The sequence below is a fragment of the Sphingomonas yabuuchiae genome, from assembly GCF_014199595.1.
GTDB classification, from domain to species: domain Bacteria; phylum Pseudomonadota; class Alphaproteobacteria; order Sphingomonadales; family Sphingomonadaceae; genus Sphingomonas; species Sphingomonas yabuuchiae.
The window spans coordinates 1-111,198 of the sequence record NZ_JACHNX010000003.1; the positions used below are offsets into that span (position 1 = coordinate 1).

Annotated in this window: 112 protein-coding genes, 3 tRNA genes and 1 pseudogene (1 of these 116 only partly in view); 50 read left to right on the forward strand and 66 right to left on the reverse strand. The window is 66.4% G+C overall.

The genetic code is table 11. The features are described from left to right. Positions 1-320: 320 nt before the first annotated feature. From ftsH to ptsP, 5 genes are all read right to left on the reverse strand, one after another. On the reverse strand, positions 321-2,288 hold the full coding sequence (gene ftsH / locus GGQ89_RS05410; protein WP_184104749.1) for an ATP-dependent zinc metalloprotease FtsH: 1,968 nt from the start codon (positions 2,286-2,288) through the stop codon (positions 321-323). Between the two features lie 222 nt (positions 2,289-2,510). Beyond that, positions 2,511-3,503, reverse strand: coding sequence for a tRNA lysidine(34) synthetase TilS (gene tilS, locus GGQ89_RS05415; protein WP_184104751.1), 993 nt, complete (start codon positions 3,501-3,503; stop codon positions 2,511-2,513). Positions 3,504-3,778: 275 nt separating this feature from the next. Further along, positions 3,779-4,708 (reverse strand): tol-pal system YbgF family protein, encoded by a 930-nt coding sequence (locus tag GGQ89_RS05420; protein ID WP_184104753.1) that lies wholly within the window; start codon positions 4,706-4,708, stop codon positions 3,779-3,781. An 88-nt stretch (positions 4,709-4,796) separates the two neighbouring features. Continuing rightward, complete coding sequence (locus GGQ89_RS05425) at positions 4,797-5,747, reverse strand: helix-turn-helix domain-containing protein (RefSeq protein ID WP_240456541.1); 951 nt, start codon at positions 5,745-5,747, stop codon at positions 4,797-4,799. 91 nt (positions 5,748-5,838) lie between these two features. After that, positions 5,839-8,112 carry a phosphoenolpyruvate--protein phosphotransferase gene (ptsP, locus tag GGQ89_RS05430; protein ID WP_076718379.1) on the reverse strand — a complete coding sequence of 758 codons (2,274 nt, stop codon included), beginning with the start codon at positions 8,110-8,112 and terminating at the stop codon, positions 5,839-5,841. Between the two features lie 177 nt (positions 8,113-8,289). Here ptsP and GGQ89_RS05435 point away from each other — a divergent pair, with 177 nt between their 5' ends. Next, the gene (locus GGQ89_RS05435) at positions 8,290-8,805 is read left to right on the forward strand and encodes a DUF4142 domain-containing protein (RefSeq protein ID WP_083706700.1); all 516 of its coding nucleotides are present in this window, start codon (positions 8,290-8,292) and stop codon (positions 8,803-8,805) included. A 197-nt stretch (positions 8,806-9,002) separates the two neighbouring features. Here the strand turns inward: GGQ89_RS05435 and GGQ89_RS05440 are convergent. From GGQ89_RS05440 to dapB, 3 genes are all read right to left on the reverse strand, one after another. Continuing rightward, positions 9,003-9,079 (reverse strand) — tRNA-Arg (locus GGQ89_RS05440). A gap of 46 nt (positions 9,080-9,125) precedes the next feature. Then, a complete protein-coding gene (nth, locus tag GGQ89_RS05445; protein WP_184104756.1) occupies positions 9,126-9,794 on the reverse strand; it encodes an endonuclease III in 669 nt (222 codons plus the stop codon). 5 nt (positions 9,795-9,799) lie between these two features. Beyond that, on the reverse strand, positions 9,800-10,528 hold the full coding sequence (dapB, locus tag GGQ89_RS05450) for a 4-hydroxy-tetrahydrodipicolinate reductase (protein WP_184104758.1): 729 nt from the start codon (positions 10,526-10,528) through the stop codon (positions 9,800-9,802). 228 nt (positions 10,529-10,756) lie between these two features. Here dapB and GGQ89_RS05455 point away from each other — a divergent pair, with 228 nt between their 5' ends. The 4 genes and pseudogenes from GGQ89_RS05455 (at position 10,757) to GGQ89_RS05470 (ending at position 12,715) form a co-directional block, all read left to right on the forward strand. Beyond that, positions 10,757-11,407 (forward strand): hypothetical protein, encoded by a 651-nt coding sequence (locus GGQ89_RS05455; protein ID WP_240456540.1) that lies wholly within the window; start codon positions 10,757-10,759, stop codon positions 11,405-11,407. Positions 11,408-11,423: 16 nt separating this feature from the next. Continuing rightward, positions 11,424-11,534, forward strand: a pseudogene (locus tag GGQ89_RS05460) (NAD-dependent protein deacylase); the annotation flags it as partial. A gap of 58 nt (positions 11,535-11,592) precedes the next feature. After that, positions 11,593-11,985 (forward strand): hypothetical protein, encoded by a 393-nt coding sequence (locus tag GGQ89_RS05465; RefSeq protein ID WP_184104760.1) that lies wholly within the window; start codon positions 11,593-11,595, stop codon positions 11,983-11,985. A 4-nt stretch (positions 11,986-11,989) separates the two neighbouring features. Beyond that, a complete protein-coding gene (locus GGQ89_RS05470; RefSeq protein WP_184104762.1) occupies positions 11,990-12,715 on the forward strand; it encodes an NAD-dependent deacylase in 726 nt (241 codons plus the stop codon). On the opposite strand, the gene GGQ89_RS05475 is transcribed toward GGQ89_RS05470, so the two are convergent. Next, positions 12,705-13,496, reverse strand: a complete 792-nt coding sequence (locus GGQ89_RS05475) for a 3'(2'),5'-bisphosphate nucleotidase CysQ (RefSeq protein WP_184104764.1) — start codon at positions 13,494-13,496, stop codon at positions 12,705-12,707. The two genes, GGQ89_RS05470 and GGQ89_RS05475, sit on opposite strands and share 11 nt — an antisense overlap. Then, the gene (locus tag GGQ89_RS05480; protein ID WP_184104766.1) at positions 13,483-14,829 is read right to left on the reverse strand and encodes a TldD/PmbA family protein; all 1,347 of its coding nucleotides are present in this window, start codon (positions 14,827-14,829) and stop codon (positions 13,483-13,485) included. Before GGQ89_RS05480 ends, GGQ89_RS05475 begins: the two co-directional genes overlap by 14 nt. 203 nt (positions 14,830-15,032) lie before the next feature. On the opposite strand from GGQ89_RS05480, the gene GGQ89_RS05485 reads away from it, so the two are divergent. Next, positions 15,033-15,173 (forward strand): hypothetical protein, encoded by a 141-nt coding sequence (locus GGQ89_RS05485; protein WP_221238867.1) that lies wholly within the window; start codon positions 15,033-15,035, stop codon positions 15,171-15,173. Between the two features lie 16 nt (positions 15,174-15,189). Here the strand turns inward: GGQ89_RS05485 and GGQ89_RS05490 are convergent, their stop codons facing one another. From GGQ89_RS05490 to GGQ89_RS05500, 3 genes are all read right to left on the reverse strand, one after another. Next, positions 15,190-15,498, reverse strand: coding sequence for a polyhydroxyalkanoic acid system family protein (locus GGQ89_RS05490; RefSeq protein ID WP_042484120.1), 309 nt, complete (start codon positions 15,496-15,498; stop codon positions 15,190-15,192). A 117-nt stretch (positions 15,499-15,615) separates the two neighbouring features. Beyond that, positions 15,616-15,689: transfer RNA gene (locus tag GGQ89_RS05495), tRNA-Gly, on the reverse strand. A 43-nt stretch (positions 15,690-15,732) separates the two neighbouring features. Continuing rightward, positions 15,733-15,818 (reverse strand) — tRNA-Tyr (locus GGQ89_RS05500). A gap of 168 nt (positions 15,819-15,986) precedes the next feature. On the opposite strand from GGQ89_RS05500, the gene GGQ89_RS05505 reads away from it, so the two are divergent. Both GGQ89_RS05505 and rlmB read left to right on the forward strand, forming a co-directional pair. Next, on the forward strand, positions 15,987-17,597 hold the full coding sequence (locus tag GGQ89_RS05505; RefSeq protein WP_184105088.1) for a M20/M25/M40 family metallo-hydrolase: 1,611 nt from the start codon (positions 15,987-15,989) through the stop codon (positions 17,595-17,597). Next, a complete protein-coding gene (gene rlmB, locus GGQ89_RS05510) occupies positions 17,597-18,340 on the forward strand; it encodes a 23S rRNA (guanosine(2251)-2'-O)-methyltransferase RlmB (protein WP_056437068.1) in 744 nt (247 codons plus the stop codon). The genes GGQ89_RS05505 and rlmB overlap by 1 nt, the downstream gene beginning before the upstream one ends. A gap of 434 nt (positions 18,341-18,774) precedes the next feature. Here rlmB and GGQ89_RS05515 read toward each other — a convergent pair whose 3' ends face one another. Next, positions 18,775-19,092 (reverse strand): 2Fe-2S iron-sulfur cluster-binding protein, encoded by a 318-nt coding sequence (locus tag GGQ89_RS05515; protein WP_184104770.1) that lies wholly within the window; start codon positions 19,090-19,092, stop codon positions 18,775-18,777. Positions 19,093-19,161: 69 nt separating this feature from the next. On the opposite strand from GGQ89_RS05515, the gene GGQ89_RS05520 reads away from it, so the two are divergent. The 5 genes from GGQ89_RS05520 to uvrB all read left to right on the forward strand — a co-directional run bounded on the left by GGQ89_RS05520 (position 19,162) and on the right by uvrB (position 24,418). Then, on the forward strand, positions 19,162-19,791 hold the full coding sequence (locus GGQ89_RS05520) for a DNA-3-methyladenine glycosylase family protein (RefSeq protein ID WP_056437065.1): 630 nt from the start codon (positions 19,162-19,164) through the stop codon (positions 19,789-19,791). Between the two features lie 207 nt (positions 19,792-19,998). Continuing rightward, complete coding sequence (locus GGQ89_RS05525) at positions 19,999-20,451, forward strand: DUF2721 domain-containing protein (protein ID WP_056437063.1); 453 nt, start codon at positions 19,999-20,001, stop codon at positions 20,449-20,451. Continuing rightward, the gene (locus tag GGQ89_RS05530) at positions 20,448-20,846 is read left to right on the forward strand and encodes a DUF4345 domain-containing protein (protein WP_240456539.1); all 399 of its coding nucleotides are present in this window, start codon (positions 20,448-20,450) and stop codon (positions 20,844-20,846) included. The genes GGQ89_RS05525 and GGQ89_RS05530 overlap by 4 nt, the downstream gene beginning before the upstream one ends. Before the next feature lie 43 nt (positions 20,847-20,889). After that, positions 20,890-22,056 carry an MBL fold metallo-hydrolase gene (locus GGQ89_RS05535; RefSeq protein WP_184104774.1) on the forward strand — a complete coding sequence of 389 codons (1,167 nt, stop codon included), beginning with the start codon at positions 20,890-20,892 and terminating at the stop codon, positions 22,054-22,056. A 169-nt stretch (positions 22,057-22,225) separates the two neighbouring features. Then, positions 22,226-24,418 (forward strand): excinuclease ABC subunit UvrB, encoded by a 2,193-nt coding sequence (gene uvrB, locus GGQ89_RS05540; RefSeq protein ID WP_184104776.1) that lies wholly within the window; start codon positions 22,226-22,228, stop codon positions 24,416-24,418. Between the two features lie 182 nt (positions 24,419-24,600). Here the strand turns inward: uvrB and GGQ89_RS05545 are convergent, their stop codons facing one another. Beyond that, positions 24,601-24,972, reverse strand: coding sequence for a PRC-barrel domain-containing protein (locus tag GGQ89_RS05545; protein WP_056437049.1), 372 nt, complete (start codon positions 24,970-24,972; stop codon positions 24,601-24,603). Positions 24,973-25,109: 137 nt separating this feature from the next. On the opposite strand from GGQ89_RS05545, the gene GGQ89_RS05550 reads away from it, so the two are divergent. Then, entirely contained in the window at positions 25,110-25,637 is a 528-nt protein-coding gene (locus GGQ89_RS05550) for a hypothetical protein (RefSeq protein ID WP_184104778.1), read from the forward strand. Between the two features lie 433 nt (positions 25,638-26,070). On the opposite strand, the gene GGQ89_RS05555 is transcribed toward GGQ89_RS05550, so the two are convergent. The 4 genes from GGQ89_RS05555 to ruvB all read right to left on the reverse strand — a co-directional run bounded on the left by GGQ89_RS05555 (position 26,071) and on the right by ruvB (position 30,798). Further along, on the reverse strand, positions 26,071-27,333 hold the full coding sequence (locus GGQ89_RS05555) for a hypothetical protein (protein ID WP_184104780.1): 1,263 nt from the start codon (positions 27,331-27,333) through the stop codon (positions 26,071-26,073). After that, positions 27,333-28,067: a hypothetical protein gene (locus GGQ89_RS05560; RefSeq protein WP_237243433.1), complete on the reverse strand. Its 735-nt coding sequence runs from the start codon at positions 28,065-28,067 to the stop codon at positions 27,333-27,335. The genes GGQ89_RS05555 and GGQ89_RS05560 overlap by 1 nt, the downstream gene beginning before the upstream one ends. 4 nt (positions 28,068-28,071) lie before the next feature. After that, positions 28,072-29,286 (reverse strand): toxic anion resistance protein, encoded by a 1,215-nt coding sequence (locus tag GGQ89_RS05565; RefSeq protein ID WP_076717361.1) that lies wholly within the window; start codon positions 29,284-29,286, stop codon positions 28,072-28,074. Positions 29,287-29,772: 486 nt separating this feature from the next. Next, positions 29,773-30,798: a Holliday junction branch migration DNA helicase RuvB gene (gene ruvB, locus GGQ89_RS05570; protein ID WP_056437034.1), complete on the reverse strand. Its 1,026-nt coding sequence runs from the start codon at positions 30,796-30,798 to the stop codon at positions 29,773-29,775. Positions 30,799-30,952: 154 nt separating this feature from the next. On the opposite strand from ruvB, the gene GGQ89_RS05575 reads away from it, so the two are divergent. Continuing rightward, positions 30,953-31,846 carry a 2-hydroxyacid dehydrogenase gene (locus tag GGQ89_RS05575; RefSeq protein WP_221238868.1) on the forward strand — a complete coding sequence of 298 codons (894 nt, stop codon included), beginning with the start codon at positions 30,953-30,955 and terminating at the stop codon, positions 31,844-31,846. A 117-nt stretch (positions 31,847-31,963) separates the two neighbouring features. On the opposite strand, the gene ruvA is transcribed toward GGQ89_RS05575, so the two are convergent. From ruvA to GGQ89_RS05600, 5 genes are all read right to left on the reverse strand, one after another. Beyond that, complete coding sequence (ruvA, locus tag GGQ89_RS05580; protein ID WP_056437027.1) at positions 31,964-32,563, reverse strand: Holliday junction branch migration protein RuvA; 600 nt, start codon at positions 32,561-32,563, stop codon at positions 31,964-31,966. Continuing rightward, positions 32,560-34,137: a hypothetical protein gene (locus GGQ89_RS05585; RefSeq protein ID WP_184104782.1), complete on the reverse strand. Its 1,578-nt coding sequence runs from the start codon at positions 34,135-34,137 to the stop codon at positions 32,560-32,562. Before GGQ89_RS05585 ends, ruvA begins: the two co-directional genes overlap by 4 nt. A 145-nt stretch (positions 34,138-34,282) precedes the next feature. Further along, complete coding sequence (ruvC, locus tag GGQ89_RS05590) at positions 34,283-34,801, reverse strand: crossover junction endodeoxyribonuclease RuvC (protein ID WP_184104784.1); 519 nt, start codon at positions 34,799-34,801, stop codon at positions 34,283-34,285. A 104-nt stretch (positions 34,802-34,905) separates the two neighbouring features. Further along, entirely contained in the window at positions 34,906-35,649 is a 744-nt protein-coding gene (locus GGQ89_RS05595) for a YebC/PmpR family DNA-binding transcriptional regulator (RefSeq protein ID WP_056437018.1), read from the reverse strand. A gap of 27 nt (positions 35,650-35,676) precedes the next feature. Then, positions 35,677-36,216 (reverse strand): DUF1003 domain-containing protein, encoded by a 540-nt coding sequence (locus tag GGQ89_RS05600; RefSeq protein ID WP_184104786.1) that lies wholly within the window; start codon positions 36,214-36,216, stop codon positions 35,677-35,679. Positions 36,217-36,285: 69 nt separating this feature from the next. Between GGQ89_RS05600 and GGQ89_RS05605 the strand changes: the two genes are divergently transcribed. Further along, positions 36,286-37,749, forward strand: coding sequence for a helicase HerA domain-containing protein (locus tag GGQ89_RS05605; RefSeq protein WP_184104788.1), 1,464 nt, complete (start codon positions 36,286-36,288; stop codon positions 37,747-37,749). Positions 37,750-37,941: 192 nt separating this feature from the next. On the opposite strand, the gene GGQ89_RS05610 is transcribed toward GGQ89_RS05605, so the two are convergent. Together GGQ89_RS05610 and GGQ89_RS05615 are read right to left on the reverse strand one after the other, a co-directional pair. Then, positions 37,942-38,202 (reverse strand): DUF2312 domain-containing protein, encoded by a 261-nt coding sequence (locus GGQ89_RS05610; RefSeq protein WP_037570224.1) that lies wholly within the window; start codon positions 38,200-38,202, stop codon positions 37,942-37,944. A gap of 144 nt (positions 38,203-38,346) precedes the next feature. Further along, positions 38,347-38,649 (reverse strand): DUF1244 domain-containing protein, encoded by a 303-nt coding sequence (locus GGQ89_RS05615; protein ID WP_056437009.1) that lies wholly within the window; start codon positions 38,647-38,649, stop codon positions 38,347-38,349. Between the two features lie 72 nt (positions 38,650-38,721). On the opposite strand from GGQ89_RS05615, the gene pyk reads away from it, so the two are divergent. Next, positions 38,722-40,191 carry a pyruvate kinase gene (gene pyk / locus GGQ89_RS05620; protein ID WP_076717368.1) on the forward strand — a complete coding sequence of 490 codons (1,470 nt, stop codon included), beginning with the start codon at positions 38,722-38,724 and terminating at the stop codon, positions 40,189-40,191. Positions 40,192-40,287: 96 nt separating this feature from the next. Further along, on the forward strand, positions 40,288-40,848 hold the full coding sequence (locus tag GGQ89_RS05625) for a GNAT family N-acetyltransferase (protein ID WP_184104790.1): 561 nt from the start codon (positions 40,288-40,290) through the stop codon (positions 40,846-40,848). A gap of 152 nt (positions 40,849-41,000) precedes the next feature. On the opposite strand, the gene lpdA is transcribed toward GGQ89_RS05625, so the two are convergent. The 10 genes from lpdA to phhA all read right to left on the reverse strand — a co-directional run bounded on the left by lpdA (position 41,001) and on the right by phhA (position 53,214). Continuing rightward, positions 41,001-42,395: a dihydrolipoyl dehydrogenase gene (lpdA, locus tag GGQ89_RS05630; RefSeq protein ID WP_076717372.1), complete on the reverse strand. Its 1,395-nt coding sequence runs from the start codon at positions 42,393-42,395 to the stop codon at positions 41,001-41,003. Positions 42,396-42,504: 109 nt separating this feature from the next. Then, the gene (odhB, locus tag GGQ89_RS05635) at positions 42,505-43,737 is read right to left on the reverse strand and encodes a 2-oxoglutarate dehydrogenase complex dihydrolipoyllysine-residue succinyltransferase (protein WP_184104792.1); all 1,233 of its coding nucleotides are present in this window, start codon (positions 43,735-43,737) and stop codon (positions 42,505-42,507) included. Positions 43,738-43,849: 112 nt separating this feature from the next. Continuing rightward, positions 43,850-46,828: a 2-oxoglutarate dehydrogenase E1 component gene (locus GGQ89_RS05640; protein WP_184104794.1), complete on the reverse strand. Its 2,979-nt coding sequence runs from the start codon at positions 46,826-46,828 to the stop codon at positions 43,850-43,852. Positions 46,829-46,958: 130 nt separating this feature from the next. Continuing rightward, positions 46,959-47,843 carry a succinate--CoA ligase subunit alpha gene (gene sucD / locus GGQ89_RS05645; protein ID WP_042484035.1) on the reverse strand — a complete coding sequence of 295 codons (885 nt, stop codon included), beginning with the start codon at positions 47,841-47,843 and terminating at the stop codon, positions 46,959-46,961. 56 nt (positions 47,844-47,899) lie between these two features. After that, entirely contained in the window at positions 47,900-48,196 is a 297-nt protein-coding gene (locus GGQ89_RS05650; protein ID WP_058745938.1) for a GIY-YIG nuclease family protein, read from the reverse strand. A 54-nt stretch (positions 48,197-48,250) separates the two neighbouring features. Then, entirely contained in the window at positions 48,251-49,213 is a 963-nt protein-coding gene (gene mdh / locus GGQ89_RS05655) for a malate dehydrogenase (RefSeq protein WP_056436995.1), read from the reverse strand. A 132-nt stretch (positions 49,214-49,345) separates the two neighbouring features. After that, positions 49,346-50,458: a cell division protein ZapE gene (zapE, locus tag GGQ89_RS05660; protein WP_184104796.1), complete on the reverse strand. Its 1,113-nt coding sequence runs from the start codon at positions 50,456-50,458 to the stop codon at positions 49,346-49,348. Between the two features lie 218 nt (positions 50,459-50,676). Further along, positions 50,677-51,456 (reverse strand): succinate dehydrogenase iron-sulfur subunit, encoded by a 780-nt coding sequence (locus GGQ89_RS05665; protein ID WP_042484025.1) that lies wholly within the window; start codon positions 51,454-51,456, stop codon positions 50,677-50,679. A gap of 110 nt (positions 51,457-51,566) precedes the next feature. Further along, entirely contained in the window at positions 51,567-52,142 is a 576-nt protein-coding gene (locus GGQ89_RS05670) for an ATP-dependent Clp protease proteolytic subunit (protein ID WP_184104798.1), read from the reverse strand. A gap of 202 nt (positions 52,143-52,344) precedes the next feature. Next, complete coding sequence (gene phhA, locus GGQ89_RS05675) at positions 52,345-53,214, reverse strand: phenylalanine 4-monooxygenase (RefSeq protein WP_184104800.1); 870 nt, start codon at positions 53,212-53,214, stop codon at positions 52,345-52,347. 14 nt (positions 53,215-53,228) lie between these two features. Here phhA and GGQ89_RS05680 point away from each other — a divergent pair, with 14 nt between their 5' ends. Continuing rightward, positions 53,229-53,924, forward strand: coding sequence for a TIGR02117 family protein (locus GGQ89_RS05680; RefSeq protein WP_184104802.1), 696 nt, complete (start codon positions 53,229-53,231; stop codon positions 53,922-53,924). Beyond that, positions 53,885-54,640, forward strand: coding sequence for an alpha/beta hydrolase (locus tag GGQ89_RS05685; RefSeq protein WP_338112349.1), 756 nt, complete (start codon positions 53,885-53,887; stop codon positions 54,638-54,640). Before GGQ89_RS05680 ends, GGQ89_RS05685 begins: the two co-directional genes overlap by 40 nt. Here GGQ89_RS05685 and GGQ89_RS05690 read toward each other — a convergent pair. Both GGQ89_RS05690 and GGQ89_RS05695 read right to left on the reverse strand, forming a co-directional pair. Continuing rightward, complete coding sequence (locus tag GGQ89_RS05690; protein ID WP_184104804.1) at positions 54,619-54,930, reverse strand: hypothetical protein; 312 nt, start codon at positions 54,928-54,930, stop codon at positions 54,619-54,621. The genes GGQ89_RS05685 and GGQ89_RS05690 overlap by 22 nt on opposite strands. 14 nt (positions 54,931-54,944) lie before the next feature. Then, positions 54,945-55,958 (reverse strand): glycerophosphodiester phosphodiesterase, encoded by a 1,014-nt coding sequence (locus tag GGQ89_RS05695; RefSeq protein WP_184104806.1) that lies wholly within the window; start codon positions 55,956-55,958, stop codon positions 54,945-54,947. A gap of 114 nt (positions 55,959-56,072) precedes the next feature. Here GGQ89_RS05695 and GGQ89_RS05700 point away from each other — a divergent pair, with 114 nt between their 5' ends. The 5 genes from GGQ89_RS05700 to GGQ89_RS05720 are packed head-to-tail and all read left to right on the forward strand — an operon-like array spanning position 56,073 to position 61,364. Then, positions 56,073-56,609 carry a 2Fe-2S iron-sulfur cluster-binding protein gene (locus GGQ89_RS05700; RefSeq protein ID WP_076717380.1) on the forward strand — a complete coding sequence of 179 codons (537 nt, stop codon included), beginning with the start codon at positions 56,073-56,075 and terminating at the stop codon, positions 56,607-56,609. Next, entirely contained in the window at positions 56,606-57,589 is a 984-nt protein-coding gene (locus GGQ89_RS05705; protein WP_184104808.1) for an FAD binding domain-containing protein, read from the forward strand. Before GGQ89_RS05700 ends, GGQ89_RS05705 begins: the two co-directional genes overlap by 4 nt. 4 nt (positions 57,590-57,593) lie before the next feature. Next, positions 57,594-59,831 (forward strand): xanthine dehydrogenase family protein molybdopterin-binding subunit, encoded by a 2,238-nt coding sequence (locus GGQ89_RS05710; protein WP_184104810.1) that lies wholly within the window; start codon positions 57,594-57,596, stop codon positions 59,829-59,831. After that, positions 59,831-60,754: an XdhC family protein gene (locus GGQ89_RS05715; protein ID WP_184104812.1), complete on the forward strand. Its 924-nt coding sequence runs from the start codon at positions 59,831-59,833 to the stop codon at positions 60,752-60,754. Before GGQ89_RS05710 ends, GGQ89_RS05715 begins: the two co-directional genes overlap by 1 nt. After that, complete coding sequence (locus GGQ89_RS05720; protein WP_184104814.1) at positions 60,741-61,364, forward strand: nucleotidyltransferase family protein; 624 nt, start codon at positions 60,741-60,743, stop codon at positions 61,362-61,364. The genes GGQ89_RS05715 and GGQ89_RS05720 overlap by 14 nt, the downstream gene beginning before the upstream one ends. Here GGQ89_RS05720 and GGQ89_RS05725 read toward each other — a convergent pair. The 11 genes from GGQ89_RS05725 to GGQ89_RS05775 all read right to left on the reverse strand — a co-directional run bounded on the left by GGQ89_RS05725 (position 61,333) and on the right by GGQ89_RS05775 (position 75,949). Beyond that, positions 61,333-62,538 carry an ABC transporter permease gene (locus GGQ89_RS05725; protein WP_056436960.1) on the reverse strand — a complete coding sequence of 402 codons (1,206 nt, stop codon included), beginning with the start codon at positions 62,536-62,538 and terminating at the stop codon, positions 61,333-61,335. The genes GGQ89_RS05720 and GGQ89_RS05725 overlap by 32 nt on opposite strands. Then, positions 62,538-63,284, reverse strand: coding sequence for an ATP-binding cassette domain-containing protein (locus GGQ89_RS05730; protein WP_184104816.1), 747 nt, complete (start codon positions 63,282-63,284; stop codon positions 62,538-62,540). Before GGQ89_RS05730 ends, GGQ89_RS05725 begins: the two co-directional genes overlap by 1 nt. Beyond that, complete coding sequence (locus GGQ89_RS05735; RefSeq protein ID WP_184104818.1) at positions 63,274-64,662, reverse strand: efflux RND transporter periplasmic adaptor subunit; 1,389 nt, start codon at positions 64,660-64,662, stop codon at positions 63,274-63,276. Before GGQ89_RS05735 ends, GGQ89_RS05730 begins: the two co-directional genes overlap by 11 nt. Continuing rightward, positions 64,662-66,137: an efflux transporter outer membrane subunit gene (locus tag GGQ89_RS05740; protein ID WP_184104820.1), complete on the reverse strand. Its 1,476-nt coding sequence runs from the start codon at positions 66,135-66,137 to the stop codon at positions 64,662-64,664. The genes GGQ89_RS05735 and GGQ89_RS05740 overlap by 1 nt, the downstream gene beginning before the upstream one ends. Positions 66,138-66,404: 267 nt before the next feature. Next, on the reverse strand, positions 66,405-66,989 hold the full coding sequence (locus GGQ89_RS05745; protein ID WP_084787495.1) for an ABC-type transport auxiliary lipoprotein family protein: 585 nt from the start codon (positions 66,987-66,989) through the stop codon (positions 66,405-66,407). A gap of 20 nt (positions 66,990-67,009) precedes the next feature. After that, on the reverse strand, positions 67,010-67,972 hold the full coding sequence (locus tag GGQ89_RS05750) for an MlaD family protein (RefSeq protein ID WP_076717391.1): 963 nt from the start codon (positions 67,970-67,972) through the stop codon (positions 67,010-67,012). Beyond that, positions 67,972-68,889, reverse strand: a complete 918-nt coding sequence (locus GGQ89_RS05755; protein ID WP_184104822.1) for an ABC transporter ATP-binding protein — start codon at positions 68,887-68,889, stop codon at positions 67,972-67,974. Before GGQ89_RS05755 ends, GGQ89_RS05750 begins: the two co-directional genes overlap by 1 nt. Further along, entirely contained in the window at positions 68,889-69,995 is a 1,107-nt protein-coding gene (locus GGQ89_RS05760) for an ABC transporter permease (RefSeq protein ID WP_184104824.1), read from the reverse strand. Before GGQ89_RS05760 ends, GGQ89_RS05755 begins: the two co-directional genes overlap by 1 nt. Before the next feature lie 97 nt (positions 69,996-70,092). Beyond that, complete coding sequence (locus GGQ89_RS05765; RefSeq protein ID WP_184105094.1) at positions 70,093-71,298, reverse strand: DUF445 domain-containing protein; 1,206 nt, start codon at positions 71,296-71,298, stop codon at positions 70,093-70,095. 264 nt (positions 71,299-71,562) lie between these two features. Then, positions 71,563-74,769 carry an efflux RND transporter permease subunit gene (locus GGQ89_RS05770; RefSeq protein ID WP_056436942.1) on the reverse strand — a complete coding sequence of 1,069 codons (3,207 nt, stop codon included), beginning with the start codon at positions 74,767-74,769 and terminating at the stop codon, positions 71,563-71,565. A 1-nt stretch (position 74,770) separates the two neighbouring features. After that, a complete protein-coding gene (locus GGQ89_RS05775; protein ID WP_184105096.1) occupies positions 74,771-75,949 on the reverse strand; it encodes an efflux RND transporter periplasmic adaptor subunit in 1,179 nt (392 codons plus the stop codon). A 219-nt stretch (positions 75,950-76,168) separates the two neighbouring features. On the opposite strand from GGQ89_RS05775, the gene GGQ89_RS05780 reads away from it, so the two are divergent. Further along, on the forward strand, positions 76,169-76,921 hold the full coding sequence (locus GGQ89_RS05780) for an SIMPL domain-containing protein (protein ID WP_184104826.1): 753 nt from the start codon (positions 76,169-76,171) through the stop codon (positions 76,919-76,921). A 141-nt stretch (positions 76,922-77,062) separates the two neighbouring features. Here GGQ89_RS05780 and GGQ89_RS05785 read toward each other — a convergent pair whose 3' ends face one another. The 3 genes from GGQ89_RS05785 to GGQ89_RS05795 all read right to left on the reverse strand — a co-directional run bounded on the left by GGQ89_RS05785 (position 77,063) and on the right by GGQ89_RS05795 (position 78,096). Then, on the reverse strand, positions 77,063-77,320 hold the full coding sequence (locus GGQ89_RS05785; protein ID WP_042483991.1) for a GlsB/YeaQ/YmgE family stress response membrane protein: 258 nt from the start codon (positions 77,318-77,320) through the stop codon (positions 77,063-77,065). Between the two features lie 150 nt (positions 77,321-77,470). Next, complete coding sequence (sciP, locus tag GGQ89_RS05790) at positions 77,471-77,770, reverse strand: CtrA inhibitor SciP (RefSeq protein ID WP_056437202.1); 300 nt, start codon at positions 77,768-77,770, stop codon at positions 77,471-77,473. A 95-nt stretch (positions 77,771-77,865) separates the two neighbouring features. Then, positions 77,866-78,096, reverse strand: a complete 231-nt coding sequence (locus GGQ89_RS05795) for a hypothetical protein (protein ID WP_056436937.1) — start codon at positions 78,094-78,096, stop codon at positions 77,866-77,868. Between the two features lie 168 nt (positions 78,097-78,264). On the opposite strand from GGQ89_RS05795, the gene mnmA reads away from it, so the two are divergent. Beyond that, a complete protein-coding gene (gene mnmA / locus GGQ89_RS05800) occupies positions 78,265-79,371 on the forward strand; it encodes a tRNA 2-thiouridine(34) synthase MnmA (protein WP_380772823.1) in 1,107 nt (368 codons plus the stop codon). A gap of 15 nt (positions 79,372-79,386) precedes the next feature. Then, complete coding sequence (locus GGQ89_RS05805; protein ID WP_184104828.1) at positions 79,387-79,659, forward strand: UvrB/UvrC motif-containing protein; 273 nt, start codon at positions 79,387-79,389, stop codon at positions 79,657-79,659. Here GGQ89_RS05805 and GGQ89_RS05810 read toward each other — a convergent pair. Together GGQ89_RS05810 and GGQ89_RS05815 are read right to left on the reverse strand one after the other, a co-directional pair. Further along, positions 79,650-80,033, reverse strand: a complete 384-nt coding sequence (locus GGQ89_RS05810) for a VOC family protein (protein WP_184104830.1) — start codon at positions 80,031-80,033, stop codon at positions 79,650-79,652. The two genes, GGQ89_RS05805 and GGQ89_RS05810, sit on opposite strands and share 10 nt — an antisense overlap. 37 nt (positions 80,034-80,070) lie before the next feature. Next, positions 80,071-80,784, reverse strand: coding sequence for a DUF4163 domain-containing protein (locus tag GGQ89_RS05815; RefSeq protein WP_221238869.1), 714 nt, complete (start codon positions 80,782-80,784; stop codon positions 80,071-80,073). 106 nt (positions 80,785-80,890) lie between these two features. On the opposite strand from GGQ89_RS05815, the gene GGQ89_RS05820 reads away from it, so the two are divergent. From GGQ89_RS05820 to GGQ89_RS05830, 3 genes are all read left to right on the forward strand, one after another. Next, on the forward strand, positions 80,891-82,135 hold the full coding sequence (locus tag GGQ89_RS05820) for a putative DNA modification/repair radical SAM protein (protein WP_184104832.1): 1,245 nt from the start codon (positions 80,891-80,893) through the stop codon (positions 82,133-82,135). Positions 82,136-82,215: 80 nt separating this feature from the next. Beyond that, the gene (locus GGQ89_RS05825; protein WP_184104834.1) at positions 82,216-82,701 is read left to right on the forward strand and encodes a hemerythrin domain-containing protein; all 486 of its coding nucleotides are present in this window, start codon (positions 82,216-82,218) and stop codon (positions 82,699-82,701) included. A gap of 166 nt (positions 82,702-82,867) precedes the next feature. After that, positions 82,868-84,265, forward strand: a complete 1,398-nt coding sequence (locus GGQ89_RS05830) for a UdgX family uracil-DNA binding protein (protein ID WP_184104835.1) — start codon at positions 82,868-82,870, stop codon at positions 84,263-84,265. A 71-nt stretch (positions 84,266-84,336) separates the two neighbouring features. Here GGQ89_RS05830 and GGQ89_RS05835 read toward each other — a convergent pair whose 3' ends face one another. From GGQ89_RS05835 to GGQ89_RS05845, 3 genes are all read right to left on the reverse strand, one after another. Then, a complete protein-coding gene (locus GGQ89_RS05835; protein ID WP_056436918.1) occupies positions 84,337-84,507 on the reverse strand; it encodes a metallothionein in 171 nt (56 codons plus the stop codon). Between the two features lie 5 nt (positions 84,508-84,512). After that, positions 84,513-84,815: an ArsR/SmtB family transcription factor gene (locus tag GGQ89_RS05840; RefSeq protein WP_076717409.1), complete on the reverse strand. Its 303-nt coding sequence runs from the start codon at positions 84,813-84,815 to the stop codon at positions 84,513-84,515. A gap of 100 nt (positions 84,816-84,915) precedes the next feature. Continuing rightward, a complete protein-coding gene (locus GGQ89_RS05845) occupies positions 84,916-85,713 on the reverse strand; it encodes an aldo/keto reductase (RefSeq protein ID WP_240456538.1) in 798 nt (265 codons plus the stop codon). Positions 85,714-85,788: 75 nt separating this feature from the next. On the opposite strand from GGQ89_RS05845, the gene GGQ89_RS05850 reads away from it, so the two are divergent. After that, entirely contained in the window at positions 85,789-86,424 is a 636-nt protein-coding gene (locus GGQ89_RS05850; protein ID WP_056436910.1) for a DedA family protein, read from the forward strand. Here the strand turns inward: GGQ89_RS05850 and GGQ89_RS05855 are convergent. After that, on the reverse strand, positions 86,379-87,794 hold the full coding sequence (locus GGQ89_RS05855) for a hypothetical protein (RefSeq protein ID WP_184104840.1): 1,416 nt from the start codon (positions 87,792-87,794) through the stop codon (positions 86,379-86,381). The two genes, GGQ89_RS05850 and GGQ89_RS05855, sit on opposite strands and share 46 nt — an antisense overlap. A gap of 125 nt (positions 87,795-87,919) precedes the next feature. Between GGQ89_RS05855 and GGQ89_RS05860 the strand changes: the two genes are divergently transcribed. The 6 genes from GGQ89_RS05860 to GGQ89_RS05885 all read left to right on the forward strand — a co-directional run bounded on the left by GGQ89_RS05860 (position 87,920) and on the right by GGQ89_RS05885 (position 94,629). Beyond that, positions 87,920-90,664: a [protein-PII] uridylyltransferase gene (locus GGQ89_RS05860; protein ID WP_184105101.1), complete on the forward strand. Its 2,745-nt coding sequence runs from the start codon at positions 87,920-87,922 to the stop codon at positions 90,662-90,664. 82 nt (positions 90,665-90,746) lie between these two features. Continuing rightward, positions 90,747-92,009, forward strand: coding sequence for a glutamate-5-semialdehyde dehydrogenase (locus tag GGQ89_RS05865; protein ID WP_184104842.1), 1,263 nt, complete (start codon positions 90,747-90,749; stop codon positions 92,007-92,009). Further along, positions 92,006-92,605: a nicotinate-nucleotide adenylyltransferase gene (locus GGQ89_RS05870; RefSeq protein WP_338112347.1), complete on the forward strand. Its 600-nt coding sequence runs from the start codon at positions 92,006-92,008 to the stop codon at positions 92,603-92,605. The genes GGQ89_RS05865 and GGQ89_RS05870 overlap by 4 nt, the downstream gene beginning before the upstream one ends. Before the next feature lie 12 nt (positions 92,606-92,617). Continuing rightward, positions 92,618-93,022 carry a ribosome silencing factor gene (gene rsfS, locus GGQ89_RS05875; protein ID WP_042483930.1) on the forward strand — a complete coding sequence of 135 codons (405 nt, stop codon included), beginning with the start codon at positions 92,618-92,620 and terminating at the stop codon, positions 93,020-93,022. Between the two features lie 19 nt (positions 93,023-93,041). After that, the gene (locus tag GGQ89_RS05880; protein ID WP_042483928.1) at positions 93,042-93,464 is read left to right on the forward strand and encodes a 23S rRNA (pseudouridine(1915)-N(3))-methyltransferase RlmH; all 423 of its coding nucleotides are present in this window, start codon (positions 93,042-93,044) and stop codon (positions 93,462-93,464) included. A 4-nt stretch (positions 93,465-93,468) separates the two neighbouring features. Then, positions 93,469-94,629 carry a peptidoglycan DD-metalloendopeptidase family protein gene (locus GGQ89_RS05885; RefSeq protein WP_184104846.1) on the forward strand — a complete coding sequence of 387 codons (1,161 nt, stop codon included), beginning with the start codon at positions 93,469-93,471 and terminating at the stop codon, positions 94,627-94,629. A gap of 151 nt (positions 94,630-94,780) precedes the next feature. On the opposite strand, the gene GGQ89_RS05890 is transcribed toward GGQ89_RS05885, so the two are convergent. Next, complete coding sequence (locus GGQ89_RS05890) at positions 94,781-95,371, reverse strand: DUF6680 family protein (protein WP_184104848.1); 591 nt, start codon at positions 95,369-95,371, stop codon at positions 94,781-94,783. Beyond that, positions 95,368-95,721: a hypothetical protein gene (locus GGQ89_RS05895; RefSeq protein WP_184104850.1), complete on the reverse strand. Its 354-nt coding sequence runs from the start codon at positions 95,719-95,721 to the stop codon at positions 95,368-95,370. Before GGQ89_RS05895 ends, GGQ89_RS05890 begins: the two co-directional genes overlap by 4 nt. A 317-nt stretch (positions 95,722-96,038) precedes the next feature. On the opposite strand from GGQ89_RS05895, the gene GGQ89_RS05900 reads away from it, so the two are divergent. From GGQ89_RS05900 to GGQ89_RS05915, 4 genes are read left to right on the forward strand one after another with little or no spacing between them, the layout of a single operon-like run. After that, a complete protein-coding gene (locus tag GGQ89_RS05900) occupies positions 96,039-97,373 on the forward strand; it encodes a S41 family peptidase (RefSeq protein ID WP_380772814.1) in 1,335 nt (444 codons plus the stop codon). A gap of 2 nt (positions 97,374-97,375) precedes the next feature. Further along, positions 97,376-97,870 (forward strand): disulfide bond formation protein B, encoded by a 495-nt coding sequence (locus GGQ89_RS05905; RefSeq protein ID WP_184104854.1) that lies wholly within the window; start codon positions 97,376-97,378, stop codon positions 97,868-97,870. Continuing rightward, positions 97,867-98,409, forward strand: coding sequence for a demethoxyubiquinone hydroxylase family protein (locus tag GGQ89_RS05910; protein WP_056436890.1), 543 nt, complete (start codon positions 97,867-97,869; stop codon positions 98,407-98,409). The genes GGQ89_RS05905 and GGQ89_RS05910 overlap by 4 nt, the downstream gene beginning before the upstream one ends. Before the next feature lie 58 nt (positions 98,410-98,467). After that, entirely contained in the window at positions 98,468-98,908 is a 441-nt protein-coding gene (locus GGQ89_RS05915) for a hypothetical protein (RefSeq protein ID WP_244955761.1), read from the forward strand. Between the two features lie 395 nt (positions 98,909-99,303). On the opposite strand, the gene GGQ89_RS05920 is transcribed toward GGQ89_RS05915, so the two are convergent. Then, complete coding sequence (locus tag GGQ89_RS05920; RefSeq protein WP_184104858.1) at positions 99,304-100,371, reverse strand: Glu/Leu/Phe/Val family dehydrogenase; 1,068 nt, start codon at positions 100,369-100,371, stop codon at positions 99,304-99,306. A gap of 128 nt (positions 100,372-100,499) precedes the next feature. Here GGQ89_RS05920 and GGQ89_RS05925 point away from each other — a divergent pair, with 128 nt between their 5' ends. Then, positions 100,500-100,970, forward strand: coding sequence for an Lrp/AsnC family transcriptional regulator (locus GGQ89_RS05925; RefSeq protein ID WP_184104860.1), 471 nt, complete (start codon positions 100,500-100,502; stop codon positions 100,968-100,970). 354 nt (positions 100,971-101,324) lie between these two features. Here GGQ89_RS05925 and infC read toward each other — a convergent pair whose 3' ends face one another. From infC to GGQ89_RS05950, 5 genes are all read right to left on the reverse strand, one after another. Further along, complete coding sequence (gene infC, locus GGQ89_RS05930; RefSeq protein WP_037569087.1) at positions 101,325-101,858, reverse strand: translation initiation factor IF-3; 534 nt, start codon at positions 101,856-101,858, stop codon at positions 101,325-101,327. A gap of 114 nt (positions 101,859-101,972) precedes the next feature. Further along, on the reverse strand, positions 101,973-103,976 hold the full coding sequence (gene thrS / locus GGQ89_RS05935; RefSeq protein ID WP_184104862.1) for a threonine--tRNA ligase: 2,004 nt from the start codon (positions 103,974-103,976) through the stop codon (positions 101,973-101,975). A gap of 108 nt (positions 103,977-104,084) precedes the next feature. After that, on the reverse strand, positions 104,085-104,834 hold the full coding sequence (locus GGQ89_RS05940; RefSeq protein ID WP_184104864.1) for an EAL domain-containing protein: 750 nt from the start codon (positions 104,832-104,834) through the stop codon (positions 104,085-104,087). Positions 104,835-104,967: 133 nt separating this feature from the next. Beyond that, positions 104,968-105,162, reverse strand: a complete 195-nt coding sequence (locus GGQ89_RS05945) for a con-10 family general stress protein (RefSeq protein WP_056436877.1) — start codon at positions 105,160-105,162, stop codon at positions 104,968-104,970. 416 nt (positions 105,163-105,578) lie between these two features. Then, positions 105,579-106,394 carry an LD-carboxypeptidase gene (locus tag GGQ89_RS05950; RefSeq protein ID WP_076717433.1) on the reverse strand — a complete coding sequence of 272 codons (816 nt, stop codon included), beginning with the start codon at positions 106,392-106,394 and terminating at the stop codon, positions 105,579-105,581. 74 nt (positions 106,395-106,468) lie between these two features. Here GGQ89_RS05950 and GGQ89_RS05955 point away from each other — a divergent pair, with 74 nt between their 5' ends. From GGQ89_RS05955 to GGQ89_RS05985, 7 genes are all read left to right on the forward strand, one after another. Further along, positions 106,469-107,860, forward strand: a complete 1,392-nt coding sequence (locus GGQ89_RS05955) for a UDP-N-acetylmuramate--L-alanine ligase (RefSeq protein WP_184104866.1) — start codon at positions 106,469-106,471, stop codon at positions 107,858-107,860. A 64-nt stretch (positions 107,861-107,924) separates the two neighbouring features. Then, positions 107,925-108,332, forward strand: a complete 408-nt coding sequence (locus GGQ89_RS05960; protein WP_184104868.1) for a hypothetical protein — start codon at positions 107,925-107,927, stop codon at positions 108,330-108,332. Continuing rightward, positions 108,314-108,529, forward strand: coding sequence for a helix-turn-helix transcriptional regulator (locus tag GGQ89_RS05965; protein ID WP_206362777.1), 216 nt, complete (start codon positions 108,314-108,316; stop codon positions 108,527-108,529). Before GGQ89_RS05960 ends, GGQ89_RS05965 begins: the two co-directional genes overlap by 19 nt. Before the next feature lie 61 nt (positions 108,530-108,590). Then, positions 108,591-108,845, forward strand: coding sequence for a DUF6356 family protein (locus GGQ89_RS05970; protein ID WP_184104872.1), 255 nt, complete (start codon positions 108,591-108,593; stop codon positions 108,843-108,845). A gap of 383 nt (positions 108,846-109,228) precedes the next feature. Beyond that, positions 109,229-109,957: an alpha/beta hydrolase gene (locus tag GGQ89_RS05975; RefSeq protein ID WP_184104874.1), complete on the forward strand. Its 729-nt coding sequence runs from the start codon at positions 109,229-109,231 to the stop codon at positions 109,955-109,957. Then, on the forward strand, positions 109,954-110,718 hold the full coding sequence (locus GGQ89_RS05980) for a tetratricopeptide repeat protein (RefSeq protein ID WP_184104876.1): 765 nt from the start codon (positions 109,954-109,956) through the stop codon (positions 110,716-110,718). The genes GGQ89_RS05975 and GGQ89_RS05980 overlap by 4 nt, the downstream gene beginning before the upstream one ends. 90 nt (positions 110,719-110,808) lie before the next feature. After that, a protein-coding gene (locus GGQ89_RS05985) for a VOC family protein (RefSeq protein WP_056436857.1) crosses the window boundary here: on the forward strand, positions 110,809-111,198 show its 5' portion. 27 nt of this gene lie beyond the right edge of the window; the window shows 390 of its 417 coding nt (coding positions 1-390); it begins with the start codon at positions 110,809-110,811; its stop codon lies off the right edge, out of view.

Here is a 111,198-nt window from a genome sequence, read left to right on the forward strand (position 1 = left end):
ACCAGGCCATCCACTAAGCAACCCTGATCCATCGCAAACGCCCCCCCAACTCGCGATAATCAATCACCTGCGCAGGTCTTTTGCAACGATCCCCTTCAGGGGAGGGGCCGGGGGTGGGGCGCTTCCGCAAGCCCGGCGTTCGTGGAAAGGCCCCACCCCAACCCCTCCCCTGAAGGGGAGGGGCTCGCGTCGACCTGATAGGTTGCCGCCTGCTTTTGCCCCCGTCAGCCCGAGCGAAGTCGAAGGCCACGGGACAACGCCCAAAACAAAAAGGCCGCCCCCTCATCGGGGACGGCCCTTTCGTCAGCCTAGCGGGAAGATCACGCCCCCAGCGGGCTCGGCGAACCGAACGGCCCGCTGCCGCGCCGCGTCTTCGGGATCGAGGTCCCCGCCTTGGCGATCGGCATCGCCTTGGCCTTGGGGTCGTCGCGACCGATATCGTCGCCCGCGATCAGCTTCTTGATCTCGTCGCCCGACAGCGTCTCATATTCGAGCAGCGCACCGGCCAGCAGATGCAGCTGGTCGACACGCTCGGTCAGCACGTGCTTGGCGCGATGCAGGCCGCCCTCGACGATCGACTTGATCTCATCGTCGATCAGCTGCGCGGTCTGGTTGGACATACGCACCGGCTGGCTGGACGAATAGCCCAGGAAGCTTTCGCCTTCCGGTTGCGCGTACTCGACCGGGCCGACCTTGTCCGACATGCCCCACTTCGTGACCATGTCACGGGCCAGACCCGTGGCGTACTGGATGTCGCCGCTCGCGCCGCTCGACACCTTGTCATAGCCGAAGATGATTTCCTCGGCGACGCGGCCGCCCATGGCCACGGCCAGGTTCGCGTACATCTTGTCGCGGTGATAGCTGTACGAGTCGCGTTCCGGCAGGCGCATTACCATGCCCAGCGCGCGACCGCGCGGGATGATCGTCGCCTTGTGGATCGGGTCCGACGCCGGTTCGTGCAGCGCGATGACCGCATGGCCCGCCTCGTGATAGGCGGTCATCCGCTTCTCGTCCTCGGTCATGACCATGGAGCGGCGTTCCGCACCCATCATGACCTTGTCCTTGGCTTCCTCGAACTCGGCATTGGCGACCAGGCGCTTGCCCTTGCGCGCCGCCATCAGCGCGGCCTCGTTGACGAGATTGGCCAGATCCGCGCCCGAAAAGCCCGGCGTACCGCGCGCGATGACGCGGGCGTCGACGTCAGGGGCCAGCGGCACCTTCTTCATATGGACTTCGAGGATCTTCACGCGGCCGTCGATATCCGGGCGCGGCACGACGACCTGGCGATCGAAGCGACCCGGACGCAGCAGCGCGGGGTCGAGCACGTCGGGACGGTTGGTCGCGGCAATGATGATGATGCCTTCATTGGCCTCGAAACCATCCATCTCGACCAGCAACTGGTTCAGCGTCTGCTCGCGCTCGTCATTGCCATTACCCAGGCCCGCACCACGATGACGGCCGACCGCGTCGATCTCGTCGATGAAGACGATGCACGGTGCCGACTTCTTGGCCTGTTCGAACATGTCGCGCACGCGGCTGGCACCGACGCCGACGAACATCTCGACGAAATCCGAACCCGAAATGGTGAAGAAGGGCACGCCCGCCTCACCCGCAATGGCGCGAGCGAGCAGCGTCTTGCCCGTACCCGGCGAGCCGACCAGCAGCGCGCCCTTCGGGATCTTGCCGCCCAGACGGGCGAACTTCGATGGGTCCTTCAGGAACTCGACGATTTCCTGCAGCTCTTCGCGCGCTTCGTCGATGCCGGCCACATCGTCGAACGTTACCTTGCCTTCCTTCTGGGTCAGCATGCGGGCGCGGCTCTTGCCGAAGCCCATCGCGCCGCTGGCACCGCCGCCCTTCTGCATCTGGCGCAGAACGAAGAAGGCAATACCGATGAACAGCAGGAACGGTAGCGAATTATAGAGCATCAGCATCCAGATGGACGGCCCTTCCTCGGTCTTCGCCGTGAAGGTCACGCCCTTCTCGCGCAGACGCGGGATCAGCTGCGAGTCGGGCACCGGGGTGGTGCGGAACTTCTCGCCCGAGGACAGCGTGCCGGTGATCGACTCACGCGAGATGGTCGCGGTCTTCACCGTGCCCTCGTCCACCTTGTCCAGGAAGGTCGAATATTCGATCTGATTGCCGCTCTGCGCCGAGGAACCCGCGCCCGACAGGCTGACGAACAGGGCGAGCGCCATCAGGATGCCCACCCAGATCAACAGGCTCTTCATCCAGGGGTTGCCGCCCCCATTGGGATCGGGGCTCTGCTGCTTGTCGTTGTCGTTCATCGGTGCCGGATACCTTTCAGTGCCAAGATAGGCATGACGAGGTTAATGGCAATGGAACAAGACCGATCAATGTGATCGGGGTGGAAGCAATCCTCCCCAAGCTCTGCTTGGGGAGGGGGACCATGCGCAGCATGGTGGAGGGGCTAAGCGACCCAGGCCCCTCCACCACCGCTTCGCGGCGGTCCCCCTCCCCGCGCTTCGCGCAGGGAGGATCGTAAAACGTCAGCCCGTCTTCCTCGGGGGGGCCGGGCGGAAGCGCCAGACGCCGGAGCGGACGCTGGCGATCACTCCGGCCTGGGTCGCGCGACTGCCCTGCGACAGCGCTTCGAGCAGCTTTTCGATATTGCTGCCTTCGCTCCACGCCGGGCTTTCGATCCCGGCGGCGGCGCGGACCGTGCCGATCGCGCGGCGGGCCAGACGGCGGCCCAGCTCGCGTGGCAGATCGGCCGCCTGAATCCGGACATTATCGCCATCGATCTGCGCCCGGTCCTGCCACAGCCAGTCGACCGTCGCGCGAAGATCGGTATCCGCCTCGGCCAATTGCGCCGCCGCACGGGCCAACTGTGCCACGCCCAGCCACTCATGGCCGTCGAGCAATTGCCGAAAGCGCGTGCGGTCATGGCGCGGATCGTGATTGGCGGGGTCGTCGACGAACGGGGCCTCGGCGCGGCGAACGATCCGGCGCAACTCGGCGCGCCGCCAATCGAGCAGCGGGCGCAGCACGACCGCATCGGCGATCACCGTCCGCGCCCGCACGCCCGACAGGCCCGACAGCCCGGCCCCGCGCGCCGCGCGCATCAGGAAGGTTTCGGCCTGGTCGTCGGCATGATGCGCGGTCAGGATGGCCGCTGCCCCGATCGCACGCACCTGTGCGGCGAGCAGGGCATAGCGCACGTCGCGCGCCTGGGACTGGATGCTCGCCCCGGCGATCGGCGTTTCCGGGCGCAGGGCGTGATGCGGCACACCCAATTGGGCGCAGTGATCGGCGACCATCCGCACCTCGTCCGCCGCTTCGGGCCGCAGGCCATGATCGACCGTCGCGACCGCGATCCGCGCCGGAAAGGCCGCCGCCGCCAGCGTCAGCATCGCCATGCTGTCGGGCCCGCCGGACACCGCCAGCAACAGCGGCGCCGCATCGGCATGGGGATCGTGAAGAAGCGTCAGATCGGCGACAAAGCGCGCAATCTGATCGTCGGCCGTGGCATCGGTGGCCATGATGCTCTCAAAACTGGTCAGGGATGCGCGCGCTCTGGCCCTTCCGCCGCACCAGTGCAAGAGGTTTCGTGGCTCTGCGCATTCCTCGGCGAGAGCGGAATCACATCAGATGGACCCACCCCTCCCCTTCAGGGGAGGGGCCGGGGGTGGGGCGTATCGGCAAGCGCGGCGCTCGTGGAAAAGCCCCACCCCAACCCCTCCCCTGAAGGGGAGGGGCTCGCGTTGATTCAAGACGATGTCATCCTCCCCCTCAAAAGGGGAGGAATACATTTATACTACTGACACTTCGCCGCGCTGCGGCCGCTGGCGATCTGGCCCTTCATCGCGGCGGACAGCTTGGCGCCGTACACGTCGCTCAGTTCGTCATAGACCTTGCAGGCATCGGCCGCCTTGTTGAGCTTGGTCAGCGCCTGGCCGAGATAGAGCAGGCTGTCGGGCGCCCGCTCGCCGTCCGGGTATTTCTTGTAATTCTCATAAAAGGCCATCGACGCCAGGCTGGGCTTGCCGGAGTCGAGATAGGTACGCCCCAGCAGGTTCTGGGCGAAGCTGGCGCGGCGGCTCTTGGGATAGTCGGCGACCATCTTCTTCAGCGCGGCTTCCGCTTCCGGATAGCGCTTGGCCTGCCACAGGCGATAGCCATAGAGATAGGCGTCCTCCGCCGGATCGCCGGTCGAGGGCTTGTCGACTGCGGCCGCCGGGGTCGAGGTCGCGGTATCGCCGGTGACGACCGAGGCCGCCGCCGGGGTCTTGGTCGGGCGCGTCGATCCGCTGACGGCGGCTGGCGTGTCGAGCGGGGCGCTTTGCCCGGCCGGGGCGATCGGCGCAGGGCCGGATTCCAATGCCTTCAAGCGCGTTTCGGTGGCGCGCTTATAGGCGTCGAACTGATCCTGAAGCTGGCGGGTGCGATACCCGTTCTGCTCGATCTGGCCGGTCAGTCCGGCCATCTGCTCCTCCAGCGAGGTCACGCGGGAGGTCAGGTCGGACAGCGCGCTGGAGGCGGGAACGCCCGGCGCCTGGGCCTGGGTTTGCGGCGCGGTGATCTCGGGCTGGACATAGCCACCCGCGCCGTTCGGGAAGACCTTGCGCTGGACCGCGCGCATCTCGCTTTCCAGCTTGCCGACCCGGCCCTCGACATTGGATTGGGCGATGGCGGCGGTCGGCAGGATCATCACGGCCGCGACCCCGGCCAGCAACAGGTTACGCATCGGTTTCACCCCCCGGTGGGCTGATTATAAAAGGGACAGGGCCACCCTGCCCTGCCCCGGCTGTCTCCAGCCTGAAGATTTCCGCTTCTTACAGGTCCGCTGGTGCGGTGGTGGCGGGCGAAGGCGAGGGCGCGGGCGCCGTCAGGGCGTTGCCGCCGGTCTCGCCGCTCGCAGCACGGGTCGAACGGCGCTCCGTCCGCTCACGCAGCGGGGTACGCACGGTTGGCGTCGGCGCAGCGGCAGCGGCCGGAGCACCCGACAGCCGCGCGCCGATCGCCTCCGGATCGAGCCGTACGTCCTTGATCGCGCGCGAGCCGTCGCCCAGCGGCGGAATGGGCTTGCCGTCCAGGGTCACGCTCAGCTTGTCGGGGCGACCGACATTCAGCAGCGGCCCCTTGGCGGTGGCGGGCACCTCATAGCTTTCGCCGGGCTTCAGCGTGCCGATCTTCAGCGTGACATTGTCGGCGTCGTAGACGCGCAGCCACACCTCGCCATTGGCGGTCAGCACCACCTTGCCCGTCGTCACCGGCGTCGGGCTGGGGGCTGGCGTGGGTGCGGGCACGGACGCATTGGTCAGCGGGGTCGCGGCGGGCACCTCCTGTGCGGTGCGGTCGCGGCGGAACAGATCGGTGCCATACCACAGCCCCGCGATGACGAGCAGCGCCAGCGCCAGGCCGACACCGACGATCGCCAGCCCGCGCGACGGCACGCGCGCCGGATCGGCGATATCCTGGGGCACATATTCGGTGACGCGGCGGCCCAGCCTGTCGACATCGGCGCGCACGGCCTGCGCGATCGCGACCTCGTCCGCACCCACCGCCCGGGCATAGGCCTTGGCGAAGCCGACCGCATAGGTGGCCGACGGCAGGCTCTGATAATCGGATGCCTCGATCGCCGCGAGATGGCGGCTGGGGATGCGCGTGCGCGCACCGATATCGCCCAGCGATAGCCCCTGCGCCTCGCGCGCTGTGCGCAGGACGTCACCGGCGCGGGCAGGTGCCGCCGGTGCGGCATCGTGGCCGGGATTGACCTCGTCCATTCTCAACTCCGAAGCGACCATGGCCCACCCCATGATCGCGGTCGTTCTTTCAGACGGCTGGGATCAAGTCAACGCGAACCCCTGACCTGGATCAGGCCAATTCCACACCGTTCGTCGCAGCCCAGGCACCAAGCGCCCCGCGCATGTCACGCACGGGATGCGCGAGCAGCCGGGCCATCTCGGCGGTGATCGCGTCCCGGTCGAGCGAGCGGATCATCGCCTTCACCGGGCCGACCGCCGCCGGGGTGATCGACAGCCGGTCGATGCCCAGCCCGATCAGCGCCATCGCCTCCAGCGGACGCCCGCCCATCTCGCCGCAGACGCCGACCGGCACGCCCGCCTCACGCGCGGGACCGACCACCCGGCGCAGGAAGCGCAGGATCGACGGGCTGAGCCAATCATAGCGCTCGGCCAGCTTGGGGTTCGCGCGATCGGCGGCGAACAGGAACTGGGTCAGGTCGTTGGTGCCGATCGACAGGAAGTCGACATTGGGCAGGATCAGGTCGAGCTGTTCCGCCAGCGCGGGCACTTCCAACATCGCGCCGTAACGCACGTCGAGCGGCAGACGACGCCCGCGCGAGCCGAGCCAGGCCCGCTGCGCCTCGAACAGCGCCTTGGCCTCGTCGAACTCCCAGGCTTCGGAAACCATCGGGAACATCACGTTCAGGGTGCGCCCCGCCCCCGCCTCGATCAGCGCGCGCGCCTGCGCCTTCATCAGGCCGTCGCGCTCCAGCGCCAGGCGCAGCGCGCGCCAGCCCATGGCCGGGTTCTCCTCGTCGCCCGGATCAGTGTTGAGATAAGGGAGCGCCTTGTCGCCGCCGATATCGATGGTGCGGAACACGACCGGCCGGTCGCCCGCCGCCTCCATCACGTCGCGGTACAGGCGCTGCTGCCGCTCGCGCTGCGGCAGGGTGGCGGAGACCAGGAACTGAAACTCGGTGCGGAACAGGCCGATGCCGTCCGCCCCCGTCGTGTCGAGCGCGGCGGCGTCGTCGCGAAGCCCGGCATTGACCATCAGGGTGACACGGTGGCCGTCCTTGGTCACCGGCGGCACGTCGCGCAGCGCCGCAAAGGCCGCGCGGCGCTTCTGCCGCAGCTCCAGCTTGGCGTCGAACGCCTCCTCCATCGCCGACGAGGGCCGGACGAGCACGCTGCCCTCCGATACGTCGAGCAGCAACTGGTCGCCGTCCGCGATCTGGCGGCGCACGTCGCTGACCCGCCCCAGCACCGGCACGCCCATCGCCCGCGCGACGATGATGACATGGGCTGTCAGCGACCCTTCCTCCAGGATCACGCCCTTCAGCCGCCGCCGGTCATATTCCAGCAGCTCGGCCGGACCCAGGTTGCGCGCGATCAGGATCGTGTCCTGTCGCAGGCCCAGCTGCGCCGCCGTGCCCATCTGGCCCGACACGATGCGCAGCAGCCGGTTGGACAGGTCCTCCAGATCGTGCATCCGGTCGGCCAGCAACGGATCGTCGATCTGGCGCATCCGCTGGCGGGTGCGCTGCTGCACCCGTTCGATCGCCGCCTCGGCGGTCAGGCCGCTGTCGATCGCCTCGTTGATGCGGCGCGCCCAGCCCTCGTCATAGGCGAACATCTTGTAGGTCTCGATGACCTCGACATGCTCGCCCGCGACGCCGAACTCGGCCTCGCGCGCCATGCGGTCGATCTGTTCGCGCATCTTGTCGAACGCGGCATAGACGCGGCGGCGCTCGGCATCGATGTCCTCGGCGACCGTATGTTCGACAACGATGCGCGGCTGGTGATAGACGGCAAAGCCGCTGCCCATGCCCTCGACCAGCTTCTGGCCCGACAGCCGGATCGTCGCGGTCATCTGCGGCCGCGTGCCCGCCGCCCCCGCCGCGTCGATCAGCCCGGCATTGGCGATCAGCTCGGACAGGACCATCGCGACGGTCTGCAGCGCCTCGATCTCGACATCGGCATATTTGCGCGGTTCGCTATGCTGGACCGCCAGCACGCCCACCGCCCGCTCGCGCCGGATGATCGGCACGCCCGCAAAGCTGTGGAAACGATCCTCGCCGGTTTCGGGCTTGTAGGCGAAGTCGGGATGGCTCGCCGCTTCGTCCAGGTTCAGCACCTCGACATCCTCGGCGATGGTGCCCACCAGCCCCTCGCCCATCGCCAGCTTGGTGACGTGGACCGCCTCCTCGGCCAGACCACGCGTCGCGAACAGTTCCAGTACCCCTTCGCGCAGCAGATAGATGGAGCAGACCTCGCTGCCGATCGCCTCGCCGATGATCTGGACCACCTGATTCAGCTTGGCTTGGGCGGGGGTGCGCGACGCCATCACGTCGTGCAGACGAACGAGGATCTCGCGGGCGGATGCGGCGGCCGAAACGGGCATAGGCATAGGGCTAACAGACGGAATGCGGCGGTGTCATGCGCTAATATTGCACAGGCGTGCCTTTTGGTGGCGCAAGCGCCCCGACCAACACGTTGATCTGCATTATAGATCAATTATTTATGGGGAACAGCGGACCAAATGGCAGGTTGGCTCCCACGTTCGTCACGGGAGAGCATCATGCCCAAATTCCTATCCATTGCCCTTGTCCTGGGAATGGCCGCCGCGCCGGTCGCCGCACAGACTCCGCCGCCCCCGCCTCCGGCCGCCGCCAAGGCGCAAGCGGCCGCCTATGTGAAGGCGGCGGGCATGAGCGACCTGTACGAAATCACCTCCAGCAAATTGGCGCTGCAAAAGTCGCGCAACGACGATGTCCGGCGATTCGCGCAGATGATGATCGACCATCACACCCAGACGACCGCCGCCACGGTCCGTGCCGCCCGGCAGGACGGCCTGCCCCCGACCCCGCCCCGGCTCGGCGGAGCGCAAGCCTCTATCGGCGAGTTGCGCCGCGCCTCGGCCGACGCATTCGACCGGCTGTATATCGGCCAGCAGCTGCCCGCGCATCAGGCCGCGCTCGATCTGCATCAGAGCTTCGCCGCGAATGGCGACCGCCCGGCGTTGAAGGCCAGCGCGCAGGCCGCGGTGCCCATCGTCCAGCAGCATATCCAGATGCTGGAACAGATGCCGCGCTAAACCGACCTGCCAGCTGGGGGAAAGGTTGCGAGGCGTAGGCACTGACGGAGGGATGTCGCCATCAGCGGTGGCGCCCCTCCGTCAAGCTGCCGCCCGCCATGGCGCCTGCCGCCCCGACGACACACACCCACACCGCTATCGTTCGACCTGCAACAGCCAAGCCGTCGAGGGATCGAAGCATCGAAAATATGAGAGGATGGCGCACCCGACAGGATTCGAACCTGTGGCCTCTGCCTTCGGAGGGCAGCGCTCTATCCAGCTGAGCTACGGGTGCGTGGGCTGGCCGACTAGCATCGCGGGGCACCCCGCGCCAGCCCTTTTTATGCGGCGGCCGCTTTTCCGATCTTGGCGGCAGGGGCCGGGGTCTTGGGGCGATAGGCGCAGAGGTCCTCGACCGGGCAGCGCCAGCATTCGGGCCGCCGGGCCTTGCAGATATAACGGCCGTGCAGGATCAGCCAGTGATGCGCGTGGAGCCGGAACGGCGCGGGCGTGGCCTTGTCCAGCTTCAGTTCGACCGCCAGCACCGTCTTGCCCTTGGCCAGGCCGGTGCGGTTGCAGACACGGAAGATATGGGTGTCGACCGCGAAGGTCTCGTGCCCGAAGGCGGTGTTGAGCACGACATTGGCGGTCTTGCGCCCGACACCGGGCAGCCGCTCGAGCGCCGCGCGATCCTCGGGCACCTCTCCGCCATGATCGTCGACCAGCATCCGGGACAGGGCGATGACATTCTTCGCCTTGGTGTTGAACAGGCCGATCGTCTTGATGTGCTGTTTCAGCCCTTCCTCGCCCAGGTCGAGCATCTTCTGCGGCGTGTCGACCTCGGCGAACAGGGCACGTGTCGCCTTGTTGACGCCGATATCGGTGGCCTGCGCCGACAGGGCGACCGCGACAACCAGCGTATAGGGGTTGCGATATTCCAGCTCGGTCTCGGGATGCGGGTTCGCCTCCGCCAGCCGGTGGTAGAATTCGACGACGTCCGCCTTCTTCATGGCGCTTACAGCCCCAGCACGTCGCCCATGCGATAACGCCCCGGTGCCTGACCCGCGAGCCAAAGCGCCGCGCGCACGGCCCCGCGCGCGAAGATGGTGCGGTCCTGCGCGAAATGGCCCAGCGTCACCCGCTCGCCCTCGCCTGCGAAGATCACCTCATGGTCGCCGATCACCGAGCCGCCGCGCAAAGCCGCCAGGCCGATCGTCCCCTCGGTGCGCGCGCCGACCAGTCCGGCGCGGCCGTCGACGCGCAGCTCGGACAGCGGATGCCCCCGCCCCGCCGCCGCCGCCTCGCCCAGCAGCAGTGCGGTGCCCGACGGCGCGTCGACCTTGTGCCGATGGTGCATCTCGGTGATCTCGATATCCCAGTCGGTGCCCAGCCGCGCCGCCGCCTCGCGCACCAGATTGGCGAGCAGCGTGATGCCGAGCGAGGTGTTGCCGGTCTGAAGCACCGCGATCTCGGTCGCGGCGGCATCGATCTCGGCATGCTGCGCGGGCGACAGACCGGTGGTGCCGATCACGATGGGGGTGCGCGCCGCACGGGCGGCCGCCAGATGCACGTCCAGCGCCCCCGCTATCGAGAAGTCGACCAGCACATCGGCGGCCTTGGCCAGCGCGTCCGGGTCGTCACGCGAATCGCAGCCACCCGCCAGCGTTGCGCCCTCGCCCTCGATCAGGACCGCGATCGCCCGGCCCATGCGCCCGGCGCTGCCATAGATACCGATGGCGGTCATGCGGGGGGCTCCGAGGGATGAGAGGGAGGAGGTCGTCATGCCGTGTTCCTTTACACAGGTTGTAGCCGGAGGAAACCGGGGCTCAGACGTGCTCTCTAACTACCGGTACGCAGCTTCGAAGCATGGCTACAACGTCCGGGCTTTCGACGACTTCTTCGGCCATTCGCTCCATGTTAGAAAAATCGCCGGCGGGACCCGCCTTGCGCCGCCGTGTCGTCAGGAGACCGCATGATCGACCACCTCCGCCAATCCGGCCGCTTCTTTGCGATCATCTCCGCTATGCCATTTATGATGGGCTTCACGTCGGCTTGGCTGGCAGCGATCGGCTTTATCCTGTTCGTCTTCGGCTTGCCCGTGTTGATAGGCGTATTCGCAATCGGCGCAGCCGGCTATCTCGTTCAAGGCATACGCATCGCCCGACAGGCGAAATCTATGCGCGACCGTGCCATCGCGGCGCTTGCAGCACCCTTCATGATCGGCATGACCCTGGTCGTAGCGTGGCCATCGCTTGGTGCCGGAAACTTCATCGGCACCTGGACGCGGCTGATGGTCAATCGGGGTCATTATGAGGCCATCATAGAAAGGGCAAAACGCGGCCACCGCTCGCCAAGCACCGACTCATCCGCCGAGGTCGATGGGAGCATCGAATATGTCGTCGATGCCGGACCGCCGGTTCGGGTTGCCTTCAACCCCGAGGGTATGCTCGACAACTGGTCCGGAATCATCTTCGACCCAACGGGCGAAGTCATGCTGGCGAAAGGCTTTGACGGAAAGACCGGCAAGTTCGCGGCACCGGATCGCGTGACCAAATTGTTCGGTGGCGATCTTGTCGGATGCCGACACCTATGGGGCAACTATTATGATTGTTCTTTCACATGAACGCATTGATGATGCCATGATCGACCTCCAAAACATCGTCATCCTCACCGGCGCAGGCCTGTCCGCCGAGTCCGGTATCGCCACCTTTCGCGGGCCCGGCGGGCTATGGGAGGGGCACCGGGTCGAGGCTGGATGGGAGGCCGACAAATGATTATCGCGGCCATGAAGCAGAGTACGAGGGCCAGATGCGATCGGAGTTTGTAAAGAGCCTGCCTTACCTCATACACACGAATCTTGAGCTTGGCTTGATGCTGCGCGGCCTCAAACCGCTCGCCATGTTCGTGAGCGAGTATGAGCGTACGCCCGAGTGTCTCACACGCTACTTTCGAATGTTCGACCGTCATGTTGAAAGTGGACGCTTTGTGAAGCGTGAGCACGCCGTTGCCGCAGAGACATATCGCTTTTCCTACGTCTTGTATGCTCTGCCCGCTGAAGCATGGAGGATCGACCGGATGATCCGCCTGAAAGAGCTTCCCGGCCAATGGGGCTCAGATCGAGAGCGAGAGGAAGGACATCTGCTCGGCTATGAGGACTGGATGAACGATGTTTGGGCCGATCTCCGCATGAGAAAGACCTAGAACGATGCATAACATCGTCATCCTTACCGGTGCTGGCATCTCGGCCGAGTCTGGCGTGCCGACCTTTCGCACCAAAAGCGGCACAACCTATTGGGAAACTTACGAAGACGACCTCGTTCCAAAATACCACCGGGTGGAGGATGTCTGCACGCCCGAGGCGCTTGCCGCCGATCCCGAGCTTGTCCACCGCTTCTACGACCTGCGGCGGGCGGGGTTGGCCAGCGTCGAGCCCAATGCAGCACATGCGGCGCTGGCCCGGCTGGATCGGGAGTGGTCGGGCGCGTTGCTGATCGTCACGCAGAATGTCGACGATCTGCACGAGCGGGCGGGGGCGAAGCGGATGCTGCATATGCATGGTGCGCTGAAGCAGTCCCTCTGTGCGGCGTGCGGCGTGCGGTTCGACTGGGCGGACGATCTGCCGCCCTGCACATCCTGTCCCGCCTGTGCCGCGCCGCGTTTGCGCCCCGACATCGTGTTCTTCGGCGAGATACCCTACCATATGGACCGGATCGAGGCGGCTTTGGCGCAGGCCGATCTGTTCGTGTCGATCGGCACCTCGGGCGCGGTCTATCCGGCCGCCGGGTTCGTTCGGCTGGCGAGCGCCTATGGCGCGGCGACGCTGGAGCTCAATCTCGAACGGTCGGAGGGCAGCGGCTGGTTCGAGGAAAGTCGCCTGGGGCCCGCCAGTCAGCTGGTACCCGAATGGGTGGAGCAGATGCTCAGCCGGTGACCGGCACGATAACCTCGCGGGCGCGCGGAGCCAGCCGCTCGACCGCCGGGTCCAGAAGACCACGCGCCGTCACCAGCACGCCGAAGGCCCGCGGATCGGGCTTGTTGAAGAGCAGGGGCTGACCCAGCGCATCCGCCACCCCTGCCCCCGCCTCGGAGGCGATCAGCGCGGCGGCGGCGATGTCCCACTCATTGCCCCAGCGCAGCGTTGCGACCAGATCGGCTTCGTCGGCGGCGACCATCGCAATGCGCAGCGCGATCGAGTTGGGCTTGAACACCGCGACCAGATCGCGGTCGGCCTTGGGCAGCGCATCGACGGGCACGCGCGCGCCGGGCATCTGGTGGCAATAGCCCGCGCTCAGCGCGCTGCCGTTGCGGGTCGCGCCGTGCCCCGCCTGGGCCAGCCACAACTCGCCGCGCGCGGGCGCGGCCAGCACGCCGATCACCGGCACGCCGTCCTCGACCAGCGCGACCGAGACCGCCCAGCCCTCGCGCCCCCGGATATAGTCGCGCGTGCCGTCGATCGGGTCGACCACCCAGACCCGCCGCGCCGCCAGCCGGTCGGGCTTGTCCGCCGTCTCCTCCGACAGCCAGCCCGCATCGGGGATCAGCGCGTGGAGCCGGGCATAGAGCATCCGGTCGACGTCCAGATCGACCTCGCACACCGGGCTGCCCGGCGTCTTTTCCCATTGGCGGAAATCGGTACGCCAGCGGGCGAGCGCCATCGCCGCCGCCTCGCGCGCCGCCGCCACGACAGCGGGGACCAGCTCAGCTGCTGGCAACCGTCATTCCATCGATGCGCAGGGTGGGCACGTTGACGCCGTAGCGGAACTCCAGATCATGGGCCGGGGTCATGCCGAGGAACATATCCTTCAGATTGCCTGCCACCGTGAACTCCGCAACCGGCTCGGCGATCCGCCCGTTCACGATGCGAAAGCCCGCCGCGCCCCGGCTATAGTCGCCGGTAACGGGATTCACGCCGCTGCCGATCAGTTCGGTGACATAGACGCCGTCGGCGATGTCGGCGATCAGCGTGTCCACCGGCACGCGGCCCGGCGCCATGAACAGGTTGCTGGTCGACACGCCCGGCCCGCCACCGGTGCCGCGCGCGGCATGGCCGGTCGGCTCCAGCCCCAGCTGCCGGGCCGAGGCGGAATCGAGCAGCCAGGTTTCCAGAACCCCGTCCTCGACGATGGCGGTCGGCGACACCGCCAGCCCTTCGCCGTCAAAGGGGCGCGAGCGCAGGCCGTGCGGGCGGTGGGGATCGTCCTCGATCCGGATACCCGCCGCCATCACCCGCTCGCCCAGACCATCGAGCAGGAAGCTGGTCCGCCGCGTGATCGCCGCCCCCGCGATCGCGGATACGAGATGGCCGACCAATGACGATCCGACACGCGGGTCATAGACGACCGGCATCGCGCCGCTGGCCAGCTTGCCGGGATTGAGCCGAGCCACGGTCCGCTCGCCCGCGCGGATGCCGATCGCCTCGGGGCCTTCGAGCAGGCGGCGCAGGCGCGCGCCATGATGGGCATAGTCGCGCTGCATGTTCGCGCCCTCGCCCGCCACCACGCTGACCGACAGACCGTAACCGGTGGCGGCATAGCCCGCCGCGAAGCCGTGGCTGGTCGCCAGCGCCGAGACGACCCGCGAGGCCGACGCCCCCGCCCCTTCCGAATTGGTCACGCCCGCCACCGCGCGCGCGGCCTCCTCGGCCTCCAGGGCGGCGGCGCGCAGGTCCTCGGGCGCGACCTCGCCGCCATCGTCCAGGTCGAGCATCGGCGGCGCGCCGTGCAACAGCCGCTCTTCGGGCGCGAGCCCGGCCCAGCGATCCTCGGGCGCCTCGCGCGCCATGGCGACGGCGCGCTCGACCGCGAGCGTCATCGCATCGCCCGACAGGTCCGAGGTCGAGACGCTGGCCGAGCGCCGCCCGACGAACACGCGCAGGCCCAGTTCCTCGCTCTCCGACCGACCGACATCCTCCAGCGCGCCGAGGCGCACCGAGACTTCCAGCGCGGCATCGGCGGCAAAGACCGCGTCGGCGGCGTCGGCTCCGGCGGCGCGGGCACGGGCAACGATATCGGCGGCCCGGTCGCGGGCCTGTTCGGGGGTCAGCATGGGTCAGGACTTAAGGACGCTTGGTCGGGGATGCCAGTGTTTGTCGCATCGCCGTGGCGAGTTCCGCGTCCCTGCCTTCGCTTCGGCCCGCCGCAGACCTTCGCTGAACCGTCCGGCGATCGGGACGTTGATACGCCATGTCCCCGCCGCCCCATCGACGCCCCGTTTACCAGAAAGCAACGCTGCGCCTGTCCGCCGGACGCGTGGTCGACCTGCGGCTGAAGCTGAACCTCACCAGCGGCGGACTGCTGGCCATCGGCGGGCTCGTCTCGTCGATCCTGCTGTCGACGGCCGTGCTTGTCGGGGTCGCGACACGGCATCTGCCCCGCCGCGACCGCCCATAGGCGCAATCGAGCGGGCTTACGCCTTGCTGAGCATCTTTTCGGCGCTGGTCTTCACGAACTCGCCGATCGGCCCGGCCATCATCGACAGCATCATCGGGATCGCCACCGTGCCGCGAAGCGCGGTGTCGGCGATTTCCATATCGGCCTTCACCGTCTGACCCATGGCGATGATGGTCAGGATCAGGCGATCCTCGGCCGGCCATTCCGACGACACTTGGCCGCCACCGGGAATTTTTGCTTCCAGCTTGGGGAGCCCCTGCTCGATCCGGCGCCTTGCTTCGGCATGACCCAGAGAATGGGGGATGTCGAAATTGACCGATGCCATCGAGCAAAACTCTCTTTCATTCGTGAAATGACAATCGAGTGGCGTGGTTTGCCATGGCGGTCAAGCACTATGCGGTGAAATAATATATCACGCGCACTTGCTGAATATGTCGGGGAGTGGAGCGGGTAACGGGAATCGAACCCGTGTATTCAGCTTGGAAGGCTGCTGCACTACCATTGTGCTATACCCGCTCAAGTCCAGCGCCGCTGATCGACCCTAGCCGATTGGCGGGGATGGTGGAAGGGACTGGATTCGAACCAGTGTACGCTCACGCGGGCAGATTTACAGTCTGCTGCCTTTAACCACTCGGCCACCCTTCCGGGGTGTCACTCCATCGGAGCGAGGCGCGCCCAATGCCGAAGCTCAGCCGACCTGTCAACGCCGATTTGTACGATTTTCGTCAGCCATGCCTGATCGGGTTGCTTGCATGTCGCGCAATCGGGACATAGCCTTTGACCCATTCGAGAGACACCGGGGAAAATATCATGATGCGCCCATCCTTGCTCGCCGCCGTCGCGGCGGCCGCGCTGTTGCCCGCCGCCATGGCGGGGGCGCAGGATCGTAATGCCGCCAACCGGCTGATCGACGAGGGCATGAACCACAGCCAGGTCATGCAGACCGCGCAGCATCTGACCGACGTGATCGGCCCGCGCATGACCAACAGCCCGGCGATGCGCATCGCCGAGGGCTGGACCGCCGACCAGTTCGCCAAATGGGGATTGAAGAACGTTCATAAGGAGGGCTTCGCCTTCGGGCGCGGCTGGTCGATCGAGCGGGCCAGCGTACGCATGGTGTCGCCCCGCCCGCTGCAGCTGACCGCGATCCCCATTGCCTGGACGCCCGGCACCAACGGCGCGGTGACCGCCCCCGTCATCGTCGCGCCGATGAAGCGCGAGCGCGATTTCGACAAGTGGCGCGGCCAGCTGCGCGGCAAGATCGTCATGGTGACGATGCCCGGCACCGGCGACGAGCAGACAAGCGCCCCCTTCCGCCGCCTGACCGGCGAGGACATCGCCAAGCTCGACGTCTACGTCCAGCCCGAGCACGACCCCGAAACCGCCGACCGCCGGTTGAAGCGGCTCGACTTCGCGCAGAAGCTCGATGCGTTCCTGAAGGCCGAGGGCGCGGTCGCCTATGTCACGCAAAGCTACCGGGACGGCAAGCTGGTGCATGGCGAAGGCTATCTGTTCGGGCGCGGCGAGACGCCCGCCGTTCCCGGCATCGAACTGGCCGCCGAGGATTATCGCCGTCTCGCGCGCCTGACCAAATCCGGCCCCGCCCCGACGATCGAGGTGCTGAGCGACGTCCGCTACGACGACAGCGACGTGAACGCCTACAACATCATCGCCGAAATCCCCGGCACCGACCCCAAGGCGGGCTATGTGATGGCGGGCGCGCATCTCGACAGCTGGGTCGCTGGCGACGGCGCTTCCGACAATGCGGCGGGCAGCGCGATGATCATGGAGGCCGCGCGCATCCTGGCCGCCACCGGCCAGCGCCCGAAGCGCACCATCCGCTTCGCGCTATGGTCGGGCGAGGAGCAGGGCATCCTCGGCTCCATGGCCTATGTCGAACAGCATCTGGCGTCGCGCGGCCGACCCGACGATGCGCCGCAATCGGGCCTGAAGCGCTATTATGGCTGGACCAATCGCTGGCCGATCACGCCCAAGCCGGGTTACGGCGACCTGGCGGCCTATTTCAACATCGACAATGGCTCGGGCAAGCTGCGCGGCCTTTATGCCGAGAACAACCCGGCGGCGGTGCCGCTGCTTAAGGAATGGCTGTCGCCCTATGCGTCGCTGGGGGCGGGCAATGTCGTGCAGCGGACGACCGGCGGCACCGACCATGTCTTCATGCAGGCGGTCGGGGTGCAGGGCTTCCAGTTCATCCAGGACCCGCTGGATTATGGCAGCCGCACGCATCACAGCTCGGCCGATACCTTCGACCATCTGAAGGCCGACGACATGCGCCAGGCCTCGGTCGTACTCGCGGGGGTCTTGCTCGCGGCGGCGAATGCGGACAAGGCGTTGCCGCGCCCGCCGGTGCCGACGCAACCGGCGACGACCAGACCCTTTGACTTTACGGACAACGACGACTGATGGCACGCCGAGGACATCGCCCCAGCCAGGCTTCATCCAACCGCCCCCGCTTCTGGGGACGGCATGCGGTGACGGCGGCGCTCGCCAACCCCAACCGGACGGTGCGCAAGATCTGGGGCACGCGCGAGGCGCTGGCCGCGCTCGACTTGCCGCCGGTCCTGCCGGTCACCTTTGCCGACGTCGCCGATCTGGGCCGCCTGGTCCCCGCCGACGCGCCGCATCAGGGCCTGGTGGCCGAGGTCGATCCGCTGGAGGATATCTGGCTGGGCGACCTGCTGCACGAGGCGCAGGACAATCAACGGCCGCTCGTCGTGCTGGACCAGGTGACCGACCCGCACAATGTCGGCGCGATCCTGCGCTCGGCGGCCGCTTTCGACGCGGTGGGCATCGTGACCCAGGACCGGCATGCGCCACCCGAATCGGGCACGGTCGCCCGTTCGGCCAGCGGCGCGCTGGAGACGGTGCCGTGGGTGCGCGTGGTGAATTTGGCGCGCGCGCTGGAGGAAATCGCGGAAGCGGGCTTCTGGCGTATCGGCCTGACCGGCCATGCGAACCAGACGCTGGCGCAGGCGATGGGCACGCAGCGCATCTGCATCGTGCTGGGCGCCGAGGGCGAAGGCATGCGCCAGAATACCGAGGCGCATTGCGACGAACTCGCCAAGCTGCCGATCAGCCCGAAGGTGGAAAGCCTGAACGTATCCAACGCGGCGGCGATCGCGCTGTATGCGGTGGCGGCACGGTGACTTGCGGGGCGGCGGGGATGGACCCTGCCGCCTTTCTTTGCGCGCAGAGGCGCGGAGGACGCAGAGAGTGGAAGTGGCAAGCGCCAAGCGTACGCTTCGACTTCGCTCAGCATGAACGGCTTTCGGTTCGCGTGGCCACCATTCCCTTCCTCCGTTCAGCCTGAGCGAAGTCGAAGGCCACGGGATTAAGGTTCGCGCGGAGGCGCGGAGATGGTGTATCTGGCCGCAAGGCCCCTCCATCCTCGCCAGCCGCCGCAAAAGTCTGCCGGTCGTGATAGCGGGCTCCGCTTGCCCCGCGCAGGACATCTCCGCGTCTCCGCGCGAACACAATCTCTCGGATAAGCCGCGACCTCACCCAACAGACCGCCACCTCTGCGCGCAAAAAAAGAGGCGGGGCCGAAACCCCGCCTCCGACGTTCCGACGCGATGCGCCGTCAGTCTTCCGCCGCGATCCTAACCCGCATCCCGTCCTGCGCCGCGCCGAAGGGTAGCTGGCACGACAGGCGCGAGGTCGCGTTCCGGTCGCTGGTCGAATCGAGCAGATCATCTTCGTCCGGGCCGAGCGCGGGCAGCGTGTCGGCAAAGGCCGGGTCGACATGCACATGGCAGGTCGCGCAGCTGCAACAGCCGCCGCACAGCGCCAGCAATTCATCGACACCCGCATCGCGGATGACTTCCATCACCGACAGACCGGCCTCGCCGTCGATTTCGCGTTCTTCCCCGTCGCGGGTCACGACGATAAGCTTGGGCATGTCCATTCTCCTTGTCGGCCCTGATGTTGAAAGCGCCTCTGCCGGGCCTGAACGCACGGATCAAGCATCATGGGCCTGAGCGCCGAACAGATTCGCGAAAGCATGGATGCGCTCGCCGCCGCCGAGCCCGCCATTGCCGCCGCGCTGACCCGGATCGGCTACCCCGCGCCGCGCATCCGGGCGCGCGGTTACGCCACATTGGTCCGCACCATATTGGGGCAGCAGGTGTCGGTCGCCTCGGCGGATGCGCATTGGCGGCGACTGAACGAACTGCTCGGCGATGCGAGCGATCCGACGCGGCTTCACGGCGTCACTGACGAGGAACTGCGCGGCGCAGGCATCTCGCGGCAAAAGGCAGGCTATCTCCGCAGCCTGGCCGAGGAGGTGACGAGCGGTCGGCTGAACCTGTCCGCCCTGCCCGAGGATGACGAGGAAGCGATCGCCAAGCTGGTCGCGGTCAAGGGCATCGGTCGCTGGTCGGCGGAGGTCTATCTGCTATTCGCCGAAGGCCGCACCGATATCTGGCCCGCAGGCGACCTGGCCGTGCAGATCGAGATGGGCCGCATCCTGGGCCATGACGCACGGCCGTCGGAAAAGCTGGTCCGCGAATTGGCGGAGGCGTTCCGCCCGCACCGCAGCGCACTCGCGATCTTCACCTGGCACCATTACGGTGCCGGAGCCGACGCCGCGCCGGTGTGACGGCGACCCCATTCCTCCCCTGCAAGGGGAGGGGGACCATCCGCAGGATGGTGGAGGGGTGTAACCGGCTGCGAGGAACTTCTCCCTCTCAACCCGTGACACCCCTCCGTCAGGCCTTCGGCCTGCCACCTCCCCTTCCAGGGGAGGAATGTCTTGACCCCACTTCCCACTTGCCCCGCCCGGCCCGACACGCCACCATTTCCGGCGATGCCCACCCTGCCCGCCGTCGCCACCATCGCCCAGACCATCCAGCTCTCGCTGGCCCCCGTCTTCCTGCTCGCCGCGATCGGGCAGTTGCTGAACGTGCTCGCCGGAAGGCTGGCGCGGGTGATCGACCGGGCGCGCGGGCTGGAGATGATGATCCACAAGATCGACGACGGCCCCGAACTGGCGCGCCATAAATGGGAGCTGCGGCTGCTCGACCGGCGCATGTCGATCATCAACGCCGCCCTGTTCCTGTCGGTGTCGAGCGCGGTGATGGCCTGCATCGTCATTGCCGTGCTGTTCATCGCCAATATCGGCAAATTCCATATCGGCACCTGGATCGCGCTGGCCTTCATCCTGTCGGTCTGCCTGCTGACCGCATGCCTGATCGCCTTCATGGTCGAGGTCCGCATCTCGCTGCGCGCCATTCATGTCCGCAAGGAAATCCTGGATTGAGCGTCACCCCGACGGAGCGGCGCGCCCTGCAGGCCGTGGTCGCCATCGCCTGTCTGGTGCCGCTGACCATCGGCGGGATCAGCATCGTGCGCGGCCCCGGCTGGCTGGACCATGCGCCCGCGATCCCGACCGATCTGGACAGCCAGTTCCGCTATGTCTCGGGCATCTTCTTCGCCCTCGGGCTGGCCTTCACGACCTGCGTGCGGGGCATCGAGCGCAAGGGCGCGCGGTTTCGCCTGCTCGGCCTGTTGGTGGTGGCGGGCGGACTGGCGCGACTCCTATCCTGGGCGACGGTCGGTGCCCCCTCCCCCGGGCATCGGCTGGGGCTGGTGATGGAACTGGGAGTCGTGCCGCTTCTTATGCTCTGGCAGGCCCGCATCGCGCGCGGTCGCTGACCGTCGGGAGCTTTGCGTTGCACTTTTCGAACCAGGCTCCGTCATGACCATCGTCCGGCCGATCGCCAAGGGGCTGGCGCTGATCCTGATCCTCATCGACCTGGCCGCGACGATCGTGCCGCATTATCTCGACCGGCTCTATTATGAAGGGCCGGAGAGCGGCCATTATGACGGCGAACGCTTCTTCAATCCCGATGGCGATGCCGACACCATGCGGATGCCGACGCGCGGCGGACGTGGCGGTTTCCTGTGGCGTCAGCTGACGGGCGATGACGGCCGCCCCGCCTGGCCCGAGACGGTGGCGGTCCAGCCCTCCCGCCCCGAGGCGCGTGTCGCGGGGCAGCGCATGGTCGCGACCTGGATCGGCCATGCGACCGTACTGGTCCAGACCCAGGGGCTGAACATCCTGACCGACCCCGTCTATGCCGAGCGCGCAGGCCCCTTTGGTTTCGGCCCGAAGCGGGTGGCGCGGCCGGGCGTGGCGCTGGACGATTTGCCCCGGATCGACCTAATCCTGATCAGCCACAATCATTACGACCATCTGGATCAGACGACATTGCGCAAGCTCTGGCAGCGCGACCGGCCGCTGGTCGTCACCAGCCTGGGCAATGACAGCGTGATCGGCCAGGTCGGCGTGCCCGCCACCGCGCTCGACTGGGGCCGGGAAAGGATCATCCGACCGGGCGTCTCGGTCGCAGTGACCCGCAACCATCACTGGGGCAGCCGCTGGTTCGCCGACCGCAACCGGGCGCTATGGTCCAGCTTCGTGGTGAAGCTGCCCGGCGGCAACATCTTCTTCGCGGGGGACACCGGCATGGGCGACGGGCGCTGGCCCGAGGAGGCGGCGAAACTCGGCCCGGTGCGCCTCGCGCTGCTGCCGATCGGGGCGTTCCGCTTCGCGCCCGGGCAGATGGCGTCGGGCAGCCATGTCGGCCCACCGCAAGCGGTGCAGATCTTCGAGCGGCTGGGCGCGGCGACGGCGATCCCCATCCATTGGGGCACGTTCCGCCTGTCCTATGAAGGCTATGGCACGCCGCCCAAGCTGCTGGATGCCGCCATGCGGTGTTCGGGCGCGCGGGGCCGGTTTGCCCCGGTTCGACTGGGGCAGCCGGTGGAGGTCGGTCCGTTCCGGGATGGCGGTGTGACACGGACCAGCGATGCGATGATGCGGGCCTGTCTCGACACGCCAGAGGTTCGCGCTTTGCAATAAAGCGGGCCTCCTTGGCCTTCGACTGCGCTTAGGCTGAACGGAAGTCGGGAATGGGGCTGGATACGAAAACCCGTTCAGGCTGAGCGAAGTCGAAGCCCACGCCCCGCCCCCGCCGCCCAAACATCGCAACCACTGGAACAAAAGCGCAACTGGACCCATATTCCCTTTCATGGCGATCCAGATCCGCACCACCCTCGACGAGCCCGAAACCGGGGTCAGCTTCATCCCCCACCGCCCGTCGCGTCCCGAAAAGGCGGAAGGCGGCAAGCGCTTCAAACTCGTCACCGAATATACCGCCAGCGGTGATCAGCCCGCCGCGATCAAGGAACTGACGGCGGCGGCCCGCGCGGGCGACAAGGATCAGGTGCTGCTGGGCGTCACCGGATCGGGCAAGACCTTCACCATGGCCAAGGTGATCGAGGAGTTGCAACGCCCCGCGCTGATCCTCGCCCCCAACAAGATCCTGGCGGCGCAGTTATATGGGGAGTTCAAGAACTTCTTCCCCAACAATGCGGTCGAATATTTCGTCAGCTATTACGACTATTATCAGCCAGAGGCCTATGTGCCGCGGTCCGACACGTATATCGAGAAGGAAAGCTCAATCAACGAGTCGATCGACCGGATGCGCCACTCCGCGACGCGCGCTCTACTGGAGCGCGACGACGTCATCATCGTCGCCTCGGTGTCGTGCCTCTACGGTATCGGCTCGGTCGAAACCTATTCGGCGATGATCTTCGACCTGAAAAAGGGCCAGAGCGTCGACCAGCGCGAGATCATCCGCAAGCTCGTCGCGCTCCAGTACAAGCGCAACGACGCCGCCTTCATGCGCGGCAATTTCCGGGTACGCGGCGACAATCTGGAAATTTTCCCGTCGCACTATGAGGACTCCGCCTGGCGCGTGTCCTTCTTCGGCGACGAGATCGAGGAGATCGTCGAGTTCGATCCGCTGACCGGCAAGAAGGTCGCCAGCCTCAACTCGGTGCGCATCTACGCCAACAGCCACTATGTGACGCCGGGCCCGACGATGAAACAGGCGGTCGAGGCGATCAAGTTCGAGCTGACCGAGCGGCTGAAGGAATTGGAGATCGAGGGCAAGCTGCTCGAGCGGCAGCGGCTGGAGCAGCGCACCAATTTCGACCTGGAGATGATCGCGGCGACCGGCAGCTGCAACGGTATCGAGAATTACAGCCGCTTCCTGACCGGCCGTCTCCCCGGCGAGCCGCCACCCACTTTGTTCGAGTATCTGCCGGAAAACGCGGTGCTGTTCGTCGACGAGAGCCATGTCACCATCGGCCAGATCAACGGCATGTCGCGGGGTGACCATCGGCGTAAGATCACGCTGGCCGAGTACGGCTTTCGCCTGCCCTCGGCGATCGACAACCGTCCGCTGCGCTTCAACGAATGGGACGCGATGCGCCCGCAGACGGTCAGCGTCTCGGCCACCCCTGGCAACTGGGAGATGGAGCAGACCGGCGGCGTCTTCGTCGAGCAGGTCATCCGCCCCACAGGCCTGATCGACCCGCCGGTCGAAATCAAGCCGGTCGAGGAGCAGGTCCAAGACCTGATCATCGAGGCACGCAAGACGACCGAGCTTGGTTACCGCACCCTCGTCACCACGCTGACCAAGCGCATGGCGGAGGACCTGACCGAATATATGCATGAGGCGGGGATCAAGGTCCGCTACATGCACTCCGACGTCGAGACGCTGGAGCGTATCGAGCTGATCCGCGACCTGCGGCTGGGCGTGTATGACGTGCTGATCGGCATCAACCTGTTGCGCGAGGGATTGGACATTCCCGAATGCGGGCTGGTCGCGATCCTCGACGCCGACAAGGAAGGGTTTTTGCGGTCCGAAACCTCGCTGATCCAGACGATCGGGCGCGCGGCGCGCAATGTCGACGGCCGCGTGATCCTCTATGCCGACCGGATCACCGGATCGATGGAACGCGCCATGCTGGAAACCTCGCGGCGTCGCGAGAAGCAGATGGCGTACAACACCGAACACGGCATCACACCGCAGACGATCCGCCGCCAGATCGGCGACATCATCGCGCATGTGGCGTCGGGCGATCAGGTCACCGTGCCCATCGACGAAGACCGTCCGCACATGGTCGGCCACAATCTGCGTGCCTATATCGAGGAGCTCGAGAAGAAGATGCGCAAGGCCGCCGCCGACCTCGAATTCGAGGAAGCCGGCCGGTTGCGCGATGAGATTCGCCAGTTGGAGAATGAGGAACTGGGCCTGCCGGTGCACGAGCAGAAGGCGCCCATCATGGGGCGCTCCAACGAGGGCAAGCCGGGCACGCGCAAGACGCGGTTCGGGAAGAGTAAGAAGTTTGCCAGCGGGCGGAAGGCGAATTAATTATCGGGGGGTTCGGGCTGCTTGGCGGTGGCCCTCCCCCATCCCCTCCCGCCTGCGGGAGGGGTGCGTTACCGGAATATCTTCGGGTCGCTACGTCTGAGAGATTCCTGCCGCTGCACCGGGCACGCCCCTCCCGCAAGCGGGAGGGGATGGGGGAGGGCCCTCTCCGCTAAGGACTAATCTCAACCCAAATCCAAATTCTCCGTCCCCACCCCATAATAGCCCGCGACCCGATCGGCATAAGCCTGATCGAACACCGGCGCATTGTTGGACCAGCTCGGCCCACCCTCCAGCAGGCGGCGGTCAACGGTGATGACATACTGATCGCCCACCGGATCGAACTGGAGCAGGCTGAACGGCACGGGATAGAAGCTCTTGCCCATGCCCAGGAACCCGCCGAGTGCCAGCACGGCATGGGTCGCGCGACCCGAGCGCTTGTGGACCATGAAGGAGTAGACGCTGCCGATCGCATCGCCATCGCGGCTTTCGAGCTTCAGCGTGCCCGAGACGGTGGACTGAACCAGGATCAGGGTCGGCGTATCGTGTTCGGCCATATTAACCTCCGTTTAGCCGGATGAACCGCCGGAGCCGGACCCGGTTCCGATCTCGGTTCCGATGCCCGCCGCATCGGCACGTCCCGTCGCAGCACGGGGTTGAGCATCCGGGGCCCCTCCCGCATAGGCTGGATGCGATGCGTCGCCTGTCCCTTGCTTCCCTCGCCCCGATTGTCGGGGCCGCCGCCCTGTCGGGCTGTATCCCCGCCGCCCCGCGCCCCGAGGCCGCGCCGCCGGTGCGCCAGCCCCCCCGTCCCGCCCCGCCCGCGCCGCGCCCGGTGCTGGGGAGTGACTGGCGCGATTGGCCGCTGACGCCCGGCGACTGGCGGTATCAGCGCGCCGCGCAGGGATCGGTCGCGATATTCGGCACGGCCGGCGTCACGCGCCTGACCCTGGCCTGTGATCCGCGCACCCGCCAGATCCGCCTCGGCCGCCCCGCCTCGGTCGCGGGTGCGGTCACGATCCGCACCTCCAGCACGACGCGCAGCCTGACCGCCCATGCGGTCGCGGGCGGAGCGGAGCTGTCGCTGCCGGTCGCCGATCCGCTGCTGGATGCCATGGCGTTCAGCCGGGGCCGGTTCACCATCGAGCAGAGCGGCCAGGTGCCGCTGGTCATCCCCGCCTATGCGGAGATCGGACGCGTGATCGAGGATTGCCGGGGCTGAGTCCCGCAATTTGGCGGGCGCAGGATGCTCGGCCAAACATCATCGCATTACAAGTCTTGTTTATTGGCGTTCGCCTACGCACATTGGCGTTGCGCACTTTGAAAGGGCGCATTGGCTTTAACTAGCGAAAGGAGGTGATCCGATGTCTCATGGTTCAGCAAGGGGGTCGGTTCAGTTCGTTCGGGGGGCCGGTCTCTGATATCGATAGGCGCGGTTCGGGGGGTATTTTCCCCCAATCAACGGTCGCGCCTGATGTCTTGAGGCCCGCATGGTCTCCCGGGCTGGAGCTCTCCGGCCGCTGACCATGTTTAGGGGTTGCCGGGGCCGTCGCGATGACGTCCCGGCAGCCCTTTTCATTTGGGGGATAGGCTGTTCGGCGCGAAGCCAGAGGTCATGAACCCGTTCTCTCCCCTGCACGGGGAAGAAAGCCGGGTCAGGGTGTGGTGGATGCCGGGTCCTGCATCGCCAGCCGCAGGGGCTTGTCGCCGGGCACCAGCAGGACGGGAACGTTCTTGCCCGCCTGGACCAGCACCTGATCGACCGGAATTGCATCGTCGCTCTCGCCCGCGATGAATGCCTGCACCAGCCGCTCGCCCTTTTGCGGCACGAAGCCCGCCGGGATCACCATCGACTTGCGCCCCATCGCCGCCAGCCAGTCGGGGCGGCCCTTCACCATGCGCGTGGTCGGATGATAGACCTGCAAATCGACCGCACCGGCATATTGGCCGACCGTCATAGGACGGTCGCCGTCGAACAGTACGACCGAGCGGCCGGATGCCTTGGCCGCCAAAACCCGGCGCGCCAGGCCATTATAGCCGCTGGCGCTCTGCCCCAGCGTGACCTGGTCGATGGTCAGCGGGTCGATGCCGGTCTTGGCCTTCAGCAGAGCCGCCATCCAGCTTTGCTTGGCGTTGCCGGAGCCGTCGATCGGCTCCTCGGCGACGTGGCTGTGGCCGACATAGACGAACATCTTGGCCTTTGGATCGGCGGCCAGCACCTTGGCCAGGCTGCTGGACTGCGCCTCCTCACGCCGGGCGATGCTCTCGGCGCGGCTCAGGCCTTTGCCGCTTCCCATCTCTTCATAGGCCACGGGGCGATAGCCCATGGCTAGCGACTGCCGGACGAAGTCACCGAACACCGGATCCTGGGTATAATGCCCCGAGCTGTGGACTGGAAAGCCATCCTTCGCCAACCGAGCCATCGGCGCCTGATCGTCCGCGTTCCAGAAGGTTTCGGCCGCGAGCAGCGAATAGCCCAGCGGACGCAAGGCCCGCGCAACTTCCAGCGCAAAGGCGCGATCGCGCGGCAGGCCATGATTTTCGTTGAGGATCACCACGCGAGTCTTGGCCGCCCGCGCGACGATCTCCGCGATCGCATCGCGCGGCGTGGCGGCGACCAGACGCTCGGCCGCCGCCTTGGCCTCGGGTCCGTCCGACGGTTGGGGCTCGGGACCTGCCGGCTCGGCCGTCATGCGCGTCTGCGCCTCTCGCCACTGGCTATAGAAGATACCGGGCTTGGGCTTGCCTGCCGCGTCAAAGGCCAGCGACCGCAATATGTCCGCCGCGTCGAGATAGCGGCCGTCCTTCAGCTGCTTCAGCGATACGTTGATCGCGTCCCAGTCCGCCTTGCTCGGCCCGTCCTGCGCCATCGCGGCGGTGGAGAGCATCATCGTCACCACCACCGCCGCGCTCCGCATCAGTCCGCCCTTTCCTCGCGATATTTCATCTCCAGAAATCGCCCGCGGGTCGACAGGCTGTCAAGATCGGCCTGGGCCAGCCGCTGGGTCATGTCGCCGATTTCTTGCTCGATCAGCTTGAGGCCATCGACCAACTGCGCATCCGGCGTCCGCCCGTTGCGTTCGACCCGGCGGAGCGGCTCGGGCACGCGTTCGTAATCGCGCAGAAAGGCGGGGAGCTGCTCGCCGATCAGGCGACGGACCTCCATCGCCTCGGGCGTCTCGTTGTCGACGCCCGCCAGTTGCGGTGAGAGCGTATCGAGCCGCCGCCCGATCCGGTCGACCAGCTGCACGGCGGGCGCGGGCAGCAGCGGGCGCTGCGCCTCCAGCCAGCGTTCGGTCTGGGCGGGCAGCGCCTTGATATCGACCTGCGCCAGCTTGGCGGGCGTCGGCGCGCGCGGGGCGGGCGCGAGCGCAATGGCCAGCGTCGCCGCCAGCATCAGCATCATCGCCGCCAGCGCGCCGAAAATGCCGATCCCGCCGGGCAGGATCAGGCCCGTCACCATCGCCGCGATCAGGATGACCGCGTTGGCGATGGCGATCAGGATCAGCCGTTGCAACGCCGAGCGCGTCTTGCGCCGGGCGCGCTTGATCGTCGCTTGCGCGGACCCACGATAATCCTGCGAGATGCGCGCCATCACTTCGCGCGCACGCTCGATCTGGGCATCGACCTCGTTCGAGCGGGGGGTGGTCACGGGATTACAGCGCCTCCAGCTTGAACGACGACGCCGACGACCCGCCGGTCAGCTGCGGATTCTGCGCACCCTCGGCGCGGGCGATATAGCCCTTCGACTTCTCGACCTCGTTGCCCAGCGTCGTGACCGTCGTCTTCATCGAATCGAGCGCCTTCAGCTTGAAGCTGTCGATCGCATCCATCGTGTCATAGATATTCTGGAAGGCGCGTTGCAGCGTCTCCAGCGGGATGGTCGAGGCCGCCGCCTGCTCATGGATCTGCGCGGTCTGGCTGCGCAGCAACTTGCCGGTCGAATCGATGATGTTGGCGGTGGTGGTGTTGAGCGCCGTGATCTGGTCGAGCACCAGCTTCTGATTGGCCAGCGCCTGCGCCACGGTGACGGCGGTGCGCAGCGCCGAGACGGTGGTGGTCGAGGCGCGGTCGACGCCCTTCACCAGCTCGACATTGTTTTTCTTGACCAGATCGAGCGCCAGATAGCCCTGCACCGTCACCGCCATCTGGGTCAGCAGGTCCTGGGTCCGCTGACGGGTATAGAACAGCGCGGTCTCACGGATCGCCTTGGCCTTGGCGGGATCGGTGTGATCCAGCTCGTTGGCGGTATCCTCCAGCTTGGCGTCCATCGTCTTGGACAGATGGATCATCTGCTCCAGCCGCCCCATGGCCGACCACAGATTCGCGCGCTCGGTATCGATGGCGGCATTGTCCATCAGCAGTTCGTCGCGGCCCGAGGAAAGGCTCTTCAGGATCGCCGCGATATGCGTCTGCGACGAGCGATAGCCGTCGAAATAGTCGCGCATCTTGTTGCCGAAGGGCAGGATGCCGAGCAACTTACGCGGCGCGGAGAGATTGCCCTGGCGGCCGGGATCGAGGCTTTCGACGACGCGGCGTAGCTCGGTCAGGTCCTTGCCCACCCCCGTCTCGCCATCCATCGCCTTGACCGGGCGATCGAGGAAGCGGTTGGACTGGCTTGCGGCCTCGCGGATTTCCTTCTGCCCCATCGCCGTGATCGCGTCGACGCGGCGGCCGAATTCGGGGCTGTTCACGTCCTGCGCGATCAACTCGGCGACGAAGCCATCGACCTTCTGCTCCAGCTGCGTGCGCGTCTTGTCGTCGACGGGCACCAGCCCGGCGGCCTGGGCGGGCGCCACCGTCGGCACGGGATCGGGCGGCGTCAGCGTCAGCCCCTTTTCCTGGGTCACGGTATCGGCGGTCGTGGCCATTCTCAAACTCTCCAAATACGCATCCATAGTGTGGAGGGGATGGTCGCCGGGTTCAAGTGTATTATCGGGGTAATACTATCAGGCCATTATCGGTCATTCCTCCCCTACAAGGGGAGGAATAGATTGGAAATTGATCGTCCTTCGCGCGCAACCGAAGCCAAAGGGGTTCGTTACCCGGGCTCGGCCCTGCCTCTCCGGACGGTTCGATCATCCCCAAAGCCCGTGGCTCTGCGCTTTTGCGTGATGAGTCATAGGGTTGCGCGGTCGTGATTGCCACCGAACGAGATGCCGGGCCGAACGCAGCATAGAGAGACACCCACCTGGCCCCTATCGGTCGTTCGACCGGCGGGGGTCCGTTTTCAGCGCGATACCCGTCCCCGTTTAGGCTGAGCAAAGTCGAAGGCCACTGGTTCCGCTTGGCCTTCGACTTCGCTCAGGCTGAACGGAGATGGGATGCAATCTCAGCGATTTACAGCCTCCGCCCGCTCAGGCGTCGAACAGTCCATCCTGCGATCCGACCGGCGGGTTCAGCCCCAGATGCTTCCACCCGCCCGGATTGAGGATACGCCCGCGCGCGGTGCGGGCGAGCAGGCCGAGCTGGATCAGGAACGGCTCGATCACCTCCTCGATCGTGTCGCGCGGCTCGGACAGGCCGGCGGCCAGCGTCTCCACGCCGACAGGCCCGCCGCGATAGACGTCGGCGATCATCGTCAGATAGCGGCGATCCATCGCATCCAGCCCCAGCGCATCGACCTCCAGCCGATTGAGCGCCTGGTCGGCGGCGGCGGCGTGGACGATCTCATGCCCCGCCACGCTGGCGAAGTCGCGCACCCGGCGCAGCAGCCGCCCGGCGATACGCGGCGTCCCGCGCGAGCGGCGCGCGACCTCGACCGCGCCGTCCTCGGCGATGGGCAGGTCGAGCAGCCGCGCGGCGCGGGTGACGACGCGCGTCAGTTCCTCGACCGTGTAGAATTGCAGGCGGACCGGAATACCGAAACGGTCGCGCAAGGGGGTGGTCAGCAATCCCTGCCGCGTCGTCGCGCCGACCAGCGTGAAGCGCGGCAGGTCGATCCGCACCGAACGCGCCGACGGTCCCTCGCCGATCATCAGGTCGAGGACCCGGTCCTCCATCGCGGGATAGAGGACTTCCTCGACTGCCGGTTGCAGGCGGTGGATTTCGTCGATGAACAGGACGTCGCCGTCCTCCAAATTGGTCAGCAGCGCGGCGAGGTCACCCGACTTGGCGATCACCGGGCCGGAGGTGGCGCGGAAACCCACACCCATTTCGCGCGCGATGATCTGCGCCAGGGTCGTCTTGCCCAGACCCGGCGGGCCGAAGAACAGCACATGGTCCAGCGCATCGCCGCGCCCCCGCGCCGCCTGGATGAAGACGCGTAAGTTGTCGCGCGCCGCCTGCTGCCCGACAAATTCGTCCAGGCTCTTGGGACGGAGCGCGGCGTCGACATCCTCGGGACGGCGGCTGGCGGATAACAGGCGGTCTTGGTCGGTCACGAGGTCAGCCCTAGCGGCTGGGGGGCATGGCTGTCGAGAAGCTCCGCGAACATTGCACGAACATAGCAGGCTATGCGCGGCCGAGACAATCGCCCGTGCGGTGGCTTAACCCCATATAGCGGACTCACGGACGGAAACGCGCTACATCAGGGTCATGCCGCACGATCTTTTTCTGGCTACCGCCGTTTCGCCCGCCCTGGAGCTGCTGCTCGCCGAACGCTTCACGCTGCACCGCGATGCGCCGCCGCCAACCACCAGAGCGATCGTCGGCGGTGGGCAGATGACGGTCGACGCCGCGCTGCTGGACCGGCTGCCCGAACTCGAGATCATCGCGATCCACGGCGTCGGCCATGACGGGATCGATCATGACGCGGTCGCGGCGCGTGGTATCCGCATCGCAATCACCGCCGACATATTGACCGAGGATGTCGCCGATCAGGCGATCGCCTTGTGGCTGGCCGTCGGCCGGCGGATCGCGGCGAACGACCGGGCGATGCGGATGGGCAACTGGACCGTGCCGCTGGGTCGGCGCGCCAGCGGACGGCGGATCGGGATTTTCGGGCTGGGCCGGATCGGACAGGCGATTGCCAAAAGGGCGGAGCCGTTCGGTGGCGAGATCCTCTACACCGCGCGGTCACAGAAGCCGGTGGCCTGGCGCTTCATGCCCGATCTGGCGACGCTGGCGGCGGAAAGCGACGTGCTGTTCCTCGCCGCACCGGGCGGGGACGAGACGCGGCGGGTGGTCGATGCCGCTGTGCTGGATCGGCTGGGGGCGGACGGCGTGCTGGTCAATGTCGCGCGCGGCAGCCTGGTCGATGAGGATGCGCTGATCGCGGCGTTGGAGTCGCATCGTATCGCGGGGGCGGGGTTGGACGTGTTCGCCGACGAACCCGACGTGCCCTATGCGCTGCGCCGGATGAACCATGTCGTCCTTGCCCCGCATCAGGGGAGCGCGACGCGGGAGGGGCGTGCGGCGATGGCGGCAATGGTGGTGGAGAACCTGGAGGCGCATTTTGCGGGGCGTGAGGTGCCGGGGCTGTTGGCGTGATGGCTTCCCTTGGCCTTCGACTTCGCTCAGGCTGAACGGGGTTTGGGGGTGGGTCGGATTTACAACAACCGTTCGAGCTGAGCGAAGTCGAAGCCCACGGGACACCCCCGCCCCGCGCTACTTCGCCGCCTTGCGCAAGGCCAACCGCACCAGCGCATCCAGCGACGCCCCCGCCCCCAACTCCTCTTCCGCCGCCGCCACGGCCGCATTGGCCTCGGCGGGCCGGAAACCCAGGTTGAGCAGCGCCGACACCGCATCCGCGCCAGCCCCGGCCGACGCGGCCACCCCGCCGCCCGAACCGGGCGCGAGCACGATGCCGCCGACCTTGTCCTTCAATTCCATCACGATCCGCTGGGCGAGCTTCGGCCCCACGCCGTTCGCCCGCGCAACCATCGCCTTGTCGCCGCTGGCGATCGCCCGCATCAGGTCGGCGGGCTCCAGCGCGGACAGGATCGCCAGCGCCACGCGCGAGCCCACCCCCTGCACGCCCGTCAGCAACCGGAACCAGTCACGCTCGTCCGCACTGGCGAAACCCACCAGGCGGATCGAATCTTCGGACACCAGCATCTCGGTATGCAGCATCGCCGCCTCGCCCACCGGCCCGATGGACGACAGGGTGCGCGCCGAAGCGCCGACCAGATAGCCGACCCCGCCGACATCGATCACCGCATGGTCGATGCCGGTGGAGTCCAAACGTCCCTTGAGATGCGCGATCATGCCCCTTCGTTAGAAGAACTCTCCGTCGTCGTCATCCCGTCTTGCGCGCCACCCGCGCCGGAAGGCCTTGCATTGGGCAGATAGGTCCAGGCGCGACCGGGCAGATTGTCACGGCAGACCGGCGCCTGCTGGAACAGGCTGCGATAGGTGGCGAGGTCTCCGATACCCGTGGCTACGGCCCATAGCCCGATCTGCGAGTCCAGGCGCGACAGGCCAGCCGCGTAGAGCCGATCGAAAATCGCCGAGCAAAATTGATCGGCAGCGCGAACCGTGTCGTCCGCCTGGGATTTGGCGGGCGGCGCATTCTTGTCGCTTTCGAACGTCCCTTCGGCCTGTTGCACATCCTCGTCCTTGATGAGGATGAGTTGCTTGGACAGCGCCAGGAACCACTCCTGCTCGCTCAGATACTGGCGCACATTCTTGCCGACGCCCAATCGGAAATTCAGAACCTGACTGGGACTGACGCGCTCGGCCAGTTGATCGACCGCATATTTATATTGATCGCTCTGGAAACCCGGACGGCCATGCAATTTCTTGAAGTCCGTCCGATAGATCAACGCTTTCAGATTGTCAGGGGCGGGTATTGTTTCACTTCTCGCGCCACCCTTCTGGCAGGCGTTCATCACGTCGAAGACCGACACGCGCGGGCAGGTCATGCTGATCCGAAACACCATCCGGCGGTTGCTGCCAGTCTGATTCTCCGGAAACGTCGCTATTCCCCAGCGTGAAGCACGAATTTTTTCGGGGAGATACACGATGACGACGATCGACGCGCCAGGATACCATTCGCTCATCAACCGCCCGGCCGAGACGGTCTCGGTAATCGATGTGGAAAGCAGGCGGGAAAGGGCGACGTCATAGGCCGACGACACGCGCTGGACCTGTTCGCGATTGATGGCGGTCAACAGCGAACCTCCCGGCGCGGCGATCGCAAGCGAATCGCGAAGCGTCGACAGGACGATTCCGGTCGGCTGGATGTCCACCTCGTCGGCGATGCGCCCCGTGGCCTCGATCGTGACGCTGGAATTAACGGACAAGCGGACATCGGGAAGCGCCATATCCGACCCGGTCAGCGTGGTGACAAAAGCCTCGCCCTGACGACCGCGCCCGTTATAATCGACCGCGACCAACGGCACGTTGAACTCGATATCGGGGTCGCGCATCCGGATGCGTACGGACATGACCACCCCGCGCGACCGTCCCATGAAGAAGCGACTGAACGCGCTGTGCCGCTCTCGCTTATAGTCGCGAACATATCCGCCATCGTCGACCAGTTCGACAACCCAGCGGCCGTAAAGGTCGTTGAGGTGGTAGAAGCTCCTGTTATCGACCTTCGCCTGCCAGCATTCATGAACCCCGATCACTTCGCTCAGCCGGCGACCGTCCGGAATTTGGTCAAGCCCTTGCCCCCCCTTGTCGCCGCCGCTGCAATTGAAGGGCTTGTCATCATCGCCGTCGTCTTGCTCGATCTGTACAGCGGTTCCCGAGGTCCCGGATATGATCGCCGCTTCGGCAGGCATGGGCATCGTGACGAACGCAAGAATCGCGGATGTGGTGAATAGGCGGCGCTTCATGGCTTGGCTCCCCGTCGAACAGACAAACGCAACGCCACGACAGGCCCGCCCCCTTAGGACCGAGCGTTATCGATGATGCCGTGAGAAGATCGTCAGCGTAAGCGGGGCGCAGGCATATCCGGTCCGTTTCGGACCCACTCGCAGATCAGATCGCGCTGTTGCGCCGCTGCATCGCCCGCGCGCTCGCCAGATGGTGCGCGTGGGTGATCGCTACCGCCAGCGCGTCCGCCGCATCCGGGCCGGTCAGCTTCACGCCGGGCAGCAAATGTCCGACCATGGCCTGGACCTGTTTCTTGTCCGCGCCGCCGGTGCCGACGGTCGCCTTCTTGACGATGCTGGGATGATATTCGCCGACGATCAGCCCGGCCTGCGCCGCCGACAGCAGGACGATACCACGCGCCTGGCCCAGCTTCAGCGTGGACTGCGCATTGCTGTTGCCCAGCACCTCTTCCACCGCCGCGCCGTCGGGCTGTTGCTGGCGGATCACGTCGTAGAGCGCGGCGTGCAGGTTCGCGAGGCGGCGCGGCAGCGGCATCGACGGCTCGGTCTTGATCTGGCCGTTGGCGACGTGGCGCAGCCGGTTGCCCTCCACCGCGATCACCCCCCAGCCGGTGGTGCCGAGGCCGGGGTCGAGCCCGAGGATGATGGCGGGGGGTGGGGTCATTTGGGGCTTTCCGGAGGGGTCAGTGTACGCCGTCTTTACCCCTCCGCCACCGGGCTTCGCCCGGCGGTCCCCCTCCCCAAGCCAAGCTTGGGGAGGATTTGGGATCAGGCCAGCTTTTCCATCACTTCGTCGGAGACTTCGTAATTGCCCCAGACGGTCTGGACGTCGTCATCATCGTCCAGCGTGTCGATCAGCTTGAACAACGTCGCCGCCGCCGCTTCGTCGACCGAAACCATGGTCTGCGGACGCCAGGCGAGCTTGGCGCCTTCGGCCTCGCCCAGCACCGGCTCCAGCGCCTTGGCGACTTCGTGCAGATCGCCCTGCGCGGTCCAGATCTCGTGGCCGTCTTCCGACGAGGTCACGTCCTCCGCCCCGGCTTCCAGTGCTGCCTCGAACACCTTCTCGGCGTCACCGGCGCTGGCAGGATAGTTGATCAGGCCCATCCGGTCGAAGCCATGGCTGACCGAGCCGCCAGCGCCCAGATTGCCGCCATTCTTCGACACTGCGGTGCGCACGTTCGTCGCGGTGCGGTTGCGATTGTCGGTCAGCGCCTCGATGATCAGACTGACGCCACCGGGGCCGAAGCCCTCATAGCGGACCTCTTCGTAATTCTCCCCGTCACCGCGCGAGGCCTTGTCGATCGCGCGCGCGATATTGTCCTTGGGCATCGAGGCCGCCTTGGCCGCGTTGACGGCGGCGCGCAGACGCGGGTTCATGTCCGGGTCGGGCGTGCCCATCTTCGCCGCCACGGTGATTTCGCGGGAGAGCTTGGAAAATGCTGCCGAGCGCTTCTTATCCTGCGCGCCCTTGCGGTGCATGATGTTCTTGAATTTGCTGTGGCCTGCCATCGGTGCCTCTTGAGATGATCGGGCTCTTTACGACTGCCCAAGGGCCTTTGCCAACCCGTCGATCTTCGCCTCCAGCGTATCGAGCCGTTCGGTGACGGCGTTGTCCAGCTTGTGGTGCAGCCGCAATATGTCGATCTCGGCGCGCAAATTGGTGCGATAGTCGAGGCTCGCAGCCAGCCGGTCCTTCGCCGATTGCCGGTTCTGGCTCATCATGATGACCGGCGCCTGGATCGCCGCCAGCGTCGAAAGCATCAGGTTCAGGAAGATATACGGGTACGGATCGAACGCCATGCCGAAATGGCTGAGCACGTCCGAGTTGAGCAGCATCCACCCCAGCAGGATCACCGAAAAGGTGATGATAAAGCCCCAGCTTCCCCCGACCGCCGCCACCCGGTCCGCCAGCTTCTCGCCCCAGGTCGAGGTTTCGTCCGCGACATCGGCGGCGTCGCGTGCGCTGAGCTGGCCCGACTCGATATCGGCAATGACCTGGGCTTCTTCCTCGTCCAGTTCATGCGCAGGCTTGCCCAGCGTGCGGCGGGCGATTTCGGCAGCGGTCGACAGGGCCATGGGCTTGGCGCTCCTCGTAAGGAATCAAATGCCTTGCTCCTTGGGGCGTTGATCGGCCAAACGCCAGTCATGACGGTACGCGTGGATATGGGAACCGATGAGCGCGGCTCGTCGGTGCCGATCGATCTTGAGGAACTGCTGGCGACCCGCCTGCTGGTGCAGGGCAATTCGGGGTCGGGAAAGTCGCATCTGCTGCGCCGCCTGCTGGAGAAATCGGCCGGCCAGGTGCAACAGGTGGTCATCGACCCCGAGGGCGATTTCGTCACCCTGTCTAAGGCTTATGGCCATGTCGTGATCGAGGCAGGCGACTATGCCGAGCGCGAGGTCGGGCGCTTCGCCTCGCGGATACGCGAACACCGCGCCTCGGTGGTGCTCAGCCTGGAGGGGCTGGAGATCGAGGGCCAGATGCGCTGCGCCGCGACTTTCCTGAACGCCCTGTTCGATGCCCCGCGCGAGCATTGGTATCCCGCGCTGGTGGTGGTGGACGAGGCGCAGCTTTTCGCCCCCACGACGGGGGGCGAAGTGACCGAGGAAGTCCGCCGCGCTTCGTTGTCCGCGATGACCAACCTGATGTGTCGCGGGCGCAAGCGCGGGCTGGCGGGGGTGATCGCCACCCAGCGACTCGCCAAGCTCGCCAAGAATGTCGCGGCGGAGGCGTCCAACTTCCTGATGGGCCGCACCTTCCTCGACATCGACATGGCGCGCGCCGCCGATCTGCTCGGCATGGAGCGGCGGCAGGCCGACTCGATCCGCGATCTGGCGCGCGGCACCTTCCTGGCGCTCGGCCCCGCCGTTTCGCGGCGGCCGATCACGGTGAAGATCGGCGCAGTCGAGACCTCGGCGCGGTCGGGCAGCCCCAAGCTGACCCCCCTGCCCGACGCCCCGCCGCCGGACTTGCAGGAACTGCTCTTCGCGCCGGTCGAGGAAGCGCCGACCCTGCCCATGACCTTCGACCCGCGCCCGCGCCGGGTGCCCGCCGAGGAACTGATGGCCGATCTCGGCCGCCCGCCCCTGCCGACCACCGCCGCACCGCCCGCGCCCGAGATGGACGAGGGCGAGGTCGAGGCGATCTATGAACAGGTGCTGCGCGCGATCGTCGAGGACCCCGAATCGACCTTCCGCCCGGCCTCTGTCCTGTTCCAGGATTTCCAGGTGCGCTGCCGTATGGCGGGGCTGGCCCGGCCGCCGCTCGACCTGAACGGCTTTGCCCGTCGCCTGTCCTGCGCGCGGGCGGGGATTTTCGACGTCAACGACCCCGACTGGCAGGAAGCCCTGGCACTGGCCGCGATGCTGCCCGACGACATGCTGGGCGCGTTCCTGCTGGTGGCGCGCGCGGCGCGGGAGGGACTACCCTGTCCGCCCGATACCAAGATCGCCGAGACGTACGGGACCAGCTCGCTGGGCCGGGTGAAGCGGCTGATCGCCTATATCGAGAGCCGCGACCTGTTCGTGTGCCGGACGGACCTTACGGGGAAGCGGTCGATCACGATCCCGCGGCTTGGGTGGACGACCCAGGCGGCGGAGATGGGGTGAGGGTTTCGCGTGGCCTTCGACTTCGCTCAGGCGGAACGGAAGTTAAGGCTGAATATTTTGCCAGGCCAACCTCCTACGCTCCGTTCAGCCTGAGCGAAGTCGAAGGCCACGCCCCACCGCTCATTACAAACAAAAAGGGCGACGGAGCCACCAGCCCCGCCGCCCTTCGCATATCCAAACCCGAAACCGGGATCAGATCATGCCCAGCGCCTTCATATACACTTCGAGGATGGCTTCCTCTTCCTGATATTCTTCGCGCTTCTTCTTGCGGATCGCCATGATCTTCTTGATCGCCTTCGGATCATAGCCGCGCGCCTTGGCTTCGGCGAAGACGTCCTTGATGTCGTCCGAAATGCCCTTCTTCTCTTCTTCCAGCCGCTCGGCCCGCTCGATCAGCAGGCGCAGTTCGTCGGCCGTGACATTGCCGCTGCTGTCGAAATTCTCGTCCGCCATGGTCTTCTAACCCTCTTGAAATCCTGTCCGCTCCCAGGAATCCGCCGCCACGACACGGGCCCCGCCCATGGGCAAGGTCGGTCCGGCGCGGATGTCGGGATCGGGGGCGGTCTAGGCGCTTCCGCGCCGTCGCTCAAGCGGGGGTTAACGGTTCTTCTTCACACTCTCGGCCATGCGCGCCAACTGCTCCGGCGTCGCCTCGGCCTGATGCTCGGCCTTCCACTGGTCATAGGGCATGCCATAGATCGCGGCCCGCGCGGTCGCCTTGTCCACCCCGGCGGCCTCGCCCACCCAGTCGGACAGGCAGTTGCGACAAAAGCCCGCCAGCCCCATCAGGTCGACATTCTGCGCATCGGTACGGTGGCGCAAATGCATCACCAGCCGACGAAACGCCGCCGCAGCCGCCGCGTCATCGATTGCATTCAACGCATCCAGCGTATCGCTCATATTCGTCGCTCCTAGGTTGATCGTAACGCATTAGGCTTTAGGACACTGGCCGCAAAGAAGCAGGATGTGAACATGACCAAGGCCCTCCCACCTCGTTCGCGCAAAGTCCGCGTCCTCGCCACGCTCGGCCCGGCCAGCAGCGATCCCGAGACGATCGCCACCCTGTTTCAGGCTGGCGCCGACGCCTTCCGAATCAATATGAGCCATGGCGACCAGCAGTCGAAGATCCCGCTGATCCAGGCGATCCGTGGCCTGGAGGAGCGGTTCGGCCGCCCGACCACCATCCTGGCCGATCTTCAGGGCCCGAAGCTGCGCGTCGGCAAGTTCGCCGAGGGCAAGGTCATGCTGGAAACCGGCAGCACCTTCATCCTCGATCGCGATCCGACGCCGGGCGACGCGACCCGTGTCGAGCTGCCGCATAAGGAAATCTTCGCCGCGATCGAGCCGGGTGCGCGTCTGCTGCTCGACGACGGCAAGCTGGTGCTGCGCGTCGCCTTTCATGACGCGGACAAGATCACCACGCTGGTCGAGGTCGGTGGCGCGCTGTCGAACAACAAGGGGCTGAACGTCCCCGACGTCGTGCTGCCCATGGCCGCGCTGACCGAGAAGGACCGTTCGGACCTGGCCTTTGCGGTCGAGCAGGGCGTGGACTGGATTGCCTTGTCCTTCGTGCAGCGCCCCGAAGACCTGATGGAGGCGCGCGGCCTGATCAAGGGACGCGCCGCGCTCCTCGCCAAGATCGAGAAGCCACAGGCGATCGACCGTCTGGAGGAGATTGTCGAGCAGTGCGACGGCGTGATGGTCGCGCGCGGCGACCTGGGCGTCGAACTGCCGCCCCAGGCCGTCCCGCCGCTCCAGAAGCGCATCGTCGAGGTGTCGCGCCGCATGGGCCGCCCGGTGGTCGTGGCGACGCAGATGCTCGAATCGATGATCCAGAGCCCCTCGCCCACCCGCGCCGAAGTGTCGGACGTGGCGACCGCCATCTATGACGGCGCCGACGCGATCATGCTGTCGGCCGAGTCGGCGGCAGGGTCCTGGCCGGTCGAGTCGGTCGCGATGATGAACGCGATCGGCGTGTCGGTGGAAAACGACCCCGGCCATGGCGACCGCGTCCACTTCACCGCGATGACCCCCGATCCGACCACCGCCGACGCGCTGGCCGAGGCGGCGGCCCGGATCACCGACACCGTGTCGGCCAAGGCGATCATCTGCTTCACCACCAGCGGCTCGACCGCGCGCCGCATCGCGCGCGAGCGTCCCTCGGTGCCGCTGCTGGTGCTGACGCCGCAGCTGGAGACGGCCCGTCGTCTGGGCCTGCTCTGGGGCGCCCACGCGGTTCACACCCGCGACGTCGAATCCTTCGAGGAAATGGTCGCCAAGTCCAAGCGCATGGCGCTGCGCCACGGCATCGCCGAGGCGGGCAACCAGGTCGTGCTGATGGCGGGCGTTCCCTTCCGCACGCCGGGGTCGACCAATGTGCTGCATGTCACCCGCATCATGGGCGACGAACTGGCCAATTACGGGGATCGCAGCGAGGCGTAAGCCTTTCGTCCGGAACAGGAAGGGCGGCGGCGCGAAAGCGTTGGCCGCCTTTTTTGTGTGCTGCGTCGATGCCATGAACTTTCAGTAGGCGAGATCATGATCCCCCATCTCGACAGCCGCCCCAACCTTGCCACCCCCCGCCTGTCACTGCGGCGTCCGGCCGAGCGTGATGGGGAGGCGATCGTTTCCATCGTCGGGGACTGGGACGTCGCCCGCCGTCTGGCCCGCGTGCCGCATCCTTATGGGCCGGATGATGCGCGCTTTTTTCTGGAGCGGGTCGTTCCCGCCGAATGGGTATGGGCGATAACGCTGCGGGGCGAGGATCAGCTGATCGGCGCGGTCGGCCTGACCCCGGAGGAGGAGACCGCGGAGCTGGGCTATTGGCTGTCCCCGGGCCATTGGGGGCGGGGAATAGCGACCGAAGCAGCGCGGGCGGTCGTGGATTTTGGATTCGAGCATGTTGGGCTTGCTCGCCTGACCTCCGGCTATTTCGAGGACAATCCTGCGTCGGGTCGGGTGCTTACCAAGCTCGGTTTTGTCGAGGCGGGCCGCGTCATGCGCCCCTGTGTCGCCGTCGGCGGCGAAGTCCCGTCCGTGCGGATGAGTCTGGAGCCCTTTTCCTCCCTTGCAAGGGGAGGTGGCAGGCCGAAGGCCTGACGGAGGGGTGTCGCGCTATCGATAGCGCGACACCCCTCCACCATGCTGCGCATGGTCCCCCTGCCCTTGCAGGGGAGGAATTCAAGAGGCCCATAACAAAAGGGGCGAGCACCTTGCGATGCCCGCCCCTCCGTTGATCCGGTAAAGCCCGATCAGATGTGGATCGGCTTGCCCTGCACCGCCATGGCGGCTTCCTTGAGCGCCTCGGCATGGGTCGGGTGCGCGTGGCAGGTATAGGCGATGTCTTCCGACGTCGCGCCGAACTCCATCGCCTGCGCGGCCTGGGCGATCATCGTGCCCGCGAGCGAGGAGATGATCCACACGCCCAGCACGCGGTCGGTCTTGGCGTCGGCGATGACCTTCACAAAGCCGTCGGTGTCGCGGTTGGTCTTGGCGCGGCTGTTTGCCATGAAGGGGAACTTGCCGACCTTGACTTCGCCACGCTCCTTGGCGGCTTCTTCCGACAGGCCGACACCGGCGATCTCGGGCATGGTGTAGACGACGCTGGGGATGACGTCGTGGTTCACGATGCCGGTCTGGCCCGCGATGTTTTCCGCCACCGCGACGCCTTCGTCCTCGGCCTTGTGCGCGAGCATCAGGCCCGGTGCCACGTCGCCGATCGCCCAGACGCCGTCGACATTGGTAGCGAAGTCATGGTCGATCTCGACCTGGCCACGGCCGTTCAGCTTCACGCCGGCGGCTTCCAGGTTCAGCCCGTCAGTGTTGGGCTTGCGGCCGATGGCGACCAGCACGGCGTCGGCAGACAGCGTTTCCGCCGCACCGCCAGCCGCCGGTTCGACCGACACGGTCGCGCGGTCGCCCTCGACGGTGACGCCGGTCACCTTGGTCGAGGTCTTCAGTTCCATGCCCTGCTTCTTGAACAGCTTGGCCGATTCCTTGCGAACCTCGCCGTCGAAGCCGGGGAGAATTTGGTCGAGATATTCGACCACCGTGACCTTGGCCCCCAGACGACGCCAGACCGAGCCCAGCTCCAGCCCGATCACGCCGCCGCCGATGACGACGAGATGCTCCGGCACCTTGGGCAGCGCCAGCGCGCCGGTCGAGTCGACCACGACCTTCTGGTCGATTGCGACGCCCGGCAGCGGGGTCACGACCGAGCCGGTCGCGATCACGATGTCGCGCGCGGTGACGGTCTGGTCGCCGACCTTGACCGTGCTCGAATCCTGGAACGCGGCCTTGCCCTTCAGCCAGGTGACCTTGTTCTTCTTGAACAGATATTCGATGCCGCCGGTCAGCTCGCCGACCGCCTTGGCCTTTTCGGCGTGCATCTGGTCGAGGTTGAGCTTGGCGCCCTCGATCTCGACACCGAACTTGGCGAGGGCACCGTGCGATGCTTCCTCGAACAGCTCGGACGCGTGGAGCAGCGCCTTGGACGGGATGCAGCCGACATTGAGGCAGGTGCCGCCCAGCGTCTCGCGCGCTTCGGCGCATGCGGTCTTCAGGCCCAGCTGCGCCGCGCGGATCGCCGCGACATAGCCGCCGGGGCCAGCGCCGATCACCAGGACGTCATAGTCATACTCAGCCATTTGTCTCTCCCGTTCCCCGGCTCTCGGGGTCCAGCCTGCGGGCGCACCCGCCTGTCACAGCAAGGACGGACCCTCGACCGTTCGAGGGCCCGTATAGATCACAAAGCGATCAGAGGTCGATCAGGATGCGGGTCGGATCCTGGATCGCGTTCTTCAGCGCGACGAGGAAGGTCACCGCCTCGCGACCGTCGATGATGCGGTGGTCGTAGGACAGCGCCAGATACATCATCGGGCGAATGACGATCTGGCCGTCGACGACCACGGGGCGCTCCTCGATGCGGTGGAGGCCCAGCACCGCCGACTGGGGCGGATTGATGATCGGGGTCGACATCAGCGAGCCGAACACGCCGCCGTTCGAGATGGTGAAGGTGCCGCCCTTCATCTCGTCCATCTTGAGCGTGCCGTCCTTGGCGCGCTTGCCGAAATCACCGATCGTCTTCTCGATGCCCGCGACCGTCAGGTCCTGTGCATCGCGGATGACCGGCACGACCAGGCCGTTCGGGGCCGAGACGGCGACCGAGATGTCGGCATAGTCGTGATAGACGATCTCATCGCCCTCGATCGAGGCATTGACCGACGGAATGTCCTTCAGCGCCATGGTCGCGGCCTTCACGAAGAAGCCCATGAAGCCCAGGCGGACGCCGTGCTTCTTCTCGAACAGGTCCTTATACTTGGCGCGTGCCTCGATCACCGCGGTCATGTCGACGTCGTTGAACGTCGTCAGCATCGCGGCGGTGTTCTGCGCTTCCTTCAGGCGCTTGGCGATCGTCTGGCGCAGGCGCGTCATCTTCACGCGCTCTTCCTTGCGCGCCGAACCGGCGGGGGCAGCGGCCGGAGCAGCGGCGGCAGGCGCCGGTGTGCTCGACTTGTTGGCGGCGGCGGCGGCGACGTCTTCCTTGGTGATGCGGCCGTCCTTGCCGGTGCCCTTGATCGTCGCGGGGTCGAGGCCATGCTCGAGGACCGCGCGGCGCACCGACGGCGAGAGCGCTGCGGGCGAGTCGCTCGACTCGTCAGCGGCCGGGGCCGCAGCAGGCGCAGGCGCGGCAGCGGCCGGAGCCGCGGTCACGGCAGGCGTTGCCGCTTCGGTCTTGGCCGGGGCCGAACCACCGGCATCGACGGTGGCCAGCAGCGCACCGACCTGCACCGTGTCGCCGACCTTGACGGCATGGTCGCCCATGACGCCCGCCACCGGCGAGGGCACTTCGACCGAGACCTTGTCGGTCTCCAGGCTCGCGATCGGCTCGTCGACCGCCACCGCGTCACCCGGCTGCTTCAGCCATTCGCCCAGCGTCGCTTCGGAGATCGATTCGCCCAGTACCGGGACCAGAACTTCAGTCGCCATTTCCATTTCCTCCGCCCGGTCCATCGACCGGGGCTCTTACGCGGGCGGGCAAAGCGCCCGCGCCAGATTTCATCCCTCCCCGGCTCGGTCACGAACCGGGGAACTCGGTAAGTCAGTCCGCCGCCGCCGTGGTCGGCTTGGCGGTGGTGTTGCTGCCCTCGGCGCGCGTCCGGCGGATTTCCTCGCGGACATTGTGGCCCAGCGCATCGGCGACCAGCGCGCCCTGCTCGGCGGTGTGGCGCTTCATCAGGCCGGTGGCGGGCGAAGCCGCCGCCGCACGACCCGCGTAACGCGCCCGCTTCACGCTCGCACCGGCAGCCGCCAGCGACTCCTCGATCAGCGGCTCGACGAAGAACCAGTAACCGTTGTTCTTCGGCTCTTCCTGTGCCCAGACCACGTCCAGCAGGTTCGGCATGCGCGCGATCCGCTTGGCGAGCGCGTCGCTCGGGAACGGATAGAGCTGCTCGACACGCACGATCTGGGTCGTGGTGTCGCCCGCCGCGTCGCGTGCCTCGATCAGGTCATAGGCGACCTTGCCGGTGCACAGGACCAGCCGCGTCGTGGCCTCGTCGGCGGCACCATTGGTGTCCGACAGCAGGCGACGGAAGTGGCTCTCGCCCTGGAAGTCCTCGGCCTTCGACACCGCCAGCTTGTGACGCAGCAGCGACTTGGGCGTCATCACGATCAGGGGCTTGCGGAAATTGCGGTGCATCTGGCGGCGCAACAGGTGGAAATAGTTGGCCGGGGTGGTGCAGTTCGCAACCTGGATATTGTCGTTGGCGCAGGACTGGAGGAAGCGCTCGGGACGGGCCGACGAGTGCTCCGGACCCTGACCTTCATAGCCGTGCGGCAGCAGCATCACCAGGCCGTTGGCACGCAGCCACTTGGACTCGCCCGACGTGATGAACTGGTCGATCATGATCTGCGCGCCGTTGACGAAGTCGCCGAACTGCGCCTCCCACATGACCAGCGTCTTCGGGTCGGCCAGCGCATAGCCATACTCGAAGCCGAGCACGCCATATTCGGACAGCGGGCTGTCCAGCACTTCGAAGCTGCCATGCTCGACGGTCTTCAGCGGCACATACTTATGCTCGTCGGTCTGGTCGACCCAGACCGCGTGACGCTGCGAGAAGGTACCGCGCCCCGAATCCTGGCCCGACAGGCGGACGCCGTAACCTTCGGACAGCAGCGAACCGAAGGCCAAGGCCTCGCCGGTCGCCCAGTCGAAATTCTCGCCGGTGGCGAACATCTGGCGCTTGGCGTCGAGCACGCGGTTCAGCGTCTTGTGGACCTGAAGCCCCTCGGGGATCGTGGTCAGCGTGCGGCCGATCGCGTCGAACAGCTTCTTGTCGAGGCCGGTCTCCACGTTGCGGCGACCCTGGTCGGTCTCCTTCGGTGCCGACAGGCCCGACCAGCGACCGGCGAACCAGTCGGCCTTGTTGGGCTTGTAGCTCTGGCCCGCCTCGAACTCGCCTTCGCAGCGCGTGGTGTACTGCTTGATGTTCTCGTCGACCCAGGCCTGATCGACCACACCCTCGGCGACAAGACGCTTCGCATAGGTCTCGGCGACACCGGGGTGCGAGCGGATCTTGTTGTACATCAGCGGCTGGGTGAAGCCCGGCTCGTCGCCTTCGTTGTGACCGAAGCGGCGATAGCACCACATGTCGATCACGATGTCGCGGTGGAACTTCTGGCGGAACTCGATCGCCATCTTGGTGGCGAAGGTCACCGCCTCGGGATCGTCGCCATTGACGTGGAAGACCGGCGCCTGGACGCCCTTGGCCACGTCCGACGGATAGGGCGAGGAGCGCGCGAACTGCGGCGAGGTGGTGAAGCCCACCTGGTTGTTGATGATGAAGTGGACACAGCCACCCGTGTTATAGCCACGAATGCCGGAGAAGCCGAGGCACTCCCAGACGATGCCCTGGCCCGCAAAGGCGGCGTCGCCGTGGATGAGCACCGGTACCGAGGCCGAGTGATCGGTCAGGTCGTCGGCGATCGTCTGGATCGCGCGGGTCTTGCCCAGCACGACCGGGTTCACCGCCTCGAGGTGCGAGGGGTTGGCGACCAGCGACATATGGACCTTGTGGCCGTCGAACTCACGGTCGGTCGAGGTGCCGAGGTGATATTTGACGTCGCCCGAACCACCGATGTCATCGGGGTTGGCCGAACCACCGGCGAATTCGTGGAAGATCACGCGCAACGGCTTGGCCATGACATTGGCAAGCACGTTCAGGCGGCCGCGATGCGCCATGCCGAACACGATCTCGCGCACGCCCATCTGGCCACCGTATTTGATGACCGACTCGAGCGCGGGGATCATCGACTCGCCGCCGTCCAGGCCGAAGCGCTTGGTGCCGACATATTTCTTGCCGAGGAACTTTTCCCACTGCTCGGCCTCGATGACCTTGTTCAGGATCGCCTTCTTGCCATCGACGGTGAAGTCGATCGCCTTATCCTGACCTTCCATCCGGTCCTGAAGGAAGCGGCGCTCCTCCACGTCCGCGATGTGCATATATTCGAGGCCGATATTGCCGCAGTAATTCTTGCGCAGCGTGTCGACCAGCTCGCGAACGGTCGCCCATTCGAAGCCCATCGTGCCGCCGAGATAGACCTTGCGGTCGATATCGGCGTCGGTGAAGCCGTGATATTCGGTCTTCAGATCTTCCGGCAACTCGCGCAGGCCCGACAGGCCCAGCGGGTCGAGGTTCGCCGCAAGGTGGCCGCGCACGCGATAGGTGCGGATCAGCAGCTGGGCGCGGATCGCGTCGCCCGCCGCCTTGACGATGTCGGCGGTCGAAGGGGCCGCCGCGGCGGCTGCCGGAGCGGGCTTCCCACCCTTGGCGGGCTTGGGGGCCGGTTCCATCTGGGTCGGGTCGAGACCCGCCGTCAGATCGTCGGTCGAGGTCAGCGGCCAGCGCTTGTTCTGCCAGCTGGGGGCGCCCACGCCCTGCTCCAGACCCTCGAAGAAGGTCCGCCAGCCCGCATCGACCGACGACTGGTCGGCCTGATACTTGGCGTAGAGCGTTTCGATGAAGGCGGGGCTGACGCCCGCCGCGATGTCGCTGAATTCCTGGCCTTCGTAGCCCATGAGACGCTTCCTCGACCGCCCGTCTTCTTCATGATCGCCACCCCGGCACATCCGCCTGGGGTCCGCAGCCGCGAGCGGCCCGCCTGCCGCCACGGACCCCGGCGGCTGTGCCGGGGTGACGCGATACGCCTTACTTGTTCAGCACCGACAGCAGCGTCGAGCCGAGCTCGGACGGGCTGGCCGCGACCTTGATCCCGGCCGCTTCCATCGCCGCGATCTTGTCCTCGGCGCCGCCCTGGCCGCCCGACACGATCGCACCGGCATGGCCCATGCGACGGCCCGGAGGCGCGGTGCGGCCCGCGATGAACCCGGCCATCGGCTTCGAACGGCCGCGCTTGGCTTCGTCGCGCAGGAACTGCGCGGCTTCTTCTTCCGCCGAGCCGCCGATCTCGCCGATCATGATGATCGACTGGGTCTCGTCATCGGCCAGGAACAGCTCCAGCACGTCGATGAAGTTGGTGCCGTTGACGGGATCGCCGCCGATGCCGACCGCGGTCGTCTGACCCAAGCCAGCGTTCGAGGTCTGGAACACCGCCTCATAGGTCAGCGTGCCCGAGCGGGACACGACGCCGACCGAGCCCTTCTTGAAGATCGAACCCGGCATGATGCCGATCTTGCACTCACCCGGCGTCAGCACGCCCGGGCAGTTCGGACCGATCAGGCGCGACTTCGAACCCGACAAAGCGCGCTTCACCTTGACCATGTCGAGGACCGGAATGCCCTCGGTGATGGCGACGATCAGCGGGATTTCCGCGTCGATCGCTTCCAGGATCGAGTCGGCCGCGAAGGGCGGCGGCACATAGATGACCGACGCGTCGGCGCCCGTCTTCGACTTGGCTTCGGCGACGGTGTTGAAGACCGGCAGGCCGATATGCTCGGTGCCGCCCTTGCCCGGCGTCACGCCGCCGACCATCTGCGTGCCGTACGCCAGCGCCTGCTGGGTGTGGAACGTGCCGGTTTCACCCGTCATGCCCTGGGTGATGACCTTGGTGTTCTTGTTGACGAGGATGCTCATCTAACTTCTCTTCCTCTTGTTCCCCGGCGAAGGCCGGGGCCCAGTGGGGGAAACGGTCATGGCAGTGCGATCCGGTCGTAAAGATCATCCCAGTCGGGATTGAGCCCTTCGATTTCCCGCAGCTTCCAGGCCCGCTTCCATTCCTTCATCCGCAGCTCGCGCTGCCGTGCTGATTCGATGCTCTCATGCGCCTCGAACCAGACGAGGCGATGACAGCGATGCTTTCGCGTGAACCCGGCGACCACCCCGTCGCGATGCTGAAGCACGCGCTGGGCGAGGTTGCTGGTCACACCGAGATAGAGCGTCCCGTTGCGATCGCTGGCCATGATATAGACATAGCCCGGTCGCTCCATCTCGAATGCCTTCCCAACTGGGCCCCAGCCTCCGCCGGGGCACAATGGAATGGATCAGGCCAGCGACTCGTCGATACCCTTGCAGGCGACGAGCAGTTCCTTGACCGCGTCGACCGAGACCTGAAGGTTGGCCTTCGCCTCGTCCGACAGCTTGACCTCGACGACCTTCTCGACGCCGTTCGCGCCGATCACGACGGGCACGCCGACATAGAGGTTGTCGATGCCATACTCACCCGACAGGTGCGCCGCGGCAGGCAGGATGCGCTTCTGGTCGTACAGATACGCCTCGGCCATCGCGATGCCGCTGGTGGCGGGCGCATAGTAGGCCGAGCCGGTCTTGAGCAGCGCGACGATCTCGCCGCCGCCGCCGCGCGTGCGCTTGATGATCTCGTCGACCTTTTCCTTGGTCGAGAAGCCCATCTCGATCAGGTCGCTGACGGGGATGCCGCTGACGGTCGAATATTCCAGGACCGGGACCATCGTGTCGCCGTGGCCGCCGAGCACGAAGGTGTTCACGTCCTTCACCGACACGCCGAACTCCTCGGCGAGGAAGTGCGAGAAGCGCGCCGAGTCGAGCACGCCCGCCATGCCGACGACCTTGTTCGCCGGCAGACCCGAGAATTCGCGCAGCGCCCAGACCATCGCGTCGAGCGGGTTGGTGATGCAGATCACGAAGGCATCGGGCGCGTTGTCGCGGATGCCCTCGCCGACCGCCTTCATCACCTTCAGGTTGATGCCGAGCAGGTCGTCACGGCTCATGCCGGGCTTGCGCGCGACACCGGCGGTGACGATGATCACATCGGCGCCCGCGATATCGGCGTAGTCGTTGGAACCCTTGATATTCGCGTCGAAGCCTTCGACCGGGCCGCACTGCGACAGGTCGAGCGCCTTGCCCTGCGGGACACCCTCGACGACGTCGAACAGGACGATATCGCCCAGCCCCTTGAGCGCGGCGAGGTGCGCCAGCGTGCCGCCGATATTACCGGCGCCGATCAGCGCGATCTTCTTGCGAGCCATTCCAATCCTACTCCGTAGTGGACGTACGTGATTGGTCACGCGGCCTACGCCTATTGCGGCGTCGGGGCAACCGTTATTCCACAGAGTTTAAGATTTTAAACGATAATGGTTCGCAAGTGCATTAAGGCTTGATTAAGCCCCTTCCGAGCCATGGCCCTGGGCCAGATACTCCTCGGAGCGCATCTCTTCCAACCGGCTGATCGTGCGCTCAAACTCGAACCGGCCGTCGCCGGTTTCATACAGTTCGGCGGGCTGGGCGTCGGCTGCGGCGAGCAGCTTGACCTTGTGTTCGTAGAGCGCGTCGATCAGCTGGACGAAGCGCGCCGCCTCGTTGCGGTTCTCCGGCCCCAGCTTGGGGATGCCGACCAAGATGACGGTGTGGAAGCGCCGCGCGACCGCCAGATAGTCCGCCGCCCCCCGCGCCTCGCCGCACAGCCGCTTGAACGAGAAGACGGCGACGCCCTTCAGCGCCTTGGGGACATGCAGCACGCGCCCGCCGACCTTCAGGTCCTCGGAGGGCACATGCGCGGCATCCTCGACCGGATAGTCGGTCAGGCGGAAGAACGCCGCCGAGAGCGTCATCGTCGCCTTCGGCCCATTGGGCACCAACCACGTATCCAGCCGCCCCAGCCGGTCGCGCCGATAGTCGGTCGGGCCATTGAGCGCCAGCACGTCCAACCGCGCCTCAATCAGCGCGATGAAGGGCAGGAAATGCTCGCGATTAAGCCCGTTCTTGTAGAGATCCCTGGGCGGCCGGTTGGAGGTGGTGACGATCGTCACCCCACTCTCGATCAACGCGGTGAACAGCCGCGACAGGATCATCGCGTCCGGGCTGTTCGTCACCATCATCTCGTCGAACGCCAGCAGCCGAACTTCCTCGGCCAGCGCGGCGGCGACGGGGGCGATCGGGTCGCCCGCCTGCTTGGCGCGTTCGGTGGCGATGCGGGCGTGCACCTCCAGCATGAACTCGGCGAAATGGACGCGGCGCTTGGCCTCGACCGCGACATGGTCGAAGAACAGATCCATCAGCATCGACTTGCCGCGCCCGACATCACCCCAGAGATAGACGCCCTTCGGGACAGGCGCCCCCTTGCCGGTCAGGCGGGCAAACAGCCCGGTCCTGCGCGGGGTTTCCAATTCGGTCGCAAGGGCTTCGAGTCGGGCGGCGGCGGCCGCCTGTTCGGGATCGGGGCGAAGCTCTTCGGCGGAGACCAGGCGATGATAGGCGTTGAGGATGTCGGGCATGTTGGGGGCGATGTCTGCCCTGGGGTGGCTGGCGTCAACCCCTCTCCACCCTCACCCTTCCCACCCGCTTGCAGCGGGCGGGCCCCTTCCCTCTCCCATCGGGAGAGGGAGGGAGGCGCGTGAGCGCCGGAAGGGTGGGGGTGGTTGGCGGACCAGATAGAATTGAAAAAGGGGGGCCGTTTCCGCCCCCCCTTTCCGTTTCCATCAAACCAGCCGGATCAGATAACCCGCTCGGCTTCCATCTTCTTGATCTCGGCGATCGCCTTGGCCGGGTTCAGACCCTTGGGGCAGACATTCGCGCAGTTCATGATCGTGTGGCAGCGATACAAGCGGAAGGGATCCTCCAGCTCGTCCAGACGCTCGCCGGTCATCTCGTCGCGGCTGTCGGCCAGCCAGCGATAGGCCTGGAGAAGGATCGCCGGGCCAAGGAACTTGTCGCTGTTCCACCAATAGCTGGGGCACGAGGTCGAACAGCAGGCGCACAGGATGCACTCGTACAGTCCGTCGAGCTTGGCACGGTCGTCCGGCGACTGGAGCCGCTCCTTGCCCGAGGGGGCAGGCGACACGGTCTGCAGCCACGGCTTGATCGAGGCATATTGCGCATAGAAATGCGTGAAGTCGGGAACCAGATCCTTGACCACGTCCATATGCGGCAAGGGCGTGATCTGGACCGTGCCCTTCACATCCTCGATCGCGGTGGTGCAGGCCAGGCCGTTGCGGCCGTCGATGTTCATCGCGCACGACCCGCAAATGCCCTCGCGGCACGAACGGCGGAAAGTCAGCGAGCTGTCCTGCTCGGCCTTCATCTTGATCAGCGCGTCGAGCACCATCGGGCCGCACTCGTCCAGATCGACCTCGAACGTGTCGTAGCGCGGGTTCTGACCCGAATCGGGGTCGTAGCGATAGACCTTAAACTTTTTCAGGCGGCCGCCGGTGGTCGCCTGGTGCGTTTCGCCCTTCTTGATGACGCTGTTCTTCGGCAGGGCAAATTCGGCCATGGTCTCTAACCCGCTGGATGGGCCGGTCCCGGGACCGGCAAAGGATTAGCAGAGCCGATACATGACAGGGCCGGTTGTCGCAAATGTCTTCACGCGATTTAGGCGCGGAGTCAGATCACATCAAGGACCAGCCCCAGGTCGCGCGCTTCCTCGGCGTCGATATACCAGTTGCTGGTCGCCTTTTCGCGCAGTGTGTCGAACGACACCTGCGAACCGTTGACGATGGCGCGGAAGCCCTCCTCCTGGATCAGGACCGACTGCTCGATCTCATGCAGCTTGGCCTTCAGGATCGCGGGCAGGCTGGTGAGCGGGCCGGTCAGGTCGATCGAACCCGACATCTGCCGTTCGTGGAGCATCAGGCGGGTGCCGCGCGTCAGGAACCGCGTCTCGACCGGAAAGGCCGACATGAAGGTCGCCCCGGCCGAATAGACCGCGACCTTACCCAGGAACAGCGTCTCACGCCCGGTATAGTCGCGCAGCAGCCGGATCGAGTCGCCCATGGCCCGCGCCATTTCCGGATCGCCACCCAGCGTGGTGATCGACACGACCAGCGGGCCCTCGGTCGGCGCGGCGGCAAGCTGGTCCTTGAAACCGGCATACATCACCTCGTCCACCGTGCCGTAAAGCTGGACATGGGGCTGGGCGAGCAACGGGTATTTCACCGCTCTGTTGGGCTGGTCATGCATGACATGGCGAACCGGGGTTGCGGGATAATGTTCCCGCGTGTTGCGGGCTCGGGGCGTGGCCTTCGACTTCGCTCAGGCTGAACGGAGGTTTGGAAACATGCCCCCGCCCCGTTCAGGCTGAGCCCTTCGGCTGGCTGGCAAGCCAGCCGCTCAGGATAAACTTCGGCGCGCACAGCGCCGAAGTCGAAGCCCAAGGGAATCCCTATCCGCCCTTCGCCCGGGCATAATCCTGCGTCCCCCGCGTCATCACCTCGTCCCCGTCGACGATCGCCGCCACGGGAATATCGGGCAACGCCTTGATTGCCTCGTAGAGCGGCGCGAAGTCCGTCTCCAGCGTCGTGCGCAGCAATTCCTCGTAACTCGGGATCACGAAATAATTCTGCTGGAAATCGTCGATCCGATACTCCGTCCGCATGACGCGGGCGAGGTCGAAGCCGATCCGGTTCGGACTCGGGTCCTCCAGCGCGAAGCGGCTTTCCGAATAGCTCGACACGATCCCCGCGCCGTAGATTCGCAGGTCGCCGTCCTCGCGCACCAGCCCGAACTCGACGGTGTACCAATAAAGCCGCCCCAGATACTTCAGCGCGTCCATGCCCAGCGCTCGCTGCCCGCCCCGCCCATAGGCGGCGAGATAATCGGCGAAGACCGGGTCGGCGAGCATCGGCACATGCCCGAAAACGTCATGAAAGACGTCCGGCTCTTGCAGATAGTCGAGTTGGTCGGGCCGCCGGATGAAATTGCCCGCGACGAAGCGGCGATTGGCCATATGGTCGAAGAACACGTCGTCGGGCACAAGCCCCGGCACCGCCACGACCTGCCACCCGGTGAGCTTCATCAGCCGTTCGGACAGTTCCTCGAAATCGGGAATGCCCGGCCGCGACAGCTTGAGCACGTCGAGACCGCGCAGATAGGCCTCCGACGCACGGCCCGGCAGCAGCCTGGACTGGCGCGCAAACAGCGTGTCCCAGGTCGCATGTTCCTCTGCGGTGTAACGCTCCCACCCCTGCGGGATGGTCCAGTCGGCGGAGGCTCCCTCGGGCGGGGCGGCGAGAACATGGGTATCCTGTGCCATTCGCGGAGCCTATCATGATGATGGTGACAAATGAAACCATATCGTGGCGACGGCTGGGGCGCGTTGCAAGGGGGGCGCTGGCCGCTATCGGCCTGATCCTGCTGGCCTATCTGGGCATGGGGCTGGCGCTGGGGGCGATCCCACGAACGACCGCGCCGATGCCGAAGGCGGGCGCGGATGCCGTCACCATCTTCGTCGAGTCGAGCGCGATCCACACCGCGATCATCGTACCCAAACAGGCGGCGGGGATGGACTGGCGCGACTGGGCAAGGCCGCAGGACCTGCGCGACCTGCGCTATGCCGGTTTTCCCTTCCTGGCCATCGGCTGGGGCGAGGCGGGCTTCTTTCGCGAAACGCCGCACTGGCGTGACGTGAAGCCGGGCACGATCCTGCATGCCGCGCTGGGCAGCGACCGGACGCTGATCCATGTCGACCATCTGCCGCTGCCCCATGCGAATGGCGACGATGTGCGGGCGATCCGCCTGTCGCCCGAGGCCTATCGCCACCTGATCGCCTTCATCCAGGCGAGTTGGCGGCGCGGTGGCCCGCACTATCCCGGCTATGACGTGTATGACGCCTTTTATGAGGCGAGCGGGCGGTATAGCGCGGTCCATACCTGCAACAGCTGGACCGGCGATGCACTGGCGGCGGCGGGCGTGCGGATGGGGTGGTGGACGCCCTTTCCCTGGACGGTGACGTGGTGGCTGTGATCCCGCCGCCGTCCAAGACGCTCTGGGCCGCCGAATTGCCGCGCGCGCTGTGGATGGGCGCGACCTGGTGGCGGCACCGCGCCTCGCTGACCGCCGCGCCGGAGGGAGACGGGCGGACGGTGATGGCGCTGCCCGGCCTGTTCAACACCGATGGGTCGAATATCGTGCTGCGCCGCTACCTGACCGCCAAGGGCTACCGCGTTCATGGCTGGGGGCTGGGTCGCAACCGTGGGGTGCGCAGCGTCGGGGCGGAGGCCGAACGACTGATCGCCCGCATCGAGTCGCTATCCGATCAGGGGCCGGTGACGCTGATCGGTATCAGCCTGGGCGGGATCATGGCGCGGATGGCGGCGCAAGCCCGCCCCGATCTGGTCGCGGGCGTCATCACCATCGCCTCGCCCTATGCCGGGCCACCCCGCGCGACCAATGTCTGGCGGGCGTTCGAGCGGCTGACCGGCGAGCGGGTGGACGATCCGGCGGTGATCGCGCGCTCGACGACGATTGCAGGTCCGCTGCCCTGCCCTTCCGCCGCGATCTGGAGCCGGAACGACGGGCTGGTCGCAGGGACGATCTGCCGCGACGACACGACCCCGGCGGTCGAGGTCACGTCCAGCCATTTATGGGTTCAGCACAGGCCGCAGGTGCTGGCGGCGGTGGCGACCATCCTCGCCGGATGGCCGCCGCCCGTCAGCGATCAATCGTTGGCGGCGCGGTAGCCGTCATAGCCCTGTTGGCTGGGCTGGCCCTGCGGGTTCTGCTGACATTGTTCGGGATGCTTGCGGCACTGCTTTTCATATTCGCGGCGCTCACGGCCTTCGCGCGCTTCCTTCTTGCGCATCTTGCGGCCGTAATTGCGGTCGGCCTCGTCCTGGCTCGTCGTGGTCCAATCGACCACCTGCCCCGCCGCCTGGAAGGGGGCCTTCACCACGCTGGCGACCGTCTTGACGCAGCCTCCGGTGGCCAGCGGCAGGGTCAGGACGGCGAGTTTCAGGACGAGGTTACGCATGGTCTTGGGATCTTTCAGCGGGCGCGCAGATAAGCGTTGCGCGTTTCTACCCCGATTTGCGGGAAATCGGTGAAGAAACCGTCGATGCCCTGGCCCAGTGCGGCGCGAATTTCGCCCGCGACATCGCCATGCGCCTTGGGATTGGCGCCCCTGCGAAAGCCGGCCCGCACGAACTGGTTTTCCGCGCGATAGGTCCAGGGGTGGACGCGAAGGCCCGCCGCATGGGCGTCGGCGACCAGGGACGAAGGCGCATCGCCGTTCCACAGCATCGCCTTGTCCGGCCCGATCCCCCAGGCATAGGTCGCGACCTGCTTCATACCCTCGGGCGTCATCATCGCGGCATAGCTGGGCGCGGCATTGTCCGCCGGACCGCCCTCGCCCGAAACCAGCTGGATCAGGCGGATGCCGGTCATGGTCTTGAGGTGCTTGAGGTTGTTCACCTCGAACGACTGGATGAAGACCGGCGCATCGGCCGTCTTCCAGCCCGCCTTGTCCAGCGCGGCAATTAGCGGGGCGTCGGTGCCCTTGCCGATTCCGGCGAAATAGGTCGGATGCTTGGTTTCGGGATAGATGGCGATGGTGCGACCGGTCTCCCTCGACCGGGTCTTCGCCAGCGCGATGATCTCCTCCAGCGTCGGGATCTCGAACTGCCCGTCATAGGCGGTCGAGCGCAGTTGCGGCAGGCGTTCACGGGCGCGGAGCGTCTTCAGCTCGGCGAGCGTGAAGTCCTCGGTGAACCAGCCGGTCTCGGCCTGGCCGTCGATCGTCTTGGTCGTCTTGCGATCGGCGAACTCCGGGTGGGCGGCGACATCGGTCGTGCCCGAAATCTCGTTCTCGTGTCGCGCGACGAGATGGCCGTCCCTGGTGGGCACCAGATCGGGCTCGATCACGTCCGCGCCTTCGCGGATCGCAAGATCATAAGCGGCCAGCGTATGTTCGGGGCGCTGCCCGCTGGCCCCGCGATGCGCGATGACGATCGGGGACGAAAGGGGAGGCGAGGAAAGCGGCTTGGGGGCGTCGGCGGACATGGCCTCACCCTGCCCCATGACGAGCGCAGCGGCAATGAGAGTGGTTCGCAACGGGAAACGCAGGGAAATCATGGCGTTTGTTCATCCATTCCTAATCCCAAAGGGGATGCGCCCGTGCATTTCACAATCAATGGTCAATCGCATGACATCGAGGTCGATGTCCGAACCTCCCTCCTCGACCTGTGTCGCGAGCATCTGGGCCTGACCGGCTCGAAAAAGGGCTGCGACCATGGCCAGTGCGGCGCGTGCACGATGCTGGTCAACGGACGCCGCGTGAACAGCTGCCTGACGCTGGCGGTGATGCATCAGGATGACGAGATCACCACCATTGAGGGACTGGGCCAGCCGGGCAATCTCCACCCCTTGCAGGATGCGTTCGTGCGGCATGACGGTTTCCAGTGCGGATACTGCACGCCGGGCCAGATCTGTTCGGCGGTCGGCATGATGGACGAGGTGAAGAAGGGCTGGCCCAGCCATGTCACCGAAGATTTGGGCGCGGCCGAGCTGACGGTGGAGGAAATCTCCGAACGGATGAGCGGCAATTTGTGCCGCTGTGCCGCCTATCCCAATATCGTCGATGCGATCCGCGACGTGGCGGGCCTGGGCGACCGCAATCCCAACGAGGACGTCGGTAAGGAGGTCGCGGCATGAAGCTGTTCGACTATGCCCGCGCCGACTCGGTCGCGACCGCCACCCGTGACGGGGCGGTGCCGGGCGCGCGCTTCATCGCGGGTGGCACCAACCTGCTCGACCTGATGAAATTGCAGGTCGAGACGCCCGAGACGTTGGTCGACATCAGCCGCCTGGCCCTGACGGAGATCGAGGAGCGCGAGGATGGCGGCCTGACCATCGGTGCGCTGGTGCCCAATAGCGACCTTGCCGCCGATGCCCGCGTGATCGAGCGCTATCCGGTGCTGTCGCGCGCCTTGCTGGCCGGGGCTTCGGGGCAATTGCGCAACAAGGCATCGACCGGCGGCAACCTGCTCCAGCGCACGCGCTGCTATTATTTCTACGACCCCGCCACCCCGTGCAACAAGCGCGAGCCTGGCAGTGGCTGTTCGGCGATCGGCGGCGAGAACCGCATCCTCGCCATCCTCGGCACCTCGGACCAGTGCATCGCGACGCACCCCAGCGACATGGCGGTCGCCATGCGCGCATTGGAGGCGGTGATCGTCACGCAAAAGCCCGACGGCGACCGCCGCCGGATCGCGATCGGTGACTTTTATCGCCTGCCGGCAGCCACGCCCGAGATCGAGAATGTCCTGGAGCCGGGCGAGCTGATCACCCATGTCGAACTGCCCCCCGCGCCCGCGGGTCGCCAGACCTATCGCAAGGTGCGCGACCGGGCGTCCTATGCCTTCGCGCTGGTCTCGGTCGCCGGGATCGTCGCGATCGAGGGCGGCCGGATCGCCTCGGCGCGCCTCGCCTTTGGCGGGCTCGGTCCGATGCCGTGGCGCAACGAGGCGGTGGAGGCCGCGCTGGTCGGACAGGAGCCGACCGACGCCGCCTTCCACGCCGCCGCCGACGCGCTGCTGGCGGACGCCAGGGGCTATGGCTCGAACGACTTCAAGATTCCGCTGACGCGTCGCACCCTGGTCGCGACGCTCCGTGAACTGACGCAGGAGGGCTGATCCCATGTTCGGATTCGGCAAGGACGATACGAACGCGCTGACCATGAATCAGCCGCATCCCGACAGCCTGCTCGACACGGGCGTGCAGGGGGTGATTTCCAAACCGCTCGACCGCGTGGACGGCCCGAAAAAGGTGACGGGCACCGCCACCTATGCGGCCGAATACGCCATCGAAAATGTCGCGCACGGCGTGCTGGTCAGTGCGACCAAGGGCCATGCCAAGATCAAGGCGATCGACGCCGATGCGGTCAAGGCCATCCCCGGCGTCATCGACGTCATCACCGACTACGACACCTTCATCCGCAATTCGCAGCAGGGCGGCGAGACGAGCGCACCGACCCAAGGCGTGCGCACCATCGACTATTTCGGCGAGATCATCGCGATCGTCGTCGCCGAGAGCTTCGAAGTGGCACGTGACGCGGCCAAGCAATTGAAGGTCGACTATGAACCGCTCGACGGCACGTTCGACTATGAGGCGAACAAGGGCGAAGCCGAGCCTGCGCCCGACGGCCTGATCAAGGGCCATTACGACCAGGGCGATTTCGACAAGGCGTTCGAGAATGCCCCCGTCAAGGTCGACGTGACCTATACCACCCCCAGCCAGAACTCGGCGGCGATGGAGCCGCACGCCTCGATCGCGGTGTGGGAGGATGGCGCGCTGACGCTCTACGGCGCGTACCAGATGCCGACCTCCGACGCGCAGCAGCTGGCCAAGGCGCTGGGTGTCGCGCAGTCCAAGGTGCGAATCATCTCGCGCTATATCGGCGGCGGCTTCGGATCGAAGCTGGGCATCGCACCCGAGAGCGTCGCCGCCGCCATCGCCGCCAAGCAGCTTGGCCGCCCGGTCAAGGCGGTGATGCTGCGCCAGCAGGTGTTCGACGCCACCGTCCGCCGCTCCAATACCGAACAGCGGATGCGGCTGGGCGCCGAGGCGGGCGGCCGGATCGTGGCGCTGGGCCATGAATCCATCACCTCCAACCTGCCCGACGAGGATTTCTTCGAACCCGTCGGGATCGGTACGCACTTCCTCTATGGCGGCGAGAATCGGCGGATCAATCATGACGTGGTCCGGCTGAACTGGACGCTGTCGGGCTCGATGCGCGCCCCCGGCGAGGCGGTCGGCATGGTCGGCATGGAATGCGCCATGGACGAGCTGGCGGAAGCCATCGGCATGGACCCCATCGCCCTGCGCAAGGTCAACGACCCCCAGCAGGACCCGGAATTGAAGGTGCCCTATTCCTCGCGCAACCTGACGCGTTCGCTGGAGGAAGGCGCGAAGCATTTCGGCTGGGACCAGCGCCAGGCACCGGGCCAGCGGCGCGAGGGCGACTGGCTGATCGGCATGGGCGTTGCCGCCGCCTGCCGCTCGAACCAGTTGCAACAGTCCGCCGCCAAGGTCGAACTGCACCCGGACGGCAGCGCGACGGTATCCTCCGCGATGACCGATATCGGCACCGGCAGCTATACCATCATGGCGCAGATCGCCGCCGAGATCCTGGGCCTGCCGGTCGAGAAGGTGACCATGTCGCTGGGCGACACCAACGATCCCCCCGCCGCCGGTTCGGGCGGGTCCTGGGGTGCGGCGTCGGCTGGTTCGGCGGTGTATCTCGCGGCCGAGCGCGTGCGCGAGAGGCTGGCCAAGGCGATGGGCGTGAAGCCCGAGGACCTGACGCTCAAGGACGGCATGGCGATCGGCGACAATCGCTCGGTGCCGCTGGCCGAACTGGTCGGCAAGGATGGCCTGTCCGCCATCGGCGAGATCAAGCCGGGCCAGCAGGAAAAGCAGTTCAACCAGGCGAGCTACGGCGCGCATTTCGCCGAGGTCGGCGTGAACGTCGTCACCGGCGAGGTCCGCGTCCGGCGGATGCTGGGCGTGTTCGCGGCGGGGCGCGTGCTCAACGCCAAGACGGCGCGCTCGCAATGCCTGGGCGGCATGACCTTCGGCATCGGCACCGCGCTGACCGAGGATCTGATCCACGATCCGCGCACCGGCAAGCTGGTCAACCACGACCTGGCGGAATATCATGTGCCGGTGAACGCCGATGTGCCCCAGCTGGAAGTCCATTTCCTCGACGAGCGAGACATCCATGCCAATCCGATCCATGCCAAGGGGATTGGCGAGCTGGGCATTTCCGGCGCGGCCCCGGCCGTGGTCAACGCCATCTACAACGCCACCGGCGTGCGGGTGCGCGAAATGCCGGTGACGCTCGACAAGCTGCTCGATCATCTTCCGGCGCTTTGATGAGCGACCATGACAGCGTCCTCGCCGCCGCAAGGGAATGGCGGGGCGAGCCGATGGCGATCGCGACGGTGGTGTCGACCTGGGGGTCGGCACCACGCCCGCGCGGCAGCCATATGCTGGTCCATGCCGATGGCCGGTTCGAGGGATCGGTGTCGGGCGGCTGCGTCGAGAACGACATTCTCCATACCGCCGCCGAAGTCATCGCGGGCACGCCGTTCCAGGTGAAGCGCTACGGCGTGGCCGACGCCTCGGCCTGGGAAGTCGGCCTACCCTGCGGCGGCGAGATCGCGGTGATGGTGCAGCCGGTGTCGGCGGACGGCTTCGACCCCGAACTCTTCGACCGGATCGCCGAGGCGCGCGAGCGGGGCCAGGCGCTGACCGTCACCACCGACTTGACCAGCGGCCATTCGGACCTGCGCCCGATCGAGACGGGCGAGGTCTTCGCCAATCGCTACGACCCGCCGCGCCGGTTGCTGATCGTCGGCGCGGTGCAGATCGCACAGTCTCTCGCGCAACTCGCGCAGACTTTGGGCATCGCCACGGTCGTCATCGACCCGCGCGCCCGCTTCCTGACCGAGGAACGCTTTCCCGGCGTCACGCTGGACGACCGCTGGCCCGACGAGGCGGTGGCGGCCTATGCCCCCGGCCCGGCGACCGCCGTGGTGACGCTGAGCCACGACACCAAGATCGACGACCCCGCATTGGTCGCCGCGCTCGCCAGCGACACCGCCTATGTCGGCGCCTTGGGCAGTCGGCGCAGCCATGCCGCACGACGCGAGCGGCTGGCGGCGATGGGTGTCGCCGCAGAAGCGATCGACCGGATCGACGGTCCGGTCGGGCTGGATATCGGCGCGATCGGCCCTTCCGAAATCGCCCTGTCGATCGCAGCCGCCATGATCGGAGCCTTTCATGATCGACCCTGAAAATGTCGCCCTGGTCCTGCTGGCGGCGGGCCGGTCGAGCCGCTTCGGCATGGAGAACAAGCTGGAAGCCGAGTTTCTCGGCAAGCCGGTCGGCTTTCACGTCACCACCGCGTTGGAGAGCGTCCCCTTTGCCGAGCGGATCGTGGTGACGGACGGATGCCAGCTCGATTTCGCGTCACGCGGCTATCGCGTTATCCATAACGCCGAGGTCGGTCGGGGCATGTCCCACTCGCTGCATCTGGGCGTGCGCGAGGCGATGACGGCGTCGCCCCAGGCGATCCTGATCGCCCTGGCCGATATGCCGCGCGTGACGGCGGCGCACATCTATCGCCTGTTCGATGCGTTCGAGGGGCCGGACTCGGTGGTGGTGTCGAGTAATGGCGAGCACCCAACCCCGCCGGGCATCTTCGGTGCGGGCCGGTTCGACGCGTTGCTCACTCTGCAAGGCGACGAGGGCGGTCGCAAGCTGGTCGCGGGCGGACGGCATGTCGTGACCACGCCTGCCGAGTTGATCGACATCGACACGCCCGAGGATCTGGAACGCCTGCGCCAGCTCGTCCACGCCCCCGAGCGGACGATCACTCGTGGCGAAGCGCGTCGATCGGATTGAGCGCCGCCGCCCGCCGCGCCGGGAAGTAACCGAACACCACCCCGATCACCGCCGAAATGGCAAAGGCGATGATGTTGATCTGCGGATCGAAGGTCCAGGGCACCTGCATTACCGGCACCAGCAGAGCAATGATCGCCTGCGCCAGGATCAGGCCGATGATCCCGCCCAGGCAGGACAGCACCACCGCCTCGACCAGGAACTGCATCAGCACCTCGCGCGCGACCGCACCGATGGCCAGGCGGATGCCGATCTCACGCGTGCGCTCGGTCACGGACACCAGCATGATGTTCATGATGCCGATGCCGCCGACCACCAGGCTGATCGCCGCCACCGCGGCGACGATGCGGGTCAGCATGGTCGTCGTGCTGGTCAGCGTGTCGCTGATCTGCTTGGTGTCGAAGATGTTGAAGTCGTCGTCCTTGCCGCCGCTGATGTTGCGCCGTTCGCGGAGCAGATCGGTGAGCGACGATTGCACCGCCGAGGTCGAATAGGCCTGATCGACACCGACCAGCATCAGGCGAATGTCGCGGCTGCCGGTGAAGCGGCGCTGGACCGCCTTGATCGGCATCAGCACCACGTCGTCCTGATCGCCGAAGCCCCCCTGCCCGCGCGTCGTCAGCACGCCGATCACGTCGCAGCTGATCGCCCCGATACGGAAGCGCTTGCCGACCGCATCGGTGCTGCGAAACAGGTTCTGGCGGACGGTATTGCCGATGATGCACACCGCCTTGCCCGCTGCCTGCTCGGCCGGGGTCCAGGTGCGGCCCGAGGCCAGCGGCCAGGGCTGGACGGTGAAATAGGCCAGCGTCGTGCCGGTAACGGTGGTCGACCAGTTCGCGCCTTCATAGATGGCGGTCGCCGTCGTCTGCGCCTGCGGCGCCACCGCCGTGACGCCCGCGATCTGGTCGGCGATCGCCTCGACATCCTCGGGCTTGAAGTCGGGCGGACGCGGGCCGCCGCCGCCGCGTCCGAAGCCTTGGCCGGGGCGGACCTGAAGGATGTTGGTGCCCAGCGACGAGATCGACTGCTGCACGGCCGCCGTCGTCGCCTTGCCCAGCGTCACCATGGTCACGACCGCGCCGACGCCGATGATGATGCCCAACGTCGTCAGGAACGAGCGCAGCACATGCCGCCGGATCGAGCGGATGGCGAGGATGAGCGTGGTGCCGAACATCAGTTCCCATCCCTGTCGAACGGGGCCATGTCCGGCACGACGCCCGGCCGGTGCTGCGCCTCGATCCGATCGACCAGCCCGTCCTTGAAGTGGATGACCGTGCGCGCGAACGCGGCCATGTCCGGTTCGTGCGTGACCATCAGCACGGTAATGTTGCTGTCCCGGTTGAGCCCGGTCAGCAACTCCATGATCTCGACCGAGCGTTCGGAATCGAGATTGCCGGTCGGCTCGTCGGCAAGAAGGACGTCGGGGCTGGTGACGATGGCGCGCGCGATCGCCACGCGCTGCTGCTGTCCGCCCGACAGCTCGGCGGGCGTATGGTCCCACCATTTGTCGAGGCCGACCTTCTCCAGCGCCGCCATGCCCAGATCGCGCCGGGTCCTTTTGTCCTCACCGCGATAGAGCAGCGGCAGCTCGACATTCTCCAGCGCGGTGGTGCGCGACAACAGGTTGAAGCCCTGGAACACGAAACCCAGATAGCGCCGCCGCAGCATGGCGCGCTGGTCGCGGTCCAGCGTCTCGACATGATGGCCGCGGAACAGGAAGTTTCCGCCGCTCGGCACGTCCAGACATCCCAATATGTTCATCGTGGTCGACTTGCCCGACCCCGAAGGCCCCATCACGGCGACGAAATCACCCGCCGCAATGTCCAGGTCGACACCCTTCAGCGCCTGGAACTGGGTCGCCCCCATGCCATAGGTCTTGGTGACGCCGCGAAGCTGGATGAGCGGGGCGTCAGCGGCCACCACCGCCCCCGCCCTGCTGGCCGCTACCCTGACGCCGCTGGCCACCGCCACGGGGCGCGGCGCTCTCGCCACCCGCAAGCTGCCCGGTGATGACCTGCATGCCGGGCTTCAGGCCACCCGACAGCACCTCGGTCATCGAACCATTGGTGTCGCCGGTGACGATCTGGATCGGCTGCGGCTTGCCGTCGTCGCCCCGGACATAGACGGTCTGGGTCGCGCCGCGCTGAACCGTGGCGGTGCGTGCGGCGCGGTCCCGGCGCGGGCGGAAGGTCAGCGAGCCCGCAATGCCGCCGCCGCCCGCTTGCGCGCCGTCGGACGGCTTGAAGCGCAGGGCCGCGTTAGGGATCAGCATGACGTTCTTCTTGTCCGACGTCACGATATCGGCGGTCGCGGTCATGCCGGGGCGCAGTTGCAGGTCGGGATTGCCCACCGTCAGGTCGGCGGCATAGCTGACCACCTGCCCCGTGGTCGAGGCGGCGCTGGTGGTCGAGGAGGCGGACGAGGTCGCCGCGCTGACCGTCAGGTTCGACCCCAGATCGACGCGGGTGATCGTCGCGGGGAAGGTCCGCCCCGGAAAGGCGTCGACGGTGAAATTGGCCTTCTGCCCGACCTTCACCTCGCCGACATCGGCCTCGTCGATCGCGACCTCCAGCTTCATCTTGGTCAGGTCTTCGGCGATGACGAACAGGGTCGGCGTGTTGAACGACGCCGCGACCGTCTGGCCCGGATCGACCTGTCGCGCCAGTACCACGCCGGAGACGGGCGAGCGGATGATCGCACGCTGGCGCTGGGTCTGCGACTGGGCGAGCTGGGCGCGGGCGGCGGTGACATTGGCCTCCGCGACGCGCAGCGCGGCGAGCGCGCGCTGGGCATCGGCACGCCCCGCCTGAAGTTCGGTGGCCGAGGGCACCCGGCCGTTCGACAGCTTGTAGACCTGCTCCAGTCGCGCCAGTTGCGCCTGCGATTCCGACACGGTCGCGCGCGCCTGCGCCACCTGCGCGACATTGGCGGCGAGCGTCGCCTGGGCGGCGCGGATCTGGTCATCGATCTGTTCTGGATCGATCAGCGCCAGCGCCTCGCCCGCCTTCACCCGGTCGTTCACATCGACCACGACCTTCGTCACCAGACCCGACAGCTGCGAGCCGACAGTCACCTGGTTGGTCGGCGCCAGCTTGCCGGTGGCCGAGACGGTCACGGTCAGGTCGCCGCGCGTGACCGGGGCGGTCGCGAAGCCCGCTTCCTTCGATCCGCCGAAACAGCTTTTCAGCAGCAGCGCGAGCAGCACCACGCCAACGACCACCACGCCCCACTGCACCCATTTGCGCCAGCGCGGCTGTGGCTTCACGCCCAGGAAATCGTCGAGAGTCTGGTCGGCCATCAGCGGTTGTCCGGGGTTGTGGCGAGGCGCGGCGGCGCTTCGGGGGTGGTCGTGTCGTCCCATCCGCCGCCCAGCGCGGCGAACAGCGCGACTTGCGCGGTCGCGGCGTCGGACCGGGCCTGAACCAGCCCGTTCTGCGCGTTCAGGAACGCCGCCTCCTGTTGCGACAGGGTGGTGAAATCGGTGAGTCCCGAGCGATATTGGCTGCGCGCCAGGATCGCCGAGTTGCGCGCGGCGTCGAGTTGAATGGCGAATTGCCGTTCCCGCTCGCGCGCGGTGTTGAGCGCGACGATGGCGTTCTCGACATCCTCCAGCGCGAGCAGGACGGTGCCCTGATAGGCGGCATAGCTCTGATCGGCGAGCGCCTGGGCATTGCGCACCTGGCTGCGCAGTCGTCCGCCGTTGAAGATCGCCTGGGTCAGGCCTGCAAACAGGCTGCCGGTGATCGCGTCACCCAGCGAACCGATGCTGGTCGCCGCCGTATTGATGTTCCCGGAAATGGCGAGCGCCGGATAGAGCGCGGCCTGCGCCACGCCGATCCGCGCGGTGGCGGCGGCGAGATTGCGTTCGGCCGCTCGGACATCGGGGCGGCGGCGCAGGATATCGGCGGGAATGCCGGTGCCGATCATAACGGGGCCGGTGGGGATCGGCTTGACCGCCGCCAGCCGCGCCTTGACCGCGCCGGGTGCCTGGCCGGTCAGCACGCCCAGCCGCGACACGGCGGCATTATATTGCTGTTCGATCGAGGGGATGGTCGCGGCGGTCTTGGCCCGCTGGCCACGCGCCTGTTCGGCGTCCAACGAGGAAACGAGGCCCGCCTGCACCCGGAAACCGGCAATCTCCAGATTGTCGTCCTGCAACGACAGGCTGGCCCGCGCATTGGCCAGCTGTGCCTGATAGGCCCGCGCCAGCATGTAGTTGCGCGCCAGCTCACTCTCGACGGTCAGCAGCGTGGCGGCATAGCTGAACCCCGCGCCCTCATAGGTCGCCTGGGTCGCCTCCACCGTGCGGCGGACCTCGCCGAACAGGCCGACCTGATAGCTGGCCGACAATCCCACGGTGAAGCTGTTGCTGCCGCCCCCGCCGGTATCGACGACGGTACCGTCGGGCAGCGTGAAGCTGCGCCCGCCGCCGCGCAGATTCTCGTTGCGCTGATAGCCGGTTGAGCCGGAGACATTGGGCAGCAGCGACGCGCGGCTCTGGATCAGGCTTTCGCGCGCCTGCCGCAGCCGGGCGATCGCCTGGACCACGTCGGTATTGGCGACCACCGCCTGCTCGACCAGTTCGGCGAGCAGCGGATCGTCGAACGACCGCCACCACCGGGTCAGGTCCTGTGCCTGCGCATTGGCGGCGGGCACCGACCAATTGGTGGGCACCCCCAGCGCTTGCGGAGCGGCGGGGCGGTAATCGGGGCCGACCGTACAGCCGGACAAGGCGGCTGTGGCCAGGAGAAGGACGCAGGCGCGAGGCTTCATGGCCCGGAACGTGCCGTGCCGTTACGGCCCCGTCCAGTGTGTTTATGTCGCAAATTGTGACGGATGCGGCAGATTGCCGTCATCCCGTGCGACACGTTTTCGCGGGGTGGAAGTTCCGCTGAAATTCAAAAATCCTCCCCGGTACGGGGAGGTGGCAGGGCGCAAGCCCTGACGGAGGGGGGCTTCCACAAAGGTCATCCCTCGCGGCGATCCCCCTCCACCATGCTACGCACGGTCACCCTCCCCGCTAGCGGGGAGGATCAGCTCTTACCGCCCTACCCAGTCAGACACTTGCTGGGCGACCTGGTTCGCCGCCTGGTTCAGCGCCGGGCCGACACTCTCATTATCGATCTTGCCGACCGGCACCCGTGCCTCGAAGCGACGCTTTTCGATATTCGTCTGGCCGTCGCGTTGCAGCGTGGCGTCGAACACCACGGCCGCATCACGACGGGTGGCGTCCATGCCGAACTGGCGCAGCTCACCGCCCAGACGGTCGCCCGGATCGCCGATGGAGTCGCGCGGCGACAGGACGATGCGCCCGGCCCGCGCGGTCAGCGTGTCGGCCATCAGCCGGGCGAACAGCCGCGTCGGCGGCTCGGCCCATTGCGCGTCCTTCACATAGGCAATGCTGGTCGCATTCTCCTGCACCGGCACGCGCGCGGTCGCCAGTTCCTGGGGCGAGGACGGCACCTGGATGGTGATCGACTTGCCCGGTCCGGAATCCTGCGTCTGGCCCACGCTCGGCGCGGACTGCGCCTGAAGCGTCAGCAACGAGGGCGGCGGCTTGGCGCCGAAGCTGATGCAGCCGGCGAGCGGAAGCGATGCGAGCATCACGATCAGCGGAGTCTTCATGACGGTCCTCATCGGCATCCTCACTTGCCCTTATAGTCCGGCAGCTTCTGCTGCCCGATCAGCGACCCTGCGCCCTGCTGGTCGACCTTTTCGGCGACCGCCGACAGCGACTGGGTCATCACGCGCAGGTCCTTCACCAGGCGATCCACCTCGGGCACCGTCTGCTTCGAGAAAGTCTGCAGGCCCGGCCGCGCATCGCCGATCGCCGAGTTCAGCGTGTCGGCGCTCTTCTGCGCCGAGGCGATGGTGCGGTTCAGATTGGCGATGGTCGGCTTCACATCCTCGGCCAGGATGCCGTTGGTGGTCGCCGCCAGCTGGCCGATCGACTGCGCCGCATCCCCCGCCTGCTGGATCGCCACGCGGGTCTGGGCCAGCGTCGCGGCGATCTCCGGCCCGCGATCGGCGAGCGCATCGGTCAGGCGGTTGGTATTGTCCAATATGCCCGCGATCGACGCCTGGTTGCGATCCGACAACAGCCCGGTCAGCCGCTCGGTCAGCGTCGACAGGCGCTCCAGCAGCTGCGGCGCGGAGTTCAGGATCGCGCCGATGCCGCCCTGCTTGGTCGGAATGACCGGCACGCCATAGGGGCAGATGGTCTTGTTTTCCGGCTGCGGACAGGTGATCGGCGGCGCGCCCTTACGGGCACCGTCCAGCGAGATGGTGCTGGTGCCGGTGAAGCTGGCCGAGATCGACGCGGTCGTCCCCTGCAGGATCGGCGTCTGCTCGTTGACCGCGACGCGGACCCGCACAAATTGCGGATCGGGCCGCCACAGCGCGATTTCCTTCACCTGCCCCGAAGGCACGCCCGAATAGGTGACCGCCGAGCCCTTGGCCAGGCCGTCCACCGACTGGCGGAAGAAGATGTCATATTCCTTCTCCGACGTGCCGCCCAGACGGGCGATCCAGACGGTGAAGATGGCCAGCACTGCGAGCAGGATCAGCACGACAGAGCCGACAAGGACGTGGTTCGAACGGGTTTCCATCAGCGTGTCCCTGCTTCGCCTCTCGCATGGGCATCGGCCGCATTACCCTGGGAATGCTGTCCCGTGGCATGGGCGTCGACTTCGGTGGGGTGGCGTGCGGCGTCGGCCTCGGCCGAACGGGGGCGGATGTCCGCCACCTCATCCTTGGCGGCGACGGCGGCGCGGCCGCGCGGTCCCTTGAAATATTCCTCGATCCACGGATGGTCGAGCGCGATCAACTCGTCGATCGTACCGACGGCGATCACCTTCTTGTCGGCCAGCACCGCCACCCGATCGCAGATCGCATAAAGCGTATCGAGATCATGGGTGATGAGGAAGACGGTCAGCCCCAGCGTCTTCTGGAGCGACGCGATCAGCTGGTCGAACGCCGCCGCGCCGATGGGGTCGAGACCCGCCGTCGGCTCGTCGAGAAACAGGAGTTCGGGGTCGAGCGCCAGCGCACGCGCCAGCCCAGCCCGCTTCTTCATGCCGCCCGACAGCTCGGCCGGATATTTCGGCCCCGCATCGGCGGGAAGGCCGGTCATCACGACCTTGTAGGACGCGATCTCGTCCATCAGCGCCGGGGGCAGATCGCGGTAGAATTCGCGAAGCGGCACCGCGACATTCTCAGCCACGGTCAGTGTCGAAAACAGCGCGCCGCCCTGGAACAGCACGCCCCAGCGCTTGCGCACATCGACCGCCTCGGTCGCCTCACGCCCGATGGTCGGTTCACCGAACACGGTAATCTCGCCCGCATCGGGGGTCTGAAGGCCGATGATCGTGCGCATCAGCACCGACTTGCCGGTGCCCGACCCGCCGACCACGCCCAGAATCTCGCCCTTGCGCACGTCGAGGTCGAGGCCGTCATGGATGACCTGCTCGCCAAAGCTGTTGCGCAGGCCCCGGACCTGGATCAGATGTTCGTCCTGCTCGGCCATCAATCCCATCCGATCCAGGTGAAGAAGACCGCGAAAAAGGCGTCGAGCACGATCACCAGGAAGATCGCCTGCACCACCGCGGCGGTGGTGCGCAGGCCGACCTGCTCGGCGTCCGATTTGACCTGCATGCCCTGGAAACAGCCCGCAATTGCGATAATCGCGCCGAACACCGGGGCCTTGATCAGGCCGACATACAGGTCGGTGATCGGCACGACTTCGCGGATGCGCGCGATAAAGGTGACGGGCGGAATGCCCAGCGACACCGCCGCGAGGAAACAACCGCCGATCATCGCGATCAACGACGAATAGAAACCGAGCAGCGGCATCAGCGTGACCGCCGCGATGGTGCGCGGCACGACCAGCGCCTCCATCGGCGAGACGCCGATGACGCGCATCGCGTCGATCTCTTCGGTCAGCTTCATCGTGCCCAACTGCGCGGCAAAGGCCGAGCCGGAGCGACCGGCGACCATGATCGCGGTCATCAGCACGCCCAGTTCGCGAAGCGTCAGGCGGCCGACCAGGTTGATCGTGAACACTTCGGCACCGAACTGACGCAACTGTACCGCGCCCTGTTGCGCGATGACGATGCCGATCAGGAAGCTCATCAGGCCGATGATCGCCAGTGCCGAGACGCCGACCGTCTCGAACTCATGCACCACCGCGTTGAAGCGGAAGCGGCGCGGATGGCGGATCACCGCCAGCCCGGCGAGCACGGTCGCGCCCATGAAGCCGAGCAGGCCGTACAGCGTCTGGAAGGCGGCGACCACCGCATCGCCGACCTCGCCCGCCACGCGCGCGAAGGGGCTGACCGGCTTGGGGCGCATTGCGACCGGCTGATCCGCCTCGGTTACCTTGGCAAACAGGTGGCGCTGGTCGTCGTCCAGACCATCGATGGCGGCATCGTTACGCGCGGCGAAGCGGTGGATCAGCCAGGCACCGACCGTGTCGATCCGGTCCACCTGCGACAGGTCGATACGCCGGACCGTCGAATCCTCGCGATCCAGCCGCTCGGGCAGGTCGCCCAGGGTCGCCAGCGAAAGGCTGCCGGTGAAGCGAAGCGCTCCTCCGTCGGCCGGGTCATGTTGATAATCGGCCTTGGCGTTCATCAACTGCCTCTTTGCGGGAAAGCGGGTGTATCGACAAGGCGCTTCGTTCCCACGACGAATCGACTGGCGGCAGTAATTATACGACGGTGTGACGTTTTCATAGGAGCCGATCCAGCAGATGCAGGATCAGGCCGACACTGCCGCCCACCAATGTCCCGTTGATGCGGATATATTGCAGGTCGCGGCCCACCGCATTTTCCAGCCGCGAGGTGACGGTGTCGGCATCCCAGCCGCGCACCGTCTCCGACACCAGCCGGACGATGCCGTCGCCATAATCGGCCGCGATACCCGCCGTCGCACGGCGCACGAAGCGGTTGATCGTCGCCGCCAGCCGGGGATTGTCCTGCAACGTCTGGCCCAGCTGGCGCATCGCATCGCCCAGTCGCCCTGCGGTTACCGCCTGCGGATCGCGCGCCATGCGCAGCAGGGCCTCGCGTGCCTGCTCCCACAATCCGTCCAGCCAGCGCTGCATCGCCGGATTGGCGATCAGCTCGGCCTTCATCGCCTCCACCTTAGCGCGCATGTCGGGATCATATTGCAGGTCCCAGGCAAGGCGATCGAGCCCTTCCTCGATCTTCTGGCGCAGCGGATGGTCGCGGTCCTCGGCGACGTCGTGGAGCAGCTTGTGCAGCCCGTCGATCAGCTTGTCGGCCAGCGTCTCGTCCAACCCCGTCCAGCGCAGGATGGCGCCCGCCCGTTCATGCACCATCGCCCGGACGATCGCCTCATTGGCGTCCAGCGCGGAGGCGGCCCAGCGCAGCACGGAGTCCAGCAGGGGCAGATGCCGCCCTTCGGCGATGCTGGCCTTCAGCAACTGGCCCAGGATCGGCGCGACCTCGGTCGCGCGAAGCCGCGACCCGATCCCCGCCTTGACCATGCCGCCCAATCGCTGCGGGTCGAAGGCGGTCAGCATTTCGGCGAACAGGCGCGACGCCCCGCGCCGGATACGCCCGCCCTCTTGCGGCGGTTGCGCCAGCCAGCGCCCCGCCGCGCCTGCGACGTCGAGCCGCACCATGCGCCGCGCGACGACGCGCGGGACCAGGAAATTGGTGCGCAGGAAATTGGCGAGCGTGTCGCCGATCCGATCCTTGTTGCGCGGCACGATCGCGGTGTGCGGGATGGGCAGGCCCAGCGGATGGCGGAACAGCGCGGTCACGGCGAACCAGTCCGCCAGCCCGCCGACCATCGCCGCTTCGGCAAAGGCGCGGACATAGCCCCAGGCGGGATGCACCGGCTGCAGTCCCCGCGACACCAGGTACAACGCCGCCATGCCGACCAGCAGTCCGGTGGCCAAGACCCGCATCTTCCGCAGGGCGGCTGGAACGGTCTGGCTACCCCCCGATCGCATTGCGAGTTCCATCAATCAGGACAATTCGCGAAGAGCGGCTTTGTTCAAGAGGAATCTTTCCCGAGCGTAACGAAAGCGGGGCGACCTTCTATTCCTCCCCTGCAAGGGGAGGTGGCGCGCGAAGCGCGTCGGAGGGGTGTAACCCTATCGAGAGCGCGACACCCCTCCGTCAGGCCTTCGGCCTGCCACCTCCCCTTACAGGGGAGGAATATTTGCCCCTCACTCCGCCGGATCGTAACCGAGCTTGCCCGTCGCGGGCGGCAGCGCGGGTCCGCCCGCAGGCCCTTCGATCACCGGCCCGCCGCCCAGTTCGTCGCCGGGCTTGTAGGTCAGCAGGCGTCGGCCCAGGCGCGGCCCAATCCAGCGTTCGACACCGACCGATAGGCTGAAGGCGGCGGGGACGATCAGCAGGGTCAGGATCGTCGACAGCGCAAGCCCGCCGATCACCGTCACGCCCATCGGACTGCGCCACGATCCGTCACCGCCCAGCGACAGCGCGGTCGGGACCATGCCCGCGACCATCGCGACCGTGGTCATCACGATCGGCTGGGCGCGCTTGTGCCCGGCATCGACCACCGCCTCATAGATGGGAACGCCCTTGGCGATCTCCTCCAGCGCGAAATCGATCAGCAGGATCGAGTTCTTCGCGACGATGCCCAGCAGCATCAGCAGGCCGATATAGACCGGCAGCGACAGCGGATTGCCGCTGAAATACAGCGCCAGCAAGCCGCCTAGCGGGGCGAGCAGCAGCGATGCCATGTTGACGAAGGGCGGCAGGAAACGGCGATAGAGCAGCACCAGCACCGCGAAGACCAGGAACACCGCCGAAATGATGGCGGTGAAGAAGTTGGCCATCATCTCCGCCTGCATCTTGGCCTGGCCCAGCACCATCTCGCCGACCCCCATGGGCATGTTCTTCATGATGGGCAGGTCATGGACCTTCTTCATCGCGTCGCCGCTGATCAGGCCCTTGGCGAGATCGGCGCCGACCGTCACCTGACGCCGCTGGTTCACGCGGTCGATCTGGGTCGGCCCTGCGCCCAGACCGATATCGGCGACGACGCTCAAGGGCACCGAGCCACCGGTCTGGGTCTGCACCGGCAGGTTCTGGATGGTCGACAGGCGGGCACGCGCATTCTGGTCCAGCGCGACGCGGATCGGCACCTGGCGATCGGACAGCGAGAAGCGGGCCGAATTCTGGTCGATATCGCCCAGGGTCGCGATACGGATCGCGCTCGACAGCGCCTGCGTCGTCACGCCCAGATTGGCCGCGAGGTCGAGGCGCGGGCGGATGACGATTTCCGGCCGGTCGACATTGCCGACGATACGCGGCGCGACGAGGCCCGGAATGGTGCCCATCTGCTCGACGATCTTGTTCGCCGTATCGCGCAGCACGGCGGGGTCGTCGCCGCCCAGCGTGATGGTCAGGTCACGCCCGCTCGAACCCCAGCCGAACTGGGACTGGAACGACACGCGCGCATCGGGGATCGCGGCCAGTTCGGGGGCCAGCGAGCGTTCGAAGTCGGTGCTCTTCATCGAGCGATCCTCCTTCAACGTCGCGACCACGCGGCCATTGCCGACATTGGTGCGGGCATAGACCGACTCCACGTCGGGCTGCTTGCTCAGGAAGTTCGCGACCCGCTTCACCACCGCATCGGTCTGGGCCAGCGTCGTGCCGGGCACCATCTCGATCTTGGCGACCGCCCGGTCATTGTCCTGCGGCGGCTGGAAGGTCTTGGGGATGATGGCGAACATCGCGATGGTCAGCGCAAAGGCGCCGAAGCCGATGCCGATCACCCACAGGCGATGGTCGCGGAACCGCCCCAGCAGGCGACGCAGACGCCCGCGCTTCACGCCATCGGTCGGCCGGTCATAACGAAGCGACCAGCGCAGCGTCGCCATATAGGCGTCCATCAGCCTGCCCTCGCCATGGCTGGCATGGCCGGCGGACTTCAGGAAATAGGCCGCGATCATCGGCGTGATCAGGCGCGCGACCGCGAGGCTCATCAGCACCGAGACGACGACGGTCAGGCCGAAATTCTTGAAATACTGGCCCGGAACGCCGGGCATCAGCGCGACCGGCAGGAACACCGCGACGATCGCCATGGTGGTCGCCAGCACGGCGAGGCCGATCTCGTCCGCCGCGTCGATCGACGCCTGATAGGCGGATTTGCCCATGCGCATGTGGCGGACGATATTCTCGATCTCCACGATGGCGTCGTCGACCAGCACGCCCGCCACCAGGCTGAGCGCCAGCAGCGTCATCTGGTTCAGCGTGAAGCCCAGCAGGTCCATGAACCAGAAGGCGGGGATCGCCGACAGCGGAATGGCCAGCGCCGAGATCACCGTCGCGCGCCAGTCGCGCAGGAAGATGAAGACGACGATGACGGCCAGCACCGCGCCCTCGATCATCGCATGGATGGCGCTTTCATATTGCGCCTCGGTGTATTTCACGCTGTTCGAGCGGAGGACGAACTTCACCTCCGGGTTGCGCTTTTCAAGGTCCTTCAGCTTCTGGACGGCGCCGTTGAAGACGCTGACGTCGGAGGCGCCCTTGGCCCGCTGGAAGTCGAAGCTGATGACCTGCCGCCCATCGACCGCCGCCTGCGAACGCTGTTCGGCGTAAAGGTCGCGCACGGTGGCGATGTCGGCGAGGCGCACAGTGCGACCGCCACGCACATTGATCTGGGTCTGGCCCAGGTCATAGGCGTTGCGCGCATTGCCCAGCACGCGGACGGCCTGTTCGGTCCCGGCAATCTCGGCGCGGCCACCGGCGGCGTTCAGGTTGGTCATGCGCAGCTGCGCGTTGACCTCGCTGGCGGTCAGGCCCTGCGCCTGCAACTTCAATGGATCGAGGATGACGCGAATCTCGCGCGTCACGCCGCCGTTGCGGATGACCTTGGAGAGGCCCGGAACCGACAACAGCTCCTTGGTGACATTGTTGTCGATATACCAGCTGAGCTGCTCGGGCGTCATGTTGGACGCCACCGCCGAATAGCTGGCAAGGTCGTTATCGGTCGAATCGACGCGGATCACCTGCGGCTCGAGAATGCCGTCGGGCAGCATCGAGCGGATCTGGGTGATCGCATCGCGCGCATCGCTGACCGCGCGGTCGATCGGCGTGCCGATGTCGAGCTGGACCAAAGTCTGCGACGTGCCCTCGGTCACGGTCGAGGTGATCTGGTCGACGCCTTGCAGGTTCCGCAACGCCGCCTCGACCCGCTGGGTGACCTGCGTCTCCAGTTCGGTCGGTGCCGCACCCGGCTGGTTCACGACGACCACGACGATCGGGAAATCGATATCGGGGTCGTTGTTCACGTCCATCCGCATGAAGCTGACGATCCCCGCCAGCGTCAGCGCGACGAACAGGACGATCGGCGGAACGGGGTTCCGGATCGCCCAGGCCGAGATGTTGCGGAAACTCATCTTACTTGGCCTCCTGGCCTGCAAGGATCGGGCGGACCAGCTGCCCGGCCGCCAGGAAGCCACCCGCCGAACGCACCACCCGCTCAGTCCCGTTCAGACCCGAGGCGATGGTCACGCCATCGTCCGACACCTGACCGATCTTGACGTCACGGCGCGCGACCTTGTTATCGGCTCCGACGATATACACGAAACTGCCCTTGTCGTCGCTCTGGATCGCCGAATCCGGCAGGACCGGGGCATGGCCCGCACCGCCGCGGATCGTCGCCGCGGCGAAACCGCCGGGCCGCAGCGCGGGGTCATAGGACAAAGCGACGCGCGCGACACCCTGACGCGTCTGCGGGTCGATGACGGGCGACACCTGCCACACTTCGCCCTTGAAGCTCTTGTCGCCGCCGACCGGGGTCACGGTGGCGGGCGCGCCGACCGACAGGCCGACCAGGTCCGCCTCGGCCAGCTGTGCGCGCAACTCCATCTGCCCGCCCATCGCCATGCGGAACAGCACGCCCGAGCCCGAGCTGACGATCTGGCCCGGCTCGGCGGCGCGGGTCAGGATCAGGCCCTCGGCGGGCGCGCGGATGTCGAGGCGGCCGTTGCGCGCCTGCGCCTCGCGGAAGGTCGCCTGCGCCGCGCGGACGCGGGCGGCGGCGGCATCGCGGGTCGCGGTGCGGCGCTGGAGATCGGCCTTGGAGATGAAGCCGCGATCGACCAGCTGCTGGGCACGGTCGAGTTCGGCCTGCGCGATCTGCTGGTCCGACTGCGCGACCGAGACTTGCGCGTTCAGCGCCGAGGCGGTCTGGGTCTGGACCGAGCGGTCGACGGTGGCCAGCACCTGCCCCGCACGGACCCACTGGCCCGGCTCGACCAGGACACGGGTGATCATGCCGCCCTCGCCCGCGACGCCGACCGGCATTTCGCGGCGCGCAGCCAGCGTGCCGGTGGCCGAGATCACGCGGCTGACCGCCTGCTGACCGGGAACGACGACGGTGATGTTGGGCACCTGCGTCCCCGCCCCGGCACCCTGGTCCGCCTCATGCTTCTTGGGCGCGAACAGCAACCAGCCCGCCAGCGCCAGCACGATGACCGCCACGACGATCCAGATCCAACGCCTGCGCGGCGTGGATACCGGCCCCTCCAGCTCCAGATGCCGGCCGCCACCGATCGCCCCCGTCTCGTAATTCATGTTCGTCATTGATCCCCGAACCGCATCCATCGTGCGCGCATTGCCGTGCAGGATGCGCTCATTCCCGCTGTGTTATAGAAATATAGCACACCACTCAAGTGTCTTTTGGTACGCCGGAATTGCGGCGGCTCCAAGGTGGACGCCATGCGTTCATCGCCTGTTTTGCCATGAGGCGCCAAAGCCTTGGCCCATAGTCGTGAGACGATCATCACAAGGGAGATGTCGATGAGGAAATACCTGCTTCTGGCCGCGATGGCCCCCGCCGCGCTGGCGCCGCTGACCGCCGCTGCGCAGACCCAGTCCGCCCCTACCACGGTCGAACCGCTGGTGCCCGCCGCCGGGACGGTGCTGGACGTGTCGGCAGAGGGGCGCACGACGCGCGTGCCGGACCTGGCGACGATTCGGGCCGGGGTGGTCAGCCAGGGTGCGACCGCCGCCGCCGCCCTGTCCGACAATGCGCAGCGCATGGCGCGGGTACTGGCCGCGGTGAAGCGCGCCGGGATCGCCGACCGCGATATCCAGACCGCGACCGTGCAGCTCCAGCCGCAATATCGTTATGGCGACAATGTGCCGCCGGTCATCACCGGCTATCAGGCGACCAACACGCTGAGCGTCCGGTTCCGCGACGTCGCCAAGTCGGGCAGCGTGCTAGACGCGCTGGTGGCGCAAGGGGCGAACCAGATCGACGGCCCCAATCTGTCGATCGACAAGCCCGACGCCGCGCTGGACGAGGCGCGGGCCGACGCGATCCAGCGTGCCCGCGCCCGCGCCGAGCTTTACGCCAAGGCGGCGGGGCTGCGCGTCGCGCGGATCGTCTCGATCACCGAAAATGGCGCGGATGCGGGCAGCCCTCAGCCGCCGATGATGCTCCGCGCCTCGGCGATGCGTTCGGACGCGATGGAAAAGACCAGCATCGCGCCGGGTGAGCGCGACGTGACCGTCAATGTCTCGGTCCGTTTCCTGCTGAACTGACCGATCACGCCCCCATCGCCTTCATGGCATGGGGGCGAACTTTCCGGCGGGCACATAGCGGCCAGCGCCATACCCGACACACGAAAAGAGCCGCCCGGTTTCCCGGACGGCCCTTTCTGGCTCAACGAGCGAGTGCGTGGTTTAACGCACACGACCGCGACGAACCAGGTTCACGATCGCCAGCAGGACGACGGCGCCCAGCAGCGAAACGAGGAACGAGGTCAGCGTCAGACCGGCATTGTTGATCGAACCGCCTGCGAAGATCAGGCCGCCGATGAACGCGCCGACGACACCGACGACGATATTCAGGAAGATGCCCTGCTGAGCATCGGTACGCATAATGATGCTGGCCAGCCAGCCAATGACACCACCGACGATAAGCCACAGGATAATACCCATTGTCTTTCCCTCCGTTGGGCCCGCGAGCGGGACACGGGGAAAAGACGTGCGAATGTGGCTATTGTTCCGTGGCCGTACCGGCAATTCGACGAAGCGTTTTTGAAAAAGTCAACGATGCGATCGTTTTTATTCCGCCCTGGGTGTCGGGGCTCAGTATTTCTGCTGGCGCTCGTAGAGCGAGCGATAATGCTGGATGCGCGTGACGCGCAGGCCTGGCATTCCCGAGCGATCGATGGCGCGCTGCCACCCGGCGAATTCCTCGACGGTCAGGCCATAACGGTCGCAGACCTCGTCCACCGAAAGCAGCCCGCCATTGACGGCCGCGACCACCTCCGCCTTGCGACGGACGACCCAGCGCGTGGTGCTGGGCGGCGGCAGGTTGTCGAGCGTCAGCGGTTCGCCGAGCGGCCCGATTACCTTGGCAGGGCGGATCTTCTGGTTCTCGATCATCATCAAACCTCGTCGGGGCTCCCTACCCCATGTCGTCTGCAGGGCCGCTCTACCATGTGCCCTTGAACATCGCCTAAAATCGAAAGGTTAACGGATCATTCATTCCTGTTCCATCCGACGATGGCCCGCGCCATCGGCCCGTTGAACGCCCCGTCCAGCGGGGCGAACAGCATCGGATCGGGGGACACGCGGGCGAAACCGGCCTGCACCGCCGCGGTCGGGCTGGCCGCCTGCCGCGCCGTCGCACCGACCATCAGCACGGCCAGGTCCGGCGGCAGCACCGTCAGTTCGGTATCCCGATCGAAACGGTTGAAACTCAGGTCCAAAAGCGCGGTCCAATCCCGGTGGGTGAGTGGCCTTGTTATCGACGGGATATGAAAGCCGGGTAAAGGCCCAAAACTATTCTCCCTATTTTACGACGCTTGCCCCTTCTTCAATAGGGAGGACGCTCCACTTTTTTGCATGACGCGTGCGAAAGGCGTATGGGGGCGACCATGGAGCAGATGGTGGACTTTCAGCTTGGGGCCGATCCCCGGGCCAAGCGGATCGTGGTCGCGATGTCGGGTGGCGTCGACAGTTCGGTCGTGGCCGCGCTCGCCCATGCCACGGGGGCCGAGACGATCGGCGTCACCCTGCAACTCTACGACCATGGCGAGGCGGTGGGCCGCGCGGGCGCCTGCTGTGCAGGCCGCGATATCCGCGACGCGCGCGCCGTGTGCGATCGCCTGGGCATCGCGCATTATGTCTTCGATCACGAAGATAGTTTCCGCACCCAGGTGGTCGATCGCTTCGCCGACGAATATCTGGCCGGGCGCACGCCCATCCCCTGCGTCCAGTGCAATATGGGGCCGAAATTCACCGACCTGCTGAAGCTGGCGCGCGATCTGGGCGCGGACTGTCTGGCGACCGGTCATTATGTCCGTCGGGTCGAGGGGGTGAACGGTGCGGAGCTGCTTCGCGGCGCCGATCCCGCCCGCGATCAAAGCTATTTCCTGTTCGCCACGACGCAAGATCAGCTGAACTTCCTGCGCTTCCCGCTGGGCGCGCTGCCGAAGTCGCGGGTGCGCGAGATTGCCACCGAACTGGGGCTGGGTGTCGCGGCCAAGCCGGACAGCCAGGACATCTGCTTCGTGCCCGATGGCGACTATGCCGGGCTGGTGAAGAAATTGCGTCCGGAAGCGGATACGCGCGGCGATATCGTCGATCTGTCGGGCGCCAAGCTTGGCGAGCATCGCGGCCTCATCCACTATACGGTCGGCCAGCGGCGCGGGCTGGAGATCGGCGGCAGCCCCGAGCCGCTCTATGTCGTCCGGCTGGAGCCCGACACCAAGCGCGTCGTCGTCGGCCCGCGCGTCGCGCTGGCGGTGGAGGCGGCGCGGCTCACGGCCATGAACGTGCTGGGACCGCTCGACGGCCCGCTATTCGCCAAGGTCCGCTCCATGGCCAAGCCGGTGCCCGCCCGCATGGTCGATGACCGGCTGGTGTTCGATGCGCCCGAATATGGCGTGTCGCCGGGCCAGGCGGCGGTGCTCTATGACGGCGACCGCGTGCTGGGCGGCGGCTGGATCGCCGAGACCGAGGCGGCACGCATCGCCGCCTGAGGCGTTGGTCCGGGCATGACCGCCCCGACCCTCGAAGAACTGCGCCGCCAGATGGAAGCGGCCGCCGAACGCCTCGACTTCGAGGAGGCACGAGCCCTGCGCGACCGGATCAACCTGTTGCGCGGCGGCGCGGAGGATGTCGCGGTCGATACCAGCGGCCTGACCCGCCAACAACCCGGTGCCATGGGCCTAGGCACCAGCCAGTCTCGCCCCGAACGCCCCGAAGGCTGGGTGCCGCCGAAAAAGCCCGATCCGATGACCAAGGGACGCGGGCGACGTCAGGGGTGACCCTTGATCCGCCATGGCGGGAAGCGCCGATTGCTTCCTGCCTGAAACAGGCAAAGCTGATTACCGGCAGGGTCGCGCAGCCGTGCCTCCCGCCAGAGCCAACGCTGGTCTTCCGGACCCGACTCCAACGTGCCGCCCTGTGCCGTGAATCGGGCGGCGGCAGCATCCACGTCATCGACCTCGAAATAGATGATCGGCCCATCGCCGGACACGTCGCTTTGCAGGTGGATGGAGAAGGTCGCATCCCCTTCCGGCATTTCGAACCGGGCATATTCGCCGCGCGACGAGACGATCAGGCGCAGACCCAGATCGCAGTAGAAGCGGACGCTGGCCTCGAAATCGGTCGCACCGACCGTCACCTGATTCAGCCGCACCCTTTCCCCCCTCCACCATTGCCTCTACCGGATCATATCACCCCCGCACCGCAAACGCCCCGCGATATTCCGGCTTCACCGTCCCCAGGATGGCCCGCGTCACCGGCAGCGTGACCTCATACGCCCCCTCGGCATAGGACCCCGCCACATAAGGGTCGGCGATTAGCCCGATCCGGTCGATCGCGCGGCCATTGGTCGACCCCAGCAGCATGGTCAGGTCCTTCAACGGCGGGCAGGCGTTCATCAACGATAGATCGCCTTGATTACGCTTCACCTGCTCAGCCTTGAGCCTCGCGCAATAGTCGGTGCGGATCGCAGTTTGCAGCGCGGGCAGCGACGTGAACACCGCCTTCGGGTCCAGCCGCCGCCCCACCGCCTTGTCCCAGACCAATTCATGGGAGGCGGGCGAGCCATGCGCGCCGCCGGTGAGACTATAGCTGTTGCCCGACAGGCTCAGGAAGCGCGGTGTGTCGGTCACGACCTTCCACGTCTTGTCGAAGGAATAGCGGTTATAAGGAAAGCCCGATTGTTTCGCGTCGCGACGACCGGCGGCCCCGTCGCGCGCCGCCTTCGCCTGGATGCGTGCGCGGTCGGCGTCGAACCATGCCTTCAGCCCACCGATCCGCGCCGCGGCCGCCGGATAGGCATAGCTGAATTCATAGTCGGCGGTCTTGGCCTCACGCGTCACGACCTGCGCCACGGCCGGGCTGGCGGCGCCGATCAAAGCCAGCGCGATCATCACCTTACGCATCATTTATCTCCCCTCGATGCCGCCAATATGGACCGGACGGGCTGTACGGTCGATGACTGGCGGCGTGGCGCTTGTCCCGCCGCATGGGCGAACATATATCGAACACATGGCGCAACTCGACACCCGTGAAAAGCTGGCGATCCTGGCCGATGCCGCGAAATATGACGCGTCCTGCGCGTCGTCGGGCACGTCGAAACGCAACAGCCGCGACGGCAAGGGGATCGGCTCGACCGAGGGCATGGGTATCTGCCACGCCTATGCGCCCGATGGCCGCTGTATCTCGCTCCTGAAAATTCTGCTGACCAACAGCTGCATCTTCGACTGCCATTATTGCATCAATCGCAAGTCCTCGAACGTCCGCCGCGCGCGTTTCACCGCGCAGGAGGTGGTGAACCTCACCCTCGCCTTTTACCGGCGCAATTATATCGAGGGGCTGTTCCTTTCCTCGGGCATCATCAAGTCGTCCAACTATACGATGGAGCAGATCGTCGAGGTCGCGCGGTCCCTGCGTGAGGATCATGGCTTTCGCGGCTATATCCATCTGAAGACGATCCCCGATGCCGATCCCGAGCTGGTGCGGCTGGCCGGGGTTCATGCCGACCGCGTGTCGATCAATGTCGAGCTGCCCACAGTGGGCGGTCTCCGCCGCCTCGCGCCCGAAAAGGATGCAGGCCGGATCGAAGGCGCGATGGCCAATGTGAAGACCGCGATCGAGGATCGCACCGATGCGGCGAAGAAGTACAAATCCGCCCCCGGCTTCGCCCCCGCAGGCCAGTCGACCCAGATGATCGTCGGCGCGGATGCCGCGACCGACCGCGACATCGTCGGTCGTGCCGCAACCCTGTATGACCGCTTCTCCTTACGTCGCGTCTATTATTCGGCGTTCAGCCCGATCCCTGACGCCTCCGCCGTGCTGCCGCTGCAACGCCCCCCGCTGATGCGCGAGCATCGGCTGTACCAGTCCGACTGGTTGATGCGCTTCTACGACTATCGCCCCAATGAAGTGGCGGCGGCCGCGGACGAGGCGACGGGGATGTTGCCGCTCGACATCGATCCCAAGCTCGCCTGGGCGTTGAAATTCCGCCAGAACTTCCCTGTCGACGTGAACCGTGCCCCGCGCGAGATGCTGCTGCGCGTGCCGGGACTGGGCGTGAAGGCGGTGGACCGGATCATCGCCACCCGCAAATGGCGCAAGCTGCGGCTGGAGGATGTCGGGCGGCTGACCGTCTCGATCGCCAAGCTGCGCCCCTTCCTGATCGCCGAGGACTGGCGCCCGGTGGCGCTGGCCGAGCGGGCGGACCTGAAACCGCTGGTCAAGCCTAGCGCCAAGCAGTTGGAACTGTTCGGCTGAGTACACCTGATTCCATGAGAGTGATTCGCGGGTGAAACGCGCGTCATGTTGCGCCGTTGGGCCATGCGAAGGAGACGATCATGGCCACCGCCGAAATCTATGCCGATCTGAAGCGCGATCACGACAAGCAGCGCGAGATGCTGAAGGAACTTGCCGAGCTCAAGGGCGACGGTGCCAAGCGCAAGAAGCTGTTCGAAGCGTTCCGCATCGAGATCCAGAGCCACGCCGCCGCCGAGGAAGAGTCGCTCTACGCCACCATGCTGGGCGAGCCCGAGCTGCGCGACGATGCACGCCATTCGGTGTCCGAGCATAAGGAGATCGACGATCTGCTGGGCGAGATGATGGACCTCGACTTCGCGTCGGACGAGTGGGAGTCGAAGTTCTTCCACATGCGCCATCGCTACGAGCATCATATCGACGAGGAAGAGGAAGAGATGTTCCCCGCCGCCGAGAAGGAACTCGACGACGCCACCGAGCAGAAGCTCGCCGAAATCTACGAAACCCGCAAACCCATCGAGGCGAAGGAAGCCAAGGCCAACCCGACCGGCGGAGACGAGCGGGATTGAGCTTGCCTATGCGCCAATTCCTCCCCTTGCATGGGAGGTGGCAGGCCGAAGGCCTGACGGAGGGGTGTAACCGGTCGCGAGCGAAGCTTGCCCGCCCAGCCGGGGACACCCCTCCACCAGCTTCGCTGGTCCCCCTCCCCTTGCAGGGGAGGAACGTCGCGAACCCATGCGCATCATAACCATGCCCGCCCCTGACGACTTCGACGCCTGGCGCGACGCCGCGCGGGGGTTGATCGCCGACAGCGTGCCGCCCGATCAGGTCGTGTGGCAGGTCGGCGAGCAGCCCGCCGATCTGTTCGGCGCGGTCGCCGAGGCCAATCCGGCCACCACCGCCCCCCGCTTCAACGTATCGCGTGGCTTTATCGACCTTGCGTGCAGCGTCATCCTGTCCAACGACCCGGAGCGTTTCGCTCTGCTCCACACCGCCCTCGACCGGTTGCGCCGCCAACCCCGGCTGATCGAGGATCAGGCCGATCCGCTGATCCGCCGCCTCGACCGACTGGCCAAGGCGGTGCGGCGCGACATCCACAAGATGCGCGCCTTTCTGCGCTTTCGCGAGACGGAGGATGACGATGGCCCGCGCTATGTCGCCTGGTTCGAGCCCGAGCATCATATCGTGCGTGCCAATGCGGCGTTCTTCGTCAACCGTTTCACCACGATGCGCTGGTCGATCCTGACGCCCGAGGTGTCGCTCCACTGGGACGGCAAGACGCTCACCGAAGGTCCCGGCGCGAGCAGGGCGGACGCACCCGAGGGCGATCCCACCGAGGCGGTGTGGAAGACCTATTATGCCAGCATCTTCAATCCCGCCCGCGTGAAGATCGGCGCGATGCTGAAGGAGATGCCGCGCAAATACTGGAAAAACATGCCGGAAACCGCGTTGGTCTCAGAATTGATCGCGGGCGCGCAGGCGCGGGAGACGGGTATGATCGCAACGGCCAAGACGGATGTGCGGACCGGGCGCGGCGGCAATGCGCAGGCGGCCTGGGCGGCGCTCAGGGACGAGGCGATGACCTGCACCCGCTGCCCGCTCCATGCGCCCGCGACCCAGACGGTGTTCGGCGAGGGTCCGGTCGATGCCGCGCTGATGTTCGTTGGCGAACAGCCCGGCGACCAGGAGGATCTGGCGGGCCACCCCTTTGTCGGCCCGGCCGGACAGGTGTTCGACCGCGCGGTGGCGGAGGCCGGGATCGACCGGGCGACGGCCTATGTCACCAACGCGGTCAAGCATTTCAAATTCGAGCCGCGCGGCAAGCGCCGTATCCACAGCTCACCCAATGCCGGCGAAATCCAGGCCTGCCGCTGGTGGGTCGAACAGGAACGCCTGTTGATCCAGCCGAAGGTGACGGTGGCCTTGGGCGCGACGGCGGCGCGATCGCTGTTCGGCAAGGTCATGACGATAGGCCGCGAGCGCGGCAAGGCTCTGACGTTGCCCGATGGCGGCACGGCCTTCATCACGGTGCATCCGAGCTATCTGCTCCGCCTGCCCGATCCGGCGGCGAAGGAGGTCGAATATGCGCGGTTCGTGGAGGATTTGAAGCTGGCGGCGGCGGCGCTATTGTGACGCGGCGGCCAGCGCTTCATTGTTGATCATCAGGGGGCCGGGCGCGATCAGCACCCGGCCCTCGAAGACGATCAGCCGTGGCAGGTGCAACCGGCATGGTCGCAACCCGTGCCGCCCTCATGATGCTGGGCACAGGCGTCGCTGCAGAAGCTGCGACCTTCGGCTTCGATGGCATTGTTGACGCTGACGATGCAGACGCAATCGGCGCAGGCGCACTTCACTTGATCGACGGTGACGGCCATTCGACTTACTCCTCGTCTAGGGAATCGGGTTCGAGCACATGGTCCATCATGTTGGTCAGCATGGTGCGGATGTGACAGTCGGGCAGTTCGTAAAGGACGTTGCGCCCCTGCCGACTCTGCTTGAGCAAGCGCCCGGCGCGCAACAGCCGCAGGTGTTGCGAAACCAGGCTCTGGCTCACGCCGACCTCTTGCGTCAGCTCGCTGACGGTGCGCGGCCCATCCAGACACGCGACCACCAACCGCAGCCGATTGGGCTCGCCCAAAAGGCGAAACACATCGGCCAGTAACGCGCCCTCATCCGGTGTCATGCATATACCAACATATGAACACATTCTAATATGTTCATACCGATCTTGATGTCAATCAGGATTCGCGGGTTTGCGTGCCGCCCAGGCGTGGTGTGACCCGTTACATCACTCTCGGATCCGGGCCGATCCGCCCGTCCGCATCGTCCAGCGCATCGATCGCCGCCATATCCTCTTCGTCCAGCGAGAGCTCGGTCGCCGCGAAATTATCCGCCATATGTGCCGCATCGGCCGCCTTGGGGATTACCGACAGCCCGTGCGCCAGATGCCAGGCCAGCACGACCTGTGCGGTCGATCGGCCATGTTTCTCCGCGATGGCCGCGATCTCGGGCGTTTTCAGCAGTTCACCGCCCTGCCCGAGCGGGCTCCAGCTCTGGGTCACGATACCTTTGGCTTCGTGATAGGCCCGCGCCTCGCGCTGCTGGAAGCGGGGGTGGAGTTCGATCTGGTTGACGACGGGCACCACGCCGGTCGCGTCGATGATCCGGTCGAGATGCTCGGGCAGGAAGTTCGACACGCCGATCGACATCGCCTTGCCCGCCTCGCGAAGCGCGATCAGGCTTTGCCACGCCTCGACATAAGCGTCCTCGGCAGGCACCGGCCAGTGGATCAGATACAGGTCGACCGCCTCGACACCCAGCAACGCCAGACTCTCGTCCAGAGCGGCTTCGGCATCGCGGTGACGGTCGTTCCACAGCTTGGTGGTCAGGAAGGCGTCCGCGTCGCGAAATCCGTCGCCCACGCCGCGCTCATTGCCGTATATGGCGGCGGTGTCGATCAGGCCGTATCCGGTGTCGAGGCCACGCCGCACCACCAGCGCCGCCTGCGAATCCGGGATCTGATAGGTGCCCAGCCCCAGCTGGGGCATGGGGCGGCCGTCGTTCAGGGTCAGTGTCTTCATGCCGTCCCAAACCGGCCGCCCCCTCATGCGGTTCCGATTGACCCCCGCCCCCCGATCGCGCAAGTCGCTGCCCCCATGGTCGAGCATATTCTTTCCGCGCTGGCGAGCTTCGCCATCTGGGTCATTTCCACCGGTGGCTATCTGGGCATCATGCTGCTGATGGCGATCGAGAGCGCGTGCATTCCGCTGCCCTCCGAGATCATCATGCCGTTCGCGGGCTATCTGGTGTCGACCGGGCAGTTCAACCTGTACCTCGCCGCGACGGCGGGCGCGCTGGGCTGCAATCTGGGCTCCATCGTCGCCTATGAGATCGGCAAGCGCGGCGGACGGCCGGTCGCCGAGCGCTGGGGCAAATACCTCCTGATCGGGCCGGGCGAGCTGGACGCCGCCGACCGCTTCTTCGCGCGCTATGGTTCGATTGCGGTGCTCATCGGGCGTCTGCTGCCGGTGATCCGCACCTTCATCGCCTTTCCGGCGGGTGTGGCGCGGATGAAGCTCGTCCCCTTCCACCTCTACACCTTTCTGGGCAGCTGGCCCTTCTGCCTGGTGCTGGCCATCGTCGGGCGCGAGTTGGGCGAGAAGTGGGATTCGGACCCGCGCGTCAAGGCGTTCTTCCACCGCGCCGACCTGGCGATCGGGATCGTGCTGGTCGTGCTGATCGGCCTTTACATCTGGCACCGGGTACGCGGGCTGAAGCGCGCGCAGGACTGAACCAGCCACAAAGCGAGCGGGATCGCCACCGCCGCCCAAAGGTACAGGCCGTGCCAGCTCGTCCATCCCCACCATTCGGAGGGGATGGTGCGCAGGTCGCCGAACAGGAAGCGCTGCTGCATCACCGCCTGCCACCAGGCCCAGCGGAAGGTCGGCGGCGCAAAGATCTCGGCCGAAGCGATGGTCAGGTTGATCGCCATCGATCCCGTCAGCACCAGCGCGAGCAAGCCGCGCATCCAGAGCCGCCGCGCCATCGTCCAGAGCGGCGCCAGCCCCAGCGCCATCACGCCCGCCAGCGGCATGGCATGACGCGGGCCGGTGGCGTTGCCGCCATCCCAATAGACATAGGCCGCATTGACCAGCAGCGCGACCAGCGCCACCCCGGCGGCGGTCAGCGCCAGCCCGCGCGTCGCCCGTTCCTCACTCAGCCGCCACAGCCCGATCGGGGCCAGCACCAGCACCGGCGCGACCCAGACGATCCCGCGCGTCGGGCCGGTCAGGATTTCGCGAAGCACCGCGATCCGGGGAAAGGTCAGCCCGTACAACCCCTGGTTCATCCCCTCGAACCCGACCACGCCCGAATAGCCGATGCGGAACGGCGTCCCGAAGGCGAACATATTATAGGCGAACAGCGGCAGCAGCCCGACCACGCCCGCCGCCAGCAACGGTAGCAGCGGCTTCGGGTTCGCCCGGTGCCGCCATAGCGCCCAGAGCCCGATGACCGAGCCGGCCAGGACCGCCTGATACTCGACCACCACCGCCCAGCCGAGCGCCAGCCCCGCCACCGCCAGCCAGCGTCCACCGCCCCGCGCCACCCCGGCCAGCGCGATGACGAACAGCGCCGCCACGCTCGCATGGCCGAGCAAGGTCGTGGAATAGCCCCAGATCGGCGTCCCCAGCGCATAGCCGAGCGCGGCGAACAGCCCCGCCCCTGCACGGCCGCTCAGGCCCAGCGCCAGATCGAACAGCAGAACGGCCGCGATCGCGGTCAGCAGCGCAGATCCCGTGGCGGCGGCGACGCGGGTGCGCAGCTTCAGATAGTCGACGAAACCTGCATGGGCCGTGGACAGGACATGGCGCTCGGCCCGGTCACCGGTGACCAGATCGGTCAGCGCCACGGCAGGCAGCGCCATCAGCGTCATGCCCGGCGCCTTGTCGAGATAGGCATGCGCCCCGAACTGCGCCTTGTCGATGGTCAGCGGCGCGAAGGGGTCGATGGTCGCGGTGCCGTTCTCGACCATGCGGATCGCGGCGAACAGGCGGGTCGCGTTGTTGGGATTCAATTCCCATGATCCGAACCAGGCGCAGGAGAACCAGACCAACAGGAACAGCCCTGCCCGAATCCCGCCCAAGCCCTGCCACCGCGTCATCGGATCATCCCCCGGTTCACGGGCTCTGGCGCTACCCGCCCCGCCGATCGCGGACAAGCGCGGCTTGGCGAGGATTGAATCGGCCCCCTCTCCTTTTGTTCATCACCAGCCCCTATGAAGGCCTGATGCACAGCCGTTTCGAATCCCTGCCCAACCGCCGCGCCATCGTCGACCGCCGGGCGCTCGCCGAACAGGTCGCCGCCCTGGGCATCACGGGGCCGGAAGGCCGCACGCTCGTCACCCCCGTCCTGCGCGCCGCGCTCGATGCCGGGCGGCAGGAAGTGGCGCGACGGCTGTCGCTCCATCCCTCGCGCGGGTTGGAGGCGGCGGCGGCGCAGGCCTATCTGACCGATCAGGTGCTGAAGGTGCTGTTCGAGTTCACCACCGACACGCTCTACCCCTTGAGCAACCCCACGGCGGGCGAGCGGCTGACCCTGATCGCGGTCGGCGGCTATGGGCGGGGCGAGATGGCGCCCTATTCGGACGTCGATATCGGCTTCCTCACCCCCTTCAAGCAGACCCCGCATGCCGAACAGGTCATCGAATCGATGCTCTATTCGATCTGGGACCTGGGGCTGAAAGTCGGCCATTCCAGCCGCTCGATCGACGAGATGATCCGCCAGGCGAAGGGCGATGTCACCGTCCGCACCGCCCTGCTGGAGGGGCGTTTCCTGTGCGGCGACCAAGCGCTGTATGACGAGGCATCGCGCCGCTTCAAGGCCGAGATCCAGACCGATTCGCACCGTCAGTTCATCGCCGACAAGCTGGCCGAGCGGGACCTGCGCCACCGCAAGATGGGCGATACCCGCTATGTCGTCGAACCGAACGTCAAGGAGGGCAAGGGCGGCCTGCGCGACCTGCATGCGCTCTTCTGGATCGGCAAGTACGTCTATGACGTCGACCGTGCGGCCGACCTGATCGACCGGGGCCTGTTCACCCGCGAGGAGTATCGGCAATTCCACCGCGCCGACAATTTCCTGTGGGCGGTGCGCTGTCACCTCCACACCATTACCGGCCGTGCCGAGGACCGGCTGACCTTCGACGTGCAGCGCCAGATCGCCGAGCGGATGCGCTTCTCCGACCGGCCCGGCAAGGCCAAGGTCGAGCGGTTCATGCAGCTCTATTTCCTGCAGGTGAAGACGGTCGGCGCGCTGACCGGTGCGTTCCTGGCGCATCTGGACGAGCGGTTCGCGGCGCGCGGCCATCGTTTCGGCCTGCCCACCATCCGCAGGCGCCCGCGCCGGTTGAACGGCTTCGTGCTCGATCGCGGGCGGCTTGCCCTGCCGCGCGACAGCTTCTTTCAGGAAGACCCGGTCCGGCTGATCGAGATCTTCCAGCTTGCCGACCGTTACGAGCTGGAGGTCCATCCGCTGGCGGTGCGTGCGGCGTCGCGCGATGCCAAGCTGGCCGACGATATCCGTAACGATCCGCGCGCCAACGCCCTGTTCCTCGACGTGCTGACCAGCCGCCACGACCCCGAACTGGTGCTGCGCTGGATGAACGAGGCGGGTGTCTTCGGCCGCTTCATGCCCGATTTCGGGCGTGTCGTGGCGCAGATGCAGTTCGACATGTACCACCATTATACGGTCGACGAGCACACCATCCGCGCGCTGGGCCTGCTGGCGAAGATCGAACGGCAGGAACTGGTCGAGGAACATCCCGTCGCCTCGGCGATCATCGACCAGATCGTGTCGCGGCGCGTCCTCTATGTCGCGGTCCTCCTCCACGACATCGCCAAGGGGCGTGGCGGCGACCATTCGATCCTGGGCGCGGAAGTGGCCGAGCGGCTTTGCCCGCGCCTGGGCCTGAGCGAGGCCGAAACCGAAACGGTGGCGTGGCTGGTCCGCTGGCACCTGCTGATGTCCGCCACGGCGTTCAAGCGCGACCTGTCGGACTTCAAGACGATCCTCGACTTTTGCGAGACGGTCCAGAGCCCCGAACGGCTTCGCCTGCTCCTCCTGCTGACCATCGTAGACATTCGCGCGGTCGGGCCGGGGACATGGAACGGCTGGAAGCGCCAGCTGCTCGCCGACCTGTACGACGCCGCCGAGGAGGTGCTGCGCCTGGGTCACAAGCAGCGTGGCCGGACCGAGCGGATCGCCGCGAAGCAGGCGCGGCTGGCGGAGATACTGGGCTGGCCGGAGGCGCAGTTCGCCGCGCTGGTCCGCCGCCTGCCCGAGGCCTATTGGATCGCCGAGCCCGAGGATGTTCTGGCCCATAATGCCCGCCAGATGGCGGCGGCGGGCGATGCGCAGCTGTCGATCGATGCACAGGTCTATGGCGAGCGCGGCGCGACCTTGGTGTCCATCTATGCCGCCGACCATCCGGGCCTGTTCTACCGTATCGCGGGCGCGATCCATGTCGCGGGCGGCAACATCATCGATGCGCGCATCCACACCACGCGCGACGGCATGGCGATCGACAATTTCCTGGTGCAGGACCCGCTGGGTCGCCCGTTCGACGATCCCGGCCAGCTGTCCCGCCTGCGCCGCGCGATCGAGGATGCGCTGGCCAATCGCAGCAAGCTGGCCGACCGGCTGGTCGCCAAGCCCAATGCCCGGCCGCGCGCCGATGCCTTCCACATCGCGCCCAACGTCCTGATCGACAACCGCGCCTCGAACCGCTTCACGGTGGTCGAAGTCCATGCCCGCGACCGCCCCGCGCTGCTGAATCAGCTGGCCCATGCGCTGTTCCAGTCGAAGGTGACGATCCACTCCGCCCATGTCGCGACCTATGGCGAACGCGCGGTCGACGTCTTCTACCTGACCGACCTGACCGGGGATCAGATCACCAATAGCAGCCGGTTGAAGACGCTGGAGAAAAGGCTGCTCGGCGCGGCGGCGGGCGAAGCGCTGGAGATCGCGGCGTAAACGGCCTTGCGATCACGGCGCCTTGCAGGGGAGCAAGATTCCCATGCTTGGGTGTGTCGTCCCGGCATGATACCGCCCCCGCATGGCCGACCTGAACGACATTCCCGCCCTGATCGCCGATATGGGCCAACGCGCCCGCAGCGCCGCCGTCACGCTGGCGCAGATGCCGACCGAGGCGAAGGCCGATGCCCTGCGCGCCGCCGCCGCCGCGATCCGCGAGGCAACTCCGGCGGTGCTCGAGGCCAATGCGCGCGACGTGGCGGCGGGCGCGGCGAACGGGCTGTCCTCTGCCATGCTCGACCGGCTGACGCTGGACGAGGCGCGGATCGCGGGCATCGTCGCGGGCGTGGAGGCGGTGGCCGCTCTTCCCGATCCCGTGGGCGAGCGGATCGACGAGCGCATCCGGCCCAACGGCCTGAACCTGTCGCGCGTCCGCGTGCCGGTGGGGGTGATCGGCATCGTTTATGAAAGCCGCCCCAACGTCACGGTCGACGCCGCGGCCCTCTGCGCCATGGCGGGCAATGCCGCGATCCTGCGCGGCGGGTCGGAAGCGGTGCACAGCAACCGCGCGCTGCACGCCGCTTTCGTCCGGGGCTGGACGGCGGCGGGGGGAACTGCGGATGCGGTGCAGCTGGTGCCGACCACCGACCGCGCCGCCGTGGGCGCGATGCTGGCCGCCGACGGCCTGATCGACCTGCTGATCCCGCGCGGCGGCAAGAGCCTGGTCGCGCGGGTCCAGGCCGAGGCGAAGGTGCCCGTGCTCGCGCATCTCGACGGGATCAACCATGTCTATGTCGACGGCTCGGCCGATCATGCGATGGCGACGCGGATCGTGCGCGACGCCAAGATGCGCCGCACCGGCATTTGCGGGGCGATGGAGACGCTGCTGATCGACCGCGCCTATTGCCACCCCGCCGAGCTGGTCGCCGCGCTGGTCGACGCAGGCTGCACGGTGCGCGGGGATGCCGACATCCGCGAGATCGTGCCCGGACTGGACGTCGCCACGGCCGAGGACTGGGATACCGAATATCTCGACGCCATCGCCAGCGTCGCGCTGGTCGACGGCCTGGAGGGAGCGATGGCCCATATCGCCGCGCATGGATCGCACCATACCGATGCGATCGTCGCCGAGGACACGGCTGTTGCCGAGCGCTTCCTGGCCCAGGTCGACAGCGCCATCGTACTGTGGAACGCATCGACCCAGTTCGCGGACGGCGGCGAGTTCGGACTGGGCGCGGAGATCGGCATCGCCACCGGGCGGCTGCACGCGCGCGGCCCCGTCGCGCTGGAGGGGCTGACCACCTACAAGTGGATCGGGCGCGGTACGGGGCAGATCAGAGGGTGAGGATCGGTCTGCTCGGCGGGTCGTTCAATCCCGCCCATAAGGGGCATCGCCGCATCACACTGGACGCGATGCGCGCGCTGGACCTCGACGAAGTGTGGTGGCTGGTATCGCCGGGCAATCCGCTCAAGGACGGTGCCAGCGACATGGCCCCCTTCGCCGCGCGGTTCGCCTCGGCCCGGAAAATGGCGCGCCGCGCGCCGATCCGGGCCAGCGCGATCGAACAGGAACTGCACACCCGCTACACGCTCGACACGGTGCGGAAAGTCCAGCGCCGCTACCCCGGCCACACGTTCATCTGGCTGATGGGCGAGGACAATCTGGAGCAATTTCATCGCTGGCGCGGATGGCGTGATATTGCCCGCGCGATCCCGATTGCGGTTATCGGCCGTCCGGGGTACAATGCCGCCGCCCACGCGACACCCGCGCTGGGCTGGTTCAGGCGTTTCCAGAGGCGTCCGGGCCAGGCGAAGAACTGGACGATGTGGAGTTTGCCGGCCTTCGTGCTGTTGCGCTTCCGCCCCGACCCGACTTCCGCCACGGGCCTTCGGGCCCGCGATCCGGACTGGTTTCGGCATATGGGCCGGAACGTCCCCTGAACAGGAGCTCACTTGGCCACTTCCCCGCAATCGCCGCGTCCGTCCGATCCCGCCGAGGTGGAGGCGCTGCATCGCCTGATCCTCGCGTCGCTGGATGACGACCAGGCGGTGGAGACGATCTCGATCCCGCTCGCGGGCAAATCGTCGATTGCCGATTTCATGGTGATCGCCAGCGGTCGCTCGACCCGGCAGGTCGCCTCGATGGCGATGAAACTCGCCGAGAAGATCAAGGCCGAGTTCGGCCGTTCGGTCCGGATCGAGGGTCTGCCGACCGCCGACTGGGTGCTGATCGACGCGAACGACGTCATCGTGCACCTGTTCCGGCCCGAGGTCCGCAGCTTCTACAATCTGGAGCGTATGTGGGCGTTCGGCGATGCGCCGACTCCCCCGGCCAGCCCGGCCGACCGTAACCCCTGATTCACGCCAAGGCCCGCCCGTGCTGCTGCATATCGTCGCGCGCGGGCGGATCGGCCGTTCGCCCGAGGCCGAGCTGGTCGACCGCTATATCAAGCGGATCGGCTGGCCGACCAAGGTGACCGAACTCCCCGACACCGGCGGCAAGGTCCCGCCGCTGGAGGGACAGGCGCGTCTGGTCCTGATGGACGAGAAGGGCGAGAATCTGTCCTCGATGGATTTCGCGCGTCGGCTGGAGCGCTGGCGCGACGATGGCGTGCGCGAGTGCCGTTTCATGATCGGCGCGGCGGACGGGTTCGAGGATGCCGACCGCGCGCGCGCCGACCTGCTCATCTCCTATGGCCGGGCGACCTGGCCGCACATGATGGCACGCGCGATGCTGGCCGAACAGCTGTTCCGTGCGACCAGCATCCTCGCCAACCACCCCTATCACCGCGAAGGCTGAACGCGTGAGGCGGCGGCATGGCGTGCTGGCGCTGGCGGCCCTGGCGCTGCTCGGCGCGACCGACATCGCCGCAGACCAGCGACGGCTGGCCGATGCCCGCGCGGGTGCGGCGGCAGCGCAGGCGCGAGCCCAGGCGCTGGAGCGACAGGCCGGAGCCGAGCGTAACGCCGCCGCCATCGCCCAAGCCAAGGAACGCGCCATGGCCGCCCGCGTCGCAGCGGCGGAGGCCGAGGTGACGGCGGCCCGTGCCCGCGTCGATCTGGTCGCCGGGCTGCTGGAGCAGCAACAGGCGAAACTGGCCAAGGCGCAGGCCCCGCTCGCGCATCTGCTGGCCGCGATGCAGAGCATGGCCGCGCGTCCCCCGGTCGCGGCGGTGGCGCAGCCCGGCTCGGTCGCCGATCTGGCGCATGTCCGCGCGGTCTTCGCCACCGTCGCCCCCGTCATCGCGGCGCGTTCCGCCACCGTCCGCGCCGAACTGGCCGCCACCCGCCGGGTCCGCGCGCAAGTGACGGTGGCAGCGCGGGCGCTGACGGAGACCACCGCCAAGCTAGAATCCGAACGCCAGGCGCTGGCCCGCCTGGAGGCACGCCATCGCGGCCGCGCCGAGGCGCTGGGCCAGGTCGCCATCGACGAATCCAACCGCGCACTGGCGCTGGGCGAGGCGGCGCGCGACATCGTCGACCGCATGGCCGAACGCGGCGAGGCGCAGGCCACGGCGGGCGAGCTGCTCGCCCTGCCCGGCCCCGTCCCGCGTCCGCTCGGGGCAGGCGTCATGGGCCCGGTGATCCCCTCGGACACCTATCGCCTGCCGGTGAAAGGACGGGTCACCGGCGGCTTCGGTGAAATTTCCGATTCGGGCGTGCGGGCGCGCGGCATCACTTTGTCGACCGTCCCTTATGCGCCGATCCTCGCCCCCGCAGGCGGCGAGGTCCGCTATGCGGGCGCGTTCCGGGGCTATGGCGGGATCGTCATCCTGAATCACGGCACCGGCTGGACGAGCCTGGTGACCGGCCTGGGCGGCATCTCGGTCAAACCCGGCGACCATGTCGCAGCGGGGGCCGTCCTCGGCCGCGCGGGACGAGGACGAGGCGGCGTCGAGCCGCGCGTGACGGTCGAATTGCGCCGCGACGGGCGCCCGATGGATATTGCCGCGATTTTGGGGTGACGCGCACTACCAATGCAAATATTTAAAATTATGAAATTCTAAGATGAATGCGAAAACCGATTTGAATAAATTCGCAAAAATAACTATCTTTTGCAGAGTAAAATGTTTATTCCGACACTCTTAGTTAGTTTTATAATTTCTCTGGCTATCATTATTCTTGGCCAGCATCCGTTTCATTGGGCTTCGGTGGCCAAAGCGAGGCGGCATCAGTAGCTGCGTTTTGTTCCGGCGCTGCTTGGCCCATCAACCGTTTTAGAGTTGCAGCCCGCTCCAACGATCGCATCTCGCGATCCTGGGCCAACGCCGTCGGGAAATAGGTTCTGCCAAAATCATCAATTCGTAGCGTATCCGATATTCCTAGATCTTGGGCCATCTCTCGCAACAAACGGCGCATTCTCTCATCAACCACGTGGGCTTGCCAAGGTGAAGTATTTAAAGATTGGTAGAGCTCGGCCCACGATTCTCGAACGCCTTCGGATTTGTTAAATGCGACATCGATTGAGTTAAGGGCTCTTACGGTATCTTCAGAGGCCAGTTCGGCTCGTCCTTGCATTATAGTGGCGAATACGTTCAGCTTAAACCTTCGGGCTTCTAATTCGCTATCTCCTTGTCGGCGCAATCGTTCAGCAATCTGAGCGGCCGAAATCGGTGCTCGCCATGTTGCTATTGCCGCAGCAATTGCCGCTACTGCACTCAAAAATGCTGCAACGACGGCAGGACTGCTCCACGTATCGACGTTCATTGTGAGTCACCCCACTCGCGCAACTTCTTCATTCGCAAGTTTACCGGACCAAGCGGAGTTTCAATTTTAAGGAAATCGAAGGCAAAAACATCTGCGGCAAAAGCTAATGGCACGTGATATGTCATTCCACTGGGGCCTGCAGTTGCTCCCTGAATGACGACGCCACCTGCCGGGATTTTCACTTTCAAATCGCCTTTGAGCGATCCATCCTGAAGGGTGGTATATGTACCATCAAACTCAACTCCTAGGGGATCGGACCCTACAATAACGCCATTTGCGAAAACGAACATCGCAAAGCCTTGGCCATTGAGCCCACTCATATAACCCGCATAAAATCCATCCCAAGTCATGTGGCTTGCCTTCACTCTGGATGCTGTCAACCTATGCCAGTTTATTCATGTCAGGTTGATGTTGATATTTGCAATCGTCAAGGCGGATGATTGTTGAACATGTGAAAATGACGAATGCTGATTCGTGAGCGCGCCCCACTGATGCGTCCATTCGACAAGGGAGGTGGCCCTAAATCGCGTGATTAGGAACTCTTTCGTTCGCGCCGGAACCCCCGCTCACCCTCCGTTCAGCACGGTTGCGCTTTGATTGCTTGCCGCTTCCCGCTACACAGGCGGTCTGCTTACCTGGTCCAGGACCCTCGATGCCCCGTCCGCTTGTGAAACGTCCGCTTCTGACTGCTACTGCCATCGTCGGCGCGCTGGCCATGGTGCCGATCACGACCTCCGCGATGGCGGCGGTGGACAGTTCGACCGTCCGCCAGTTCGACCGGTTCCTCGACGTCTACAACCGGATCAAGGCTGATTATGTCGACAAGGTCGACGACGACACGCTGATCAAGGGCGCGATCCAGGGGATGCTGGCGGCGCTCGATCCGCATAGCAGCTATGTCGACGCGCTCGACTTCGACAATCTGAAAATCCAGACCGAGGGCAATTATGGCGGGCTGGGCCTGACCGTCTCGATGGAGGACGGCGCGATCAAGGTCATCGCGCCGCAGGAGGATACCCCGGCGGGTCGCGCGGGCGTGAAGTCGGGCGATTACATCACCCATATCGACGGCAAGCTGATCTATGGCCAGTCGCTGGACGAGGCGATCGGCCAGATGCGGGGCAAGCCCGGCACCAAGATCAAGCTGACCATCGTGCGCCCCGGCCGCGACAAGCCGATCGAGCTGACCCTGACCCGCGAGGTCATCGTCCAGCGTCCGGTAAAGTGGGAGGTGAAGGGCGATGTCGGCTATATCAACATCAACACCTTCTCCGAAAACACCGGCGCCGACACGCGCGCGGCGATCATGGCGATCGACAAGGCGCTGGGGCATCGGCCGCTGGGCTATGTCGTCGATCTGCGCGACAATGGCGGCGGCCTGCTGACCCAGGCGATCGCGGTCAGCGACGCGTTCCTCGACCATGGCGAAATCGTGTCGCAGCGTGGCCGCGAGAAGTCGGACATCGAACGCTATTACGCCAAGCCCGGCGACGACGCCCATGGCCTGCCGGTGATCGTGCTGACCAACTCCGGCACCGCCTCGGCCTCCGAGATCGTCGCGGGCGCGCTGCAGGATCATCACCGCGCGCTGGTGATGGGTGAGCGCAGCTTCGGCAAGGGATCGGTCCAGACGCTGCTGCCGCTCGGCCCCGAGACGGCGCTGCGCCTGACGACCGCGCGCTACTACACCCCCTCGGGCCGCTCGGTGCAGGAGGGCGGGATCGAGCCCGACATCAAGGTGCCGCAGATTTCCGACCCCGATTACAAGACACGCCCCGTCTTCCGCGAGGCCGATCTGCGCCGCCACCTGATCAACGAGGTGAAGGCGGATAATTCGATCCTGGAAGAGGATACCAAGGCCGATCCGCGCTTCGCCGCCACGTCCGAGGCGCTGAAGAAGCAGGGGATCGAGGACTTCCAGCTTTATTATGCGCTGAAGACCGTCGCGCGTCTGGGCGGCCCGACCCAGGTCGCCGCCGCCACCAAGCCGCCGGTGAAATGATCATGGCCGTCCCCCGCACCCGTAACGAGAGACTGGCGAACATCATCGCCTTCGCCCTGCCCGCCGCGCTGCTGGCGGGAGCCTGGGGCAGCCAGCTGATCGGCGGGCTGTACCCCTGCGAGATGTGCCATTGGCAACGCTGGCCGCATTATGCCGCGCTGGTGCCCGCCTTCCTTGCCTTCTTCGTGCCCCAGCGCAGCATCCGGGGATCGCTTGTCGTGCTCGCCGCGTTGTTGATCGCAGTGTCGGGGGCGATCGGTGTCGCCCATGCCGGGGTCGAATATGGCTGGTGGCAGGGCTTTACCGCTTGCACCTCGACGGTGGATTTCACGGGCGGGAGCGCCGCCGACCGGCTGAACGCGATTTTGAAGGCGCCGGTCATCCGTTGCGATGTGGCGCAATGGACCTTGGGCGGTATTTCGCTCGCCGGGTTCAACGCGATCTTCTCGCTGGGCGGTGCGGTGGCGATCCTGCTGTTGATGAGGAAGGCGCGATGAGCCAGCTTCGCTGGATGCCGGGCGACCGGCGCGAATCGACGAAGGCGATGGTCCGGGTGGACCAGGCCGGGGAATATGGCGCGACCCGCATCTATGCCGGGCAGCTGGCGGTGCTGGGCGACCGGCATCCCTTTGCACGCGCGATCCACCACATGGCCGAGCAGGAAGAGCGCCACCGCGCCTTTTTCGACCGGATGATCGCCGAGCGCCGGGTGCGCCCGACCCTGTTCCAGCCCTTTTGGGACAAGGCCGGTTTCGCGCTGGGGGCGATCACGGCAGCGATCGGGCCCAAGGCGGCCATGGCCTGCACTGCGGCGGTCGAGACCGAAATCGACAAGCATTACCAGGAACAGCGCGACCAGCTGGGCGATAGCGATCCCGAACTGTCGGAGGCCATCGCTGATTTCCAGGCCGAGGAACTGGAGCATCGCGACCATGCACTGGGCGCGGGCGCGGAAGAGGCGATCGCCTATCCGGTGATGTACGGACTGATCCGGGCGGGCTGCAAGGTCGCGATCGCGGCGGCCAAGCGCCTCTGAACGATATTGCGGGAGAGAGAGGATGACGAACCGGTCCCGGGCCGCCGGCATGTTGGCCATGATGACGATCGCAGGCATCGGCGCGGCCCCCGCGACGGCACAGCAGGTCGCCGCCCCCGGCGCGCTTCCGCCCAAGAAGATCGAGGCCCCCGGCGAGGTGTCGCGCAACGCGCCGGTCAACGGCGTGCTGACGCTGTTCGGCAACGAACGCTGCCCGACGGACAATCAGGGCAACGAGATCGTGGTCTGCGTCCGGCGCGGCGCGGAGGAACAGTTCCGCGTGCCCAAGGAACTGCGCGACCTTCAGGTCACGCCCGAGAATGAGAGCTGGGCGACGCGGGCGACGGGCACGCTGAACGAGGGTGCGGGCGTCAACAGCATCGGCAGCTGCTCGGCGGTCGGCGCGGGCGGCGCGACCGGCTGCTTCGTCCAGCGCGCGCGAGAAAACCGCGCGATCAACGCCCAGCGCAGGCGTGACGAGGAACCGCGGAATCCGTGATTTTCTCGTGGCGGAGTAACCCTTGCCCGCTCGTTTGCACAATTTCCGCGAAGGCCGGGATCGAGGTGGGAAAGCGCGGGCGGGGACTTCGATCGGACCGCAGCTGGCCCCCGGCCTTCGCCGGGGTGGCACGCTGTAAAACGCCAGCCTTTCGCCTTGGACGAGGCTGAAGCGCGATCCGGATGTCTTGGCGAATGTTGGCCCTTGGCCTTCGACTTCGCTCAGGCTGAACGGGGGTGGGGAAATAGACCGACATTGGTCAGGGCAGACCCGCCCCCTCGTCCCGCCACCATTCCCAACCTCCATTCACGCTGAGCCAAGTCGAAGCGCGCGCCAGATTCCGGCGGCTGGGCCGATGCCGGACCTGCCACCCATCAAACTAGCCCCATCGTCCCTCAGGCCGCCACGGCCTGCACACGCGGCACCTGCGCGATCCGTTCCAGCGCCATCGCACGCGCGGCCTCGTCCGGCGTGATGCCGTTCTGCTCGGCAAGCGCCAGCACCGCCCCCATCTTCCGCCCGACGGCCAGGACCCGCCGCCGCACCTCGGTCGTGCGCCAGCCCAGATATTCGCCTGCGACATTGATGATCCCGCCCGCATTCGCCAGGAAATCCGGAGCATAGAGGATGTCGCGCGCGGCCAGCCGTTCGGCCATGTCCTCGCTCGCCAGCTGGTTGTTGGCGGCTCCGCACACCACGCTCGCGCGCAGCTGGGCGACCGTGTCGGCATCCAACACCCCACCCAATGCGCAGGGCGCGAGCACGTCGACGCGCGCCGACAGCAGCGCCCGGCTGCTCATGACCATTGCGCCGAACCGTTCGGCCGCGCGCGCCGCCACCTCGCTGCGCGGTTCCGCCACGATCAGCTTGGCCCCCTGTTCGTGGAGCAATTCGCACAGCGCATAGCCGACATGGCCCAGCCCCTGAACGCCGACCGTCACGTCGGAAAGCTCCGCGCCCAGCCGCTGGCGCACCGCCACACGCATGGCCTGAACCACACCCAGCGCCGTCCAGGGCGAGGGATCGCCACCGGGCTTCTGCCTGGAAACCGGAAGCCCGGCGACATGGCGGGTACGCGTGGCGACCTCTGCCATATCCGCCACGCTGGTCCCGACATCCTCGGCGGTGACATAGCGCCCCTTCAGTTCGGCGACCTGACGCCCGAAGGCGCGGAACATCGCGGCGCGGTCGAACGGCCCTTGGGGCAGGCGGATGACCGCCTTGCCGCCGCCAAAGGGCAGATCGGCCAGCGCATTCTTCAACGCCATGCCCTCGGCCAGCCGCAGCGCATCGACCGTCGCGCTGCGATCGTCGGCATAATGCCACAACCGGCACCCGCCCGCCGCCGGGCCGAGCGTGGTCGAGTGGAGCACGATGACGCCGCTCGCCCCGCTGTCCTTGTCGTGGAACGTCACCACCTCTTCGGGCGGCAGGCTCTGGCGGTCTTGGGCTGGGTGCAGCATCGATCGTATCCCTGAACTTTCTCTGACATGGAGATAGCCCAGCGCGAGAGGCGAAACTGATCCGATTGGTTAGGCGAATGTCGATTTATCGGTTAATATGACCCCGCAATATCCAATTAGAGGATGAAATGTCTCACGATCTCGATATCTGGGAACGACGTATCCTTGCTCTGTTGCAAGAGGATGCCAGCCTGTCGACGGCCGCCATCGCCGAAACCATCGGCCTGTCGGCGTCGCCTTGCTGGCGGCGGATCGACCGGCTGGAGCGTGACGGGATCATCAAGCGCCGGGTCGCACTGGTCGATCGCGCCAAGGTGGGGCTGAAGGCGCAGATCTTTGCGCAGGTGAAGCTCAACGCCCATGGCCGCGCCAATCTCGACGAGTTCACCGCCGCCATCCGCGAGGTGCCGGAGGTGATGGAGTGCCATGTGTTGATGGGCTCGGTCGACTTCATGCTGCGCATCGTGGCGGCGGATATCGAATCCTATGAGCGGCTGTTCTTTGAAAAACTGTCGAACCTGCCCGGGGTGCAGGAAATCAACTCGACGGTGGCTCTGTCGGAGATCAAATCGACCACGTCGCTGCCGATTGCCGGGTGAGGCCCTCCCCTTGCTATTGGGGCCTGTGACACGTCCCCCGCTCCGTTCGCACTGAGCGTAGTCGAAGTGCACGCCACACGGTGGAACGGATCGACGCTGTTCGGATGGCGTTGCGTGAGACGCGAAGTCTTCACGCGCAGGACAACATGAAATGCCCCCTCCCCTGAAGGGGAGGGGCTCACGTTGATTCAAGGCATTGTCGTCAGGCTCGAACCTTCGTCGCTCAGGCTGAGCGGAGGTCCAGATTCAACATTCTCCACTCACGCCCAAAACAAAAACCCCCGGCAGCCCATCGAGCCACCGGGGGTTTTCAAAAGCATCGCGCAACCCGGAGAGCCCCCGAGTCGCCGCGCATCACTTCGGGGCCAGCACCATCAGCATCTGGCGGCCTTCCATGCGCGGATAGGCTTCGACCTTGGCAACCTCGGCCACCTGCTCGGCGACGCGCTGGAGCACGTTCATGCCCAGCTGGCCGTGGCTCAGCTCGCGACCGCGGAAACGCATGGTGACCTTCACCTTGTCGCCCTCGCCGATGAATTCGACCACCTTCTTCATCTTGGTGTCGTAATCATGGTCGTCGATGTTCGGACGCATCTTGATCTCCTTGATCTCCTGCGTCTTCTGCGACTTGCGGGCGAGGTTCGCCTTCTTCTGCGCCTCGTACTTATATTTGCCGACGTCGAGGAACTTGGCGACGGGCGGGTCCGCGTTCGGCGACACTTCGACCAGGTCGAGGCCGAGCTCCTGGGCCTGGGCCATCGCCTCGCGCGTGTACATCACGCCGAGATTCTCGCCCTCATGGTCGATCACGCGAACCTTGGGGCTTTGAATCCACTCGTTGAACCGAGGACCGTTCATCGGCGGCGCCTGCATCGGACGGCGCATCATGGGAGGACGTATGGGTATTTCTCCTGTGGCAATTACGATTTCAATATAAGCGATCGGGCCCGAATTTGAAAGGGCGAGACAAACGTCCCGCCCTCCCCCTTACTTAGTGCTGATTCAGCCGCGCAGATCGGGCGGGGTCGCCTCTTCGCGCAGCATCGCGATGGCTTCGTCCAGGGTCATGATCTCCTGCGCCTGGCTGCCCAGACGACGGACGGCGACCTTGCCTTCCTCGGCCTCGCGCTTGCCGACGACCAGCAGCACGGGGACCTTGGCGACCGAGTGTTCGCGCACCTTGTAGTTGATCTTCTCGTTGCGCAGATCCGTCTCGACCCGGATGCCCGCCGCCGCCAGCTTGGCCGCCGCGTCCTCCGCATAGCCGTCTGCGTCCGACACGATGGTCGCGACCACCGCCTGCACAGGCGCCAGCCAGACGGGGAAGCGGCCCGCATAATGTTCGATCAGGATGCCGATGAACCGCTCGTATGATCCGAAGATCGCGCGGTGGAGCATGATCGGGCGATGCCGCTCGCCATCCTCACCGATGTACGACGCATCGAGTCGCTCGGGCAGAACCCGGTCCGATTGGATGGTGCCGACCTGCCAGGTGCGACCGATCGCGTCGGTCAGATGCCATTCCAGCTTGGGCGCATAGAAAGCCCCCTCGCCCGGCAGTTCTTCCCAGCCATATTGCTCGGTCGCGAGCCCCGCGCGCACGACCGCGTCGCGCAGCTCGGTTTCGGCCATGTCCCACATCTCTTCGGTGCCGAAGCGCTTTTCGGGACGCAGCGCCAGCTTGATCGAATAAGTGAAGCCGAAATCCTTGTAGATCCGGTCCGCCAGTTCGCAAAAGGCGCGAACCTCCTCGACGATCTGGTCCTCGCGGCAGAAGATGTGCGCGTCGTCCTGGGTGAACTGGCGCACGCGCATCAGGCCGTGCAGCGCGCCGTGCGGCTCGTTGCGGTGGCAGCAGCCATTCTCATAGAAGCGCAGCGGCAGGTCGCGATAGGACTTGATCCCCTGGCGGAAGATCAGGACGTGCGCCGGGCAGTTCATCGGCTTCAGCGCCATCCACTGCGCATCGTCCGACACCAGCGGGCCTTCGTCCTCGACGTTCGGCACCTCGTCGGGGATCACGAACATATTCTCGCGATACTTGCCCCAATGGCCCGATTGCTCCCACTGGCGCGCGTCCATCACCTGCGGGGTCTTCACCTCGCGATAGCCGCCCGCGTCGATCGCGCGGCGCATATAGGCCTCCAGCTCGCGCCAGATGCGATAGCCCTTGGGGTGCCAGAAGACCGAGCCATGCGCCTCCTGCTGGAGGTGGAACAGGTCCATCTCGTTGCCCAGCTTGCGATGGTCGCGCTTGGCGGCTTCCTCCAGGCGGGTCAGATGCTCGGCGAGCTGCTTCTTGTTGAGCCAGCCGGTGCCGTAGATGCGGCTGAGCATCGCGTTCTTCTGGTCGCCGCGCCAATAGGCGCCCGACACGCGGGTCAGCTTGAAGGCATTGGGATCGAGCTTGCCGGTCGAGGCGAGGTGCGGCCCGCGGCACATGTCGAGCCAGGCATCCTCGCCCTTGCCCGCACGATAGACGGTCAGTTCCTCGGTATCGGGCAGTTCGGCGGCCCATTCGGCCTTGAAGCTCTCGCCCTGCGCCGTCCAGCGCTCGATCAGTTGCTCGCGGGTCCAGACCTCGCGGATCAGCGGCTCGTCCTTGGCGATGATCTTGCGCATCTCGGCCTCGATCGCGGGCAGGTCCTCCTCGGTGAAGGGCCGGTCCTTGGGCGCGAAGTCGTAATAGAAGCCGTCATCGGTCGCCGGACCGAAGGTGATCTGCGTGCCGGGGAACAGCGCCTGCACCGCCTCGGCGAGGACATGCGCATAGTCGTGGCGGGCGAGTTCGAGCGCGTCGGCCTCGTCCTTCGCAGTCACCAGCGCCAGCGCGGAGTCGCCCTCGAACGGCCGCATGATGTCGCGCAGTTCGCCATCGACGCGCGCGGCGATCGCCGCCTTGGCCAAGCCCGGACCGATCGCGGCGGCGATGTCCGCAGGAGTAGTTCCGGGCGCGACCTCACGGACGGAACCGTCGGGCAGCGTGATACGGAACATCGCGGACATGGATACTCTCTTCGATTAGGGCTGGTGATGCGCCAGCGGAACCCGGCGCGAGGGGCTCTATAGGGAAGAATCCCGATTAGGTATATGGGCAGGTATATGGGGTGGCGCTCAGCCCTGCGCCCGGATCTCCGGCAGTACCTCCAGCGCGGGCCGGGCATACCAGTAACCCTGGTGATACCGCACGCCCAGATCGCGCAGCGTCGCGGCCTCGGCCGCCGTCTCGATCCCCTCGGCGATCAGCAGCGTGTCGAGTTCGGCGCACATGCCGACCACCCCGCGCACGATGGCGCGGCGGCGGGGATCGGTGTCGATGTCGCGGATCAGTTCCATGTCCAGCTTCACCTCGTCGGGGGCGAAGCGCATGAACCGGTCGAGTCCCGAATGGCCCGCGCCGAAATCGTCGATCGCCACCGAAAAGCCGATCTGCTTGTAGGAGTCGATGATGCTCGCGACATGTTCGGGCGATCCCATCTCCTCGTTCTCGGTGAACTCGAAGATCAGCCGGTCGACGGGCAGCCCCTGCGCCTGGGCGGTGCGCAGGGTCAGCTGGATACAGGCCATCGGCGAATATACGGCATTGGGCAGGAAGTTGATCGACAGCCGCGCATCGCCGTCCATGATTCCCGCCGCCATCGCTGTTTCGATCGCCTTCACCCGGCACGCCTGGTCGAAGGAATAGCGGTTCGCCTCGTTCACCTGCGACAGCACGCTATACGCGCCCTCACCCCCGAGGCCCCGGATCAGCGCCTCATAGGCAAAGGGGCGACCGGTCATGGTGTCGACGATCGGCTGGAATGCCATCGTGAACGGGATCTCGAAATCGACACCGTCGCGGCATCCACTGCAGATTTTGCGCATTTCCATGCCCCCCGGCTAGTTGGAATTGGTTAACGCCTTGCTTCACCGGATTTTTCCCGCGCAAGGCGCTTGCCCGGAAAAAGGGCGGCGGTGGTCCGTATCCACCGCCGCCGCAAGGTTCAGGACCTGGGCGTCAACCTTGCTGGCCGCCGCCGTGACTGGCCTGTCCGCCCTTTGCCCCGGCCTCGGCCGCGCGTTCGGGGTCGTTCTTGAAATTGCCACCGCTTTCCTGACCACCCTTGCGCCCTGCTTCGGATGCCTTTTCGCGGTCGTTGGCGAAGTTGCCCGGATTGTTCTCGCGGCCGCCGCCGCCATTGCTATTGGCCATCTTGTCTCTCCTACTGCCCCCGCAGCGCAAAGACGAAGCGGCGGAGCCTCAAGTTTCGCAAATCCTCGCAACAATTATATTCTGCATAAGTGACAGATCATGATCTGTTTAATGGAGCGAAGCGGTACGAACTTCAACAATCCTGACCCATATCATTATCATCCACAGGGGCGGAGCCTGAAACAACGGAGCGAACCACATCATGTCTTCGCCGATATCACGCGGCGCAGCCGGTCCCTATTGATCGATTGGGTAGGCCGCCATCGCCGTGACCTTGCCGTCGATGGGCGCAGGCGACATGTCGATACGAACCGGCGGTGCGGTGGCGGAGACCGGGATTTACGAGGGCGAGTTTGTCTGCGCCATCGCGGTCCGTGCGATGCATAGGCCAAGCGCCATGCCTTCATCGCCTTCCCTCACGCGATCCCGAACGGCACCAGATGATTGTCCTGCGTATGACCGATCCGCGCCCGCCCCAGATAGGGCACGCCCATCTCGGTGCACCAGCGCTGGATCATGAACTCCAGCGTCTCGCCCCATTCGGGCTCGTTGGCCTGCACGTTGCTGACCGCGCCCAACCGGACGCCGGCCACGCCCTTGAGCTGGGTGGCGTTGGCCATGGTGAACAGCATCCGGTCGACGGCATAGAGATGCTCGGACACTTCCTCGATCATCAGGACATGGTCGGTCAGGTCGGGCAGCCAGGGCGTGCCGATCAGCGCATGGAGGATCGACAGGTTGAACGCCGCCGCCGGGCGGCCGTCGAGGCCCGGCTCCAGCCCCTGCCGGTCGCCGCTCACCAGCCAGCCGAGCGAGCGCGCCACCGTCGCGTCGCCATGCTGGCGGCGAATATCGCTTGCCATCGGACCATGGACCGGCCGTCCGATCCGCCGCGCGTAAAGCGCCGCCAGTACGAAGCCGAGGTCGGAATAGCCGATATAGGTCTTGTGCCCCGCCGCCGCGTTCAGATTCGGCATGACCCGCGACAGGATGCGGTTCGATCCATAGCCGCCGCGCAAGAACCAGATCGCGTCGATGCCGGGGTCATTGGCGAACTCCAGAAAGGCCGAGGCGCGGCGTTCGTCGGACCCGGCGAAATGGCCGTCCTGCTCGTAGCATTGCGGGTGGAAGATCAGGTCGACGTCCGGATAGGCGATCGCGGCGAAGGCACTGACCGGGGCTTCGGCGGCAGGATTGCCGATGCTGGCGGGGGCGAGGATTCCGATCTTCATTCTGGCGTACCCCCTTGGCTGCCGATCCGGCGGGGCATTGCCCTGTGCCGCATTACCGCCGATAGCGTGGCGCCATGACCAACGGCAATTCCTGTTTTCTGGTGGGTATCGGCGGATCGGGGATGATGCCGCTGGCGATGATCCTGCGCGCGCGCGGCTGGACGGTGGCGGGCTCCGACCGGGGACTGGATCAGGGGCGCGTCGCCGCCAAGTTCGACGCGCTGCGCGCCGCCGAGATCGCGCTGTTCCCACAGGACGGATCGGGCGTGACCTCGGCCGACCAGCTCGTCATCGCCTCCGCCGCCGTCGAGGAGACGGTGCCCGACATCGTTGCCGCCAACCGGCTGGGCTGCGCCCGCGCCACCCGCGCGCAGATGCTCGCAAGCCTGTTCAACGAGAGCGCGCTGCCCATCGGCGTGGCGGGGACCAGCGGCAAGTCGACCGTCACCGGCATGATCGCCTTCATCCTGCACGAAACGGGGCGCGATCCGACCGCGATGAACGGCGCGGTGATGAAGGATTTCGTCTCGCCCGACAGCCCCTTTGCCAGCGCGCTGGTCGGCGGCGGCGAGGCGTTCGTCAGCGAGGTCGACGAAAGCGACGGCTCGATCGCACTCTATAATCCGGCCATCGCGGTGCTGAACAATGTCAGTCTGGACCATAAGTCGCTGGAGGAATTGCGCGACCTGTTCGGTGGGTTCGCGGCGCGCGCGCGCCATGTCGTGGCGAATGCGGGCGATGCCGAGACGGCGGCCTTGCTGGCCGACATCCCCAACCTGACCACCTTTGCGGTGGAGGGGGCGGCCGATCTGGTCGCCGAGGCGCTGAAGCCCGAACCCTTCGCGATTCAATTCGACCTGATCACCGGGGGGGCGGGCTATCATGTCCGGCTATCGGTGCCGGGCCGCCACAATGTCTCCAACGCGCTGGCCGCGATCGGCGCGAGCGTGGCGGCGGGCGTGCCGCTGATCGATGCGATCCGCGCGGTCGAGCGCTTCACAGGCCTGAAACGCCGGTTCGAGAAGGTCGGCGAGGCGAAGGGCGTTACCGTCATCGACGATTTCGGCCACAACCCCGACAAGATCGCCGCGACGCTCGACACGCTCCATGCCTTTCCCGGGCGGTTGCTGATCCTGTTCCAGCCGCACGGTTATGGCCCGCTCAAGGTCATGCGGACCGAACTGGTCGACAGCATCGCCGCGCGGATGAAGCCCGACGACGTGCTGGCGATCCCCGACCCGGCCTATTTCGGCGGCACCGTCGCACGCGAGGTGACCAGCGCCGACATCGTCGCCGACCTGCGCGCGCATGGGCTGGATGCCCGCCACATCGCCGACCGTGCCGAGGCCGCGGCGATGCTCGTGGCCGAAGCGCAGGAAGGCGACCGTATCGTGGTGATGGGCGCGCGTGACGATACGCTCAGCCTGCTGGCGCAGGACATGGTGGAGCAGCTCGCAGCGACGTAAAGGACGCTTGACGTAAAGCAAACTTTCCATGTAAAGCCTCCTTCACATATGAGGGAGGTTCGTGATGCGCCTGCAACCGGAAATGAAGCGATATACCCGCCGCCTGCTGGTGACGATGACGCTCTATGCCATCGCACTGATCGGCGCGAATATGTGGTTTCGTCATGCGCCGCCGTCAGGTCCGCTGGCCTATCTGGTCGCCATCCTGCCCGCGCTGCCGATCATGGGCGTCTTCGTCGTGATCGGCCGGTTGCTGGTGGAGATGCGCGACGAATATGTGCGGATGCTTCTCGTGCGACAGTCGCTCATCGCAACCGGCTTTGCCCTGTCCGTTTCGACGGCATGGGGGTTTCTGGAGGGCTTCGGTCTTGTGGAGCACACCCAGGGCTATTGGACGACCGTCCTGTGGTTCGGCGGCCTGGGACTGGGCGGTTGCTTCAACGCCCTGACCGAATGGCGCACGCGGGCGTGAACAACCACCTGCGCACCCTGCGGGCCGAACGCGGCTGGAGCCAGCAGGACCTGGCCCAGTTGTTGGAGGTCAGCCGCCAGAGCGTCAACGCGATCGAAACGGGGCGCTACGATCCCTCGCTCCCCCTCGCCTTCAAGATCGCCGAGCTGTTCGGCTGCGCGATCGAGGACATTTTCGTCAGCCCGTCCAAAGGCTGATTTGGCCTATTCCCATCGCCATGATAGGATCGCCGCCAACGGCCATAGGAGAACGCCCGTCATGTTCCGTCGCCTGTTCACCGAACATCCCGAAAGCGTCGGCGAAAGCTATGTCGAGCATTTCGGCGTCGCGGCACGGTTCGGGGGGATCATGATCCTGGGCGGGCTGGGCGCGATCGTCCATGCGGTGGTGCCAGGGCTGTGCACCACGACGGGCAGCGACACGGTCGCCCGGCTCCATGCCGAGATGGTCGCCAAGCGGCGCAAGAAACAGGCCGCGCAGACGCAGATGAAGAGCGTGGAATATGTGATCTGAGGGGGTCTTGCCCCTCCACCACTCGCTGACGCGAGCGGTCCCCCTCCCCAAGCGAGCTTGGGGAGGAATGCGGTGGTTCAAGCCGCTTGCCGTTGATACCAGCCAAGCCTAGTTTGACTCGGCGTCGCGCGTGACACGGTGAATCTGGCTGCCGTAGGACCGAAGACTTTCGGGATCGCTTGCGAGGGACTGGCAGTCCTCGCCGCGCGGCGCACTCCCCCCCTCCGTTCAGCTTGGGCATAGTCGAAGGCCACGCCACGGCCTCTCCAGGCATTCCTATGAGAAGGTCATGCCTTGGCCTTCGACTTCGCTCAGGCTGAACGGAGGGCGGGACATTGCGCCGTCGGGTTTCCAATCCCTCCCCCGGCCCCTAAATCCCGGTCATGACCGACACGCCCACACCCCGCCCCAAGCTCGCCCATCACTGGACGCCGGGGACCGGCCCCGCGATCGTCTTCCTGCCCGGCTATGCCTCGGACATGCAGGGGTCGAAGGCGCTGGCGCTGGAGGCATGGGCCCAGGCGAACGGCCGGGCCTTCCTGCGCTTCGACTATGGCGGCTGCGGCGAGTCGGAGGGCGCGTTCGAGGATCAGGCGCTGGCCGACTGGCGGGACGATGTGGTCGCGATGCTCGACGATGTGGTGAAGGGACCCGCCATATTGGTCGGATCGTCGATGGGCGGCTGGCTGATGCTGCTCGCCGCCAAGGCACGCCCCGAACGGGTCCAGGCGCTGGTCGGCATCGCGCCCGCGCCCGACTTCACCGACTGGGGCTTTTCCGAGGAGGAGAAGATGACGATCCTCCAGACCGGGCGGCTGGAGCGGCCCAATCCTTATGGCCCCGCCCCGACCATCTATACCCGCCGTTTCTGGTCGTCGGGCGAGGCCAATCGCCTCACCTTCGGCTCCATCGCATTCGACGGGCCGGTCCGCCTGCTTCAGGGCATGGCCGACCCCGATGTGCCCTGGCAGCGGACTACCCATCTGGCGCAGCTGTTCCGTTCAGCCGATGTGCAGACTGTCTTGATCAAGGACGGGGACCACCGGCTGTCGCGCGATGCCGATATCGCGCTGCTGATCCGGGCCGTCGAGGACGTGTTGCACCGCCTATGATCCTGCTCTCCCTGGCGCTCGCCGCCGCCGTCCAGTCCGCCCCCGCCAAGACGCCGCCCCTACCCACCGACCCGCGCGAGGCGCGCTATCAGCGCTGCGTGACGCTTGCCGACACCAATCCCGCGGCGGCCAAGGTCGAGGCGGGCAAATGGCGCCTGGCGGGCGGCGACTATTTTGCGCAGCAATGCCTGGGCCTCGCCTTTGCGGCCGAACGCAGCTGGAGCGCCGCCGCCAGCGCCTTCGAACAGGCCGCCCGCGCCGCCGAGACCGCGCATGACGTGCGTGCCGCCAATTACTGGGCACAGGCGGGCAATGCCTTTCTGGCCGCCGGAGACGCCACCCATGCCCGCGCCGCGCTGGATGCCGCGCTGGCGGCAGGCGAGTTGAGCGGCTTCGCGCTGGGCGAGGCGCAGCTCGACCGTGCGCGGGCCTCGGTCGCGGGCGGCCAGATGGCCGCCGCGCGTATCGATCTGGATGCGGCGCTGACCAACGCGCCTGCCGATCCGCTCGCCTGGCTGCTCTCGGCGACGCTGGCGCGGCGGATGAAGGACCTGCCCCGCGCGCAGAAGGACATCGCCCAGGCGCTGGCCCGCTCCGCCGACGATCCCAGCGTCCAGCTGGAGGCGGGCAACATCGCCGCCGTCGCGGGCGACGAGGCGGGCGCCCGCAAGGCGTGGAGCGAAGCCGCCCGCCTCGCCCCGCCCGACAGCCCGATCCGCGCCGAGACGGCCAAGGCGCTCTCGCAATTCCCGTCCCGCTAATCCCTTATCGCACGTAAAGGTCATGCTTTCCCGTTCGGGATAGCATGACTGTCCCGCCCGAGCGGCCCCGTTGAACAGGCAGAACCACCGATGCGCTATCTCCACACCATGATCCGCGTCAGCGACCTGGACGCCAGCATCCGCTTTTTCGAGCTGCTGGGCCTGAAGGAAGTCCGCCGCGTGGACAATGAACGCGGCCGTTTCTCGCTGATCTTCTTGGCCGCGCCGGGCGACGAAGGCCGGGCCGAGGTCGAGCTGACCCACAATTGGGATCCCGAAATCTACACCGGCGGTCGCAATTTCGGGCATCTCGCCTACCGCGTCGACGATATATACGCGACGTGCCAGCGGCTGATGGATGCCGGGATCATCATCAACCGCCCCCCGCGCGACGGGCATATGGCCTTCGTCAAGACGCCCGACGGCATCTCGATCGAACTATTGCAGGACGGTGCGCTGCCGCCGACCGAACCCTGGGTC

Coding starts and splice junctions, on each gene's coding strand:
- ftsH (WP_184104749.1), bottom strand. CDS start 2,288: ATGAACGACAACGACAAGCAGCAGAGCCCCGATCCCAATGGGGGCGGC.
- tilS (WP_184104751.1), bottom strand. CDS start 3,503: ATGGCCACCGATGCCACGGCCGACGATCAGATTGCGCGCTTTGTCGCC.
- GGQ89_RS05420 (WP_184104753.1), bottom strand. CDS start 4,708: ATGCGTAACCTGTTGCTGGCCGGGGTCGCGGCCGTGATGATCCTGCCG.
- GGQ89_RS05425 (WP_240456541.1), bottom strand. CDS start 5,747: ATGGACGAGGTCAATCCCGGCCACGATGCCGCACCGGCGGCACCTGCC.
- ptsP (WP_076718379.1), bottom strand. CDS start 8,112: ATGCCCGTTTCGGCCGCCGCATCCGCCCGCGAGATCCTCGTTCGTCTG.
- GGQ89_RS05435 (WP_083706700.1), top strand. CDS start 8,290: ATGCCCAAATTCCTATCCATTGCCCTTGTCCTGGGAATGGCCGCCGCG.
- nth (WP_184104756.1), bottom strand. CDS start 9,794: ATGAAGAAGGCGGACGTCGTCGAATTCTACCACCGGCTGGCGGAGGCG.
- dapB (WP_184104758.1), bottom strand. CDS start 10,528: ATGACCGCCATCGGTATCTATGGCAGCGCCGGGCGCATGGGCCGGGCG.
- GGQ89_RS05455 (WP_240456540.1), top strand. CDS start 10,757: ATGATCGACCACCTCCGCCAATCCGGCCGCTTCTTTGCGATCATCTCC.
- GGQ89_RS05465 (WP_184104760.1), top strand. CDS start 11,593: ATGCGATCGGAGTTTGTAAAGAGCCTGCCTTACCTCATACACACGAAT.
- GGQ89_RS05470 (WP_184104762.1), top strand. CDS start 11,990: ATGCATAACATCGTCATCCTTACCGGTGCTGGCATCTCGGCCGAGTCT.
- GGQ89_RS05480 (WP_184104766.1), bottom strand. CDS start 14,829: ATGCTGACCCCCGAACAGGCCCGCGACCGGGCCGCCGATATCGTTGCC.
- GGQ89_RS05490 (WP_042484120.1), bottom strand. CDS start 15,498: ATGGCATCGGTCAATTTCGACATCCCCCATTCTCTGGGTCATGCCGAA.
- GGQ89_RS05505 (WP_184105088.1), top strand. CDS start 15,987: ATGCGCCCATCCTTGCTCGCCGCCGTCGCGGCGGCCGCGCTGTTGCCC.
- rlmB (WP_056437068.1), top strand. CDS start 17,597: ATGGCACGCCGAGGACATCGCCCCAGCCAGGCTTCATCCAACCGCCCC.
- GGQ89_RS05515 (WP_184104770.1), bottom strand. CDS start 19,092: ATGCCCAAGCTTATCGTCGTGACCCGCGACGGGGAAGAACGCGAAATC.
- GGQ89_RS05520 (WP_056437065.1), top strand. CDS start 19,162: ATGGGCCTGAGCGCCGAACAGATTCGCGAAAGCATGGATGCGCTCGCC.
- GGQ89_RS05525 (WP_056437063.1), top strand. CDS start 19,999: ATGCCCACCCTGCCCGCCGTCGCCACCATCGCCCAGACCATCCAGCTC.
- GGQ89_RS05535 (WP_184104774.1), top strand. CDS start 20,890: ATGACCATCGTCCGGCCGATCGCCAAGGGGCTGGCGCTGATCCTGATC.
- uvrB (WP_184104776.1), top strand. CDS start 22,226: ATGGCGATCCAGATCCGCACCACCCTCGACGAGCCCGAAACCGGGGTC.
- GGQ89_RS05545 (WP_056437049.1), bottom strand. CDS start 24,972: ATGGCCGAACACGATACGCCGACCCTGATCCTGGTTCAGTCCACCGTC.
- GGQ89_RS05550 (WP_184104778.1), top strand. CDS start 25,110: ATGCGTCGCCTGTCCCTTGCTTCCCTCGCCCCGATTGTCGGGGCCGCC.
- GGQ89_RS05555 (WP_184104780.1), bottom strand. CDS start 27,333: ATGCGGAGCGCGGCGGTGGTGGTGACGATGATGCTCTCCACCGCCGCG.
- GGQ89_RS05565 (WP_076717361.1), bottom strand. CDS start 29,286: ATGGCCACGACCGCCGATACCGTGACCCAGGAAAAGGGGCTGACGCTG.
- GGQ89_RS05575 (WP_221238868.1), top strand. CDS start 30,953: ATGCCGCACGATCTTTTTCTGGCTACCGCCGTTTCGCCCGCCCTGGAG.
- ruvA (WP_056437027.1), bottom strand. CDS start 32,563: ATGATCGCGCATCTCAAGGGACGTTTGGACTCCACCGGCATCGACCAT.
- GGQ89_RS05585 (WP_184104782.1), bottom strand. CDS start 34,137: ATGAAGCGCCGCCTATTCACCACATCCGCGATTCTTGCGTTCGTCACG.
- ruvC (WP_184104784.1), bottom strand. CDS start 34,801: ATGACCCCACCCCCCGCCATCATCCTCGGGCTCGACCCCGGCCTCGGC.
- GGQ89_RS05595 (WP_056437018.1), bottom strand. CDS start 35,649: ATGGCAGGCCACAGCAAATTCAAGAACATCATGCACCGCAAGGGCGCG.
- GGQ89_RS05600 (WP_184104786.1), bottom strand. CDS start 36,216: ATGGCCCTGTCGACCGCTGCCGAAATCGCCCGCCGCACGCTGGGCAAG.
- GGQ89_RS05605 (WP_184104788.1), top strand. CDS start 36,286: ATGACGGTACGCGTGGATATGGGAACCGATGAGCGCGGCTCGTCGGTG.
- GGQ89_RS05610 (WP_037570224.1), bottom strand. CDS start 38,202: ATGGCGGACGAGAATTTCGACAGCAGCGGCAATGTCACGGCCGACGAA.
- GGQ89_RS05615 (WP_056437009.1), bottom strand. CDS start 38,649: ATGAGCGATACGCTGGATGCGTTGAATGCAATCGATGACGCGGCGGCT.
- pyk (WP_076717368.1), top strand. CDS start 38,722: ATGACCAAGGCCCTCCCACCTCGTTCGCGCAAAGTCCGCGTCCTCGCC.
- GGQ89_RS05625 (WP_184104790.1), top strand. CDS start 40,288: ATGATCCCCCATCTCGACAGCCGCCCCAACCTTGCCACCCCCCGCCTG.
- lpdA (WP_076717372.1), bottom strand. CDS start 42,395: ATGGCTGAGTATGACTATGACGTCCTGGTGATCGGCGCTGGCCCCGGC.
- odhB (WP_184104792.1), bottom strand. CDS start 43,737: ATGGCGACTGAAGTTCTGGTCCCGGTACTGGGCGAATCGATCTCCGAA.
- GGQ89_RS05640 (WP_184104794.1), bottom strand. CDS start 46,828: ATGGGCTACGAAGGCCAGGAATTCAGCGACATCGCGGCGGGCGTCAGC.
- sucD (WP_042484035.1), bottom strand. CDS start 47,843: ATGAGCATCCTCGTCAACAAGAACACCAAGGTCATCACCCAGGGCATG.
- GGQ89_RS05650 (WP_058745938.1), bottom strand. CDS start 48,196: ATGGAGCGACCGGGCTATGTCTATATCATGGCCAGCGATCGCAACGGG.
- mdh (WP_056436995.1), bottom strand. CDS start 49,213: ATGGCTCGCAAGAAGATCGCGCTGATCGGCGCCGGTAATATCGGCGGC.
- zapE (WP_184104796.1), bottom strand. CDS start 50,458: ATGCCCGACATCCTCAACGCCTATCATCGCCTGGTCTCCGCCGAAGAG.
- GGQ89_RS05665 (WP_042484025.1), bottom strand. CDS start 51,456: ATGGCCGAATTTGCCCTGCCGAAGAACAGCGTCATCAAGAAGGGCGAA.
- GGQ89_RS05670 (WP_184104798.1), bottom strand. CDS start 52,142: ATGCATGACCAGCCCAACAGAGCGGTGAAATACCCGTTGCTCGCCCAG.
- phhA (WP_184104800.1), bottom strand. CDS start 53,214: ATGGCACAGGATACCCATGTTCTCGCCGCCCCGCCCGAGGGAGCCTCC.
- GGQ89_RS05680 (WP_184104802.1), top strand. CDS start 53,229: ATGATGATGGTGACAAATGAAACCATATCGTGGCGACGGCTGGGGCGC.
- GGQ89_RS05690 (WP_184104804.1), bottom strand. CDS start 54,930: ATGCGTAACCTCGTCCTGAAACTCGCCGTCCTGACCCTGCCGCTGGCC.
- GGQ89_RS05695 (WP_184104806.1), bottom strand. CDS start 55,958: ATGTCCGCCGACGCCCCCAAGCCGCTTTCCTCGCCTCCCCTTTCGTCC.
- GGQ89_RS05705 (WP_184104808.1), top strand. CDS start 56,606: ATGAAGCTGTTCGACTATGCCCGCGCCGACTCGGTCGCGACCGCCACC.
- GGQ89_RS05710 (WP_184104810.1), top strand. CDS start 57,594: ATGTTCGGATTCGGCAAGGACGATACGAACGCGCTGACCATGAATCAG.
- GGQ89_RS05715 (WP_184104812.1), top strand. CDS start 59,831: ATGAGCGACCATGACAGCGTCCTCGCCGCCGCAAGGGAATGGCGGGGC.
- GGQ89_RS05720 (WP_184104814.1), top strand. CDS start 60,741: ATGATCGACCCTGAAAATGTCGCCCTGGTCCTGCTGGCGGCGGGCCGG.
- GGQ89_RS05725 (WP_056436960.1), bottom strand. CDS start 62,538: ATGTTCGGCACCACGCTCATCCTCGCCATCCGCTCGATCCGGCGGCAT.
- GGQ89_RS05735 (WP_184104818.1), bottom strand. CDS start 64,662: ATGGCCGACCAGACTCTCGACGATTTCCTGGGCGTGAAGCCACAGCCG.
- GGQ89_RS05740 (WP_184104820.1), bottom strand. CDS start 66,137: ATGAAGCCTCGCGCCTGCGTCCTTCTCCTGGCCACAGCCGCCTTGTCC.
- GGQ89_RS05745 (WP_084787495.1), bottom strand. CDS start 66,989: ATGAAGACTCCGCTGATCGTGATGCTCGCATCGCTTCCGCTCGCCGGC.
- GGQ89_RS05750 (WP_076717391.1), bottom strand. CDS start 67,972: ATGGAAACCCGTTCGAACCACGTCCTTGTCGGCTCTGTCGTGCTGATC.
- GGQ89_RS05755 (WP_184104822.1), bottom strand. CDS start 68,889: ATGGCCGAGCAGGACGAACATCTGATCCAGGTCCGGGGCCTGCGCAAC.
- GGQ89_RS05760 (WP_184104824.1), bottom strand. CDS start 69,995: ATGAACGCCAAGGCCGATTATCAACATGACCCGGCCGACGGAGGAGCG.
- GGQ89_RS05765 (WP_184105094.1), bottom strand. CDS start 71,298: ATGCGGGTCTTGGCCACCGGACTGCTGGTCGGCATGGCGGCGTTGTAC.
- GGQ89_RS05770 (WP_056436942.1), bottom strand. CDS start 74,769: ATGAGTTTCCGCAACATCTCGGCCTGGGCGATCCGGAACCCCGTTCCG.
- GGQ89_RS05775 (WP_184105096.1), bottom strand. CDS start 75,949: ATGAATTACGAGACGGGGGCGATCGGTGGCGGCCGGCATCTGGAGCTG.
- GGQ89_RS05780 (WP_184104826.1), top strand. CDS start 76,169: ATGTCGATGAGGAAATACCTGCTTCTGGCCGCGATGGCCCCCGCCGCG.
- GGQ89_RS05785 (WP_042483991.1), bottom strand. CDS start 77,320: ATGGGTATTATCCTGTGGCTTATCGTCGGTGGTGTCATTGGCTGGCTG.
- sciP (WP_056437202.1), bottom strand. CDS start 77,770: ATGATCGAGAACCAGAAGATCCGCCCTGCCAAGGTAATCGGGCCGCTC.
- mnmA (WP_380772823.1), top strand. CDS start 78,265: ATGGAGCAGATGGTGGACTTTCAGCTTGGGGCCGATCCCCGGGCCAAG.
- GGQ89_RS05805 (WP_184104828.1), top strand. CDS start 79,387: ATGACCGCCCCGACCCTCGAAGAACTGCGCCGCCAGATGGAAGCGGCC.
- GGQ89_RS05815 (WP_221238869.1), bottom strand. CDS start 80,784: ATGCGTAAGGTGATGATCGCGCTGGCTTTGATCGGCGCCGCCAGCCCG.
- GGQ89_RS05820 (WP_184104832.1), top strand. CDS start 80,891: ATGGCGCAACTCGACACCCGTGAAAAGCTGGCGATCCTGGCCGATGCC.
- GGQ89_RS05825 (WP_184104834.1), top strand. CDS start 82,216: ATGGCCACCGCCGAAATCTATGCCGATCTGAAGCGCGATCACGACAAG.
- GGQ89_RS05830 (WP_184104835.1), top strand. CDS start 82,868: ATGCGCATCATAACCATGCCCGCCCCTGACGACTTCGACGCCTGGCGC.
- GGQ89_RS05835 (WP_056436918.1), bottom strand. CDS start 84,507: ATGGCCGTCACCGTCGATCAAGTGAAGTGCGCCTGCGCCGATTGCGTC.
- GGQ89_RS05840 (WP_076717409.1), bottom strand. CDS start 84,815: ATGACACCGGATGAGGGCGCGTTACTGGCCGATGTGTTTCGCCTTTTG.
- GGQ89_RS05845 (WP_240456538.1), bottom strand. CDS start 85,713: ATGAAGACACTGACCCTGAACGACGGCCGCCCCATGCCCCAGCTGGGG.
- GGQ89_RS05850 (WP_056436910.1), top strand. CDS start 85,789: ATGGTCGAGCATATTCTTTCCGCGCTGGCGAGCTTCGCCATCTGGGTC.
- GGQ89_RS05855 (WP_184104840.1), bottom strand. CDS start 87,794: ATGACGCGGTGGCAGGGCTTGGGCGGGATTCGGGCAGGGCTGTTCCTG.
- GGQ89_RS05860 (WP_184105101.1), top strand. CDS start 87,920: ATGCACAGCCGTTTCGAATCCCTGCCCAACCGCCGCGCCATCGTCGAC.
- GGQ89_RS05865 (WP_184104842.1), top strand. CDS start 90,747: ATGGCCGACCTGAACGACATTCCCGCCCTGATCGCCGATATGGGCCAA.
- GGQ89_RS05890 (WP_184104848.1), bottom strand. CDS start 95,371: ATGAACGTCGATACGTGGAGCAGTCCTGCCGTCGTTGCAGCATTTTTG.
- GGQ89_RS05895 (WP_184104850.1), bottom strand. CDS start 95,721: ATGACTTGGGATGGATTTTATGCGGGTTATATGAGTGGGCTCAATGGC.
- GGQ89_RS05905 (WP_184104854.1), top strand. CDS start 97,376: ATGGCCGTCCCCCGCACCCGTAACGAGAGACTGGCGAACATCATCGCC.
- GGQ89_RS05910 (WP_056436890.1), top strand. CDS start 97,867: ATGAGCCAGCTTCGCTGGATGCCGGGCGACCGGCGCGAATCGACGAAG.
- GGQ89_RS05915 (WP_244955761.1), top strand. CDS start 98,468: ATGATGACGATCGCAGGCATCGGCGCGGCCCCCGCGACGGCACAGCAG.
- GGQ89_RS05920 (WP_184104858.1), bottom strand. CDS start 100,371: ATGCTGCACCCAGCCCAAGACCGCCAGAGCCTGCCGCCCGAAGAGGTG.
- GGQ89_RS05925 (WP_184104860.1), top strand. CDS start 100,500: ATGTCTCACGATCTCGATATCTGGGAACGACGTATCCTTGCTCTGTTG.
- infC (WP_037569087.1), bottom strand. CDS start 101,858: ATGATGCGCCGTCCGATGCAGGCGCCGCCGATGAACGGTCCTCGGTTC.
- thrS (WP_184104862.1), bottom strand. CDS start 103,976: ATGTCCGCGATGTTCCGTATCACGCTGCCCGACGGTTCCGTCCGTGAG.
- GGQ89_RS05940 (WP_184104864.1), bottom strand. CDS start 104,834: ATGCGCAAAATCTGCAGTGGATGCCGCGACGGTGTCGATTTCGAGATC.
- GGQ89_RS05945 (WP_056436877.1), bottom strand. CDS start 105,162: ATGGCCAATAGCAATGGCGGCGGCGGCCGCGAGAACAATCCGGGCAAC.
- GGQ89_RS05950 (WP_076717433.1), bottom strand. CDS start 106,394: ATGAAGATCGGAATCCTCGCCCCCGCCAGCATCGGCAATCCTGCCGCC.
- GGQ89_RS05955 (WP_184104866.1), top strand. CDS start 106,469: ATGACCAACGGCAATTCCTGTTTTCTGGTGGGTATCGGCGGATCGGGG.
- GGQ89_RS05960 (WP_184104868.1), top strand. CDS start 107,925: ATGCGCCTGCAACCGGAAATGAAGCGATATACCCGCCGCCTGCTGGTG.
- GGQ89_RS05965 (WP_206362777.1), top strand. CDS start 108,314: ATGGCGCACGCGGGCGTGAACAACCACCTGCGCACCCTGCGGGCCGAA.
- GGQ89_RS05970 (WP_184104872.1), top strand. CDS start 108,591: ATGTTCCGTCGCCTGTTCACCGAACATCCCGAAAGCGTCGGCGAAAGC.
- GGQ89_RS05975 (WP_184104874.1), top strand. CDS start 109,229: ATGACCGACACGCCCACACCCCGCCCCAAGCTCGCCCATCACTGGACG.
- GGQ89_RS05980 (WP_184104876.1), top strand. CDS start 109,954: ATGATCCTGCTCTCCCTGGCGCTCGCCGCCGCCGTCCAGTCCGCCCCC.